96 protein-coding genes, 4 tRNA genes and 2 pseudogenes (1 of these 102 running past the window's edge) are annotated in these 115,343 nt (G+C 57.8%); 64 read left to right on the top strand and 38 right to left on the bottom strand.

What is annotated here, in order from left to right:
* Positions 1 to 369, top strand: partial view of a TetR/AcrR family transcriptional regulator gene (locus ACYQ54_RS01425; protein ID WP_460078670.1) — the 3' portion only. 225 nt of this gene lie to the left of the window's left edge; the window shows 369 of its 594 coding nt (coding positions 226–594); its start codon lies off the left edge, out of view; the stop codon is at positions 367 to 369.
* Positions 370 to 694: 325 nt separating this feature from the next.
* Here the strand turns inward: ACYQ54_RS01425 and ACYQ54_RS01420 are convergent, their stop codons facing one another.
* Complete coding sequence (locus tag ACYQ54_RS01420; RefSeq protein WP_460078669.1) at positions 695 to 1,492, bottom strand: MarR family winged helix-turn-helix transcriptional regulator; 798 nt, start codon at positions 1,490 to 1,492, stop codon at positions 695 to 697.
* Positions 1,493 to 1,640: 148 nt separating this feature from the next.
* Here ACYQ54_RS01420 and ACYQ54_RS01415 point away from each other — a divergent pair, with 148 nt between their 5' ends.
* The 16 genes from ACYQ54_RS01415 to ACYQ54_RS01340 all read left to right on the top strand — a co-directional run bounded on the left by ACYQ54_RS01415 (position 1,641) and on the right by ACYQ54_RS01340 (position 12,561).
* Positions 1,641 to 2,066, top strand: a complete 426-nt coding sequence (locus tag ACYQ54_RS01415) for an organic hydroperoxide resistance protein (RefSeq protein ID WP_460078667.1) — start codon at positions 1,641 to 1,643, stop codon at positions 2,064 to 2,066.
* 76 nt (positions 2,067 to 2,142) lie between these two features.
* Complete coding sequence (locus ACYQ54_RS01410; protein ID WP_460078665.1) at positions 2,143 to 2,427, top strand: YciI family protein; 285 nt, start codon at positions 2,143 to 2,145, stop codon at positions 2,425 to 2,427.
* Between the two features lie 352 nt (positions 2,428 to 2,779).
* Positions 2,780 to 3,235 (top strand): VOC family protein, encoded by a 456-nt coding sequence (locus ACYQ54_RS01405; protein ID WP_460078663.1) that lies wholly within the window; start codon positions 2,780 to 2,782, stop codon positions 3,233 to 3,235.
* Between the two features lie 56 nt (positions 3,236 to 3,291).
* On the top strand, positions 3,292 to 4,002 hold the full coding sequence (locus tag ACYQ54_RS01400) for a glycoside hydrolase family 25 protein (protein WP_460078662.1): 711 nt from the start codon (positions 3,292 to 3,294) through the stop codon (positions 4,000 to 4,002).
* A gap of 90 nt (positions 4,003 to 4,092) precedes the next feature.
* Entirely contained in the window at positions 4,093 to 4,518 is a 426-nt protein-coding gene (locus tag ACYQ54_RS01395; protein WP_460078659.1) for a MerR family transcriptional regulator, read from the top strand.
* A complete protein-coding gene (locus ACYQ54_RS01390) occupies positions 4,518 to 4,961 on the top strand; it encodes a PaaI family thioesterase (RefSeq protein WP_460078656.1) in 444 nt (147 codons plus the stop codon). Before ACYQ54_RS01395 ends, ACYQ54_RS01390 begins: the two co-directional genes overlap by 1 nt.
* 3 nt (positions 4,962 to 4,964) lie before the next feature.
* Positions 4,965 to 5,411: an N-acetyltransferase family protein gene (locus ACYQ54_RS01385; RefSeq protein WP_460078654.1), complete on the top strand. Its 447-nt coding sequence runs from the start codon at positions 4,965 to 4,967 to the stop codon at positions 5,409 to 5,411.
* A 21-nt stretch (positions 5,412 to 5,432) separates the two neighbouring features.
* Positions 5,433 to 6,605: an isovaleryl-CoA dehydrogenase gene (locus ACYQ54_RS01380; RefSeq protein WP_460078652.1), complete on the top strand. Its 1,173-nt coding sequence runs from the start codon at positions 5,433 to 5,435 to the stop codon at positions 6,603 to 6,605.
* A gap of 22 nt (positions 6,606 to 6,627) precedes the next feature.
* A complete protein-coding gene (locus ACYQ54_RS01375; RefSeq protein WP_460078651.1) occupies positions 6,628 to 7,026 on the top strand; it encodes a cupin domain-containing protein in 399 nt (132 codons plus the stop codon).
* A 63-nt stretch (positions 7,027 to 7,089) separates the two neighbouring features.
* Positions 7,090 to 7,779 carry an SDR family oxidoreductase gene (locus tag ACYQ54_RS01370; RefSeq protein ID WP_460078648.1) on the top strand — a complete coding sequence of 230 codons (690 nt, stop codon included), beginning with the start codon at positions 7,090 to 7,092 and terminating at the stop codon, positions 7,777 to 7,779.
* A gap of 229 nt (positions 7,780 to 8,008) precedes the next feature.
* Positions 8,009 to 8,626: a TetR/AcrR family transcriptional regulator gene (locus ACYQ54_RS01365; protein ID WP_460078646.1), complete on the top strand. Its 618-nt coding sequence runs from the start codon at positions 8,009 to 8,011 to the stop codon at positions 8,624 to 8,626.
* Between the two features lie 14 nt (positions 8,627 to 8,640).
* Positions 8,641 to 9,603 (top strand): VOC family protein, encoded by a 963-nt coding sequence (locus ACYQ54_RS01360; protein WP_460078644.1) that lies wholly within the window; start codon positions 8,641 to 8,643, stop codon positions 9,601 to 9,603.
* 323 nt (positions 9,604 to 9,926) lie between these two features.
* The gene (locus tag ACYQ54_RS01355) at positions 9,927 to 10,373 is read left to right on the top strand and encodes a GNAT family N-acetyltransferase (protein WP_460078642.1); all 447 of its coding nucleotides are present in this window, start codon (positions 9,927 to 9,929) and stop codon (positions 10,371 to 10,373) included.
* Between the two features lie 13 nt (positions 10,374 to 10,386).
* Positions 10,387 to 10,791, top strand: coding sequence for an ACT domain-containing protein (locus tag ACYQ54_RS01350; protein ID WP_460078640.1), 405 nt, complete (start codon positions 10,387 to 10,389; stop codon positions 10,789 to 10,791).
* A 147-nt stretch (positions 10,792 to 10,938) separates the two neighbouring features.
* On the top strand, positions 10,939 to 11,763 hold the full coding sequence (locus ACYQ54_RS01345; protein WP_460078638.1) for an adenylate/guanylate cyclase domain-containing protein: 825 nt from the start codon (positions 10,939 to 10,941) through the stop codon (positions 11,761 to 11,763).
* A gap of 183 nt (positions 11,764 to 11,946) precedes the next feature.
* A complete protein-coding gene (locus ACYQ54_RS01340; RefSeq protein WP_460078637.1) occupies positions 11,947 to 12,561 on the top strand; it encodes an ATP-dependent Clp protease proteolytic subunit in 615 nt (204 codons plus the stop codon).
* Between the two features lie 66 nt (positions 12,562 to 12,627).
* Here the strand turns inward: ACYQ54_RS01340 and ACYQ54_RS01335 are convergent, their stop codons facing one another.
* The 3 genes from ACYQ54_RS01335 to ACYQ54_RS01325 all read right to left on the bottom strand — a co-directional run bounded on the left by ACYQ54_RS01335 (position 12,628) and on the right by ACYQ54_RS01325 (position 14,988).
* The gene (locus ACYQ54_RS01335; RefSeq protein WP_460078634.1) at positions 12,628 to 13,032 is read right to left on the bottom strand and encodes a globin family protein; all 405 of its coding nucleotides are present in this window, start codon (positions 13,030 to 13,032) and stop codon (positions 12,628 to 12,630) included.
* A 412-nt stretch (positions 13,033 to 13,444) separates the two neighbouring features.
* The gene (locus tag ACYQ54_RS01330; RefSeq protein WP_460078633.1) at positions 13,445 to 14,440 is read right to left on the bottom strand and encodes a GGDEF domain-containing protein; all 996 of its coding nucleotides are present in this window, start codon (positions 14,438 to 14,440) and stop codon (positions 13,445 to 13,447) included.
* A gap of 2 nt (positions 14,441 to 14,442) precedes the next feature.
* Positions 14,443 to 14,988: a methanogen output domain 1-containing protein gene (locus tag ACYQ54_RS01325; protein ID WP_460078631.1), complete on the bottom strand. Its 546-nt coding sequence runs from the start codon at positions 14,986 to 14,988 to the stop codon at positions 14,443 to 14,445.
* Positions 14,989 to 15,299: 311 nt separating this feature from the next.
* Here ACYQ54_RS01325 and ACYQ54_RS01320 point away from each other — a divergent pair, with 311 nt between their 5' ends.
* Together ACYQ54_RS01320 and ACYQ54_RS01315 are read left to right on the top strand one after the other, a co-directional pair.
* The gene (locus ACYQ54_RS01320) at positions 15,300 to 16,097 is read left to right on the top strand and encodes a YdcF family protein (protein ID WP_460078629.1); all 798 of its coding nucleotides are present in this window, start codon (positions 15,300 to 15,302) and stop codon (positions 16,095 to 16,097) included.
* Positions 16,098 to 16,209: 112 nt separating this feature from the next.
* Positions 16,210 to 17,457, top strand: coding sequence for an adenylate/guanylate cyclase domain-containing protein (locus tag ACYQ54_RS01315; protein WP_460078627.1), 1,248 nt, complete (start codon positions 16,210 to 16,212; stop codon positions 17,455 to 17,457).
* On the opposite strand, the gene ACYQ54_RS01310 is transcribed toward ACYQ54_RS01315, so the two are convergent.
* The 3 genes from ACYQ54_RS01310 to ACYQ54_RS01300 all read right to left on the bottom strand — a co-directional run bounded on the left by ACYQ54_RS01310 (position 17,343) and on the right by ACYQ54_RS01300 (position 20,161).
* Entirely contained in the window at positions 17,343 to 18,098 is a 756-nt protein-coding gene (locus tag ACYQ54_RS01310; protein WP_460078626.1) for a DUF599 domain-containing protein, read from the bottom strand. The two genes, ACYQ54_RS01315 and ACYQ54_RS01310, sit on opposite strands and share 115 nt — an antisense overlap.
* 517 nt (positions 18,099 to 18,615) lie before the next feature.
* Entirely contained in the window at positions 18,616 to 19,164 is a 549-nt protein-coding gene (locus ACYQ54_RS01305) for a hypothetical protein (protein ID WP_460078623.1), read from the bottom strand.
* A gap of 112 nt (positions 19,165 to 19,276) precedes the next feature.
* On the bottom strand, positions 19,277 to 20,161 hold the full coding sequence (locus tag ACYQ54_RS01300) for an SDR family oxidoreductase (protein WP_460078621.1): 885 nt from the start codon (positions 20,159 to 20,161) through the stop codon (positions 19,277 to 19,279).
* Between the two features lie 121 nt (positions 20,162 to 20,282).
* Between ACYQ54_RS01300 and ACYQ54_RS01295 the strand changes: the two genes are divergently transcribed.
* Positions 20,283 to 20,717 carry a DUF1489 family protein gene (locus ACYQ54_RS01295; protein WP_460078619.1) on the top strand — a complete coding sequence of 145 codons (435 nt, stop codon included), beginning with the start codon at positions 20,283 to 20,285 and terminating at the stop codon, positions 20,715 to 20,717.
* A 7-nt stretch (positions 20,718 to 20,724) separates the two neighbouring features.
* On the opposite strand, the gene ACYQ54_RS01290 is transcribed toward ACYQ54_RS01295, so the two are convergent.
* Positions 20,725 to 21,333 carry a TetR/AcrR family transcriptional regulator gene (locus ACYQ54_RS01290; protein ID WP_460078616.1) on the bottom strand — a complete coding sequence of 203 codons (609 nt, stop codon included), beginning with the start codon at positions 21,331 to 21,333 and terminating at the stop codon, positions 20,725 to 20,727.
* Between the two features lie 194 nt (positions 21,334 to 21,527).
* Here ACYQ54_RS01290 and ACYQ54_RS01285 point away from each other — a divergent pair, with 194 nt between their 5' ends.
* From ACYQ54_RS01285 to ACYQ54_RS01275, 3 genes are all read left to right on the top strand, one after another.
* A complete protein-coding gene (locus ACYQ54_RS01285; protein ID WP_460078613.1) occupies positions 21,528 to 22,055 on the top strand; it encodes a DUF2306 domain-containing protein in 528 nt (175 codons plus the stop codon).
* Positions 22,056 to 22,158: 103 nt separating this feature from the next.
* Positions 22,159 to 22,899, top strand: a complete 741-nt coding sequence (locus ACYQ54_RS01280; RefSeq protein ID WP_460078612.1) for a vWA domain-containing protein — start codon at positions 22,159 to 22,161, stop codon at positions 22,897 to 22,899.
* A 145-nt stretch (positions 22,900 to 23,044) separates the two neighbouring features.
* Positions 23,045 to 23,752 (top strand): DnaJ domain-containing protein, encoded by a 708-nt coding sequence (locus ACYQ54_RS01275; protein ID WP_460078610.1) that lies wholly within the window; start codon positions 23,045 to 23,047, stop codon positions 23,750 to 23,752.
* 17 nt (positions 23,753 to 23,769) lie between these two features.
* Here the strand turns inward: ACYQ54_RS01275 and ACYQ54_RS01270 are convergent, their stop codons facing one another.
* A complete protein-coding gene (locus tag ACYQ54_RS01270; RefSeq protein ID WP_460078607.1) occupies positions 23,770 to 25,407 on the bottom strand; it encodes a D-alanyl-D-alanine carboxypeptidase in 1,638 nt (545 codons plus the stop codon).
* A 655-nt stretch (positions 25,408 to 26,062) separates the two neighbouring features.
* On the opposite strand from ACYQ54_RS01270, the gene ACYQ54_RS01265 reads away from it, so the two are divergent.
* The 8 genes from ACYQ54_RS01265 to ACYQ54_RS01230 all read left to right on the top strand — a co-directional run bounded on the left by ACYQ54_RS01265 (position 26,063) and on the right by ACYQ54_RS01230 (position 34,473).
* Positions 26,063 to 26,395 carry a phasin family protein gene (locus tag ACYQ54_RS01265; RefSeq protein ID WP_460078606.1) on the top strand — a complete coding sequence of 111 codons (333 nt, stop codon included), beginning with the start codon at positions 26,063 to 26,065 and terminating at the stop codon, positions 26,393 to 26,395.
* Between the two features lie 398 nt (positions 26,396 to 26,793).
* Entirely contained in the window at positions 26,794 to 27,126 is a 333-nt protein-coding gene (gene clpS, locus ACYQ54_RS01260; protein WP_460081642.1) for an ATP-dependent Clp protease adapter ClpS, read from the top strand.
* Between the two features lie 12 nt (positions 27,127 to 27,138).
* Entirely contained in the window at positions 27,139 to 29,586 is a 2,448-nt protein-coding gene (gene clpA / locus ACYQ54_RS01255) for an ATP-dependent Clp protease ATP-binding subunit ClpA (RefSeq protein WP_460078604.1), read from the top strand.
* 244 nt (positions 29,587 to 29,830) lie between these two features.
* Complete coding sequence (locus ACYQ54_RS01250) at positions 29,831 to 30,535, top strand: SDR family oxidoreductase (RefSeq protein ID WP_460078602.1); 705 nt, start codon at positions 29,831 to 29,833, stop codon at positions 30,533 to 30,535.
* Positions 30,536 to 30,666: 131 nt separating this feature from the next.
* Positions 30,667 to 31,428, top strand: coding sequence for an AzlC family ABC transporter permease (locus ACYQ54_RS01245; RefSeq protein ID WP_460078600.1), 762 nt, complete (start codon positions 30,667 to 30,669; stop codon positions 31,426 to 31,428).
* Entirely contained in the window at positions 31,428 to 31,802 is a 375-nt protein-coding gene (locus ACYQ54_RS01240; protein ID WP_460078598.1) for an AzlD domain-containing protein, read from the top strand. Before ACYQ54_RS01245 ends, ACYQ54_RS01240 begins: the two co-directional genes overlap by 1 nt.
* An 87-nt stretch (positions 31,803 to 31,889) precedes the next feature.
* Positions 31,890 to 32,540 (top strand): glutathione S-transferase family protein, encoded by a 651-nt coding sequence (locus tag ACYQ54_RS01235; RefSeq protein WP_460078595.1) that lies wholly within the window; start codon positions 31,890 to 31,892, stop codon positions 32,538 to 32,540.
* A 319-nt stretch (positions 32,541 to 32,859) separates the two neighbouring features.
* The gene (locus ACYQ54_RS01230; protein WP_460078593.1) at positions 32,860 to 34,473 is read left to right on the top strand and encodes an ABC transporter substrate-binding protein; all 1,614 of its coding nucleotides are present in this window, start codon (positions 32,860 to 32,862) and stop codon (positions 34,471 to 34,473) included.
* A gap of 84 nt (positions 34,474 to 34,557) precedes the next feature.
* On the opposite strand, the gene ACYQ54_RS01225 is transcribed toward ACYQ54_RS01230, so the two are convergent.
* Complete coding sequence (locus ACYQ54_RS01225; RefSeq protein ID WP_460078590.1) at positions 34,558 to 34,986, bottom strand: HIT family protein; 429 nt, start codon at positions 34,984 to 34,986, stop codon at positions 34,558 to 34,560.
* A gap of 201 nt (positions 34,987 to 35,187) precedes the next feature.
* Entirely contained in the window at positions 35,188 to 35,565 is a 378-nt protein-coding gene (locus ACYQ54_RS01220; protein WP_460078587.1) for an ArsR/SmtB family transcription factor, read from the bottom strand.
* Between the two features lie 39 nt (positions 35,566 to 35,604).
* Between ACYQ54_RS01220 and ACYQ54_RS01215 the strand changes: the two genes are divergently transcribed.
* Complete coding sequence (locus tag ACYQ54_RS01215; protein WP_460078585.1) at positions 35,605 to 36,972, top strand: pyridoxal phosphate-dependent decarboxylase family protein; 1,368 nt, start codon at positions 35,605 to 35,607, stop codon at positions 36,970 to 36,972.
* Between the two features lie 35 nt (positions 36,973 to 37,007).
* Here ACYQ54_RS01215 and ACYQ54_RS01210 read toward each other — a convergent pair whose 3' ends face one another.
* From ACYQ54_RS01210 to ACYQ54_RS01190, 5 genes are all read right to left on the bottom strand, one after another.
* Positions 37,008 to 37,763, bottom strand: a complete 756-nt coding sequence (locus ACYQ54_RS01210; RefSeq protein ID WP_460078582.1) for a hypothetical protein — start codon at positions 37,761 to 37,763, stop codon at positions 37,008 to 37,010.
* 18 nt (positions 37,764 to 37,781) lie between these two features.
* Positions 37,782 to 38,843, bottom strand: coding sequence for a hypothetical protein (locus tag ACYQ54_RS01205; RefSeq protein ID WP_460078580.1), 1,062 nt, complete (start codon positions 38,841 to 38,843; stop codon positions 37,782 to 37,784).
* Positions 38,844 to 39,072: 229 nt separating this feature from the next.
* Entirely contained in the window at positions 39,073 to 42,492 is a 3,420-nt protein-coding gene (locus ACYQ54_RS01200) for an acyl-[ACP]--phospholipid O-acyltransferase (protein WP_460078577.1), read from the bottom strand.
* Positions 42,493 to 42,594: 102 nt separating this feature from the next.
* A complete protein-coding gene (locus tag ACYQ54_RS01195; RefSeq protein WP_460078574.1) occupies positions 42,595 to 42,876 on the bottom strand; it encodes a YiaA/YiaB family inner membrane protein in 282 nt (93 codons plus the stop codon).
* 15 nt (positions 42,877 to 42,891) lie between these two features.
* Complete coding sequence (locus ACYQ54_RS01190; protein ID WP_460078573.1) at positions 42,892 to 43,575, bottom strand: PspA/IM30 family protein; 684 nt, start codon at positions 43,573 to 43,575, stop codon at positions 42,892 to 42,894.
* A 126-nt stretch (positions 43,576 to 43,701) separates the two neighbouring features.
* On the opposite strand from ACYQ54_RS01190, the gene ACYQ54_RS01185 reads away from it, so the two are divergent.
* The gene (locus ACYQ54_RS01185; RefSeq protein ID WP_460078571.1) at positions 43,702 to 44,289 is read left to right on the top strand and encodes a TetR/AcrR family transcriptional regulator; all 588 of its coding nucleotides are present in this window, start codon (positions 43,702 to 43,704) and stop codon (positions 44,287 to 44,289) included.
* A gap of 272 nt (positions 44,290 to 44,561) precedes the next feature.
* Here the strand turns inward: ACYQ54_RS01185 and ACYQ54_RS01180 are convergent, their stop codons facing one another.
* Positions 44,562 to 46,043: a protein adenylyltransferase SelO gene (locus ACYQ54_RS01180; protein WP_460078570.1), complete on the bottom strand. Its 1,482-nt coding sequence runs from the start codon at positions 46,041 to 46,043 to the stop codon at positions 44,562 to 44,564.
* 124 nt (positions 46,044 to 46,167) lie between these two features.
* Positions 46,168 to 46,815 (bottom strand): TetR/AcrR family transcriptional regulator, encoded by a 648-nt coding sequence (locus tag ACYQ54_RS01175; protein WP_460078569.1) that lies wholly within the window; start codon positions 46,813 to 46,815, stop codon positions 46,168 to 46,170.
* A 441-nt stretch (positions 46,816 to 47,256) separates the two neighbouring features.
* On the opposite strand from ACYQ54_RS01175, the gene ACYQ54_RS01170 reads away from it, so the two are divergent.
* Together ACYQ54_RS01170 and ACYQ54_RS01165 are read left to right on the top strand one after the other, a co-directional pair.
* Positions 47,257 to 48,552, top strand: a complete 1,296-nt coding sequence (locus ACYQ54_RS01170; protein ID WP_460078566.1) for an HlyD family secretion protein — start codon at positions 47,257 to 47,259, stop codon at positions 48,550 to 48,552.
* Positions 48,553 to 48,769: 217 nt separating this feature from the next.
* The gene (locus ACYQ54_RS01165; RefSeq protein WP_460078565.1) at positions 48,770 to 50,326 is read left to right on the top strand and encodes a DHA2 family efflux MFS transporter permease subunit; all 1,557 of its coding nucleotides are present in this window, start codon (positions 48,770 to 48,772) and stop codon (positions 50,324 to 50,326) included.
* A 42-nt stretch (positions 50,327 to 50,368) separates the two neighbouring features.
* Here the strand turns inward: ACYQ54_RS01165 and ACYQ54_RS01160 are convergent, their stop codons facing one another.
* Genes ACYQ54_RS01160 through ACYQ54_RS01150 form a run of 3 tightly spaced genes read right to left on the bottom strand, consistent with a single transcriptional unit; the run spans position 50,369 to position 55,581 of the window.
* Positions 50,369 to 52,423, bottom strand: coding sequence for a S8/S53 family peptidase (locus tag ACYQ54_RS01160; RefSeq protein WP_460078563.1), 2,055 nt, complete (start codon positions 52,421 to 52,423; stop codon positions 50,369 to 50,371).
* A gap of 32 nt (positions 52,424 to 52,455) precedes the next feature.
* Entirely contained in the window at positions 52,456 to 53,736 is a 1,281-nt protein-coding gene (locus ACYQ54_RS01155; RefSeq protein ID WP_460078562.1) for a phosphatase PAP2 family protein, read from the bottom strand.
* A 45-nt stretch (positions 53,737 to 53,781) separates the two neighbouring features.
* Positions 53,782 to 55,581, bottom strand: a complete 1,800-nt coding sequence (locus tag ACYQ54_RS01150) for an adenylate/guanylate cyclase domain-containing protein (protein WP_460078560.1) — start codon at positions 55,579 to 55,581, stop codon at positions 53,782 to 53,784.
* 799 nt (positions 55,582 to 56,380) lie between these two features.
* On the opposite strand from ACYQ54_RS01150, the gene ACYQ54_RS01145 reads away from it, so the two are divergent.
* From ACYQ54_RS01145 to ACYQ54_RS01135, 3 genes are read left to right on the top strand one after another with little or no spacing between them, the layout of a single operon-like run.
* Complete coding sequence (locus tag ACYQ54_RS01145; protein WP_460078559.1) at positions 56,381 to 57,829, top strand: tyrosinase family protein; 1,449 nt, start codon at positions 56,381 to 56,383, stop codon at positions 57,827 to 57,829.
* A gap of 1 nt (position 57,830) precedes the next feature.
* Positions 57,831 to 58,661 carry a copper chaperone gene (locus tag ACYQ54_RS01140; RefSeq protein ID WP_460078558.1) on the top strand — a complete coding sequence of 277 codons (831 nt, stop codon included), beginning with the start codon at positions 57,831 to 57,833 and terminating at the stop codon, positions 58,659 to 58,661.
* 19 nt (positions 58,662 to 58,680) lie between these two features.
* The gene (locus ACYQ54_RS01135) at positions 58,681 to 60,207 is read left to right on the top strand and encodes a gluzincin family metallopeptidase (protein WP_460078557.1); all 1,527 of its coding nucleotides are present in this window, start codon (positions 58,681 to 58,683) and stop codon (positions 60,205 to 60,207) included.
* On the opposite strand, the gene ACYQ54_RS01130 is transcribed toward ACYQ54_RS01135, so the two are convergent.
* Together ACYQ54_RS01130 and ACYQ54_RS01125 are read right to left on the bottom strand one after the other, a co-directional pair.
* Positions 60,208 to 60,849 carry a hypothetical protein gene (locus ACYQ54_RS01130; RefSeq protein ID WP_460078555.1) on the bottom strand — a complete coding sequence of 214 codons (642 nt, stop codon included), beginning with the start codon at positions 60,847 to 60,849 and terminating at the stop codon, positions 60,208 to 60,210.
* Between the two features lie 257 nt (positions 60,850 to 61,106).
* Positions 61,107 to 61,448: pseudogene (locus ACYQ54_RS01125) on the bottom strand (dienelactone hydrolase family protein); the annotation flags it as partial.
* Between the two features lie 356 nt (positions 61,449 to 61,804).
* Here ACYQ54_RS01125 and ACYQ54_RS01120 point away from each other — a divergent pair.
* Positions 61,805 to 62,958 (top strand): annotated as a pseudogene (locus tag ACYQ54_RS01120) (SphA family protein).
* 248 nt (positions 62,959 to 63,206) lie between these two features.
* On the opposite strand, the gene ACYQ54_RS01115 reads toward ACYQ54_RS01120, so the two are convergent.
* The gene (locus ACYQ54_RS01115) at positions 63,207 to 66,890 is read right to left on the bottom strand and encodes a vitamin B12-dependent ribonucleotide reductase (RefSeq protein WP_460078554.1); all 3,684 of its coding nucleotides are present in this window, start codon (positions 66,888 to 66,890) and stop codon (positions 63,207 to 63,209) included.
* A 641-nt stretch (positions 66,891 to 67,531) separates the two neighbouring features.
* Between ACYQ54_RS01115 and ACYQ54_RS01110 the strand changes: the two genes are divergently transcribed.
* The 3 genes from ACYQ54_RS01110 (at position 67,532) to ACYQ54_RS01100 (ending at position 70,191) form a co-directional block, all read left to right on the top strand.
* The gene (locus ACYQ54_RS01110) at positions 67,532 to 68,266 is read left to right on the top strand and encodes a response regulator (RefSeq protein WP_460078553.1); all 735 of its coding nucleotides are present in this window, start codon (positions 67,532 to 67,534) and stop codon (positions 68,264 to 68,266) included.
* Positions 68,267 to 68,471: 205 nt separating this feature from the next.
* On the top strand, positions 68,472 to 68,858 hold the full coding sequence (locus ACYQ54_RS01105) for an NADH:ubiquinone oxidoreductase subunit NDUFA12 (RefSeq protein WP_460078550.1): 387 nt from the start codon (positions 68,472 to 68,474) through the stop codon (positions 68,856 to 68,858).
* 325 nt (positions 68,859 to 69,183) lie between these two features.
* Positions 69,184 to 70,191, top strand: coding sequence for a hypothetical protein (locus ACYQ54_RS01100; RefSeq protein WP_460078549.1), 1,008 nt, complete (start codon positions 69,184 to 69,186; stop codon positions 70,189 to 70,191).
* Between the two features lie 158 nt (positions 70,192 to 70,349).
* Here the strand turns inward: ACYQ54_RS01100 and aat are convergent, their stop codons facing one another.
* The 5 genes from aat to ACYQ54_RS01075 form a co-directional block, all read right to left on the bottom strand.
* On the bottom strand, positions 70,350 to 71,030 hold the full coding sequence (gene aat, locus ACYQ54_RS01095) for a leucyl/phenylalanyl-tRNA--protein transferase (RefSeq protein ID WP_460078547.1): 681 nt from the start codon (positions 71,028 to 71,030) through the stop codon (positions 70,350 to 70,352).
* Between the two features lie 144 nt (positions 71,031 to 71,174).
* On the bottom strand, positions 71,175 to 72,521 hold the full coding sequence (gene accC, locus ACYQ54_RS01090) for an acetyl-CoA carboxylase biotin carboxylase subunit (RefSeq protein WP_460078545.1): 1,347 nt from the start codon (positions 72,519 to 72,521) through the stop codon (positions 71,175 to 71,177).
* 15 nt (positions 72,522 to 72,536) lie between these two features.
* A complete protein-coding gene (gene accB, locus ACYQ54_RS01085) occupies positions 72,537 to 73,007 on the bottom strand; it encodes an acetyl-CoA carboxylase biotin carboxyl carrier protein (protein WP_460081640.1) in 471 nt (156 codons plus the stop codon).
* A gap of 321 nt (positions 73,008 to 73,328) precedes the next feature.
* Positions 73,329 to 74,132, bottom strand: coding sequence for a DsbA family protein (locus ACYQ54_RS01080; RefSeq protein ID WP_460078542.1), 804 nt, complete (start codon positions 74,130 to 74,132; stop codon positions 73,329 to 73,331).
* A gap of 61 nt (positions 74,133 to 74,193) precedes the next feature.
* Positions 74,194 to 75,612: a M48 family metalloprotease gene (locus ACYQ54_RS01075; RefSeq protein WP_460078540.1), complete on the bottom strand. Its 1,419-nt coding sequence runs from the start codon at positions 75,610 to 75,612 to the stop codon at positions 74,194 to 74,196.
* Between the two features lie 259 nt (positions 75,613 to 75,871).
* Here ACYQ54_RS01075 and ACYQ54_RS01070 point away from each other — a divergent pair, with 259 nt between their 5' ends.
* Positions 75,872 to 77,044: a pyridoxal phosphate-dependent aminotransferase gene (locus tag ACYQ54_RS01070; protein ID WP_460078538.1), complete on the top strand. Its 1,173-nt coding sequence runs from the start codon at positions 75,872 to 75,874 to the stop codon at positions 77,042 to 77,044.
* Between the two features lie 69 nt (positions 77,045 to 77,113).
* Here ACYQ54_RS01070 and ACYQ54_RS01065 read toward each other — a convergent pair whose 3' ends face one another.
* Positions 77,114 to 79,930 carry a ribonuclease E/G gene (locus ACYQ54_RS01065; RefSeq protein ID WP_460078537.1) on the bottom strand — a complete coding sequence of 939 codons (2,817 nt, stop codon included), beginning with the start codon at positions 79,928 to 79,930 and terminating at the stop codon, positions 77,114 to 77,116.
* Positions 79,931 to 80,617: 687 nt separating this feature from the next.
* Between ACYQ54_RS01065 and ACYQ54_RS01060 the strand changes: the two genes are divergently transcribed.
* The 3 genes from ACYQ54_RS01060 to prfB all read left to right on the top strand — a co-directional run bounded on the left by ACYQ54_RS01060 (position 80,618) and on the right by prfB (position 85,845).
* A complete protein-coding gene (locus tag ACYQ54_RS01060) occupies positions 80,618 to 81,895 on the top strand; it encodes an N-acetylmuramoyl-L-alanine amidase (protein WP_460078535.1) in 1,278 nt (425 codons plus the stop codon).
* 179 nt (positions 81,896 to 82,074) lie between these two features.
* Positions 82,075 to 84,555: a penicillin-binding protein 1A gene (locus ACYQ54_RS01055; RefSeq protein ID WP_460078534.1), complete on the top strand. Its 2,481-nt coding sequence runs from the start codon at positions 82,075 to 82,077 to the stop codon at positions 84,553 to 84,555.
* Positions 84,556 to 84,713: 158 nt separating this feature from the next.
* Positions 84,714 to 85,845 (top strand): peptide chain release factor 2 gene (gene prfB, locus ACYQ54_RS01050; protein ID WP_460078532.1). Its coding sequence is split into 2 segments (ribosomal slippage): positions 84,714 to 84,782 and positions 84,784 to 85,845, totalling 1,131 coding nucleotides; the frame shifts between segments, so codons are not numbered across the junction.
* A 70-nt stretch (positions 85,846 to 85,915) separates the two neighbouring features.
* On the opposite strand, the gene ACYQ54_RS01045 is transcribed toward prfB, so the two are convergent.
* The 3 genes from ACYQ54_RS01045 to bcp all read right to left on the bottom strand — a co-directional run bounded on the left by ACYQ54_RS01045 (position 85,916) and on the right by bcp (position 88,695).
* Positions 85,916 to 87,118 (bottom strand): M23 family metallopeptidase, encoded by a 1,203-nt coding sequence (locus tag ACYQ54_RS01045; RefSeq protein ID WP_460078531.1) that lies wholly within the window; start codon positions 87,116 to 87,118, stop codon positions 85,916 to 85,918.
* 240 nt (positions 87,119 to 87,358) lie between these two features.
* Positions 87,359 to 88,171, bottom strand: a complete 813-nt coding sequence (locus tag ACYQ54_RS01040; protein ID WP_460081638.1) for a ferritin-like domain-containing protein — start codon at positions 88,169 to 88,171, stop codon at positions 87,359 to 87,361.
* 56 nt (positions 88,172 to 88,227) lie between these two features.
* Positions 88,228 to 88,695 carry a thioredoxin-dependent thiol peroxidase gene (bcp, locus tag ACYQ54_RS01035; protein WP_460078530.1) on the bottom strand — a complete coding sequence of 156 codons (468 nt, stop codon included), beginning with the start codon at positions 88,693 to 88,695 and terminating at the stop codon, positions 88,228 to 88,230.
* 200 nt (positions 88,696 to 88,895) lie between these two features.
* Between bcp and ACYQ54_RS01030 the strand changes: the two genes are divergently transcribed.
* Complete coding sequence (locus ACYQ54_RS01030; protein WP_460078528.1) at positions 88,896 to 92,186, top strand: AsmA-like C-terminal domain-containing protein; 3,291 nt, start codon at positions 88,896 to 88,898, stop codon at positions 92,184 to 92,186.
* Between the two features lie 138 nt (positions 92,187 to 92,324).
* Here the strand turns inward: ACYQ54_RS01030 and tyrS are convergent, their stop codons facing one another.
* Together tyrS and ACYQ54_RS01020 are read right to left on the bottom strand one after the other, a co-directional pair.
* Entirely contained in the window at positions 92,325 to 93,578 is a 1,254-nt protein-coding gene (gene tyrS / locus ACYQ54_RS01025; protein ID WP_460078527.1) for a tyrosine--tRNA ligase, read from the bottom strand.
* Between the two features lie 122 nt (positions 93,579 to 93,700).
* Positions 93,701 to 93,919 (bottom strand): hypothetical protein, encoded by a 219-nt coding sequence (locus ACYQ54_RS01020; RefSeq protein ID WP_460078526.1) that lies wholly within the window; start codon positions 93,917 to 93,919, stop codon positions 93,701 to 93,703.
* Between the two features lie 171 nt (positions 93,920 to 94,090).
* On the opposite strand from ACYQ54_RS01020, the gene ACYQ54_RS01015 reads away from it, so the two are divergent.
* On the top strand, positions 94,091 to 94,363 hold the full coding sequence (locus tag ACYQ54_RS01015; protein WP_460078525.1) for a tyrosyl-tRNA synthetase: 273 nt from the start codon (positions 94,091 to 94,093) through the stop codon (positions 94,361 to 94,363).
* Between the two features lie 109 nt (positions 94,364 to 94,472).
* On the top strand, positions 94,473 to 95,519 hold the full coding sequence (locus tag ACYQ54_RS01010) for a DmpA family aminopeptidase (RefSeq protein ID WP_460078523.1): 1,047 nt from the start codon (positions 94,473 to 94,475) through the stop codon (positions 95,517 to 95,519).
* A 185-nt stretch (positions 95,520 to 95,704) separates the two neighbouring features.
* Here ACYQ54_RS01010 and glnA read toward each other — a convergent pair whose 3' ends face one another.
* Together glnA and ACYQ54_RS01000 are read right to left on the bottom strand one after the other, a co-directional pair.
* Positions 95,705 to 97,114, bottom strand: coding sequence for a type I glutamate--ammonia ligase (glnA, locus tag ACYQ54_RS01005; protein WP_460078521.1), 1,410 nt, complete (start codon positions 97,112 to 97,114; stop codon positions 95,705 to 95,707).
* 127 nt (positions 97,115 to 97,241) lie between these two features.
* A complete protein-coding gene (locus ACYQ54_RS01000; RefSeq protein ID WP_006934743.1) occupies positions 97,242 to 97,580 on the bottom strand; it encodes a P-II family nitrogen regulator in 339 nt (112 codons plus the stop codon).
* Between the two features lie 453 nt (positions 97,581 to 98,033).
* Between ACYQ54_RS01000 and ACYQ54_RS00995 the strand changes: the two genes are divergently transcribed.
* The 11 genes from ACYQ54_RS00995 to ACYQ54_RS00945 all read left to right on the top strand — a co-directional run bounded on the left by ACYQ54_RS00995 (position 98,034) and on the right by ACYQ54_RS00945 (position 111,332).
* Positions 98,034 to 98,207 carry a DUF1328 family protein gene (locus tag ACYQ54_RS00995; protein ID WP_460078519.1) on the top strand — a complete coding sequence of 58 codons (174 nt, stop codon included), beginning with the start codon at positions 98,034 to 98,036 and terminating at the stop codon, positions 98,205 to 98,207.
* Positions 98,208 to 98,279: 72 nt separating this feature from the next.
* A complete protein-coding gene (locus tag ACYQ54_RS00990) occupies positions 98,280 to 99,326 on the top strand; it encodes a sensor histidine kinase (protein WP_460078517.1) in 1,047 nt (348 codons plus the stop codon).
* A 234-nt stretch (positions 99,327 to 99,560) separates the two neighbouring features.
* Positions 99,561 to 101,180 (top strand): CHASE domain-containing protein, encoded by a 1,620-nt coding sequence (locus tag ACYQ54_RS00985; RefSeq protein ID WP_460078514.1) that lies wholly within the window; start codon positions 99,561 to 99,563, stop codon positions 101,178 to 101,180.
* A 70-nt stretch (positions 101,181 to 101,250) separates the two neighbouring features.
* On the top strand, positions 101,251 to 102,786 hold the full coding sequence (locus ACYQ54_RS00980; protein WP_460078512.1) for an NAD(P)H-hydrate dehydratase: 1,536 nt from the start codon (positions 101,251 to 101,253) through the stop codon (positions 102,784 to 102,786).
* A gap of 91 nt (positions 102,787 to 102,877) precedes the next feature.
* A tRNA-Leu gene (locus ACYQ54_RS00975) sits at positions 102,878 to 102,962 on the top strand.
* Positions 102,963 to 103,547: 585 nt separating this feature from the next.
* Positions 103,548 to 104,897, top strand: coding sequence for a trigger factor (tig, locus tag ACYQ54_RS00970; protein ID WP_460078509.1), 1,350 nt, complete (start codon positions 103,548 to 103,550; stop codon positions 104,895 to 104,897).
* 252 nt (positions 104,898 to 105,149) lie between these two features.
* Positions 105,150 to 105,785, top strand: a complete 636-nt coding sequence (locus ACYQ54_RS00965; protein ID WP_460078508.1) for an ATP-dependent Clp protease proteolytic subunit — start codon at positions 105,150 to 105,152, stop codon at positions 105,783 to 105,785.
* A 236-nt stretch (positions 105,786 to 106,021) separates the two neighbouring features.
* Entirely contained in the window at positions 106,022 to 107,287 is a 1,266-nt protein-coding gene (gene clpX, locus ACYQ54_RS00960) for an ATP-dependent Clp protease ATP-binding subunit ClpX (protein ID WP_460078507.1), read from the top strand.
* 332 nt (positions 107,288 to 107,619) lie between these two features.
* Entirely contained in the window at positions 107,620 to 110,049 is a 2,430-nt protein-coding gene (gene lon / locus ACYQ54_RS00955) for an endopeptidase La (protein ID WP_460078506.1), read from the top strand.
* A gap of 187 nt (positions 110,050 to 110,236) precedes the next feature.
* Positions 110,237 to 110,512 (top strand): HU family DNA-binding protein, encoded by a 276-nt coding sequence (locus ACYQ54_RS00950; RefSeq protein ID WP_006934728.1) that lies wholly within the window; start codon positions 110,237 to 110,239, stop codon positions 110,510 to 110,512.
* 163 nt (positions 110,513 to 110,675) lie between these two features.
* Positions 110,676 to 111,332 (top strand): hypothetical protein, encoded by a 657-nt coding sequence (locus ACYQ54_RS00945; RefSeq protein ID WP_460078503.1) that lies wholly within the window; start codon positions 110,676 to 110,678, stop codon positions 111,330 to 111,332.
* Positions 111,333 to 111,334: 2 nt separating this feature from the next.
* Here the strand turns inward: ACYQ54_RS00945 and ACYQ54_RS00940 are convergent, their stop codons facing one another.
* On the bottom strand, positions 111,335 to 112,636 hold the full coding sequence (locus ACYQ54_RS00940; RefSeq protein ID WP_460078501.1) for a flavin monoamine oxidase family protein: 1,302 nt from the start codon (positions 112,634 to 112,636) through the stop codon (positions 111,335 to 111,337).
* Positions 112,637 to 112,844: 208 nt separating this feature from the next.
* Between ACYQ54_RS00940 and ACYQ54_RS00935 the strand changes: the two genes are divergently transcribed.
* The 4 genes from ACYQ54_RS00935 (at position 112,845) to ACYQ54_RS00920 (ending at position 115,341) form a co-directional block, all read left to right on the top strand.
* A tRNA-Val gene (locus tag ACYQ54_RS00935) sits at positions 112,845 to 112,920 on the top strand.
* A 268-nt stretch (positions 112,921 to 113,188) separates the two neighbouring features.
* Positions 113,189 to 114,847: a Na/Pi cotransporter family protein gene (locus ACYQ54_RS00930; protein ID WP_460078499.1), complete on the top strand. Its 1,659-nt coding sequence runs from the start codon at positions 113,189 to 113,191 to the stop codon at positions 114,845 to 114,847.
* A 285-nt stretch (positions 114,848 to 115,132) separates the two neighbouring features.
* Positions 115,133 to 115,209 (top strand) — tRNA-Asp (locus ACYQ54_RS00925).
* 55 nt (positions 115,210 to 115,264) lie between these two features.
* Positions 115,265 to 115,341, top strand: a tRNA-Asp gene (locus ACYQ54_RS00920).
* Positions 115,342 to 115,343 lie beyond the last annotated feature (2 nt).

Below are 115,343 nucleotides of genomic sequence, written 5' to 3'. Positions count from 1 at the left end.
GCCTTCGACAAGCCGGAGCCGCATGAACGGTTGAACACTACCGTTGCCGTCTGGATCGGTTTCGTGAAGGAAATCTACCCGGTTGCCTCGGACCTGATCCGCCTGCGAACCACCGATGCGGACGCTTCAGCGGCGTGGGAAGACCGGATGTCTGAATTGAGGCAGTGGCTGCTTGTCCTGACCGGCTCGCTGGAACAAGACGGTGCGCTGCAATCCGACTGGACGGCGAAGACCGCTTCCGAATTTCTCTGGGCGTCGTTCAGTGTGCAGGCCTGGGGTCTGTTGACACAGGACTGCGGCTGGGACGTGGGCGAGGCGGAAGCCGTTCTAACACGGACACTCCGGCAGGCATTGCTGACGGAAAAATGATGCCGTCGAGATCGTGAAGGTGGGTCAACAAAAGCAAACGCACCTGACAGTGAGAAGGTAAACACCGGTCCACGGGTGTGGAGGGCATACCTGTACTAAGGCTGCTTCCTGTCGAGTGTTTTGTTGTCGAATTCGACAAACACGACGCCATGGAGGGGAATGCCAGCCGACAAAGACTTGAGTTACGCTACAAAAGATCACAAAGCCCCGTGATTGCCAAAGCAAAAGGCCCCGAGATTAGCGCTGGTAAAGCGACCTCCCGGAGCCCTTCTTATGGAAACCCATTTTAGGGCAACATACCTTATCCAGCGCTCGTCGCCAGGCGCTACTCCAGGCCAGCTTCCCGCAAATTGTCGCGCAGGCGCATGACTTTCGCTTGAAGGTCGATGACTTCTTCCAGTTTCAGTCCTGTCGAAGACATGATGCAGGTGCTGAAATGTTCCGTTTTATTCTGCAAGGCGCGGCCCTTGCGGGTCAGTTTCAGGATAACCTGGCGTTCGTCCTTGATGTTGCGCGTGCGCGTTACCAGGCCCATGGCCTCAAGCCGCTTCAAGAGCGGTGTCAGGGTGTTGGTGTCAAGCTGCAGCTTGGACGTGATTGCACCGACTGGAACGTTGTTGGTTTCCCAGAGCACCGTCATGGCCAGGAACTGCGGGTAGGTGAGGCCGACTTCCTTGAGCAAGGCCTTATAGACGCCGTGCATCGCGTGATTGGCGGAATAAAGAGCAAAACACAGGTGCCTGTCGAGCGGCAGGGTGCCATCCGAAGTGTGCTGGCTGTCGTCGTCCAGATCTTTGGCAACTGGAGCAGGTGCGGGCCGTTCGGTGCCGTGGTCTTTCGCGACCTCCGTTTCCGCAGCAACGTCCGGTGTCTCCCCAGTTTCAGTTACCTGTTGCGGGAGGGGCGTTTCTGCGACGGCAGCATCAATTTCTGCTTCGCCCGCATCATTGCCTTCAACGCCGGAAATCGTTTCTGCCTCAGGCTTGGCTGCGGCTTTCCTGCGTTGTTTCTTCTCAGACTTTCCGGCTTTTGCCGGTTTGTCTTTTTTCTGTTTTTCAGTCGCTTCCGGCGCGGAAAATCCAATCGCGTCCAGCAGGGACATCTGGTTAGTTGTCTCGCTCATTCGCTCCTTATAAATCGCGCGCGATATGGTCGCAACTGTTGACGATTTAACAATGTGAGTATATGTGGGTAATTTATATCGTACACGATAAAATCTGAAGCGATATAAAATACTAACGTGACTGAAAACGAAGAGAAGGAGCCAGCAGATGGCTGTCGATGTGAAATATGAAACCAGGGCAAAGGCAACCGGTGGCCGCGACGGTGCAGCGGAAACGCTGAGCGGATCCTTCAAGGTCAAGCTGGCGACGCCGAAAGAACTCGGCGGTGCGGGCGGCGAAGGCAACAACCCGGAAGAACTGTTTGCCGCCGGTTATGCTGCCTGCTTTATCGGTGCCATGAAATTTGTCGGTGGCCAGGAGAAGATCGCGGTGCCGGCCGATACCTCCATCACGTCAACCGTCGGTATCGGGCCGCGCTCGGAAGGCGGTTTCGGTCTTGCTGTTGCGCTTGAAATTTCCCTGCCGGGTCTGGACAAGGCCGTCGCGGAAGATCTTGTGGCCAAGGCCCACCAGGTGTGCCCCTATTCCAACGCCACCCGGAACAATATCGACGTCAAGCTGACGGTCGTCTGATGCAGATTGCCCGGTTCAGCCGTTCGCGGCAGAACCGGGCCTCTTTTTCAAGCTTTCGATATTGAAAGGAGCCTTTGTGAACCTTTTTGTGATTGATCTTCACTACACTGCCGAACTGGCAGAGATCGACGCCCTGGTCGAAGACCACAGGTCCTTCTTGAGGGAACAATATGCGGCCGGTCTGTTCCTTGCGTCCGGTCCGAAAGAACCGCGAACCGGTGGTGTGATCCTGGCTCGCGCCGCAGACAGTTCTGAAATCGAGCAGACGATCAACAAAGATCCCTTCAAGTCGGCGGGAGTTGCGGAATATACCGTAACCGAATTCAAGCCGGTTATGCACGCACAGAACTTTCCCGGCTGACGCTTTCGGCCGTGACCGGCAGATCTTTCGAAAGGCTGCGCGTTCTTTGACTGAATGGTGCAAAGCTATATCAGTTGCCAATGATGCTTAGCTGCTGTTTCCGTTTGACGACGACGTGAAACAATCGAGCTGCGAAATTCACTGCTCGTTCCCGCCGAAGGGTTTGAGATCTTTGCATTTTCCAGAAGTGAAAATCACAGACCTTCCCCACAAACTCGGGAAAACCCTCCTCGTCGACGTCGATCACCTCGGAGCGGAATGCTGACGCTTCGCGAACGATCCGAACGGCGATGGCGGTTCGAAAGAAAACCTTTCCGGGTATCCTGAAATTCCCGGCGAATGAGTGTTAAGAATGACCCACTTGTCTCATGCGGAGAAAAAGAACATGCGGCCGAAGCTTGATGGCATCCTGGAAACCGCCGTTTATGTCGACGACATGGAGACGGCTCATTCCTTTTATTCGGAAACCCTGGGATTGAAACGCATGGTCGCCGGAGAAAGGCTGTTTGCCTATGATGCCGGCCCCGCCCAGGCTCTCCTGGTGTTTCATCGCGGGCATACCGGGGAAGACGTAGAGACGCCGGGTGGTGTCGTTCCGGGGCACGATACTACGGGGCACAGCCATTTTGCGTTTCGCATTGGTTCCGACCAACTGGATCCTTGGCGGGAATACCTTGGCGAAATGGGAGTGGAAGTTGTCAGCGAGGTCTCATGGCCGGCAGGCGGTACAAGCCTCTATTTCAACGATCCGGACGGCAATGTTCTGGAGCTGGCTGCAGCGCCGCTCTGGCCAAATTACCTATCGTGATTCTTAACAGTTTTGCGGCAGGGTGACGGCGTTTTAAAGTCATAACAGGTGGCGCAATGAATTTCTTGCAAGCGGTCCTGCGGACATTGTTCTACGTTGCCGTCGGCGGGGTGATTTCGATTGTCGGAGCGGCGTTTTTCTTCATGAACTGGGAGCCTGACCGGAACCAATACACGATCCGCGGCATCGATATTTCGCACCACCAGGGTGACATCGACTGGGCGCAGGTGGCGGCGGACGACATCGCCTTCGTCTACATGAAAGCAAGTGAAGGCGGCGACTTCAAGGACCGTGCCTTTGCCCGCAATTGGGCCGGGGCGGGAGGCGCCGGTCTGGCTCGTGGTGCCTATCATTTCTTCAGCCTGTGCAAGTCCGGTCGGGAGCAGGCGGAAAACTTCCTGTCCGTGCTGCCTCAGGACAGTGACATGCTGGCCCCGGTGGTGGATCTGGAATTCACCGGAAACTGCGCGCGCCGGCCACCGGCCGAAGAAGTCCTGCAGGAGATCAGCGACTTTGTGGCGCTGGTTGAGCAGGGGCGGGGCAAGCAGGTGATCTTTTACGTGCCTGAAGATTTCTATCTGGATTATCTCAAAGGCAAGGGCTTGAACCGTCGCCTCTGGCCTCAGTCAATCTGGCATTCGCCCGGCTATGTGTCAGACTGGACGCTCTGGCAGTATCATGACAGGGGGACGGTAAAGGGCATTTCGGGGGATGTTGATCTGAATGTCCTGCATCCGGAGAAGACCCTTGAAAATCTGAGAACATGACTGATCAAGTATCTGAAATATATGATTTAAAATAGACGTGTTGACTTTAACGTAAAAAGACGGAACTGTGCGCTCCTACAAGGAGCGGGCATGCAGCGTTATTACACCATTACCCAGCTGACGCAGGAGTTCGACATAACCACCAGAACGCTGCGGTTCTACGAAGCGCAGGGGCTGGTGTCACCGACCCGCCGGGGCCGTCAACGCCTTTATACACCGGGTGACCGCACGCGCATCAAACTGATCCTGCGGGGCAAGCGTCTCGGGTTTTCCCTGAACGAGATCAAGGAAATGATCGAGATGTACGGCAGTGCACCGGGTGAGGCAGGCCAGTTGCGCCTGCTTCTCGACAGGATTGCCGCCCGCCGCGCTGAGCTCCTCGAAAAACAACGCGATATCGAATTGACCCTGGTCGAACTCGATGATGTGGAGGCCGGTGCGAAAGCGCGCATGGCCGTACTCGGAACGGGGACAGGTAACGCGTCCGGAAACGACGCGACTTCGGAGGAAAACTGATGAACCTTGCGCCCCGTGACGACAATTGGGAGCCTCGCGTCAAAGCCAGTTTTGCCGCTCAGAAATTCATGACACACCTGGGGGCGCAGATGGTGCATGTCTCGCCCGGTGCGGTCGATCTGGAATTGACGATGCGGCCGGAACTGACACAGCAACACGGCTTTTTTCATGCCGGTGCAACGTCTTCCATTGCAGATAGCGCAGCAGGTTATGCCGCTCTGACGTTGTTCGCCGCCGGCTTTGGCGTGCTGACCAGCGAATACAAGATCAACTTGCTGAACCCGGCGAAACAGCCGGTGCTTCTTGCGCGTGGACGTGTGGTCAAACCAGGGCGCACGCTGACCATCGCCAAGGCGGATGTCTACGGGCTGGACGACGGCGAGCAGGTACATGTCGCAACGGGCCTGTTCACGCTGATGAGCGTTGATGGTGTGAAGGACTGATAAATGACCGAAATCACCACCAGACCGCTTCGCCCGTCAGACAAGCAGGCATGGCTCGCGCTGTGGACTGCCTATCTCGCATTTTACGAGCAGGAGCTGGAGCCGGGAGTGACGGAGAGCCTGTTTGATCGCGTGCTCTCCGATAAAGGACACAGTTGTTTTGTGGCAGTTCAGGATGAAGAGCTGGTCGGGCTGGTTCATTACCTGTTTCACGAAAGCACCTGGGCTACCTTGTCGACCTGCTACCTGGAAGATCTGTATGTAAGCGAAAAGCTGCGCGGCGGCGGAGCCGGCCGCAAGTTGATCGAGGCGGTCTACCGGGCCGCAACTGAAGAACCGTCTGCCAGCGGCAAAGTGTACTGGCACACTCACGATCACAATACCCGCGCCCGGCAGTTGTATGACCGGATCGGCGTATTGAGCGACTTTGTCCGATACGACAGGCCTTAAGAACTCTGGGAGGTAATCAAGATGATCCGTAACGATTTTCCGGGTTTCAATTTCGACCTCGGTGAGACCGCAGACATGCTGCGCGACACCGTCCGTTCCTACAGTCAGGACCGGATTGCACCACTGGCTGAAAAAATCGACCGTGACGACTGGTTCCCGCGGGAGCTCTGGGCGGAAATGGGAGAGCTCGGCCTTCACGGGATCACCGTGGAAGAAGAATGGGGCGGCTCGGGTCTCGGCTACCTGGAACATTGCATCGCCATGGAGGAGGTCAGCCGGGCGTCGGCCTCTATCGGCCTCAGCTATGGCGCGCATTCCAACCTGTGCGTCAACCAGCTTCGCCGCTGGGGAAGTGACGACCAGAAGAAACGCTATCTGAACAAACTTGTGACCGGCGAACATCTTGGCGCCTTGGCCATGTCGGAGCCCGGCGCCGGGTCGGACGTCGTTTCCATGAAGCTGAAAGCGGAAAAGAAGGGTGACCGTTACGTTCTCAACGGGTCCAAGATGTGGATCACCAACGGACCGTCCGCCGATACGATGATCATCTACGCCAAGACGGACCCCGAGGCCGGACCGAAGGGCATCACGGCGTTTCTGGTCGAAAAGAGCTTTCCCGGATTTTCCGTCGCGCAGAAACTCGACAAGCTTGGCATGCGTGGATCCGAAACCGGCGAGCTGGTGTTCCAGGATTGCGAAGTCCCGGAGGAAAACGTCCTTGGTCAGGTGGGTAAGGGCGTCAATGTGCTGATGTCGGGACTCGACTACGAGCGTGCCGTTCTGGCGGCAGGTGCTGTCGGCATCATGCAGGCGGCCATGGATGTGGTCATCCCCTATGTCCACGAACGCGAACAGTTCGGTCAGCCGATCGGCACCTTCCAGCTTGTTCAGGGCAAGGTCGCGGACATGTATGTGACCATGAACGCCACAAAGTCCTATGTCTATGCAGTGGCAAAAGCTTGCGACCGCGGAGAAACCACCCGTGAAGACGCGGCTGGTGCGATCCTTTATGCGGCCGAAAACGCGACCAAGCTGGCGCTTGATGCGATCCAGCTGCTTGGCGGCAACGGCTATATCAACGAGTATCCGACCGGTCGCCTGCTGCGCGATGCCAAGCTTTACGAAATCGGCGCGGGCACCTCGGAAATCCGCCGGATGCTGATTGGCCGGGAGATCTTCAACAAGACGGCCTGACAACCTGAACCTGGGAAACTGCATGAAACAGACACGGCTTCCCGACAAACCTGATGCGCAATCACCAGCAGGGGCTGACATTCGGTTCATCATGGATGGCCCAACGGGAAACATGATCCATTCGACTGTTCCTGTCGGCCAGACGAACCATGCAACTCGGCACAAGACCGTGCACGAATTCTGGCATGTGCTTGAAGGACGGGGACAGATCTGGAGATCAGACGCTGCCAGGGAAGCCGTTGTCGATCTGGTGGCCGGGGTTTCCATTGATATCCCGGCCGGAACTGCTTTCCAGTACCGGAATGTCGGCGATAGCGAACTCAAGTTCGTCTGTATCTCCATGCCGCCCTGGCCGGGAGACGATGAAGCTGAATTCGTGGAGGGACCCTGGAAGGCGACGGTCAGAGGAAACCAGGGCTGAACGTTCATCGAACCGATCCGGCTTCTCGTGCGTATCGCTGTCACTACGAAAGAGAGGTGGTGAATGGCGACAATTGCAGTGATCTTCGGTGCCAGCGGTGGAATTGGCTCGGCCTTGCGAGACCGGTATGAAGCCCGTGGCGGCTATGACAAGGTGATTGCGCTTCATCGCAATTCGGAGCCACCTCTCGATTTGCTCGATGAACGCAAGATCCAGACATGTGCTGAAGAGATTCGGGAGACCGGCGATGAGGTTCGGTTGCTGTTCGATGCCACTGGTGCCCTCACGCTCGGCACGACGCGTCCCGAAAAAAATCTGCGCGAGCTCGATCCGGAGACCCTTGCCCGCTCATTTGCTATCAATGCAATCGGTCCCGCTCTGCTGATGAAACATTTCCTGCCTTTGCTCCCCAGAAAGGGGAGGAGTGTGTTTGCGACTCTTTCGGCGCGCGTCGGTTCAATCGGCGACAATGGGCTCGGCGGATGGTACGGTTACAGGGCGTCGAAGGCGGCTCTGAACCAGTTGGTTCGCACTGCGTCGGTTGAGTTGGCGCGCCGAAATCCGGAAGCAATCTGCGTCGCGCTTCATCCCGGTACTGTCAAAACCCGTTTGACCGAGGATTTTGCGAAGACGGGTCTCGACGTTCAGGAACCCGCAATCGCTGCCAAGCATCTCGTTGAAGTATTGAGCGAACTTACATCTGCTCAGACCGGCGGATTTTTCGATCAATTCGGCAGGCAGGTTCCCTGGTAGGTCTGGCCGCTGCCTCGGCTGACCGGTATTCTCGGTTTCGAACCAATTGTCTTTCGTGAAAACAAGATGTTAGCCAGGCATCTTTCGCACAGCCGGTGCTTTCGGTTTTTTAATAATCCTAGCTTTGTATGCCTGGCACTTGGTCGTGGGCCTCCCTGGAAGACTTGACTCAATGGCTTCACGAACGAAGCTCGTTGACAACATACCAACTGGTCGGTATGAATGATGCATGACAGAGAAAGCTCACAAGACAAAACGGCCGGATGCACGTGTCAAACTGCTGGATTCGGCGCTGCGTGTGATCCGTATGAAGGGATACACGGCCACCACCGTAGATGACCTGTGCCGCGAAGCGGGGGTGACCAAAGGGGCCTTCTTCCATCACTTTCGATCGAAAGATGATCTGGCGGTTGCTGCAGCCGACTACTGGTCTGAAACGACAGGGGCTCTTTTCGAGCAGGCGGCGTATCACGATCTTGAAGACCCACTGGACCGGGTGCTCGGCTATCTCGATTTTCGCAAGGCCCTGGTGCAGGGCGAGGTGCCGGAGTTCACCTGTCTGGTCGGAACCATGGTGCAGGAGGTCTACGACACAAGCCCCTCCATCCGTGATGCCTGCAACCGCAGTATCACCGGGCATGCGGCAACGCTGGTGTCCGATATTGCCAAAGCTGCCGAAGCTCAGGGTGTCGACGTGCCTGGCGGTGCGGAAAGCCTGGCGCTTCACACACAGGTCGTCCTTCAGGGGGCTTTCGTACTGGCAAAGGCGGGCAATGCTCCGTCAATAGCGACAGACAGCATCGATCATCTGAAACGTTACGTCGAACAGTTGTTCGGCCGGTCTTGAAACGGGAGAGCGCTATGAGTGAAGTAGAAATTCGCAAGGAAGGGCTGACACTGGAACTCAGCCGGGTGATAGCCGCGCCGCGTGAAGCGGTCTGGCAATGCTGGACCAATCCCGATTTGCTGAAGCAGTGGTTTTGCCCGAAGCCCTGGTTCGTTCCGAAGGCCGATATGGATGTTCGTCCAGGAGGACGCTTCAATACCGTGATGGCCGGCCCGGAAGGGGAACTGTTCGAGAACGTGGGAATGTTTCTGGAAGTGGTCGAAGGCAAGAAGTTGACTTTCACTGATGCCTATTCGGAAGGATATGTACCGCGGGAAACCTCATTCATGACCGGCTATGTCGAACTAGCCGATGTTCCGGGTGTTGGTACGCGCCTGACATGGGGCGCACGCCACGCCACGGAAGCAGACAGAAACAAACATCTGGAGATGGGCTTCGAGGAAGGTTGGAAAGCAGCTTCCTCCCAGCTGGATGCGCTTGCCAGGTCGATCGCCGATGAAGGCCTGCAAGCGGCACCCGCATTTGCCGCCAAGGTACGCACCTGTCTGTTCTTCAGTGAAAAGGGTGAAGAGGCTGCCAGCTTCTACACGTCCCTGGTGCCAAACAGCGAGATGGAATCGGTTTTCCGACCGGATCCCAACGGGCCGGTACTTGTGGCAGAATTCACTCTGGCTGGATCTCCCTTCATGATCCTGAACGGAAACCCTGATATGCAGCCAAGTTATCTGACCTCGATTTCGATTCTCACGGAGGATCAGGCAGAGACAGATCGGCTTTGGCAGGCGCTCCTTGAAGACGGCGGAGAGGAAGGCCAGTGCGGTTGGCTGAAGGACCGCTTCGGTGTCCATTGGCAGATCGTGCCGAAGGCATTGCCCAGGCTGATGCATGCCGGCAATCCGGAACGTGCAGGCCGTGTGAGTGCCGCGCTGATGAAGATGAAGAAGATAGACATTGCGGGCCTTGAAGCCGCAGCCTGATCGGAAGTGCGCGAAGAAGCGTTCAATTTGCTTTGGCCCGATGATCCGTTAGAGAAACGGGATTACGAAACGCCGCCAACTGAGCGGCGTTTTGCTTTTGCGGTGCGGCTGCTGATACCGGGATTGCCGTCCTGGATTTTTCCGTGCAACTTTGCAATCAGCAGGAGAGGGCAGCCGATATGACGCATAACGATCCCGTCGAATTTGTGCCGGCAACGCCAGAGCGCTGGGCCGATTTGGTTGACCTTTTCGGGCCTGAACGCGGAGCATCCGGTGGCTGTTGGTGCATGTGGCCGTTCATGAGGGGCAGGGACTGGAAAGCAATGACCCGCGATGAACGTCGGGATGAACTTCAACAGAAGGTCGACGTTGGTCCTGCGCCGGGGCTGCTGGCATATCTCGGCGATCTTGCAGTCGGCTGGATCGCACTCGGACCACGCAAGCAATATCTACGGTTTCAACTCGGCAAGTGCACCCGGCCTCTGGATGAGGACCGCGAGCAAGACCTGGAGGCAACACATGCCGTTACATGTTTCTATATCCGGAACGGGCACCGGCAATCCGGTCTGATGGCCAAGTTGCTGGATGCCGGGATTGCTCACGTCGGAGCACAAGGAGCGAAACAACTGGACGCGTGTCCGATGGAATCGGATAAGCCTCTTCAATGGGGCGAAGGCTTTGTTGGCATTGCCGACGTCTTCCGCCGAGCCGGCTTTGTCGAAATCGCCCGCAGAAGCCCCAGGCGGCCGCTGATGCGCAAACTCCTGTGAACGGAATATCCGAATGACCGGTGAAACCGACCTTGCCACCCTGATTTCCCAGATGCGGCCGATGCTGGATCCGGAGCCATATGTGTTCTGCACATTCGTATCGAAGTCGATGGCCGATCTGGCGGAGTACGAACCGATAGGCCTGTTTGCGGAAACGGAGGGGCTGACAGCCATCCTGCCGGTGGAGCGGGCGCGGGAGCTGGGACTGGCCGAGGCGGAGTGGTTCCGGCGAATAACCCTGACGGTGCATTCCTCTCTGGAAGCCGTCGGACTGACAGCTTCGATCTCGGCCGCGCTGACGGCCGAAGGTATTTCTGCGAATGTCGTTGCAGCCTATTTTCACGACCACGTTTTTGTTCCCGAAGAGCGCGCCGAAGATGCCCTGGCTGCTCTGCGCAATCTCGCCGGAGAGGTTTGAAATCGCATTTGCGGATTAACCGGACTTTCTTCACAACGGCAAATTCGGCGGATTTTCCCTTGCAATTTACGGTGCGCCTTCCCATTCCTAAGCGGGAGCAAGCGGGGTAAGAGCATGCAACGGGTCAAGCGACGTCTGGCGGCAATTATGTGCGCAGACGTTGCGCAATATTCCAAGCTCATGGAGCGGGATGAAGACGGAACGCTGGACCGGCTCAAAGCCTATCGGCTGGTGATGTCGGCAATGACGGAGCGCCACAACGGCCGCATCGTCAATACCTGGGGAGATGCAGTCATCATCGAGTTCGCCTCGGTGATGGAGGCCGTGCAATGTGCCGTCGACATCCAGAATGAGCTTTCCCTCCGCAATGCCGATCTTCCTGACCTGAACAGGATGGAGTTTCGCGTCGGCATCAATCTCGGCGACATCATGGTCGAGGGGGAGGACATCTACGGTGACGGCGTGAATGTCGCCGCCCGCCTGCAGGAAATTGCGCCGCGGGGAGGCATCATGCTGTCCCAGTCGGTCTACGACCAGGTGAAGACCAAAATGGCGCTGGGCTTCGAGCCGCTCGGACCTCAGCATGTCAAGAATGTCACCGAGCCGGTCGAAACCTACTCCGTGCGTATTGGCGGCCGAAACGCGCCGGAAGACACCGGTGCGAGGCAGGAAGCCAACGGAGCGCGGGAGCCGCGCCGCGACGGTATTCCTCGGCCTGAATGGGAGCGCGACACCCAGGCAGTTGCCACCGGCTTTGAACAGGCACGCCGCTGGTTGAGAGCTCAGCCAAAGCGTGTGCGCAGCTGCGTGTTCATGATCGGCCTCTTTTTCGTGCTCAACCTTCTGACCTCAGGTTTGTCCACATTGTGGTTTGTCTGGCCATCGCTGCCGTTTGCCGCCATGCTGGTGTGGTATCTGGTGGTTGGTCGTCAGGAAAAACGCCTTGGCAAGACGACGGGACCAGGAGATTGAGTGAGGCCAGCTTGACCTGTTGCCGATCTGATAACTCTTTTCACGCTAATCAGGGTCTGATGATTTGCGAGTGCAACTGACTTCGCTTACACATGGACCAATGCAGGGTGGCGGACCCGTCCGTCTGCCCATTGAAAATGCCGGCTCGGCCGGCCCAACAGCAAAGGGAGCTTAATCCTGCGCATGAAAAACTATTCGACCACGGTGCCTGCACGCCTCGACGATGAAGACGAGGACAAGCCCAAGAGCCAGCCGTCGATCCAGGTCGACAAGCATCTGTTCGAAGCGCGTACTGTTCTGATCACCGGTCCGGTGTCGCAGGACATGGCCCGCGACGTTTGCGCCCGGCTTCTGGCGCTGGCGCAGGTTTCCAACGATCCGATCACCGTCATCGTTTCGTCTCCTGGCGGTCATGTCGAATCCGGTGACATGATCCACGACACCATCAAGTTCATCGCACCAGAGGTCCGTATCCTCGGCATGGGCTGGGTCGCCAGCGCCGGGGCGTTGATTTACGTGTCGGTTCCCAAGGACAAGCGCTTCTGCACACCGAACACGCGTTTCCTGCTTCATCAACCGTCCGGTGGTGCCGGCGGCATGGCAACGGATATCGAAATCCAGGCCAAGGAAATCATCAAGATGCGCGATCGTCTGAACAAGATTTTCGCCGACGCGACCGGGCAGCCGATCGAACGGATCGAAAAAGACACGGACCGTGATTACTGGATGAGCCCGGAAGAGGGGATCGACTACGGTCTGGTCGGCAAGATCGTCACAAGCGTGGACGAACTCGGTTGATCCGAAACGACTGACAGCAAATACAGAAACGCCGGCAATTCGCCGGCGTTTTTCTATGCGATCTGCTCAGAGGCAGATCTGCTCGGGTTCAACGGAGTAGACCTTCACCGGTTGAACCGGTTTTGGGTGGAGCACAAGCGGACGAAGCCTGTCCATGAGCTCTCGCAGGTCCGCTTCGTCACCTGGGGCCCGAGCACCGTTGAAGAGCACGGCGACAAGGTGATCGACAAAGCGTTCATAGATGTTGTCGCAGGTGCAGATAGGCGCCAGCAGCTCACAAACAGGTTTCCCGTCGTAAAATGGCGCTCCTCCGGCAAGGAAAATCAGGAACTCGGTCAGATCGTCCGAGTGTTCGAATTCCGGCAGGAAGCTGGTTACGTCAAAACAGGGATCCTGTTCGAGCCGTGCCTTGAGACGGGGCATTGCCCACATGATCGCCTTGCGACCGCCTAGTTTCATATAGAGTGTCATCTGGCTAATCCTCGATAAAGTCTTCGATACGATGTCGCTAAGGTGACTCATTAGGCGTGCCAGCCCTGTGACTCCGATCACGGATAGTTCCTTTGTCAAAAATCACCAGTGCCTGACGAGGGCGAAATTGGGCTGAAATTTCGGCTTCGAAACTGCGCACCAGGACGGGACAAGCCGGAAGATGCCGGTCAAATGTGACAGGCGCTTTACAGCTCCTGGAACAAAAGGCTGCTCCTTTGTTGCAAAACGCTGCCGTCGCCTTCTTGCGGCGGAGACTGGCTCAAATGGAAGATGGCAGGGGGTTCGGCGCTAAGGCGTAAAGCTGTCCGAAGAGGGCTATTGCCAGAAGGTGCTGGGACATCACCAGTCCGAATCGGTGTCAACCTTGTCTCGACAGGGAGGCGTGTCCGCTTCAGCTAGCCTGCGAATCGATCTGATCCTCGTTCAGACCTTCGCTGCCGTTTCCGCTTTTGAGGGGAAACGCCGCAGGCAAGACCTCGCTGGCGATCAACCGGGCTCTGCCGGATTCCTTGGCGGCGTACAGGTTTCTGTCGGCACGTTCAAAGAGGGTAATAGGGGTGTCGTCTGTGCGTTTTTCGGCAAGACCTGCGCTTGCGGTGTAGGCATATCTTCTGCCGTGCGCGATCATTGGTGTTGCATTCAGCAGATCAAGCATGCGGCTGACGACTGTCGTGGCCTGGTGCAAGTTCGTTTCAGGCAGGATCAACGCAAATTCCTCACCACCGACACGGCAAACGACGTCGGTCTGGCGAAGATGTTCAAGACATCTCTGTGCGAAGTGGACAAGGATTTCATCGCCCAATTGGTGGCCGTGGGCATCGTTGATCGACTTGAAATGGTCCAGGTCGATCAGTGAAACGCAGAAATCATGGCCGTATCGGACCGAGCGGTTGTATTCCCTTTCCAGTTCCTGATCGAAGCCGCGCCGATTGGCGATGCCTGTTAGCGGATCAGTGAATGCAAGGCTTTCAAGTTCGCTGCGTTCCTGACCGAAATGCAGGATCTTGTTGTGAAGAGAAGAAATGTCGTTATTGAGCGAAGCAAATTTGCTGGACAGGTTCATGTTTTCGTCGAAACGGATCAGCACGGCACCGTCGATACCAGTGTCCGGCACCGACAGCCTGTGCCCAAAAGCCACACTTTCATAGCCGGAGAGAAGTTTCAGCCGGACCGGAACCGGCATTGTGGAAGACCGGCACATCAACAGGTAGTCCACCACCTGTTCCGTGTCCTTGACCTTGTCTGAAAGCAAATCCCCGACACATATGTCCGCTAGGGCCTTGGCCGCCGAATTTGCCAGAACCACGCAGCCGTCTTCATCCAGCAAAAGCATGGGTTGAGGAATGGTTTGAACGAGGGCCGAAATGATTGCAGCGGACCTGGGCACGGCTATCGAACCTTGTAGAATTCTTTGCCGTCGCCGTCGTTTTCGGCCGTCGGAACCAGATGGACGACCACGCGGCAGTCACTGTCGCCACGGGCCAGAGCCCTGTCGATCTGGATCCTGGCATAGCCGTTGCTGTCTGCTGCGATCCTGCCGAAGACATTTGTCGTCATCATGCAAAGGGACGGGCGGCCCTTGATGCTGTCTCCGAACGGACAGCGGGCGTTCTTCAGAACCAGCACCTTGTCATCTTCATATTCGACGCTGAATTGTCCACCGATCCGCCGTTTCAGGTCCACCAGAACTTCACCCAGAACAGGCTTCGGGAGTTGATCGAGATGCAGCGCGGTCTTGTAATCCGAATTGATTTTTTCGCCGATGCGGTTGGCGACAAGCGCAATGAAGCCTTCCGCCTCGTTCAGGCCAACAATCTCCTGAAGCGCTCCGGTCAGCTCGCGAATGATCTGATTGAAGAAATCGGTGGTCTCAAGAGGTATCCGGGCCTTCGAGATTTCCGGCCGGGGCTGGTCCACTTCGATCGGCAGGCTCATCAACGATCCTCCTAGGGTTGTATGATTACGTTGCGGTAATTTTCTTTCGAATCCATTAAATCGTTGAAATAAAGGGAGAAAAAAGATGCAACCTGGAGACTTGTAACAATGGTATTTGACGCTTCCAAGGTCCGGGTATTGTCGCAAATGTCATGAGGGAAGACGACTGGAATCGTGCTGTGTGATCGAGAGAAAAATGCTTCTCCTCCGGCGTGGCTGTGTCCAGGACGTGATTTGCCACAAGTCTCAAAAATGCCGATATCGCAATGTCCTTGTCAGTCATCGGGCCCGCAACGATTCGGATATTTCAAATGTATGTTTTTCTTTCGAAAATTGGCGGGTTTCTGATCCTTCCGTCCAATTTTCTCGTTGTTCTGATTGCTGTGGGACTTCTGCTCGGCCTGACCTCCAGGTGGCGCCGAAGCGGTCGCTTTCTGACTGTTGCCGGGTTCGCGGGTCTGATTGTCTGCGCCTTTTCACCGGCGGCAAACTGGCTGATTGTGCCGCTGGAAGGCCGTTTCTCGCGTCCAGAAACTCTGGCCGGCTACGACGGGATCATCATTCTGGGGGGAGCCGTGGACACGGTGGTAACCGGTGGCCGGGGAGATACCGCACTGACCATGTCCGCGGAACGCGTCACAATCACCGCGCGCCTTGCCAAAGCGTTGCCGGACGCGAAGATCATTCATACCGGCGGCCAGGGTATGATCGTTTCGTCACAGGCAACAGAGGCGGAGGGGGCAGCACGACTGTTTCGTGACTTCGGCATTTCACCTGACCGCGTCATTCTTGAAGATGCCTCGCAGAACACCTGGCAGAACGCCATTTTCGCAAAGGAACTCGTAAAGCCACAGCCTGGTCAACGCTGGCTGCTCGTCACGTCGGCCTATCACATGCCGCGTTCGATGGGGGTATTCGAAAAGGCTGGCTGGACAGGCGTAACAGCCTATCCGGTCGATTACCGCACCCGTGGACCACAGGACAGGATGCTCGGCTTCGACGGTGCCTCCAAAGGTTTGCGGCGCTTCGATATCGCCTTCCGGGAATGGGTCGGTCTCGCCGTCTACCGCATGCTTGGAAGGAGCACGGAATTCTTCCCTGGTCCATAAGCGGGCAAAACACTTTCGGCTATCGCCGACTTTTGAAATTGAACCTCTTTTACTGATTGGAGCCTATTCCCATATACTTGGCTCAATCAGGGATTTGAAAGGACGTGGGCTGATGGTCCTCGAAGCGCCGATCGTTGCGGCAGACGTCGTACAATGGCTATACAGCGATGCGCCCCAGCTGAAGGGGACGCTGGACATCGTTACTGAAATGGCTAAACGCCTGCGTGCCGGAAAGGTTCCGGTAGACCGTGTTACCACCGGTATCTGGGTGGTACACCCGAACGTGCGCGCCGAAAGCTCCATCTGGACGAACGGCGAGACGCCGGAATTGCGTCTCCATACTGCAGAAAACAAATCGCAGGACGAATATCAGAAAAGTCCGATCAAGCGCGTGCATGAAACACAGCAGGCCGTTCGTGTCGAAATCAGCAAGAAACCAGCCATTGCCGACGAGTTCCCGATTACCGCCGAGCTCAGCCGTGAGGGCTATACCGACTACATCGCTCTGCCCATGCAGTTTTCCGACGGATCGGTAAAGGTTGCCAGTTTCGCCACCAAGGCGCCGGGTGGGTTTTCCGGGTCACATATCAGTGTCTTCGAATCGCTGATCCGACCGCTCGCCCTCGTATGCGAACTCAAGACGTTGCGCCGGACCGCGGAAACGGTGCTGGACACCTATGTCGGACCGCGGGCAGGGCTGAAGGTTCTGGACGGTACCACCCGGCGCGGAGAAGGTGAGTGGATCAAGGCGATCGTGAGTTTTGCCGACATCCGCGGCTTTACCCGCCTGTCCAACACGCTTCCCGCCGACAAGATCATTGTGTTCCTGAACAAGTATTTCGGAGCGATGACGGCGGCAGTCGAGGCCCATGGTGGCGAGGTGCTGAAGTTTATCGGCGACGAAGTGATGGCAATCTTTCCCTACGAGACCGAGGAAGAAGCCCGGGACGCCGCCATGCGCGCCCTGATGGCCGCGCGTGAAACGCTGACCCGGATCGAGGAAATCAATACCTCCCGGACCTGTGCCGTCACTCCGGATCTGAGCGTGGGTATTGCGCTGCACGCCGGCGATGTCTTCTACGGCAACGTCGGCAGTGAAACCCGCCTGGACTTCACCGTAGTCGGTCCGGTGGTCAATCTGGCAGCCCGTATTGCAGAGCTTGCCAAGGACCTTCAGCGTCAGCTTCTGGTGTCGGACGCCCTGGCGGATATCATGGGATGCCGGTCGGGACTGTTTGGCCGCTATCAGGTGAAAGGGTTTGACGAACCCGTCTCGGTGTATTCGCCGGATTTGTCCGCCGATCCGAAGTTCGGATATTGCCCCAAAAGCACAGCCGCCCTGGCTTTGGAAACAAACTGACGGCGGATCAGAACCAGTAGAACGGCGAGGGTGGTTGCCGCAAACACATAAGGACCGGCGAACCACCCCAGGAAGCCGATCGAGAAGAAAAGAGCTCGCTGGCCGCGATTGAAATGGCGGCCGGCAAGCACGTTCAGTTCGCCAGCCTGCGTGGCCATCTTCGCGATCACCTCGTCGGGAGCCTGACCTTTCTGGGGAACCGCACCCATGACGATGCTCGCATAGTTGAAGAGCCGGTAGGCCCATCCGAACTTGAAGAAGCCATAGGCAAAGATCAGCATCAGGGCGAGCACCTTGATCTCCCACAATGCACGGCTGTCGGCCACCGGGATTGAAAGGTCTCCGGCAACCTGAACAATGCGTTCGGTGGCATCCAGAAGCGCAAAGCCGCCGCCGATGGCCAGAAGTGATGTCGACGCGAAGAAGGCCGTGCCTTGTTGCAGGCCGGACATGATCGACGTGTCCATGATACGCACTTCGCGCAGGCTCATGGCATGCATCCAGCCGCGCCGATATGTTTCCATTGCGCTGGACAAGGTCTTTTTACGCAGCGGACTTATATCGACCAAAACGTTGAAACCGAGCCATGCAAACAGAAACCAGGCTGCGGCTGCCAGGTCCAGATTCGAGAGCGCGTGCATCGTGACCCCTTTTGATTCTCATGCGACCGAATCCGGCCATGATCTGTCTTAGCAGACTTTTTCCAGGTCCCTAACAGACAGACTGGAAGGGACTAAGTTGCTGAATTATCAGCGGCGAAACGAGGTCTGCAAAAATGCGGGATCAGCTGCTCTTTTTTTGCGCTTGCGAAATGGTAATGGATCGTTTACCTCCTCGCCTCAATGGCGCCATATTTAAAGGTCGGTGGGACCCGGCGCCGCACAACAATATGTAGGGTTTTTATGGACGAAAACGTGCAGAAATCTTGTTGGAGCGTCACTCTCTGGACTGTCGCTGCAGTGGGCCTCGCATTGACGATGGTTCTTCTGTTCAACGATGTTGAAAGTGCACAACAAGCCGTCGCCGCCGCCAAATAAGCCAGCGGGACGCAACGAGTACAAAGGCGCAGCGTAAGGCTGCGCCTTTTGTCGTTTCAGGGGCATTTTTCTTGTTCTGATGGCTTGCCGGGGAGCTCACTCTTTCGGCTCCCGTTTCGGTTCAGCGGTCTTCAGACATGCTGGACGAGAATGAAATTTCAGGTCTGTCGGATGGGCCGAAGGATTGCCTGAATTCCATTTGCCGCACCACCGTCTTGTTGTTGGGGTGGCTGATGAGAAAAGCGGTATAGGCCCTTTCTCCCAGAGGCAGCAGTACAAACCGTACATTGCCGGATCCCGGCCAGATCAGATCCGCGCCCCAGGCGGGAACGTCCTGTGGCCTGTCTTTCCCGAACAGTGCCTGGATGTCGATGTCGTGGAGCAAGTCCGTACCATCGGCGTCCCACGTCAGTGCGGCCAGACCCTGCTCCAAGGGGAACAGGTCGAGTATGGCGCCATTTATTTCGACCTTCAGACGGTTCGCGGAATCCCGTGCGATCAGGGCGGTGCCTTCGCTCAAGTCGGTTTCCAGTGCGGTGCGCTCACCGTTGCTCTGGATGAAGCCTTCCGTGTTGACCACCTTGAAAATGCCAACTGATACACCGTTTTCCGCGTGGAGCGGTAAAACGGAAGCGAGAAAGACTAGCAGCGATATGAGTGTACGTGACACGCCCGGACCCTGTATTGAGCTTTGAGCTGATCATACGCCTTCAAAACTTTAGAAAGTCTTTGTCCAATACCGGACTCGCCGCGTTAAGTCGCTCAAAACTCAAGGTTATCGTCTATTTTGACAGGGATACCACCAAGTCCTCTATTGTCGAATGTTCCGGTTGCCAGCCGGTTGCCCTTTGGGCGTGGCTGATATCAACCGTCTGCGACAGGGCGAAACCGGCTGGCCAGTCGGTAAGCGGTACGCTGGTCTGCGGCGCGGCAACGGTTTCGATTTCCAGGGGCAGACCGTGGCGGGCGGAAATGTGTGAGGCCAGGTGGCCGACGGAAATGCCGGGTATGCAGCTTGCGATCAGAGACATCCGGAAGCGCGCATGCTTGAGGGCAAGCGTGTAGAGAGCGGCAAGGTCGTTGATTTCCACCAGAGGCCATCTGGTTTGCGCTGTCGCGCGGGTTTCGAATGGCCGGCCTTCCTTGAGCGCGGATGTCATCTCGGCAATCGGTCCGGTCGTCTGGCTGCAGGCAAGAGCCGGATGAATGACAGTCAGATTGAGATCGGTTCCATGTGACAGGGTCCTGATCGTCTCTGTCATGAAGCGAAATGCGGGCAGGGGAGCGAACTGGGTTTTCTCTGTCAGAACGTTGTTCCCGGTTGTCGCGGGAAAGAGCCAGATGCCGCCGGTATAGATGATCTTGAGTGGCTGTTTGCGGTGCTTTGCCGCCTGTTTCAGGGCAAGCATGCTTTGGCGGTCAACCCGCCCCATATCTTCTGTAAAGGTTGCGCCGACGTGAATGACGGCATCGCATGAGGCAGCCCTGGACACCCAGCTTTCAGGTGCACGCAGGTCACCCGGGTAGGCACTTGCGCCAGACGCCCGAAGCCCGGCTGAAGACGCGTCTGAGCGGGCCAGACCGATTACCCTGGCACCGTCCTGAACCAGCCGCTTTACCACGGCAGAACCGATCTCGCCGGTCCCGCCGGTTACAAATACTTCCATGGGCAAAGAGAACCCCGTTCTGGCCAGCGGCGCAAGCTGTAGCTGGGCAGGAAGGTGGACAATCCACCGCCGTTTCTCGCCACAATCTTGACCTTGGCGGGAAGCCTGATAGGTCAGAAGCATGACCTTGAATCTGGTAAAACTGTGCGTCGGCGCGGACAGCGTCGAGTCCCTTCAGGCCTGGATCGATTTTCGCATGGACAATGCCCGCAAAACCGGGCTTCCGGCGGAAACGATCCACACGACGCGCATGGTACCTACCCGCAAGGACGAACTTCTGGATGGCGGATCGCTTTATTGGGTGATCAAGGGCAAGATCCAGGTGCGCCAGCACCTTATCGATATCCGGCCGTTCACGGACCAGGCGGGCGTCAAACGCTGCGATCTGGTCATGGAGCCGCGACTGATCCTGACGCAGTTCCAGCCGAAACGGCCGTTTCAGGGCTGGCGGTACCTGAAGGCACAGGACGCGCCGGCGGACCTGAAGGCCGGTGGGGCTGCACATGCCATGCCTGAAGACATGCGCCGCGACCTCACAGAACTCTGCCTGCTCTGATCTGCAGTTATCTGCCGGGATCCGGCAATGCCTTGTGTAGATGGGCAAGTATGGCGCCGAGGTCCGGCCAGCCGCGTCCCAGGCCTGGACTTTCCTTTTTGCGCGTCATGGCAAGCTGCGCATAGCCGTGTACCAGCGACCAGACAAGGATCTCGATTTCTTCCGGATCGGTACCCTTTGGGACTAGAGGGGCGCAGGTTTCGCGCAGGATCGCGTAGGCTCTTGAGGCGTGACCGACAAATTCCTCGTCATCCTCGTTGAACTTCTGCCCCGAAAAAATGAACAGGAACAGCTCCGGGTGCCCGGTGGCAAAATCGAGGTAACCATGACAGATCGCGGTAAGACGTTCTGTCGCGGCAGGGGCGGATGCCTCAAGCCGCTGTTCCATCGCCCGGCAAAACAGCGCAAAGCCGCGTGCTGCAATCGCAGTCGACAAGCCGGCGAGGTTCTTGAAGTGATAGCCCGGCGCTGCGTGTGACACGCCTGCCTTCGCTGCGCATTCGCGCAAGGAGAGCCCGTCCGGGCCACGTTCACGAAGCAGCGCAACACCCGCATCGACCAGATCTGTCCGCAGGCTGCCGTCTCGCTTGCGTCGAGAGGGGGGAGAAACTGTCATGTGTCCTTCTTCTGCCATTTGCTTGACAGTGTCAAGTTTCCGGCTATCTTGACACTGTCAAGTTAGCGTGGAGAGGCAGAATGACGAAGGTTTCAAAGGTGGCAGCAAAAGCTGCCTTCTGGATTGCATCCGGGGGTGCCTTCCTGATTGCATTGGCTTCATTGAGGTTTTTGGTGTTGGGCGTATCCTTATCGATGGATTTCGTTGCACATAATCTCGATGGCAATGCGCTGGCGCTTTACGCCCATATCGGTCTTGCGCCGATTGCACTTGCTTTGATGCCGTTTCAGTTCATGACGCGGCTGCGGACGCGAAAGCCGAGGCTGCACCGATGGATGGGGCGGGGCTATGTTGCAACGATCCTGGTCTCGGGTCTTGCAGGCTTGCAGCTTGCCTTTCACACCACCGCAGGATTCTTTGCGGCGACAGGCTTTGCGCTTCTGGCGGTCTGCTGGCTGGCCGCAACAGGAATTGCTCTCGCCTATGCCTTGCGCCGCCAGTTCCCGCGTCACCGCGACTGGATGCTGCGTTCCGCTGCTCTCACCTTTGCGGCTGTCACATTGCGGATCTATCTGGGAAGCAGCATGGCGGCAGGGCTCGATTTTGAAATTGCCTATCCAATCATTGCCTGGCTGTGCTGGGTGCCGAACGTCCTTGTGATGGAAGCATATCTTCAGCTGGTTCGGCCGAAGCAGACACGCCTTATTTCGGCCGCCGCCTGAGGAAAACAACGGCCGCAGCAAGTCGCACCCGGCGGCTTGAGACTTGCCAAAACGGTCGCCCCGACCCAAGTTGACTGTCACCAAGTGGAAGAAGGAGGCGGCCGTGAACGTCAAGACCGGCAAAGGCACGGTAGACCCGATGGTCCGGCAGGAAGCCGGTGTGCCTTCAGCCGAATCCGAAGTGGCAAATTTTCTTCAGAAAGCCAGGGAAATCACACCGCAACCAGGAAGCGGAGGACGTCTGGTCTTCGCCCTGGATGCCACCATGAGCCGTCAACCGACCTGGGATCAGGCCTGCCAGATCCAGGCGGAGATGTTTCAGGAAGCCGGCAAGATATCGGACCTCAGTATCAAGCTTGTCTATTTTCGAGGTTTTGGCGAATGCCGCGCATCACGCTGGTTCGCCAACGGAACCGAGCTTGCGCAGGCCATGAGCGGCATTTCGTGCCAGGGCGGTCGGACGCAGATCCGCAAAGTTCTTTCGGCTGCGTTGTCTGCTGCCAACACTGAAAAGATCGCCGCGCTGGTCTATGTGGGCGACTGCATGGAGGAGGACGTCGATACCTTGTGTGACAAGGCTGGCCAACTGGGTATGCTCGGTGTGCCGATGTTCCTGTTTCAGGAAGGTCATGACGGGGTCGCAGAACGGGCATTTCGTGAAATGGCCAGGCTCACCAACGGAGCCTTTTGCCGCTTTGATTCCGGATCTGCACAGCAACTTGCCGATCTTTTGAAGGCGGTTGCGGTTTTTGCCAGCGGCGGCCGGACAGCGCTCCAGCAGCTGGAAAAACAGGGTGGCAGGGGTGCAAGGCTTTTGCTGCAGCAATTGCCGGCGGCTCGCTAGGACACGCGGCTCGTTCGTCGGTGTTTCCTTGCTGTAGCCGCTGCCACCGGTTTACATAATCGGCAACTTTCATCACCTGTCAGAAGTAGGGCCGGGTCATCCACTGGAAAAGGTCTGGACCGGCGAACGGGGAACCTACCGCCACATGATTTATCTGATTATCGGCTTGATACTGCTGACCGCCCTGTTGACGCTCGGCAACAAGTTCGTGAACGCCAATCCAGCAAATCTGGCCAGAGGACTGCGCCTCTTCGGAGGAGCGTTTCTGATGGTGCTGGCGCTGGTCTTTGCGCTGACGGGCCGGTTTGTGTTTGCCATCCCGTTGTTCGGGCTTGGCTTGTCGGTGCTGGGGATGTCCGGGCTGAACTGGCTCTCGTCAGGCTACAAACCTCAGAAAACCTCCGGACAACGTTCCCGCGTGCGGACCGCAATGGTAGAGATGGAACTCGATCACGATACCGGTCACATGACCGGGACCGTGCTTGCAGGCACCTTTCAGGGGCGCGAGCTGGATCAGTTGACCGAACCGGACCTGGAAGCCTTTTGGCAGGAGACGGCCCAGGACGGTCAGAGCCAGAAACTAATCGAAGCTTATCTCGACCGCAGGCTTGCCGGATGGCGTGAACACTTCCAGGCGAATGGAGCAGAGCGGCAGGGAAGCGCGGCGAGCTCTGGCCCCATGACAGATGAGGAGGCCTACCAGATCCTGGGGCTTACGCCCGATGCCGGGGACGCGGAAATTCGAGCCGCGCACCGCAGGCTTATGATGCGAGTTCATCCCGACCAGGGAGGCTCCGGTTTCCTCGCGGCGAAAATCAACGAGGCTAAAGACACGCTTCTCAGAAGACATTGACGGCATCCGTTACGCGGTTACTGATAGATGGCGAAGCAAGCGTATTTTGCCTTTTTCAAGCTTTTGCAGGCATTCCACGCAGCTGTTTTGGTGTCGAAGCCGACGAACCGGGCCCGGTAAAGGGTCTGTCCGTTGGCGTCGACGGGTTCGGTGTAGGGGACCCGTCCACGCAGGGCGGATCCGGTCTTGGCCTTGGCGTTCTTCAGCATGGTGATGGCCTGGCCTTCGGATTCGGTCGCGGCGATCTGGACCTGCCAGCTCGGCTCGACATCGCGGGTATCACTTGTTGCAACCGTGACGCTGTCGTCATCGCTGCTGTTGTCTGCAGATACCGTTTCCGGTGCTGCCACCGTTTCGACCGGCGTAGAGTTGATTGCGATCGTCTGGACGGAAACCGTCTTGACCGGCTGCGAGGAGCTGACAGAGCGCTTCCCGTTGTCCGCCTTCACGACCTCGGCTCTTGCGGCTTCAATCAGCGCAGTTCGCGAAATAGAGTTGGTGTTCAGCGGCTCGTCCGGGCTTGAGGGCGGGATCGGCGGCAGGGCTGTCGCGACCGCAAAGGTGCTGTCGAACCGCTGCTTGACCAGTTTCGGCGGCAATGGAACGTCGTTGCCAAAGCCGGGAACCGGGTCCGCAGCCTGGGTTGATGCCATGACAGGGGCATTCGATGCAGTGACCGGGAGCGGCGCGGGAGCCGGCATCGGAATAGCTGCCGGGTCGGAAGGCGCGGTGAACGCCAGGACCATCGGCTCGCCGGCTGCCGGAGCAGGCTCGCTGCCGGGTTTGATATTCGGCAGGGGCGGGTTCTTGAGCGCGACGGCCACGAAGGTCGGTTCCGACGTATTCTGAACGATCAGCGGAGCGGTTTTCGGGCCTCGGCTTGCCTTGGGCAGGTAGGAGTTGATGAGCTTTGTCATCTGGGCATTGCGCGATGCGCCGGTTCTGCCGCCCATGACAACGGCCACGATGTGCCGACCATCCCGGTTGACGGACGTCACAAGGTTGAAGCCCGATGCCCGAATGTAACCTGTCTTGATGCCGTCGACGCCCTTTACGCGGCCAAGCAACTTGTTGTGGTTGCCATAGGTGCGGCCCTTGTATTTGTAGGCCCGGGTTTTGAAGTACCCGTAATACTGCGGGAACCGTTCCTGGATGGCGCGGCCAAGCGTTGCCATGTCCCGGGCGGTCGTGCGCTGACGGTTGTCCGGCAGGCCATGCGGATTGCGGAAGGTGGTTTTCGACATGCCGATCTGACGCGCGGTGCGAGTCATGCGTTCGGCAAATTTCTTCTCCGAGCCACCAAGGTTCTCCGCGATCACGGATGCAACGTCGTTAGCGGATTTGGTAACGAGTGCGAGGATCGCGTCCTTGACCTTGATCGTGCCGCCAGGCTTGAGGCCCAGCTTGGAGGGCGGCCGTGCAGAGGCGTAGCTGGAAACACTCAGGTTGGAGTCCAGCGACAAGCGTCCGGCTTCCAGTTCCTCGAACACCAGGTACAGGGTCATGATCTTGGTGAGCGAAGCCGGATACCGGTAGGCATCGGCCGAAGAGGAGTAAAGTGTCTTGCCGGTTTTGGCGTCGACGACGATGCCCGCATATTTCGGGTTGGCCATCGCTGTTGCGGGGACCCCCAGGAGCACAAGGCCGAGGGTCAAGATCTTTGCCGTGCGGGCGAGAGCCCGAGCTTTGCGAAAAATACGCATCCCAAACACAATTACTATCCCATTCCGGGTCACGTGGTTCGTATCTGGAGCGGCGCGGTTCGGATCTTAACCCCCTGCGATTCAAAGCCGCTGCCCCGTTGTTCTCCATTCATTTGATGGAATCACGGTTACGAATGGGTAAATGAATGATCGAAAAACCACTTAAAAAAATAGTTTTTTGTTAGAGTTAATCGTTGGTTAAGATGGTGTGGAGCGTTTCGGGAAAGAATTTATGGTTATCAATTCTTTTCTGTGGTCGTTTTATTGGTTAAATGTTTGTTTATTTTTGATGTCTGTTGTTTCGGCGTTGGCCACATGAAAGCATGTCTTCCGTTTCTTGCTGTCTTTTTGAAAGATTCATCCTTTTGATTATTGATAACACCCCTGTGCAGATCGGGGGATGTTCGTTGGAGAGCTCAGCGGTTTACGTTATGTAAGGATTGTCAATTTCGCGTAATGGTTGTTTTTGCAATGCAAAATCACCTTGACAGTTATTGTGCAGTGCATTACGACAAAATCCCGTAAGGTAACGCGATATGCGCGCCGGGCCGCCCCATAAGGCCGATGCATGGGATTGGAAACCGGTTCGCCGGAAAAGGGCAGAAAAATGATGAACAATTTTGATGAACTGCAGAAGATGAGCAAAGACAACATGGATATGGCCATGGCGTCTTTTGGCTCCGTCAGCAAGGGTTTCCAGGCCATCGCCGCTGAAGTGGCCGACTATCAGAAAAAATCCTTCGAGGAGAGCTCTGCAGCTGTCGAGAAGCTCGTGTCTTCCAAGTCCCTCGACAAGGCATTCGAAGCTCAGGCCGACTACGTCAAAACCGCTTACGAAGGTTTTGTCGGTGAGATGACAAAGATCGGTGAAATGGTCACCGACATGTCCAAGGATGCCTACAAGCCTTACGAAGGCGTGATGGGCAAGCTTGCAAAATAAGATTTCCTTTTAGCTGTCGCAGGACAGCTTGAAGTTCGAAACCCGGCTCTGGTGAGCCGGGTTTTTTCGTATATGCACAGATTTACCGGTGCTCAGCCATTCAGCCTACCTTTTGCGGACGCATTTCGAAATGCGTTCTCTTGCCACCTTTTATTCATTTTCAGGAAACCTACATTCACCTTGACCGGCAGCGCTGGGACCACAAATGCGCTGTTGACCTTTATGTTGATGAAATCGACCATTGCGCGAGCGCGGCTTGCGCGGCAGGATTACCACTGAGAATGCGTATTCGCGGCGCAGTCCGTGCTGCGGAAAGCTCTGGACCAGTTGCGCAGGGCAGTTTGTTCAGGATTCTAAATTTGGTGATGGCCGGAGTGATAGAGGCAAAAGAAACGGCAATGTCAGCGGGCTCTGATTATGACAATGACGGTGGCGACGCCGGAACGGTTGTTGTCACCCGTACCAAAACAGTAACCAAGCGGCCAAATCTCTATCGTGTGCTGCTATTGAACGATGACTACACTCCGATGGAGTTCGTCATTCACGTTGTGGAGAACTTCTTCCAAAAAAACCGCGAAGAGGCGACCCGCATTATGCTGCATGTTCACCATCACGGCGTCGGGGAATGCGGGATTTATTCCTACGAGGTCGCGGAGACGAAAGTCACCCAGGTGATGGATTTCGCGCGCAAGCATCAGCATCCGTTGCAATGCGTCATGGAAAAAAAGTGAGGACAAACGCACGTGCCTTCCTTCTCACGCAGTCTTGAAAAAGCTCTCCACCAGGCTCTGGCTTTCGCCAATGAGCGGCAACAGGAATATGCAACGCTGGAGCATCTCCTGCTGGCCTTGCTGGACGACCAGGACGCGGCTGCGGTCATGCGGGCTTGCAACGTGGATCTGGAAACGATCCGTCGCAACCTGGTTGAATATATCGAAACCGAACTGGACAACCTTGTCACCGACAGTGACGAGGATTCCAAGCCAACCGCCGGCTTCCAGCGTGTCATTCAGCGGGCGGTCATACACGTCCAGTCATCCGGCCGCGAAGAGGTGACCGGCGCCAACGTTCTCGTCGCAATCTTCGCCGAGCGCGAAAGCCATGCCGCTTATTTCCTGCAGGACCAGGACATGACCCGTTACGACGCGGTCAACTATATCTCGCACGGCATTGCCAAACGTCCCGGCATGTCCGAGGCCCGTCCAGTCGAAGGGGCGGATGAAGAAGATGTGATGCCCGGAGCTGAAACCGAGAAGAAGTCCAGTCAGAAGACGGACGCTCTTGAAGCTTACTGTGTCAATCTCAACACCAAGGCCACCAACGGCAAGATCGATCCGCTGATTGGACGCGATACCGAAATTTCGCGCACGATCCAGATCCTGTGCCGCAGGTCGAAGAACAATCCGCTCTTCGTCGGCGACCCAGGTGTCGGCAAGACCGCCATTGCGGAAGGCCTGGCCCATCGGATCGTCAATGGTGATGTGCCGGATGTCCTGAAGGATGCCACGATCTTCTCGCTCGACATGGGCTCGTTGCTGGCCGGTACCCGCTATCGCGGCGATTTCGAGGAACGCCTCAAACAGGTGGTCAAGGAAATCGAGGATTATCCGGGCGCGGTGATGTTCATCGACGAGATCCATACGGTGATCGGCGCTGGTGCAACTTCGGGCGGGGCGATGGATGCATCCAACCTCCTGAAGCCGGCGCTTGCGTCCGGTGCAATCCGGTGTATCGGTTCGACGACCTACAAGGAGTACCGGCAGTTCTTCGAGAAGGACCGGGCGCTGGTTCGTCGGTTCCAGAAGATCGACGTCAACGAGCCGTCGATCCCGGATGCCATCGACATCCTGAAAGGTCTGAAGCCTTATTTCGAGGACTTCCACAAGGTTCGTTACACCAACGATGCCATCAAGGTGGCCGTGGAACTGTCAGCGAAATACATTTCCGACCGCAAGCTGCCGGACAAGGCGATCGACGTGCTGGACGAAACCGGTGCCTCGCAGATGCTGGTTCCGGAAGCTCGCCGCCGCAAGACCATTGGCGTGAAGGAAATCGAGAACACGATTGCCACCATGGCCAGAATCCCGCCGAAGTCCGTCTCCAAGGACGATGCTGAGGTTCTTGAAAACCTCGGCAAGGATCTGAAGCGGGTCGTCTATGGCCAGGACGAGGCCATCGGAACGCTGGCGTCGGCCATCAAGCTGGCGCGTGCTGGCCTGCGTGAGCCGGACAAGCCGATCGGCAGCTATCTGTTCTCCGGTCCGACCGGTGTCGGCAAGACGGAAGTTGCGCGACAGCTGGCTTCTTCGCTGGGTGTCGAACTGATCCGTTTCGACATGTCCGAGTATATGGAGCGGCACACCGTGTCGCGCCTGATCGGCGCGCCTCCGGGCTATGTCGGTTTTGACCAGGGCGGTTTGCTGACCGACGGTGTCGACCAGCATCCACATTGCGTGCTGCTGCTGGACGAAATCGAGAAGGCCCATCCGGACCTGTTCAACATCCTGCTGCAGGTGATGGATCACGGCAAACTGACCGACCACAACGGCAAGCAGGTCGATTTCCGCAATGTCATCCTGATCATGACCACCAACGCCGGTGCTGCGGACATGGCCAGGATGCCGGTTGGCTTCAACCGTGTGAAGCGGGAAGGTGATGATGCGGAGGCGATCAACAAGCTGTTCACGCCGGAATTCCGCAACCGCCTCGATGCGATCATTCCGTTCGGCAACCTGCCGATGGAAGTCGTCTACAAGGTGGTCGAGAAGTTCGTCATGCAGCTTGAAGTTCAGCTGGCTGACCGCGGCGTAACCTTCGAGCTGACCGAAGATGCCGTCAAATGGCTCGCCGACAAGGGTTATGACAGCCAGATGGGCGCTCGCCCGCTTGGGCGGATTATCCAGGAGCACATCAAGCGGCCATTGGCCGACGAGGTGCTGTTCGGCAAGCTGAAGAAGGGCGGAATGGTCAAGGTCACCGTGTCCGAGGACGGCAAGGGCCTGCTTCTGGAAAGCATCGAGGAGCGGGCGACACCGCCGAAAGCCAAGGCCAAGACGGAAGCCAAGCCGAAACCGAAGCGGCGTCGCAAACCCGCTGCCAAGGCAGCGGCTGCCAAGGATACCAAACCGCCTGCAGGCAAAAGCGGCCCGTCCAAGAAGAGCCTTGTCCCCAAGGTGCCGCTGGCCGATTGAGCCACAGCAAAATCAGATCAGAAAGGCCCCGGAGAGATCCGGGGCCTTTTTGTATTCGAGCTGCGGACAAGAGTGAGGACGCAGGATGTTGAGAGGACCTGGTTCGAAGGTCCGGACTTGTTGCTCGGGGCACGCGCCGCACGTGTTCTCATTCATGTTTGGAATTGAAAGCATTCAGGAAAATCATTTGCAGACGCCGGGCCACACGCCTAGCAAAGAAGCAGATATTTTCGGGAGAACGGATATGAGCGATAACAAGGTTGCCATGATCACCGCAGGCGGATCCGGCATGGGGGCCGATGCAGCAAGGCGGCTTGCTGCGGACGGGTTCCGGGTTGCAATCCTGTCGGCGTCCGGCAAGGGGGAAGCGCTCGCACATGAGTTGGGCGGGGTGGGGTTCACCGGGTCCAATCTTGTTGCGGACGACCTGACCTCCTTTGTCAGCAAGACCTTGGACTTCTTTGGCCGGATTGATGTTCTGGTCAATTCGTCCGGCCACGGCCCGAAAGGCGATATTCTGGAAATCTCCGACGAGGACTGGCACCTTGGTATGGATTATTACCTGATGAACGTCATTCGCCCGGCGCGCCTCGTCGCCCCGGTTATGGCGGCACAAGGTGGTGGCACAGTGATCAACATCTCCACCTTCGCCACTTTCGAGCCGGACCCGATGTTTCCGACCTCCGGTGTGTTCCGGGCGGGGCTTGCCAGCTTCACCAAGCTGTTTGCAGACAAGTTCGCGGCCGAGAACGTGCGCATGAACAACATCCTGCCGGGTTTCATCGACAGCCTGCCGGAGAAGGAAGATCGCCTGGCCCGGATCCCCATGGGCCGCTACGGCCGCGCAGACGAGATTTCCGGTCTGATCGCCTACCTGGCCAGCGAGGAAGCCGCTTACATCACGGGCCAGAACATCCGCATCGATGGCGGGCTGACGCGGTCGGTGTAGTCTGTGCAGGGAGCCGGCAAGGGGAGACGAGTAGTTCGTGAACCGAACTCTTTCGCCCTTTGGTGCTCTGGACAGAAATTCTCCAAAAAGGTAAGGCTACCTTACTAACTGCCCAGAGATGAGTCAGCTTCATGACGGCTCCTGATCAGCCAGAAACCATCCCAAAACCTCACGACACACCAGAACCTGCCCGGGTCTGGTTGGGGCGCGGCGCACGCGCGGCGGTGTCTATTCCAGCGTTCATTCTGACTGCGGCGTTTGTCGGGTATGCAGGTCTTGCCCGGGAGACCGGACTGACGCTTGTCGAGACGCTGGCGATGACCGGCTTAGTGTGGGCGCTGCCTTCCATTGTGGTTCTGACCGGTGCCATATCCTCCGGAATGGGGATGATCCCGGCGGGCATTGCCGTAGCACTTGCCTCTGTCCGTCTGATGCCGATGACCATGGCCTTGATGCCTCTGGTCAAGGTGCCCGGCAAGACAAAGACCTGGCAACTTTTGCTCGCGTCCCATTTCGTGGCAGTGACGGCGTGGGTGTTTGCGATGAAGCATCTGCCGGATATGCCAAGGGAAGGGCGTCTGCCGTTTTTCCTCGGTTTCGGCGGGGCGGTGACCAGTTTCGTATTCTGCATGACCGGTGTCTCCTATCTGCTGGTGGAGAGCATGCCGGACATGGTGGCGGGGGCCTTGTTCCTGCTGACGCCGGTCTATTTCCTGTGTTCCCTCTGGGGGGCTGCACGGCTTAATGCGGACCGGGTGGCCATGGTTGCCGGGCTGTTGCTCGGACCCGTCTTCTTCAGCTATCTGCCCGGCCTTGACCTGCTCTGGACCGGGCTCGTGGGCGGAACGATTGCCTACATCGGTACGCGGATCATGCGCAGGGGGCTGTCGTGATGGATGGATCGACGGCAGGGGGACTGATTTCCGAAACCTGGTGGCCTCTGGTGATGATCATCGTGGCCGGCTGGTTTGCAACCGATGTCTGGCGGTGGCTTGGTGTCTTTGCCGGTGGCAGGCTGCGTGAAGACGGCGAACTGCTGATCTGGGTGCGCTGCGTCGCGACCGCGCTTGTTGCCGGTGTGATTTCAAAGCTGATCCTGTTTCCTCAAGGCGTATTGGCCGACACGCCGCTCTGGCTGCGTCTGGCTGCAGCCGCCTTCGGGTTCGCGTCCTTTTTTGCTGCCCGCCAACGTGTTTTTGTCGGTGTTCTGGCGGCGGAAGTTTTCCTTGTTGCCGGCTGGTTACTATTCGACACGATGACGCCCTGAGCCAAAGCGATTTTCCCGGGTTCACTTGCCGGCCAGATGGGCTAGGTTGAAGAGGACGGTGATTGCACCCGGTCAAGGGAGAGGACAATGGCGGATCAGGTCGAACTTTTTTACGCACCTCAAACGCGGGCCACGGGCGTACGCGTACTTCTGGAAGAACTGGGTGCGCCTTACAAGCTGAACGTACTCAACCTGAAACTGGGTGAAAACCGGACGCCGCAGTACCTTGCTGTAAACCCGGCAGGAAAAGTGCCGGCGTTGCGTGTCGGAGAGGCCGTGATCACGGAACAGGTCGCGATCTATATCTATCTGGCTGATCTTTTTCCGGAAAAAGGCCTGACGCCTGCTCTCGATGATCCGATGCGCGGACCGTACCTGCGCTGGTTCGTGCACATGGCGTCCTGTTTTGAGCCGGCGCTGATAGATCGCGCGCTCAAGCGCGAAGAACCGCCGCAGTCCATGTCGGCTTATGGTTCCTTCGACACCGTCATGGAAAACATGCGTGCCCAATTGGCCAAGCGGCCCTACGTCCTTGGGGAGCAGATGACGGCCGTCGATGTGCTGTGGGGTATGGGGCTGCGGTGGGGCATGATGTTCGGCATCGTTCCGGATTTTGATGAGTTCAAGGCCTATATCGAGCGCTTCGCCGAGCGGCCCTCTGTGGTCAAGGTGCTGCAGGAAGACCAGAACATGGCCAGGGAACAGGAGGAAGCGGCTGTCCAGGCTGGTGTTGCCTAGGCTGCTTCTGCTCTGTCTGTCATACCTTGAGGCTCATCTCGCCGCGCATCTCCTGCAGGGAGGCTCTCCCTTGAGCCGGCACTTTGGCGCGTGTCTTCAATTGCGCTTGTTTCATCTGAACAGCCTGAAAGTGTCGTCACCTTCATTCGTATTCCTGACAGGACAAAATTTTGCTGCGCACTATCTACAGATGTGTCGTTTTTGGGTCACTAAACTTCGAATGGAAGATGATCGGAAATTTCGTGACCGACCTAAAGTTAACGATTGAAAACAGGTCGCAGGCCAAAAGGGTGACTGTCAACTTGGAGGTAATCTGACGATGAAGGACAAGTTCAAAGATGCGGAAATGCTGGAAAAACTGGCTGACGCCGCAAAGGCGGGCCGCATTTCCCGCCGCGATTTTCTGAATTATTCCATGGCCGCCGGGGTTGCGGCCTCCGCAGCAACGGGACTTTGGACGACCAGTGCCAGGGCGCAACCGAAGCAGGGCGGGACCTTCAAGGTCGGTATCCACGACGGCAATACCTCAGACACCCACGATCCGGGCACCTATCTCACCATCGCCATGATCGTTCTGGCGCATACTCATCGCAGCTACCTGACACTGATCGAGCCGGACGGATCTTTGGGACCTGACATTGCCACCGAGTGGTCGGCGAATGCGGATGCGACGGAGTGGACCTTCAAGCTCAACGAGAATGTCACCTTCCACTCGGGCCGCAAGATGACCGCTGATGATGTCATTGCATCGATGAACCATCACCGCGGAGACGCTACAACATCGGCGGCCAAGGCGCTGCTGACCGATGTCGAGGACATCGTCAAGGACGGCGACAATGCGATTGTCTTCAAGCTGTCGTCGGGCAATGCCGATCTGCCGTGGCTGATGACCGATTACCATCTCGCGATCTGCCCTGCGAATGAGGATGGTACGATCGACTGGGCGTCAGGTGATGGCACCGGGCCCTACAAGATCGATACCGGCGACTTCGGCGTCAGGTTCTCGTTGACGCGGCATGAAGGCTGGCATCTCGATGGTGCGCATTTCGACGGAGTGGACCTGATCGTCCTGACCGATCCTAACGCCCGTCAGACGGCCCTGGTCACTGGCGATGTTGATGCAGTATCGCTCATCGACCTGAAGACCATGGCGCTGCTCGAGCGGAACCCAAACCTGGTGATCGACAATGTGCCGTCTGCCTCGACGCTCACAATGCCGATGTTCTGCGACACACCTCCGTTCGACAACAAGGATGTTCGCAATGCACTCAAGCTCGCGATGAACCGGGATGAGATCATCGAGAAGATCGCCTTTGGTGCCGCAACCAAGGCAAACGATTTCCACCATTCCCCGGCCATGCCCTATTGGCCGGATGACATTCCCCAACACGACTACGATCCGGACCAGGCAAAATCGCTGTTGAAGAAGGCTGGGGCCGAAGGCCTGTCCATCAGCATTTCCTCGGCAGATTCCATCTATTCCGGAGCGGTCGATCTGTGTGTTCTTTATGCCGAACACGCCAGGGCGGCCGGCATTGACATCAAGGTCGTGCGTGAACCCAACGACGGCTATTACTCGGATGTCTGGCTGAAGAAGCCATTCTGTGTGGTGGCCTGGGGCGCGCGTCCGACCCCGGACGTGATGTATTCCCTGGCCTACAAGTCGGACGCCGCCTGGAACGAGAGCCATTGGCAGAACGAACGTTTCAACGAGCTGCTGTTGATGGCAAAGGCCGAATTGGACGACACCAAACGGGCGGAAATGTACCGGGAAATGGCCTTGCTCGCGCATGACGACGGCGGCACGATCATCCCGTTCTTCCGCAATTTCGTCTATGCCCGCCGAAGCAACGTCCAGCACGGCGACCAGCTGGCGTCGAGCTGGGAGCTCGATGGCGCCCGGGCTTGCAGCCGCTGGTGGTTCGACAGCTGATCCAATATCACAAAGGAAGCGCCCGCACGGTCCGTAGCCTGCGGGCGCTTTTTTGTCTTGAAGGAGAGGCTGTCCAGTCCCTGGTCAGGCCAGGGCTGCCCGGATCTTTTCAGCCTGGGTGGCCAGGAGGTCGTTGTCGGCCATTGCGCCCGTATGGGGCTTCAGTGACACGCCGTCGAAGCGCGGAATGACGTGGACATGGGTGTGGAACACCACCTGGCCACCTGCAGGCTCGGAGAACTGCTGGATGGTTGAGCCATCCGCATCGAAGGCCTTGATCACCGCCCTTGCCATCATCTGGGTCGTTGCCATCACCGCGTTTAGATCATCCTGGGCGATATCCAGAATGTTGCGGGAAGGGGCTTTCGGGATCACCAGAACATGACCGTCGCCGCAGGGCATGATGTCCATGATCACCAGTGTCTTGTCGTCTTCGTATATCTTGTGGCTCGGCAGTTCGCCGCGCAGGATTTTGGCAAAGACATTCTGGTCGTCATAAGCAGGTGCGGACATGGGTGATTTCCTGTCTGATAGGCAAAAGTTTTCGCGATGCGTTGGCACGAGACAAGTTGCCCTAACACTGTAGGGCCGATCCACGGACCATCAATCGATTCCGATAACGCGTTCTTTCTGATCTAGTCCGAGATTGCCTGCAGCTGCAAGCCGCGACGTGCCCCATGACTGCTCGGCCCGGTTTACTCTCTGACGCGGATTTCAGGAAATGGTTTCGGCGGCCTGTCGACCAGCGCTTGAGGCTTCGGGATCGATTTGCGATGCGGATGTGATGGTCAGTCCCACATTTGCAAGTCTTGTCCGGTCGGGTTTGTAGAACATCCAGTTGCCGATCCGCTTGCTGGTCACCAGTCCGGCTTCCGACATCTTCTTCATGTGCGAACTGACGGTCGGTTGGCTGAGCCCGACCTTATCGGTGATGAAGCCGACACAAACACCGTCTTCCACCAGATCTCCATCCCGCTGAGGGGGGAAATTGACGCGCGGGTTGAGCAGCCACAAAAGGATCTGCAGCCGCACGGGACTCGCCAGTGCCGCCATCGCAGTTGCATTTGACTTGATATCCATATTGATATTCATCTATATAGAAACTCTTCGATATAGAATGGTGGTTCGGACATGGAAAATAGCCTTCTAGGCCTTCAAGCGGAAGCCTTTTCAAACGGTGCAGCGCGAGGTGCCCGTTATCTGAAACAATTGCCTGACCGGCGCGTCGATCCTGATGTGTCCCGTCTGGCCGAGCTCGATCCCGGATTGCCGGAGCAAGGGCTGGACCTCGACACCGTGCTCGATCTTCTGGAGACGGTGGGCGGTGAAGGGACGGTAGCGACAGCCGCGGGCCGATATTTCGGTTATGTTCTTGGCGGCGCCTTGCCAGCGGCATCTGCAGCCCGAGCCTTGCTCTCAGCGTGGGATCAGGTTGCCGACGGTCTGACCGGACCCTCTGTCATCAAGATGGAAGAAGCCGCTGTTTCCTGGATCGTGAAGCTTCTGGAGTTGCCTCACGGCACCGATGGTGCCTTTACCACCGGGGCGACCATGTCCAACATGGCGCTTATGGTCACCGCGCGCGATACGCTGCTGTCTCGACTTGGTCATGAAAGAGGCGAGGGGCTGATCGGTGCACCGGCGTTGCGGATTGTCGCCAGTGCGGAAATCCATGCAACAGTGCTGAAATCCCTGCGAATGGCTGGACTTTCCACCAAATCCATCGAGTGGGTGGAGGTAGACGATCAGGGCCGGATGCGGATCGACAAACTGCCTCCACTGGATGATCGCACTTTGGTCTTGTGTCAGGCGGGAAATGTCTGCAGCGGTGCTTCCGATCCATTTGACGAACTGGGTGACAGGTGTATTGCCGCCGGTGCCTGGCTTCATGTGGATGGAGCGTTCGGGCTCTGGGCACGAGCCTGCAGCGAGACTGCATCGGCCCTCAAGGGGCTGGAGAAAGCGGATAGCTGGGTTGTCGACAGCCACAAGACGCTCAACACCCCCTATGATTCAGGGCTGGCTCTGTGCCGCCATCCGCAGGAATTGCAGGCATCCATGGCGATCGGGGCGACCTATTTGCCTGCGACCGTTTCGAATCCGGCTAACCGGGCACCCGAGTTCAGCCGATCCGCACGTGGGGCTGAAACCTGGGCGGCACTCCTGTCACTTGGCCGGCAAGGTCTCGACGATATGTTGAGCGGCTTTCACGATCATGCCAGGCGGATCTCAAGGGACTTGACGGCCCTCGGGTTCGAGGTGCCGCACGACATACATTTCAATCAGGTGTTTGCAACGCTGCCGGGTGCCGAAGATGCGTGTGCGCGCATTGCGGGCCACGTGCAGGCATCCGGTGAAGCCTGGTTCGGTCAGGCATCCTGGCAGGGTCGGAAAGGCTTTCGCATCAGCGTTTCGAATTGGTCTACCCGGACGGAAGACGTCGACCGGCTTATTGCAGCTGTCGCCGAAGCCAAGGCCGAGGTGATGGCCTTCACTTGAAAATGGCCGGTTGAATGAAACAGGCGCGACCCTGGTCAGATCCGTTCCGGCCACAGATATGACAGGGTCGCGTTGGAGCGCATGACCACGAATTCCTCGCGCTTTTTCCACTGCCCGAAAACGTTGATCTCGGTGACCGAACAATTGCCGTGCTGACGCCTCAAAGGATCGCAGGCCCGGGCTGCCGAGGCATAAAGTTTTGCCCGGCGGCTCTTGAATTCGTTCAACCAGGCTTCGGCATAGATCCCGGCACTTTCCAAAAGGTCTGCCTCGACTTCCTGATAGTTTAGAGGTTTTTCCGTTCTGAAAGTGCCGGGTTCCCGCTTTTCAAGGAACTGAAGCTGCATCCTGATCTCGGCAAAATTCGGATCGTCCTTGAATTGCTTGGCTTTCGTCAGCTTCACCCGGCAACTGGATGCAATCGTCTTGATCAGGAGCCTGCATTCCGCTTCCGCGATCTTGGGTGCCTGTCCTGAAATGAACACTTCGATCATGTCCATGTCGGCGGGGGCGCCTGTTTCCTTCAATAGTTCTTTTACCGAGACGGGGATGACGACGTTGGCCACCCGGCCTGCATCAAGGCTCTTGAAGTCGGTGAGGGCGATGTAACCATCTTTAAAGGAACCGGCTGATCCATGCCGGGCATTGTGTACCGTTGCCTGTCCCTCGAGCGGATCGCTCTTGAAGCCGAAAACTGTGTTGGCGACATTGGCAACACTGAACATGATGTAGCCGTAGTACATCGTAACGGCAAAGAAGATGACGCCGCAGGCGATTTGAAGGATACGCATTGGGACTGTTCCCTTTGACTATGACCCGGAATTTGATTTGGCGGCTTGTCCGCGGCCGAGGGCCTTGTCGACAAGTGGCCTGATCTGCGCCATCGCCTTTTCCTCATAGCCGGCCTTGTCGGCAACCGCGATGTTCTTGACGGGTGTCATGATGACGAGTGAGCCACCCAGAGGTCGAAATGGGATCCGCTCCTCCAGGCTCGGTGGCAGCGGGCCTACCAGTACATGGGTGGACCGCTCCACACCCGCGACGTTCTGCTCGCTTCTTATGCCGAAGGCACTGCGGAACCAGTTGTCATACTTGCGGTAGGCTGCCTTGTTCTTTGCGACTGGCTCTTCATGAAGGCTCGGGTTTTCCTTGGCGTTTCTAACAAAGAGCCAGTGGTCCTGCATCTTTCGCCAGGGTTGCACTCCGCAGGAACGAAGAGTTCTCGCGCCCACCATTTCCACCGGTACGTCCGGGTCCAGATTGGCGAAGGCGATGTCACCGACACCAAGAGCTACAACGTGGGAGATGCGGGCACCCGGGGCCAGATGTATGTTCCAGAGGATCTTGCCAAATTCGTTTTGCAGGATCAGGTAGACCGGTTTCGCCGTTTCCGTAACGACGACGTCAACAACGGGAAAGCTGTCGTCCTTGGCGCTGAGAACCATGGTGTCGACGCGGATTTTCCTGGGGTCATCATTCGGCTTTTGCGCGTTCTCCGCCAGTTTCTGGGCCCGATCTCGCACCTTTGTTTTCGACCAGGTGTAGATTGGCGCGTGCATGTTGCCCGTGCCGACGTGAACATTGCCGATGTATTCCCCGTGGTTCGGTTTGCGAAACCGGCAGAAGGCAGACGGTTGCCGCATGACCACCTTCGATGGAAGATCGGAGTTCAAGGTGGTTTCCTGGTACCCCGTGACCGCGGACTGGATCCAATGCGGAGTTCCGTCTTCCGCGACAAGGACGCCAGGGCTTGCCTTGTAACCGCGCATGTCCCTTTTCAGACCACTTTGCGGATCTCCGGATGGGACGTTGTCAGTGCAGGCGAGCAAGCCGAAACACAAGGCAACGGCAACTCCTCTTGTAAAACGCATTCGCAGTCTCCGGAGGTTTCTGACGATGGATATGCGTTCACAGGTTGTACCGTTCCCGTTAAGGTTTAGTTTCGCCGTAGGGGCAACATTTGCGATTTTTGCGGATTAAATCCAGAAATTTACGGACGACGTCTTTCCTGCGATTCAGAAAAGCGTTTCTAGGTAAGATAAAAGGACATGAAAGACAGTATACACCCCGGCCTGCTTATTCGCAGGCCGGGTTGTGGTGTCAGGCAGCTTCACCCAGCTGCGGTTCGGGATTGACCAGTTTTGCAACCCCGGCGAAGTCCAGCTTTCCTGAGCCAAGAACCGGGACCTTGGGCACGACACGGACTTCTGCCGGTATCATCAGATCCTGCGCTCCACGGGCTTTCGCCCCTTCAACGAAGGCAGCCCTGTCCGCGTCCGGATTTTCCGTAACCAGTACCAGCTTCTCGCCCTTGCGTGGGTCCTTGATGGCGGCGACGGCGGACAGGTGTTGCGGCCAGATCTGGCCTGCCAATGCTTCCACGGCGGACAGCGAGACCATTTCACCTGCGATCTTGGCAAAGCGCTTGGCGCGGCCCTTGATGATGATGTAGCCGTCGGCGTCGATCTCGACGATGTCGCCGGTGTCGTGCCAGCCATCGACAAGCGCTTCGACAACGCCCGGGTTGTCGGCTTTCAGGTAACCGACCATGACGTTCGGGCCCGCAACATGAAGCCGGCCACCGGTTTCCACACCTGGCACAGGTTCAAGGCGTGCCTTCATGCCGGGCATGAGTTTGCCGACCGTACCCGGACGGTTGTACATCGGCGTGTTGAGCGCGATGACAGGCGCTGTCTCTGTCACGCCGTAACCTTCCAGCACACGCAGGCCGAAGCGTTCCTGGTAGATCTGCCTGGTTGACGGTTTCACCGGCTCCGCACCTGCAAAACAGTAGCGCAGGGAGCGGAAGTCATAGGCATGGGCGACACGGGCGTAACCGTTCAGGAAGGTGTCCGTGCCGAACAGGATCGTTGCATTGGAGGTGTAGATCAGCTCCGGAACGATCCGGTAATGCAGGGGGGAGGGATAGAGATAGACCGGCACTCCGGAAATCAACGGCAGGATGGTGCCCGCCGTCAGGCCGAAGGAATGGAACATGGGCAGGACGTTGAACACCTTGTCGTTCGGTGTGAAGTCTATTCTGGCCGCAGCCTGGGTGGCGTTGGACAGGATATTCCTGTGGGTCAGGACAACACCCTTCGGTGTTCCCTCCGAACCTGACGTGAACAGGATCACCGCGGTATCATCCGCCCGGCGGTGCACCAGGGGACGGCTTTTCGTCAGAAGACCGCGCATCTTGTCGATAAAGCCGATTTCGGCGCGCAGGTCCTCCATCCAGATGATGCGGACGTGTTTTTCAAGGTTTGAGGCCAGTTGCTCCAGCCGGGCCTGCTTGACGAAGGCGCGGGAGGACAGCAGCGTGCGGACTTCTGCTGCCCGGCAGGCGGCAAGAATGTTTTCCTGCCCGGCGGTGAAGTTGATCATGGCGGGGACCTTGCCGGCGGACATGGTCGCCAGCACGGTTACGGCGGCTCCATTGGCATTGGGCAGCATGATGCCAAGAGTATCTTCGCCCCTGGTGTGCTGCAGCAGCTTGCGGCCGAGAACGGAAACGCCCGTCAGAAGCTTGCCAGCACTCAGCTTGCCGGTCACCGGATCTTCTACCGCCAGTTTGCCGTAGCCGTGTTCGCCGGCCGTGGCGATCACCTTCTCCAGAATGGTAACGTCTTCCGTCAAGCTGGTTTCAAACATGAGTTCGGACATGACGCCATAGAGCTTTGCTCCGGCCGCAGCGCGGCGCTGACGGCCCTTGAGGTCGTCGTTGAGGTCCAGGCGGGTGGGCTCCATTATCGTCACCTTTACTTTGGGGAACAGGCGCTTGCGGATCTGGCTGGGGTTCAGGTAGGAGAAGGGCGTTTTTTCAAGGCCGTCGATGCGGATCGGAACGATCATCGCCCCGGTCTTGTCGGCCACCATGGCCGCACCGTCGTAGACCTTCATCAGGCTGCCGGTGACTGTCAGCCGGCCTTCCGGGAAGATCACCATAGGTTCGCCGGAATTGACCACCTTGATCAGTGCTCGGGTGGCCATGGGCTTTGACGGGTTGATCGGCAAAGCGTTTGCAAGGTGCAGAAAGGGTTTCACCCACCAGCGCCGGGCAATGTCGTAGTCGATGGCGAAGGACGGCTTCCTGTCGGTCAGGGTCAATGCCAGGCCAGCGTCCAGCAAACTGACGTGGTTCAGGGCCAGGATCGGGGCTTCGCCCGCTTTTTCCAGGTTTTCAAGTCCTTTGACTTCCATCCGGAAAACAGCGCGATAGAGAATGGAGATCGCGTCGCGCATCGGGTTCGTGGGCAGGGTCTTCAACATCACAAGCGCCGCGATCAGGTTCAGCCCGGCCAGCGCCAGGAAGATCGCGGGAACGGAAAAGCCGAGTTTCTGGGCGCCTGCGAGCAACAACCCGCCAACGGTCATCAGGGCAGCGCCAAGGGCGTTGGAGGCAGCAATCCGGCGGGCGCGCACGTCCGGCCGTGCCCAGGTCTGGAGTGCCGTGAAGGTGGGCACAACAAGCAGCGCACCGGAAATGGCAAGACCGGCCATGTCTATGCTGAGGCGCAGCACCCCCTCGTGCTTCAGGAAGTCCAGCAGGTTCGAGGCAGTTGTGGCCGCCGGCAAACCGGCCAGGGTCAGCGAGGCATCCAGGCAGAACAGCGCCAGCAAGAACGTGCCGACCGGTGCAGGCAGAAGGACAACACGGCCAGCCAGAAGCCAGGCGGCAATTGCCGAGCCGATGCCGATTGATACGGCGAAGACCGTCAGGAAGTAGGTGACCGCTATTTCTTCACCACCCAGGAAGGATTTGACCATCAATGGCAGAACAGCAAGCACCATGGCGCCAACCAGCCAGAACCAGGCGTTCATCAGGGCGGCCAGGAACAGGCGGCGGTCCGACGCCAGATCGCTCACAACACACCAGGTGGAGGTGATCAGGTTCCAGTCGACCGTCAGATTGGGGGCGGCTGCGGTTGCAGAAGGGATCTGACGGCTCAGCCCGTAACACCCGAGCGCCAGTGCGATCATGACCGGTGCAAAGGCCAGCTTAGGAGCACCAGTGCTGAAAAGAAGTCCCGCTGAAATCGTACCGCCCAGGATCGCCAGGAATGTTCCCGCCTCGATCCAGGCATTGGCACGTGGCAGGTCCGGAGCCGGCAGATGATCGGGGAGAAGGCCGTATTTGACCGGGCTGAACAGCGCCGACATGGCACCGAACACGAACAGGGCGGCAAAGAGAACGGGTAGGGATGACAAGGCCATGCCGGCGACCGCCAGCCCCGCGCCGGCAACTTCTGCAAGCTTGGTTGCACGGGCGATCCGCGCCTTGTCGAACTTGTCGGCAAGCTCACCCCCAAGTGCGGACAGAAGCAGGAAGGGAGCGATGAAAACCGCCCCGGCCAGGGTGATCAAGACGCCGGTGTTGCTACCATTCGCACCCTGTCCTCCGACCTGGAACAGCACCAGGAAAACCAGGGCGTTTTTGAGGAAGTTGTCGTTGAATGCGGAAAAAAACTGCGTCCAGAAGAGCGGAGCGAAACGCCGGGATGTCATCAGTGATGCGCTCATGAGGTCCTCCATCGAAGCTGCTGATTGCACGGCAGCTTCATAGCCTTCGGTCTGGAAAATCCGGGCGAAGCGTCAGGACCTTCGCCCGGGTTGAAAATTGAATCAGGCTTGTTCGGGTTTGCTGATGTCCATCAGCAGTTTTTCGGTTTTGGCATCTTCCAGGCGATTGTGGAACTTGTTGGCTTCCTCACGGTCGCGCAGGGTCTTGGTCAAGGTAACCGCGGTGTGCACGAGCATGATCGCGGCCATGGTGTAGAAGCCCTTGGCGGAGAAACTTGCCTCCAGGTTCCAGATGCCGAGGGCCATCATGATAGCCGCTATGGCGAAACTGCCGGCGGTAAAAATGGTCCAGTTGTTGGTATGTTTGACTGTTGGTTCCTGCATGGTCTCGTCCTCGTGTTAGCTGCTTTTTTCAAGAAGAAGGGGAAGGTCGGATTTCAGGCGGGCGAGTACGTCGTCCGCTCTGGTTTTCACTGGCGTGCCGCAACCGGCGTCACCCAGCTTTTCGATAACCCCGCTCGGATTATCCGCGGCCGAGAGGGCCTTGAATTCCTGCTCGGCAAGTTGGTCGCGCTCCTGCCGCTGGCGGATGTCCTCCAGCTGTCCTTCAGCAATGGCGAGAGCCGATTGGCCGGTTCCGGAGCTGAAGGACTGTGCTTTCTGGATCTGGTCCCGAACCTCGACAGTGCGTTCGCCTCGCTTGAGGGCACGCAGACGGCTCTGGGCGCCATGCAGGGTTTCCGTAAGGCTCGAAAGATCGCCATCAAAGGAACGGATCGCTTCTTCGAGAGCCGTCTTTTCATTTTCCAGAATGGCGATGGCTTCCGCAGCCTCTCTCGCAAGGGGCTCAAGTCCTTTAAGCAGGGCGTTGCGAGCCCTGTTTTCCAGATCTTCCAGGGAAGCATTGATTTGCCACAGCCGCTTGCGGTCCTGCTGCTGCTCTGCCTTGGCGCGGGCCAGGGCAACCTGGGCAGCCCGGACGGATGCGGCGGCTGTACGCGTGTTGATTGAGAGGAGAGCAAGTGACTGACTGTCCCGGCTTTCCTCGGCGCTGACTAGAAACAGCGCTTTCAGTTGGTTCATGAATGGCTCAAACATCGTGCCTCTCTCAAAAGGTGAACGTTGTTCACTATTTGACAAAGCCATATCATTTTGATTAGGTCAAGAAGAAAAATGAACACTGTTCACTTTTGAGGTTCGATACGGTTAATGGCCGGAGTTCAAAAAGCTAAAAGCGAAGAAACCCATCGGCGCGTTCTGGAGGCGGCGATTAGCGCCGTGGAAGCGGGGGGGATGGAAGCGGTCAACATCCGAAAGGTGGCGGCCGATGCCGGGTATTCGGTCGGTTCGGTCTACAAGCATTTCGCCGATCAGGATGCACTGCTGCTTGCCGTCAACTCGGTGACGCTCGGCCGTATCAAGGAAGTGATGGCGGCTGCGGTTGAAACTGTGGACGAGCCCATGGCACGACTCAAGGTGCTTGCATTGGCCTATCTGGCGTTTGCCCGCGACAACCGCAATCTCTGGATCACGTTGTTCAGTCACCAATTGCCTGAGGGCACGGCGGTGCCGGAATGGCACATTCAGGAAAACATCGCACTGCTTGGTTTCATCGCAGCGCCGCTGCGTGAGCTGAATCCCGGCATGCTGGAAGAAGCCCTGGCGGTGCGGACCCGTACAGCCTTCGCGGCCGTGCACGGACTTGTCACGATCAGCCTTGAAGCGCGATTTGTCGGCTTGTCCGGGGACAAGCTGGAGCAGGAAATGAATTTTCTGGTCGAGCGTCTGGCCGGGTGAGGTGTCTTTGTCAGCTTGTGATGGTGCATGCCGACCAGGGGCATGCAGGAAGACGAAATGGCATGAGTGTTGGCGAACTACTTTTCGGGAGCGTGCTTGAGCGGGCGTTATGCCCGTTCAAGCACGCTTTCGAAACGCGGTAATGCTACATTTTCAGTACTTGCGTGCCGCGATGAAGGCCAATCCGCCTCAAACCGTTTCCTCTTCATTTCAGGCTTGCACCCTAGCGGGACCAAAGCCAGAGCGACGTCCGTTAGCCCATGTATCCCGCGTCACGTACCGCAGAATGTCCGATAGGGCCCGAACGTCGCGGGCGCAGGTTCTGCATAGGAGACAAAATCGGGTTTTTCTTCAAACGGCGCTTTTAAAACCACCAGTAACCTGTTGATCAAAAAATACTCTCCAGATTCTGCTGCTTCGAGCGCTTCTTCCACCTTGTGGTTTCGCGGAATGTAGAGCGGATTGACGCTGTCCATTGCGGCCCTGGTTTCCGCTGCTGTTCTGCCGTCCTTTTCAAGGCGTTGCTTCCAGCGCGCCAGCCAGCCGTCAATCTGGGTCGGATCAACAAAAAGGTCACGAAGCTTTTGAGCGGCGTCCATGGCTGCCTCACCAAGGTGCCGGAAGAACAGCGTGTAATCGACCGACTGTTCCTGGAGGATCGAGAGCATTGTTTCGAAGAGGTCCTGATCCTCTTCCGTTGCCGTCGGAAGGCCGAGCTTTGCGCGCATGCCGGTCAGCCAGGCATTGCGGTAGAGGTCTGGAAAACGGGCGAGCTCGGCACTTGCAAGTTCGACGGCCTTGTCCAGGTCATCGGGCCGGATCAAAGGCAGCAGCGTTTCGGCAAGACGGGCAAGGTTCCATTGCATGATCACCGGCTGACGGCCGAAAGCATAGCGCCCGCCGTGGTCGATCGAACTGAACACGGCGGCGGGATCATAGGCATCTATGAATGCACATGGACCGTAGTCGATTGTTTCGCCGGAGATTGTCGTGTTGTCGGTGTTCATGACGCCGTGAACGAAACCGACGAGAATCCATTTGGCGACAAGCGCGGCCTGGCGCTCGACAACACCTCTAAAGAGCCGGAGATAGCTGTCTTCTTGTCCGGCAAGATCAGGGTCGTGGCGGGCAATGGCATAGTCGGCAAGCTGGCGGACTTTCTCCGTTTCGCCGCGTGCCGCAAAATACTGAAAGGTACCAACCCGCAAATGACTTGCAGCCACACGTGTCAGCACCGCGCCGGGTTTCGGCCCCTCCCGGTAGATGGTTTCTCCGGTGGTTACCGCAGCCAGTGCCCGGGTTGTCGGGATGCCAAGGGCGTGCATCGCTTCGCCGAGGATATATTCGCGCAGGACAGGCCCGACGACGGCCTTGCCGTCGCCGCCACGTGAGAAGGGGGTCGGCCCCGATCCTTTCAGCTGAATGTCCTTGCGGTTGCCGGCGCCATCGATGATTTCGCCGAGAAGAAGTGCCCTTCCATCGCCGAGTTGCGGCGAGAACCCCCCAAACTGGTGTCCGGCGTAGACCTGGGCGAGCGGTGAAGCCCCATCAGGCTGACTGACACCTGCAAAGATCTCCGCGCCTTCCGGTGTCTCCAGAAGATCGGCATCAAGGCCAAGGTCCGTTGCCAGATCCCGATTGAACAGAACAAGTTCGGGGGCCGGTACCTTTGCGCCTTCCCATGCCACATAAAAGCCGGGCAGATCTCGAGCATAGGAATTGTCGAATTGGAAAATGGGCGGTCGGGCGGTCATGAAGCCTACAGTCTGGGTGGATCTGGTGTTCACCGCCTAATATAGGAATTTCCCGTCGGCTGTCCGCCCCATTTGCCCCGGTTTTCTGATTGATGTGCACGAAGGTGAGGCGAAGCCTCGGTTGTCAGGCTGCGTAAGCTGCCAGGAACACCGTGACCGCTGCATCGACATTGGCATCGATTTCTTCTTCGGTCGGCTTGGGGCCGGCATTGAGCAGCATGCGCCTCAACACGCCGGCAACGCACAAATCGAAAAACTGGCCGGCAGCCAGTTCCACATCGCAATCCTTCAGCTCGCCCCTGTTGATCCGCTCCTGGATAAAGGCGCCGAGGTCGCGTCGGCCCTGGCAGGGACCGGCCTCATAGAGCAGAACTCCGAACTGCGGAAATTTTTCGGCGGCACCGATCACCATGCGAAGTGTCGACAGTTTTTCCGGATTGGACATTTTCAGCAGATAGCTGCGGCCAATTCGATACAGGTCACTTTTTACGTCCGCCTTGCTAACAAGGGCTTCGCGCAGGATTTCCGCCTGACCGTACCGCTCTTGCAGAATCAGTGCCTCGAACAGGGCTTCCTTGCTGTTGAAATAGACGTAGAGCGTACCTTTGGAAACGCCAGCTTCCTTGGCGATAACCTCCATGCTGGCACCATCGAAGCCTTTCGCCTGGAAGACTTTTCGCGCCCCGGCAAGAATCTGCCTGCACTTGGCGTTGTCGGCCTTCTGGGCCGGATCTTCGGCAAGGGCCGGTAGTTCCTGTGTGTCGGTGGTCATCTCAATCTCGAATTTCTGTCATTTTTCAGTAGGTTGTTGCTCGTATTCTGTCAAATATACGCTGTTTTTCCGAAAAACTGTCTTTTCAATCCAAAGGTCTACTGTCCGGCAAGTGGTTGGACAATCTCTACACTATCAGCCAATAGGCGGCACCGTTCAATTATTCGTCACCAGACCTGGTGGTCCTGCAAGTCAGAAGGCTACTCAGCTGTCTGCGGCCTGATTTGACCTGTAGCCTGGTGGGGATCTCGCATCACACTGTCACCTGGTCTTGCTTTCGGGTCACGCCATCGGAGCAGCTGAACGGGTTTGCTTGGTTGTGCGTTGCAAAAATTTTGCCGCATCCCTTGCGTTTGCAACGACGATGAACATATAAATGCCATTGACCGAACCGTTCAGTCAACGTTTGAGCGGTCAAGAATTTGGGCAAAGGATATCAACGTGGCACTCAGAGAAGGCCGCAATGAAAGCGGCGCGATCGGTGGCGGGCCGCAGACCGCGAGCCACCAGGATCAGGGCAGCAAGACTTCCGACACCTCGAAAAACGGGCAGGTGAAACCGTCTGTTGCGAAGGACGCAGGTGAGGACAAGGGCGGGCAGATGACCGTGCCATCCCAGGGACAGGTGGCAAACGCCAGCACGCCAGCGGCATCGTCTCCGCCGAAAAAGAAAGGCAAGGCCAAGAGGGTCTTTACCCTCGTTCTGCTCGCCGGCCTCGGTTTCGGAGGTTATGAAGCCTATCACTGGTGGACGGAGGGCAGGTTTATCGCCAGCACGGACGATGCTTATGTGACCTCGGACATCACGGTCATCCTGTCCAAGGTTTCCGGCTATGTCGCATCCGTTGCCGTTGGCGACAATCAGCGCGTGAAGGCAGGTGATGTCCTGCTGAAGATTGATGATGGCGACTACAGGCTGGCCGTCCAGTCCGCAAAGGATTCCATCGACAGCGCCCGGGCCACGGTCGACCGGATTGAAACCCAGGTCACGGCAGCCAAGGCATCCGTGCTGCAGGCGGAAGCTTCCGTTGCGGCCGCAAAGGCGCAGAAGGACGAAGCCTCAGCGAATTTCGACCGTCAGAAAAAGCTTGCTGACAACAAGTTCGCAAGTCAGGCAACGCTCGACACCGCAGATGCCGCACTGAAGGGTGCACAGGCAGATCTTGAGAATGCGCAGGCGGCTGTAACCCTGGCCAAAGCCAACATCGATGTGCTCAATGGGCAGAAGAAGGAAGCCGAACAGGCGGTGGTTGCAGCCAAGACCGCCCTTGAAAAAGCCGAACGCGATCTGGCCTTTACCGTGATACGCGCACCGGTGGACGGTATCGTCGGCAACAGGGCGGCCCAGGTCGGCTCTCTCCTTCAGCCGGGCAGCCGGATTGCGGCGATCGTGCCGCTGGCGGACACCCACATCGACGCGAATTTCAAGGAAACCCAACTCGAGGGTATTCACCCGGGAGCAGAGGTCGAAATTTCCGTCGACGCCTATCCGGATCAGCCAATTCGCGGAATTGTCGAAAGCATCGCACCTGCGACCGGGTCCGTGTTCAGTCTTTTGCCGGCAGAAAATGCAACCGGCAACTTCACCAAGGTGGTGCAGCGCGTCCCGGTGAAAATCAAGGTTCCGGAAGAGGAAATCACGAGCGGACACCTGCGGGCTGGCATGTCGGTGATTGTCGCTGTCGACACCAGGACAGGCGGTCAGAAATCCAATGTCACGTTGTCGGCGCTTCACTAGGCATCGCACAGCGGCCTACCGATCCGCCTGAACTCAAGTCTTCTCCGCGGCCTCCAACCGCACAAGCCCGGTATCCGCATCTTGCGGATACCGCCCCTATCAAGAGCAGCCAGCAGACGGCGAATGGCCGCGCGGGCGCTCCAACAGTTACGAATGATCGGCCACGGGCCATTCCGTCCTTTCCGTCAGAATGTCCGCCGATTCAAGGCTACGTCACATGAGCGAGACGGCACAAAACGCATCCATCGACGGACGCAAGCTGTTCACCTTCCTCTGCATGGTGTTCGGCATGTTCATGGCGATCCTGGATATCCAGATCGTGTCCGCATCCTTGTCGGAAATCCAGGCCGGGCTTGGTGCCTCCCAGGACGATATTCCCTGGGTGCAGACAAGCTACCTTATTGCGGAGGTCATCATGATCCCGCTGTCCGGGTATCTCTCGCGCATGCTTTCGACGCGCTGGATGTTCGCGTTGTCAGCTGCCGGCTTCACGGCCATGAGCCTCATGTGCGCTACCGCGTCGACCATCGAGGAAATGATTGTCTATCGCGCCTTGCAAGGGTTTCTCGGCGGCGGAATGATCCCGACCGTGTTCGCAACGGCCTATCTGATTTTCCCGCGTGAGAAGTTCAACGTCATTTCTCCGGTGATCGGTCTGGTAGCAACGCTTGCACCGACTATCGGCCCGACACTCGGCGGATATCTTACCGAATTCGGTTCCTGGCACTGGTTGTTCCTGATCAACGTGGTGCCGGGTGTTTTTGTTACGCTGGCGGCGGTCACCCTGATCGATTTCGACGAGCCGGACCTGTCTCTGCTGGATCATTTCGACTGGTACGGCTTTGCGGCCATGGCCATTTTCCTGGGCTCTCTGGAATTCGTTCTGGAAGAAGGTTCGGGGGACGACTGGTTCCAGAGCGGCGAGATCGTTTTCTTTTCGGCCGTGACTGTTCTGGGTGCCGCAATCTTCTTCTGGCGGGCGTTCACGGCACGCGAACCGATCGTCGATCTCAGGGCGTTTGCCGACAAGAACTTCGCCATGGGCAGCCTTTTCAGCTTCATCATGGGGGTTGGTCTTTACGGCCTGACGTATCTCTATCCTGTTTATCTGAGCGGCGTTCGCGATTACACGTCGTTGCAGATTGGCGAGACGATGTTCGTCAGCGGCCTTGCCATGTTCCTGACTGCACCGATTGCCGGGCGGCTGATGTCGGTGCTTGATCCACGGGTTATGATGGGAATCGGTTTTTCCGGCTTCGCCATTGGCACCTGGATGGTGACCGGCATCACGCATGACTGGGATTTCTGGGAGCTCCTGGTGCCGCAGATCCTGCGCGGATGTTCGCTCATGCTGTGCATGGTGCCGATCAACAATATCGCGCTCGGCATGCTGCCACCACAGATGATCAAGAACGCGTCGGGTCTGTTCAACCTGACCCGGAACCTTGGCGGTGCCGTGGGGCTTGCGGTAATCAACACGCTTTTGACCAATCGTCAGGACTTCCACTACGAGCGGATAGCCGAAACGGTGAACTGGTCGCGTCCCGTCGTCAACGAGACACTGACCAACATGACGCATGCATTTTCGGAACTGGGGCAGAATGCGGAAACCGCTGCCTTGAAGACCCTGTCGGGCATCGTCACTCGTGAAGCCTTCCTGCTGTCCTTCTCGGATATTTTCCTGATCCTGACCGGGCTGTTCCTTGCCCTTGTCGCCGCGCTCTATTTCGTGGAACGGCCGAAACCGGCAGCAGCGGGCGGTGGCGGTCACTGATTTCAAAATAGTGGACCATCCGGAAGAGAGCTTCCGTGTCGATCAAGCCCTTCTGTCCGGCCCGAAACGAATTCTTCTATGCATCCGGCCGCCGCCAGTTCGCGTAATGGCCGGTCTCGACGGTGGCGGATGATCGTCAAATGCGGCCTGTGCACTGACGTCACCCTTCGTGGCGGTTTGGCCTTGTGCAAGCCTGTCGGCCATCCATCGGGCAACCTGAGGTGTAGCGACACTGGTTCCGTCGAGAGACACGAGCGATCCGCAGCGTGATCCGGCACTCAATATGCCTCGCAGAACCGGTGTGTCATCGCTGACCGCGGCTGCATCCGGACCGTTTCTCGTCGGACCGGTTGCGTTGAATGCCGTTGTTACCGGGCCGGCGGCAGAATAGCCGGCCAGTTCGTTGCGGGTTTCGACATATCCTGCAAGAACGGCGGGAAACTTGCCGCAGGCAAAGCCGCTTATGGTGCCGCTGCGCTTGACCAGGCAATCGGATCCGGGCGGATCAGTCGGCAAGGGGGCACCAAAGCTGTCGAAACGCTGATAGTCATCATTGTCGAAATAGGATTGACGCCCTAACGCCGGGAACCCGGGCAAGGTTTCGTCGCGCCGGATCCAGACCTGAACCCGGTCGGTTTCGGTCAGGGCAACATTCTCGATTTCGATTTTCCAGACACCCGAAGGTGCCAAGCCATCCGTGACGTCGTGATGAAAGGTCGGGTGAACGCCGACGACAATGCAACCGCGCCAGGTTGGCGCATGGGGAGGTGTGTAGAGGATCCGGCCGAATTCCACGTTGTCTCCGGAATGGAGGATCGCAGACTGTCCAGGCACTGTTGAAACCGGCATACTCCTCGGTCCCACGGGGGGCGTAACGCGCACTTTCACAAGGTTGTCGGGGTTCTCCTTCGGCGGCATCCAGATTTCGACGTAGCTCGCGCTGCGGTCGTCGGGCTGAATGCGCCAGTCGAGGTTTGCGGGCCTGACGTTACCCGCGCCCTCATCCGTGAAGGTGATCTCCGCATGTGTGCGCGCCAGATTGCCGTTCCCGGCAGGAAGAGCCACCTGGATTTCACGCTGGGTGGTCGAGTGAAGCTCGTGATCGATCTTCGCTTCGATGAGACCGGTACCATCGTGCGGTCCTGCAAAATTCCCGAAACTGAAATTGACCACCAGCGGGATCCGCTTGCCGTGATCGGTGTCGAGCCGGAAGCGTTCCGCGTGTATCTTGATGAAGTCGATCGCGCGTCCCAGGGCTGGCAGGATCTGCGCTCCGCTGACATCCATGGTGAGATCTGTTGGCAGCTGCACGCAGATGATGGGGCGCGTGTTGTCCTTCGTGCCGGGTTGGTAGCCGGCGGCAAGTCCCATCACATGGGTGCCGTGGGATACGCGCATCGCGGCCGGCTTGAGGCCTGGCCAGTTGTAGTCGATCAATCCGCACTGACTGTAGAAGCGGTTCTCATCGAGGAGCCCGCTGGCCGTGTTCGCGGCAAGCAACCCGTCGATTTCGCTCCTCGCGAGGGCGTGCCCCTGCGGGACGACGAGGGTGCCGGTACGCGGTCTGGCGTCCATGATCCAGGCAAAGGAAACGCGTGACGCTTTTGGGTCGGTTTTCCGGAAAAGTTCATGGCCGAACGCGATGCCGTTGTCGATGACAGCGGTAACAACGGAACCATCTTCAACAAATATTTCCGGCAGATTGCCGGGCATGATCTGCGCGCTCATGTCGAGCTGTCCGACCGGAACGACGGTCCCAAGAACGATGCGTTTGATGCCGAGTTGTCCCGCGTTCCTCGTCGCTTCCTGCAAAAAGAATTCTTTTGCGAAGAGTGAGGGATACAGGATCGATTCTTTGGCCGCCCGCTGTTGCACGGTATAGAAATTCGGGATGAGGACTGCGTCCTCAAGCCCGTTGCCACCGCCGATATCCTTGGCCCTGGCGATCAAATCATCGAGTGAGATATCATCGAGCTCGACGAGGATGTCCCACCAAGGGTCTTCTTCGCCGGTTCCGAACTTTGCTGCAACGGCCAGCCGCCAGTTCGTGACCGGATCGATTGAAAATTCATCAAAGGTGCCGTTGATATCCGACATGACTTAGCCTCCGGTTCGACTTTGCTATGCGATCACGAGCCGTCGTTTTCGGAAGGCGAGACACCATCACCACCATCCTCGGGTGTTCCGCCGCCGCTGCTGCCACCGGCACAGGGTTCCCTCAGGTCCAGCCATTCCTGCTTTGCGCGGTTCCATAGCCAGGCCAGTGGCTTGGATTGAATGGTCGTGCCGGTGAGCGACGTTATGGTTTCGTCGGCCCAGGCTCCCGGGTCTTTCTGCGTGTGGGTTGCCGGATCATAAAGCTGCGTCCAGTCGAAGTCCCGGCTGTCAGGATACTGGTCGCCGTGGAAGGCCCATCCCTTGATTTCATTGGAACCCTGGCACCGACCCGCGAAATAGGCGCCGAGTGTAAGCCCGAGAATTGCGCCGGCCTCGCTGTCGACCGGAAAATGTACACCCGCAACGGTGCGGTTTACCGCGATGCGCGAGGCCTGACGCATGAACATCTTGCCCCAGATGGTGTCATCATAAGGTACGACACCGGCATCCCTCAGGAGGAGCCAAAGGACCCGCGCCAGCGTAAAGGATTCCGTTGAATGACCGCTCGGCAGCGTGCCGTGCGTGGGCGTCAGGATCATCGGCTGGATCTGCGGGGAGAATTCAATCGGACGCTTGCAGGCCAGGGCATACTTGATCCGCATCTCCACCAGGTTGGCGAGACCCTGCGCAGTTGCCAGCAGCTCGATCGTATATGGCGTTCGAGCCGGCGCGATGAATGCGATTGACCGCAGAAATTCAACAGGTGTGCTGAGTTGGGCGATAATTTCCGCAGCTCGATCCTGCCGCAGGTCTGCATAATTTGCCACGAGATCGAGCTGCTTCTTGAAGATCGCGATAGTTGGGCGAGACATCCTGGCGAGCATGGCATAAGCCGCGAGCGGCGTATCGGTTCCGTCAGGGTTGCTGGTCACATTCAGGTGCCATACCTGAGCCGTTCCGGAGCACGTTCCCTCGAACTTGAAGGTGAAGCCGAGCCTCGATGCCAGTTCAAGTGCGTAAATGCTTTGCCGGACTTCCGGAGAGAGACGACCGAGAAAGGCATCATATTCCGGGCAGTTCTCCTGGATGGCGGCCGTAACAGTCTGCCAGGTTCCGGCAATGCCATCGTGATTGGTGATCAGCGCGTTTACAATCAGCGGGGCATCGAAGGAAGGAGCGCCGCCAAACCCACCAAACCCACCAAACCCACCAAACCCGCCAAATCCCCCGAAACCTCCGAAGCCGCCAAATCCCCCGAATCCGCCGAAGCCTCCGAAACCGCCTTCCGGATGTGCTGTTTCCCTAAGTGTCATGACTAACTCTCCCTACTTTTTCGATTGGCCGGTCCCGCTTCATTCTCAGGGGGGCAGTCCGGCTTGCCTTAGGGTTTCGGCGAAGTCCTTCCCGACCTGAAACTGCGCACTTGGCGAATTCTTCAGCCAGCGGCTTACGGTCAGATCCGGCTGACGCTCGCGCAGTTCGCTGATGGTTCGGGCTGCCAGTTCGGTGTATCCAAGCCGCATTTCCGCGACAGCCTTGGCACGCAACGTCGAGGTGTGCGCGCGGTTGGAGCGAAGCGACTGGTTGGCAAACTCTAGAGCGCGGTCATATTTTTCGGCCGTAACGCAGGCGGATGCCGCAAGCGACAGGAAAAAGTACCTGTAGGGATCGATGGGAGACAGGCGAAGGGCAAGTTCCGTGTCCTTGACAGCCTCCTCGCCGGCTCCCTTGAACGCGAAGAGAGTGCCGCGCAGCAGGCGGCCCATGGCGTAATTCGGATTGTACTCAAGGGCCATGTTGTAACGCTGTTCAGCTTCTTCGAGCTTGTGCGCGAGATTGGTGAGGGCAAATCCTTCGGAAACAAGGGCCGTGACATTTGTCGGGTCGTGGTCGAGCGCGGTTTGCGTGCAGTTCAAGGCAAGGGATTTTTCGCGCTCGGGCGAATCCGTCCAACCCTGTTGAACCGCCAGAACGTGCCATTTTGCCTTCCATGCAAGGGCCATTGCGGGTTGGCGCGACGAACGGTGAATCAGTTCGTCAAGAAGTTCGGCGGCGTATTCGAAATGGTGGCGCGAGAGCCTGTAGATCAGTCCGATCGCGCTCATGAGAAGAGAATAGGCATCGAGCGTCTGCATCGGGCAGGACAGTGCCTGCTGAACCTCGCTCCGGAAGATTGCCGCGTGGCAGTCCTTGGCGAACTGATAAATGACAGATGAATCGCTAAGGAGGGTAGGAACTTCCTCGCTCAGGCGATCCGACCAAATCACGCGACCGGTTTTTGCGTCGGCGAGTTCCGCGTCCAGAATTACGTGGTTTTCATCGCCGCTATAGGTCCCCGACAGAACAAAATCCGCCTGAAGCGTTTCCGAGATCTTGGCAAGGGAGATGTTCCGCATGCGAAAACCTGTCGTCGACAGGCGGGAAATGACATTGAGTTCCGTGGACCGGGACAGTGCGACGATCAATTCCTCTGCGAGCACTTCACCAAGCACGTAATTGTCTCTTGATCTGCTGCGTGGCGTGAATGGAATAACCGCGACGGTGGGGAACAGGTCTTCGAGTTGCTGTAACGGAAAAATGCTCGGGTGGGTTCCCACGGGATGAACCCTGAAGGCCCGCACCGTCTCGGCGACATTCTTGAGGTGGCAATCACCAAGATCTTCGAATTCTGCGTCGAGTTCGCTTGCCAATGCATCCCTGACCTCGGCGGAGGCAACAATCTCTCCGGGGCGAGCTAGTGACATGAGACGGGCGGCAATGTTGACGTGGCTGCCATAAATGTCGTCATCGCCGGTGGTGAGCACGTCGCCGGTGTCGATACCGATGCGTACCTGCAACCGGTTCACAGCAGGGAGTTGCTCGTTGATCTTTGCAAGTTCCGCGGTGAGACGCATTGCAAATCGGACCGCACTCGTTGCGTGCTCGATTTCAGCCAGAATGCCATCGCCCAATGACTTCACGAGCCTGCCATCGTGTTCCGGCAGAAGGTCATCTTTCAGATAGGCGACAAAGGAGAGCCAAGCTCCTATGGATGCATTGTCGGCGGTCGTAAACAGCCGCGCAGATCCAACTACGTCGGCAAAAAGTATTACTTTCTGCCGATTCTCCCATTTTTCGAATAGCCGTATGGGCTTTCGGTATTCAGCGGCTGCCTGCATGAATTTCCTCGCAGCGACAAAATCGCACCACCCGAAAACAGTCTAAAATCAAAGATTAGGCGCTAATTTTTCGCAGAGATAATGAATTGGCGAAAAGTGACTGTTTTACATAGACAGATTTTCGTACGCGTTTTCAACGCGAGCTCCACCAAGGCCAGGCGAAATCGCTCTGTGTCCACTTGCGTGTTCGATAAGATATTTCTTTTTGTGGCTTTTAGATTGCCTGCAATCTAGTCGTCTGTAAAGCAAGACTTTTATTACTCTAGGGAAGTTTTGTTAAAATATTTGACTTGGATTGTTTTGGTTGCGCACTTGCACTCGGCCGTCCGAAAGTCGGGGGGATGTGCTCTCGGTGCAATTGGCACTCGTGAAGCCTTCCTGCTGTCCTTCTCGGATATTTTCCCGATCCTGACCGGGTTGTTCCTTGCCCTTGTCGCTGCGCTCGATTTCGTGCAGCGGCCGAAACCGGCAGCTGCGGGCGATGACTGCAGGCATTGACCTGCATCGACCGGCAAATTGCCGGCCGGGTTTTGTTCCAGCTCCTGCTAGGGCCGTGACGATCCTGTGCCCGGTGCCGAAGGCGAAACAGGCGTTTGGATTTTACAACCCTCTGTACACGCAAAGAGTTTGTATAATCATTCATTCAACCTAAGGAGTTACATTCCGATTGCTTTGTGGTAACGTAGATGCCTGTGTGAAAAGCAGCCGCTATCAGTACGGTAATAAAAGTAAATCAAGTAAATTTTCGATTTTCTTCGTTCAGGTAACTGTTCTCTCGAATTTTCAATGGGAGGAAATAATGGCAGGCATAAGAAAAGACATTTCCAAGCTGGGCGGACCCTGGTCCGACACGATGCTCTGGTATGCGCGGGCGGTTGGTGAACTGCGCACACGTGAATTACGCAATCGGACAAGCTGGCTTTACCTTGCGGCTATCCATGGGATCAACCCGCAGGGCTGGATCGCACAGAACCTCATTTCAACGTCCACACCTGCTCCAAGTGCAGACGAGCAACGGTTGATGTTCAACCAGTGTCAGCATGCGGGCTGGTTTTTCCTGCCCTGGCACAGGGGCTATCTGAACGCGTTTGAAGCAATCCTGGCCGATTGGATTGTCAGCCAGGGTGGTCCCGCCACCTGGGCATTGCCGTACTGGAACTATCTCAATAGCGCCGATCCCGCGTCACGGGACTATCCGCAGGAATTCCTGGACAACACCATCCCGGGCGACAACACGCCGAACCCGCTTGCAAACGCATCTCGCGGTCCAGCCGTGAAACTTGGTCCGCAGTCCTGGATCAACGTCGACATCTCACTCGACGCGCAAATCACGCAAACGGTTTATACGTCGATCCCCGGCACGCTTGGTTACGGCGGTCCGATCAGCGGCTTCGACCAGCAAGGCAATGCCTATGGCGCTGTTGAAAGTGATCCGCACAATTTCGTTCATGTCATGGTTGGCGGAAACACGCCTCCCAATCCGACCGGCTGGATGTATGACCCGGATTTTGCCGGTCTTGACCCGATCTTCTGGGTACATCACTGCAACATAGACCGTTTGTGGGCGGCCTGGATGACCGGCGGTGGTAATTCCCAGGAAACCAGCCGGCCCTGGCTTAACGGGCCGTTTCCGCGCCAGTTCGCGATGCCGGATGCACAACAGAATATTTCCATCTTCACGCCCGAAGACACCTTGCCGGGCGCAGCCCTGGCGCCGGTCTATGATAATCTGATCGATGGAACGGGCATTACGCCCACTGTGGGGATTGCTATGGCCACTACACCGACAGGCCGGGGCACATCGACACTCGTAGGGGCAAACGACGAGGTGCTGCAGGTCACCGCCAGTCCCGTGACAGCGCGGCTTAAGCTCGCCGCCGCCCCGGTTGCAGCTCTTGCAGCAGCGGCATCGGCGGCACCGGAGCGGCTTTATCTGAACGTTGAAGGTGTTCGGGGAAGTTCACCGAGCGGGGTCCTGTCCGTACGGGTTGTCGCGCCGGGCATACCGGATGCCGAGATCAACGAAACGCTTGTTTTTTTCGGCCTTGGCAAAGCCAGCTCAACCGACGGCTCTCACGCCGGCAACGGCTTGTCGTCCACAGTGGAGATTACCGACAAGGTTGCGGCCATACAGGCACGTGCTGGCGCTGCGATCCAGGAACTTGAGGTCAGCCTCGTTCAGCCGGACGGATCGACTTCGGAAATCACCGTCGACCGGATCAGCATTTACCGTCTCAGGGATAGATGACATGTCGCGGCTGGCAGCCTTTGCCGCACAGACCAGCCGGGGTGCAATGCCCTGGCTGGTGGCCTTGAGCGCGTGCAGTTACCTCCTGCTTGGTTTTGCGCAACCCGCGTCGAACGTCGCCGCTCTTTGCGGGCGCTTGAATGCCCTGCAAACCTTTTTCCTGCCTGAGCAGGATCTTCCGGTCTGGCAGATCTTCCAGGCGGCTGCGGCGGATTGGATCCTCATGGTCGTTGCCATGATGGCACCGCTTGTTGCAGCCAATGTCTCCTATGTCGGCCGCGTGGTTCATGCGTCTCAAAAAGCAGCCACAAGTATCGCCTTTCTGCTCGGTTATCTCTGTGTCTGGATCCTGTCAGGCCTGCTGCTTGTGCCGATAGCATTTGCTCTGGCATCGCTCGGGGGCTGGTTGGATCTGCTCGTGTCTGCCGGAATCGCGGTGGTTTGGAGCATGGCTCCGATAGCCCAATGGGCAAGAAACAGGTGCCACGGAACAGGACGGATAGCAGCCTTTGGATTGGCTGCACAGGCCGATGGCTGCTGGTTCGGGATGCGGACCGGGAATGCCTGTGTGCTGGCCTGCTGGCCCTGGATGCTCCTGCCTCTGCAAGTGGAAACCGGCCATATCGCCTTGATGGCGCTGACGGGCCTCTTTCTTTTTGCCGATCGCGTCGCCCCGCCTGCGACTCCGGCATGGCGTCTGCCTCCAGCGCTGGAAACAGTCTTCGGACTGGCACTCCTGACGGGTGGCCGAGGGCGTTGGCTGAAGAAGCTGGCACCCCGGGAGATTGGCAGGTTTGCGGAGACGGACAAGTCCGCTCAGGTTCGACAGTGACGGGTGTCAGGAGGATATCATGGCGATCAATTTCATTCCCAATGATCCGAGAGCCGGGCACCCGCCGGCAGTTGTCGTTGACCCACGTCCGGAGCGGCCGGACGGTCTGGCCCGGTTTGTCTATCAGGGCGCCGTGCCGGAAGACACATATCCCACAGCCAGCGATGGTTTCCTGTTCTGGCAGTGCCGCGAGGCCGCCCTGCGCGCAGTTGATCTGTGGGAACTGGTCGACGGAACATCTCTGACAGCCTGGCAAGGCGGCGCGACCTTGCGGCTGAAACACAAGACACCGGGACAGGCCCAACTCAACGCTTTCTACGACAGGCTCTCCCTGTCGTTTTTCCAGGTGGATGCTGCAGGCGGGGTCAGTTACCGCTCCGGGGCAAGCACGGATGTAGTCGCGCATGAGGCAGGCCACGCATTTCTGGATGCAATTCGCCCTGATCTGTGGGGATCTTTTCAAGTGGAGCAGGGCGCCTTCCATGAAGCCTTCGGCGACTGCATCGCAATTCTCGTCGCGCTTCAGGACAAGGAAACCCGGCAGGCACTTGTCGACCAGTCGCTTTTGAGACAGAGGAACTTTGTCGAGACCACCGCCGAGGACCTGTCTCACGGTATTGCCGCGCTGGTCGATGCCAATCACAACGCAGCCGTACCGCGCCGGGCACTCAACACGCACCAGTGGGTCATGCCGGCTTCCTTGCCGGTGACGGGCGGTCCGGGCGTGTTGATCAATGAAGTGCATTCGCTTGGCATGATCTTCAGCGGCTGCTTCTACGACACGTTGTCAAACATTTATCAGTCCCGGGGCGTGTTTAGCGAAAAGGGACTGCTGGCAGCGGCAAGAGCTGCTGGAGAGCTGCTGGTTGCCGCAGCGCGCACAGCCCCGCTCAAACCACGGTTTTTCCAGGCGATCGGCAATTCCATGCTGATTGTGGACGCAACACGCAATGCCGGTGTCAACGCACAGGCAATCCAGGACGGGTTTGCTGCTCATAATGTTCTGCTGAACGCCGAGCAACTGACGTCACCCACCGTGATGCTGGCCGGCCGTCCACCAACGGAAGCGGTTCAGACGGTCCGGGACGTTCTGACACATGCCTCGCGCCGCAGTCTGCTGGAAGTCATGGGGGAGGGCGCGGGCCAGAAGTTCTACGGTACACAACTTCAACTTGGGGGGCGGCCTATTGCGGCCGTTCGGCGACGTCAGAAAGTGCCGCTTGGAGATGTCTCCAGCTCTCTGGAAGGTGTTTACTGCTATGTTGAAGAAGACGTTCTGATCGGTGAGCAGAACGGCAATGCCGCCTTGCTGGGGGAGGTGGAAACGGTACAGCAGTCCGTCGCCGAGGTGCAAAGCTTTGTATTCAGTCTGCACGCTGCCGGGCAGATTTCCGAAGAGACGGGCAGCGGGCCGGGAGAAGACAACATCGGCGCGGTCAGCCACGCGGTGCGTGGTGCGGGGGAGGAGCGGCAGCTGGTTCGCAAACGCTTCAACTGCCGATGTCACGGTTTGCCGGGCCTTGCAAGGTCCAACCGATCAATTTGATCAGTTGAAGCCCCGCCGCCTGAGCACACGCCGGCCGGTTGCATCCGTCTCGACATAATGGGTCGGTTGCCCGAGCAGCGGCGAGGCCATGCTCTCCAGCTGTCCTGCTCCAGGATCTGCCGCCTGTGGTTGGCCTGCTTCAAGCAGATCTGCTTCCAGCTGGCCGTTGGCTCGCAAGCTTTGAAGATAGGCCTTTGCCTCTTCAATTGTGTCTTCAGCCACGTGTTTGGAAATGACCGGGTGAGGACCGTCAGGCTGATCGACGACAAGCAATGTGGGAAGGTCAACATTAAGGCCGGAGAGAGAACCAAGCGCTTCGTCATCCAGAGACACAAGGCTCTGGCCTGCCACCTCGATCCGGCCGGGACCGTACAAGGGAGGCTGGAGACTGCTGATGCCTTCCGCGTCAGCCAGAAGCGGCAACAATCGTTGAAGGTTATCCGTCCGGCTTTCTCCGGTTTTTTGCGCGAGCACGACAAGCAGTTCCAGCCACCCCGGCAGCCCGTCTGCTTCGGCTGCCTTGAGCAGAAGTTTTGGTATTTCCGGGGGTGGCCCAGCCTCTGTTCCGCCGGTTGCCGCGTCGATCAGCAGACAGTCTTCATAAGGATCATCCAGGGGGAAACGCTTTTGCAGTTTCGTCATGATCGGCCCAACAGCGCCGGGCCTTTCCGTTTCCGTGAATAACGGGGCCTCGGGAAGAAGGGGTTTTTCCGCACAGCAGACCTTTAATGCAGAAAAGACCTTAGCCGCGTCATCAGGAGATCGCGCTACCAAGATGCAGCCGAGGGGAGAACCGGTTTCAGACGTCATCCGGCCAATTGCATCCAGCGCCTCGCAGGCGAAAGGCCGGAGCGTTCCCTTGCCGTCCAGTAGGCTGTCCGGTGTCAGAAGGAGTAGCCTCAGCAGTTTTGCCTCCTGGTTTGGTAGACGGGTTTCAGGAATTCAAGCACCCGCCGAGTGAGCAGAGCCGAAGCATCTGCGTCGAATGACGGAATTGAGCTGTCGGCGAAATAGTGTTGATCCCCAGCGTAAAGGAAAAGAACCGCCTACTCGGCCGTCGCCACGATCTCGCGAGCGGCATCGATGTCGCCTTCGCCAACGAAAAAAGGATCATTGTCCGTCCCGTGGACCTGCACAGGTACACCTTTGGCCATGGTCCGAAAGACCAGGCTCCGCTGATCGGCAGGCAAGATGAAAAGCGCTGCCCGTGCTCCAGGACGGGTCCGAGTGAGCTTTTGCGAACATTTTCAACATTACACAGCTTCTTAAGAACTCTATATGCCCATGAAATAGCCTTAAGGACTCACACGTCAAACAAATTGCAAAATCTCGACTTGCAAACATTCAGTGTGGGGTCATGTGTTGATCCATCAGGACTGGGCATTTTGGACTAAAATTTAAGTCATCGCGGTTCGGTAAATACAGTCGGCGATCTAGCAGAAGGGCCTTCTCAGGCGGCGCTTGCAGGTCCAGGACGTGATCACTCTTGCCGGTTTAGAGCCACCCGGGATTTAGTTGCTGGATAATATCCCGGGAAAATTGCATAATATTGTTTCGCTACCGGGTATGTGTCGCTGGCGCAAATGCCAAATGCCAAATGACAGCAGCACACATCAAGGACAAACGGGCCGTCTGGCAACAATGCGGGTTGAGAACCCTATCCAGACGCAAGCCCAACGGCCGGGCACGGCTGCACAATGAAGTACCGTTGGATACACTAGGCAAAACAGCATCATTCGGACAGGTGTCAGAAGCAGGAGAGGCGGACGTGAGCAAGACGAGCATCAACGAAACCCGTAGACAGTCTCTCAGGTTGAAAATGTCACTGCTCGCTCTGACTATTCTCGCGGGCACTTCTGTGGAAGTCATTGCGGCTGAAAGCGGCGTCGGTTTCTATCTGCTGGGGTCCAAGGGACCCTTCGCGGCGGTTCTGCCAGGCCCTGGTGTCTACTTTCAAAATGACGTCTATTTCTATTCCGGGTCAGCCGGGGCCAGCCGCGATCTGCCGATCGGCGGCAAGGTCGTGGCCAATATCGATGCAACCGCTTATATCGATCTTGCAACCGGCCTATGGGTGGTTCCCACCAGCATACTGGGGGGAAATCTTGCACTACAGGCGACGGTTCCCTGGGGAGGCCAGTCTGTCGACGCCCGGCTTGACGTCGGTGGTCTTCTCGGTGCGTCGGTCAGCGACACGGTGTTCACCATCGGTGATCCCGTTGTCGGTGCCTCCTTGGGCTGGCACAACGGCAATTGGCACTGGACGACGGGTTTCCTCGTCAACGTGCCGGTCGGCGATTACCAGAAAGGTGAGATTGCCAATGTCGCCTTCAACCGCTGGGGGCTGGACCTAAGCGGCGGGGTGACCTGGTTTGACCCCAAGAGCGGCTGGGAAGTTTCCGGTGTAGCCGGTTTCACCTTCAATGGCGAAAACCGGCAACGAACTACACCACCGGCACGGAGTTCCACTTCGAAGGGGCGCTCACCAAGACGTTTTCTCCGCAGTTCTCGGCAGGACTTGTCGGCTACTACTACGACCAGATAACCGCTGACAGCGGACCTGGGGCTTCGCTCGGAGATTTCGAAGGGCGCGTCGTAGCTCTCGGAGGAACGGCAGGTTACAATTTTCAGGTCGGACAGACGCCCGTCTCGACACGCGTAAAGGTCTACCGGGAGTTCGCCGCGGAAAACCGTCTGGAGGGAACCTCGGCCTTTTTGACCCTGACGATACCGCTTGGCGGGAATCCTTAGCGCGGGCAAAAGCGAAATCAAAGTAATTTGGACGCGTAATGGCTCTCTGAAAAACGCCTGCCACTTGCTGGGAAAGCTTGTTCAACAACAGAACCCGCCCGATCGTTTCCGATGAGCGGGTTCTTTCGTCTGGGCGCCGGGAGCCGCGCTGTGGCCGGTGGGAACCAGCCTGGGCGAACTCCCGGCTAAGCTGTAAAGCCGATCAAACTCTGATCTCCGGCCGTTGCTGGCCGAAGACCTGTTGATGGTTAGCTGCAGCCGCTGGTGGAGCCGCAGGTGTCACACTTCAGGCAGGTGCCGTTGCGCACCATGGTGAAGTTGCCGCATTCAGAGCAGCTTTCGCCTTCGTAGCCCTTCATCCGGGCCTGGGCGATTTGCTGAGCCGCGGTTTTTACCTGCGGGGCAGGGGTCGAAGTCACTTCGACAGCGGCAGCTGCTTCCGAACCGCGGGCGAAAGCCGTTGCGACGGCGGAGGTCTGGGCGGCGATTGTTGTGCCCAGTTCCACTTTCACCGCTTCGGTGATCTCACCGGACGGCTCGTTGCCGGAGACGAGGCGGAAGCGCTCGGTCTGGCCGCGAACCAGGCCGTGAGATACCACACCACCCGAGCTGCCCTTGTCCATGGTCTTGACCGCACCGGCGCTTACCGGGCCGCTGAAGGCTTCCGGCGGGACGTGGGCGAGGTCGTGACGACCGAGATAGGAGACCGCCAGTTCGCGGAACACATAGTCGAGGATCGACGTCGCGTTCTTGATGGCGTCGTTGCCTTGGACCATGCCGGCCGGTTCGAACTTGGTGAAGGTGAACGCGTCGACATATTCCTCGAGCGGCACACCGTACTGCAGGCCAAGAGAAACCGAGATCGCGAAGTTGTTGATGAACGCCCGAAGTGCAGACCCTTCCTTGTTCATGTCGAGGAAGATTTCACCGAGACGGCCGTCGTCATATTCGCCGGTCCGCAGGAAGATGGTGTGACCACCGATCTTTGCCTTCTGGGTGTAACCCTTGCGACGGGTCGGCAGTTTTTCCTGTTCACGGACGACACGCTCAACGATCCGCTCGACGATGCGTTCGGCAACCACCTCGGCCTTGGCAGCCAGCGGCTTGGCGGCCAGCGCCTCGATGGCTTCATCCTCGTCTTCGTCCTCATCGGCCAGAAGCTGGGAGTTGAGCGGCTGAGACAGTTTGGAGCCGTCGCGGTAAAGGGCGTTCGCCTTGAGAGCGAGCTTCCAGGACAGCATGTAGGCTTCCTTGCAGTCCTCGACCGTTGCATCGTTCGGCATGTTGATCGTCTTGGAGATCGCACCGGAGATGAACGGCTGGGCAGCAGCCATCATGCGGATGTGGCTTTCAACCGACAGGAAGCGCTTGCCGATACGTCCGCACGGGTTGGCGCAGTCGAAGACCGGATAATGCTCTTCCTTCAGGAACGGAGCACCTTCCAGGGTCATCGCACCACACACGTGGGTGTTGGCGGCTTCGATGTCGGCCTTGGAGTAGCCGAGGAAGGTCAGGAGATCGAACTCCGGATCTTCCAGCTGCTCGTCGGTAACGCCGAGGGCCTTCATCTGCTCGTCGCCGAGGGTCCAGCGATTGAAGACGAACTTGATGTCAAAGGCCGACTTCATGCCGTCCTTCAGCTTGGTCAGGCTCTCTTCGGTGAAGCCCTTGGTCTTCAGAGCCGACGGGTTGACACCCGGTGCCTGATCGATGGAGCCATGGCCAACGGCGTAGGCTTCGATCTCGCCAATCTCGCTTTCGGTGTAACCGAGCTTGCGCAGGGCTTCAGGAACGGCGCGGTTGATGATCTTGAAGTAGCCACCGCCGGCCAGCTTCTTGAACTTCACCAGGGCGAAATCAGGCTCGATGCCGGTGGTGTCGCAGTCCATGACCAGACCGATCGTTCCGGTTGGCGCAATCACGGTGGACTGGGCGTTGCGGTAACCGTTCTTTTCACCGAGTTCCAGCGCGCGGTCCCAGGCCTTCTGGGCGCGTTTGATCAAGACCTTGTCCGGGCAGGACGCGTGGTCGAGCGCGACCGGTGCCGTGTTCAGGTCTTCGTAGCCTGTAGCTTCGCCATAGGCAGCGCGGCGATGGTTGCGCATCACACGCAGCATGTGATTTGCGTTTTTCTTGTAACCGGGGAAAGCACCGAGTTCGCCGGCCATTTCCGCGGAAGTGGCGTAGGCCACACCGGTCATGACCGCGGTGAGGGCACCGCAAAGCGCACGGCCTTCGTCGCTGTCATAGGGAATGCCGGAGGTCATCAGCAGGCCGCCGATGTTGGCATAGCCAAGGCCCAGGGTGCGGAACTTGTAGGACAGTTCGGCAATTTCCTTGGATGGGAACTGAGCCATCAACACCGATATTTCCAGAACAATGGTCCACAGACGGACGGCATGTTCGTAGTTGTCGATGTCGAAGGACCGGTCTTCCCTGCGGAATTGCATCAGGTTCAGGGATGCCAGGTTACAGGCCGTGTCGTCCAGGAACATGTATTCCGAGCACGGATTGGACGCGCGGATCTCGCCATCGGCTAGGCAGGTGTGCCAGTCGTTGATCGTGGTGTGGTACTGCAAGCCCGGATCGGCGGAGGCCCACGCGGCATAGCCGATCTGTTCCCAAAGTTCCTTCGCCTTGACGGTCTTCAGAACGTCACCGGAGCGGCGGGCCGTCAGGTCCCAGGTGCTGTCTTCGACAACGGCGTTCAGGAAGCCGTCGGTCACGCGCACCGAGTTGTTGGAGTTCTGGCCGGCAACCGTCAGATAGGCTTCGGAATCCCAGTCCGTGTTGAAGGTCGGGAATTCGATCTTGGTGAAGCCCTGCTTTGCAAACTGGATGACGCGCTGGATGTAGTTTTCCGGCACCATCATCTTCTTGGCGGCACGGATTTCACGCTTCAGGGCCGGGTTCTTGGCCGGATCGAAGCAGTCGCCGTTGTCCGCCTCGCAGTTGACGCAGGCGCGCATGATCGCACCGAGGTGCTTCTGGCAGATCTTGGAGCCGGTGACGAGGGCTGCCACCTTCTGTTCTTCCTTGACCTTCCAGTTGATGTATTCCTCGATATCCGGATGGTCGACATCGACCACTACCATCTTGGCTGCGCGGCGGGTGGTGCCGCCGGACTTGATCGCGCCAGCTGCCCGGTCGCCGATCTTCAGGAAGCTCATCAGACCGGAGGACTTGCCGCCGCCGGACAGACGCTCGCCTTCTGCACGGACGTGAGAGAAGTTGGAGCCGGTGCCGGAGCCGTATTTGAACAGGCGCGCTTCGCGAACCCAAAGGTCCATGATACCGCCTTCGTTTACCAGGTCGTCGCCGACGGACTGGATGAAGCAGGCATGCGGCTGCGGGTGTTCATAGGCGCTCTTGGACTTCACCAGCTTGCCGGTCTGGAAGTCGACATAGAAGTGACCCTGACCCGGGCCATCGATGCCATAGGCCCAATGCAGGCCGGTGTTGAACCACTGCGGGGAGTTCGGCGCCACCTTCTGGGTCGCCAGCATGTATCGCAGTTCGTCATAGAACGCCTGGGCGTCAGATTCCTTGTCGAAATAACCGCCTTTCCAACCCCAGTAGGTCCAGGTGCCGGCGAGGCGGTCGAAGACCTGGCGGCCATCGATTTCAGAACCGTAACGCTCGTCCTCAGGCAAGTCAGCCAGAGCGGCTTCGTCGGCCTCATGGCGCCAAAGCCAGGACGGAACCGTGTTTTCCTCGACGGCCTTCAGCTTGGCGGGCACACCGGCCTTGCGGAAATATTTCTGTGCCAGAATGTCGGACGCGACCTGCGAAAACTGGGCCGGGACCTGAATGTTCTCAAGGCGGAACACGATGGATCCGTCCGGATTCCGGATTTCGCTGGTAGCGTTCCGGAATTCAACGCTGGCGTAAGGCGATTGACCTTCCTTGGTATAGCGCCGCTCGATCCGCATCTTCTCAAGTCCCCTTTTAAAATACCGCCGGTTCCCCCGAACCGGGCTTGACCGCATCACATCCGACGTGGCGTGGCCGCCTGCCTCTGAGTTCGGATGCCGCCCTGTAAGTTACAGGCTTCGAGCCTGTATGTAGCGTATCTTGTGTTTCTATCCACTATATATAGTGGTCATCAACAGGTTTGTCACGACATGCGCCTGGATCTCGGCACAACAAAACCCGTCTCCCGGCTTTGGGGTCAAAGACCTGGAGCGGTACGCTGGATACTGGTGGTTTTGGATGACCGGAGCGCCTGGTTAGGCTCCCGACTACGCACATCGCAATGATGAGAAACTAATGTAAACGAATTCTTAAGGTCAAGGACCGAGTGACAACAGCTAGTGCCTGGATTGTGGGCAAACGCAAAATCTTGTGTGGTCGTGTGGATAATGGGGAGCGGAGTGGGGACAGTGATTTAGCAAGGAAATTAGCGCTTGCTTTCCCGGCGCAGGAGTGCACGCCGTGAAGGCATAAAGACCCTGTGGATGACGATAGACTGCATTTTATGAAAATTTGAAGAAAATGGCTGCGACCGATTTCAACCGGGTTTAAGTCGGGTCTGATTTCATGCGGACGGGATAGGGAAAAAGGTCCGCAATTCATGAAACATCACGCCGCATTCGGACTAGCGATGGAGGACATCGATGCCGTCGTCGTTGAAGACAGCAAGCCGATGCAGACGATTCTCCGTTCGATACTGCTCAGCTTCAAGGTCGCGCGAGTGCGGGTGTTTGATTCGGTCGACGAGGCACTCGAGGCCAGTCTCGCCGAACCACCCAATGTGATTCTCACCGACTGGCGCATGGCGCCGACGTCCGGCTACCAGTTTCTGCGCCTGGTGCGGCATCGCCACATGGAACCGCTCTGCTATGTGCCGATTCTCTTCATCACGGCGCATGGAACACGCCCGCTGGTGGACAAGGCGCTCAGGGCAGGGGCTCACCATGTGCTGGTCAAACCGGTGTCGCCGTCGACACTCTTCAAACGCCTCAAGTGGCTTCTGGCCGACGACAGGCCGATGATCCTGGAGCATTCCGGCTTTTACAACATCTATGGCATCCAGAAGGCCATGGACGAACAGGCGGAAAAGATGCAGTCGCTTGCAGGTGCCCGTTTGCACCACCGTGTTGCAACACAGAAGCGTGCCGAGGTGGAAGGCGCTGTCGAAGCCGCATTCGAATCCAAGGAAGAAGAGCCGGAAAAGGTTTTCGCCGGGGTGAAGAAAGAAGCACCTGCCAAAAGACATTCGGAAGCACCATCCAAACGGCATTCGGCGGCGGCCAAGCATATTCGCAACGCCGGCTTCGCTCCGTTCAAAGGCCTGAAACTTCACTGAACCGGTTGATTTACCCAAGCCTCAGAACAGATTGCATTGCCGGTAACTGCGGCAATCGGCCCGCGAGCGCAAAATCCCGTTCTTTTGTGGACACCAAGTCTGGACAGAAGCGACCGTTGTCGCCATAGTCCGCGAAAATCCAGCCACTCGTTTTGGCGTGGCTCCGGATGTTTGTGACTTGCAATCAAGGGACCTTCAAAGGGCCATGAAAACTCTGCTGCTAGAATTGTTCACCTGGTGGAACAGCCAGACCATGGGCACCCGCTTCTTCACGTGGCGCAAGGGTGAGTTCGTCGGCGAGGACGAGTTCGGCAACAAGTACTACAAGGAACGTGCGGGAAAGAAGCGCTGGGTGATCTACAACGGCCTGGCTGAAGCCTCCGCCATTCCGCCGGGCTGGCACGGTTGGATGCATCACCGTGTTGATACACCCCCGAGCGAAGAAACCTATCACGCCAAACATTGGCAGCAGGGTCATCGGACCAACCCGACCGGCACACCGGCGGCTTATCGTCCGCACGGGTCTATCCTGACTCCGGAAAAGCGGCCAGACGTGACTGGCGACTACGAAGCCTGGACACCGGGCAGCTGATCATCGCGCATTAGCGAACACCAGACCTGAAAAAGCCCCGCTATCGCGGGGCTTTTTCAGTTTTAAGGCCAGTCAAGAGACATCAAACAGACCAGTGCAAGAGAAGTCGACCCGTTCGAACGTTGTTTCATGATGTGTCCCAGGCTGATCGTGCTAAGCAAATTGATTATCCTTGAGGGGTATACATATAAATATTTTGCAATTCAAAGTAAGTTAAAAACTATATTTTTGTCAGCAAAGTTTTTATTTGTGATATCAAACACATTACGCAGGGTAATTTGTGCTAGAAGGAGTTTGTCAAAAGTATTGATGATGGAGCGGGAAAATGGACCAAGACTGGATGAAGCTCCAAGAGCTTAGCAACCGTCTCAACAATATTTGCAAACCGGCATGGGAAAATATTCTTATCAAGACCGGCAGCAGCTATGTAAACGCTGATGAGGCTGTTCGAAAGCTATTGCCGAAAGGCCACGATACCGAACCTGGCTGGGCCTGGACGGCTCTAAAAGGCACCATGAAAGGTCCATTGGCTGCCTTGATCACCAATCCGGTGGCCGCGGGCATTGCAACATTCTACATAATAGACGCTGTGAAAGGCGAAAAAGAACCCCTTCCTTCACCGCCTCAGTTCGATACCAATCCCCAAAAGTATCTTCAGTACATCAAGTTTCACTATAATCTGGTCTATATCAGTTCCACTCAGAAAATACTGAAAATGCAGGAAGCTGCGCGTACCGGCGGTTCGGTTGATATCGGACAACTCTGGCGGTCGCTGGAGCGGTCCCCATTTGCTCATGCGCCTCGAGGCCACAAATGGTTCAAGCACGACAAACTGGAAGAAAACATAGAAGCAGGTTTGTGGGCGATATGGCTTAACAACCTTACCAGCGATCACAAACTGGAGCAGGTCTCACGCGCGATGGGGGAAGATGACCGACACAACGCCAGCGGAGCAGCTAGCAAGTCTGATGGCAAGTACCGTCATCACGCATGGCAGAGGCTGAAGGCGTTGGGCGCGTTCGATCGGGCGTATTCGGGCGGAGTGAAAAAACGCGACAACGCGAAATCAACCGACGGGTTCCTGACTAGCGGGACCCCGTCTTATGAGTACGAATTCTGGCTCAAGATAGCCCGAGATTTCTGGGCGAAAGATCACTCACCGACGGACTTATTTTATATCGCTCTGGAAGAGCCGACCGCCGAACGTGGTTTTCGAAACGCCATGAAAGCTTTTCAAACGCAGGATTTTACGCACAGAATGAGCGCTTTCCTTTCGCCTTCATGGTCGACAATTCGCGATCTGGTGGCCACCGGAACCAGCGGAAAGAAGTGAGTGCGTCAGGAAATTGACAATCAAAGGATTGCGGGCAGTTTAATGCGTTGAGGACCTTGACGCAGTCCTGCGAGCCAAATTCCGAAAGCCGCGGCCTATGTTTGGCGGGCTTGGCCATGTTTCCAGGTGAGCCGAGGGCTCCGAAGCAGTCGCGTAACCTACTGCTCTTGCCAGTTGTCGAGGACCGCCAGCACGTCCTGACCGCTGGCTTGCGGTGACAGGGCGTAGAAATCGGTTTCCAGTTTCAGCGCTTCGCCGAGCAGTTCGTTGTAGGCGGTCTGGGGGACTTCCTCGGTGCCGAACTTGCTGAGGTGATCTGTGACGAACTGTGTGTCTAGCAGGGAATATCCACCGACAATCAGACGGGCGACCAGATGCGCAAGGCAGACCTTGGAGGCGTCCGTGCGGAAGGTGAACATGCTTTCGCCGAAAAAGGCACCGTTCAGGCTGACACCGTAGAGCCCGCCGACCAGGTCTCCGTCCTGCCAGGCCTCTATGGTGTGGCAGTAGCCCATCTCGAATAGCTCGCCGTAGAGGCGCCTGATCTCCCGGTTGATCCAGGTTTTCTGCCGACCGGGCATGGGTTCGGCGCAACCGTCGATGACGCCCTGAAAATCCGTGCTGACCCGGACCTCGAACACGTCGTTGCGAATCGTCCTGCGCAGACGGCGTGGCAGATGGAAATTGTTGAGCGGAAGAATGCCCCGCCGTTCGGGTTCCAGCCAGAAAAGGCCCGGGTCGTCGGCGGATTCGGCCATCGGAAAAAGACCGCAGGCGTAGGCTTTCAGCAGCACCTGCGGCGTTATTTCCATGACGATGTCGTCTTTGTAACCAGCCATGTGGCCTCACTCACCAGTCGGGACGGGCCAGTTCATCGGGGCTCAATTGAAACCGTCAAACCGACCAACCCTGGAAGGCCGGAGCATCTTTTCTGCGTTCTTGTGAACACTCGATGCTCCAGGCTCCCGTTTTCCCGGATCCGGTCAGCCAGACTTCTTTGCCAGATACTGTTCCAGCCAGTGGATGTCGTACTGACCGTTCGCTATGTCCTGATTTTCCACCAAATCGCGGAAAAGCGGAATAGTCGACTTGATTTCGTCAACCACAAATTCGTCCAGGCAGCGGCGCAGGCGCATCATGCATTCCACGCGGTTACGGCCATGCACGATCAGTTTGCCGATCAGACTGTCGTAATAGGGCGGGATCTTGTAGCCCTGATAGACACCACTGTCGACGCGCACGCCCAATCCGCCCGGCGGGTGGTAATAGGTGATGGTGCCCGGCGAAGGTGTGAAATTGACCGGATCTTCCGCATTGATGCGACATTCGATGGCATGGCCTTCGAACTTGATGTCGTCCTGGGTCATGTCCAGAGAACCACCGGCGGCGATGCGGATCTGCTCATTGACGAGGTCGATACCGGTGATCATCTCCGTGACAGGGTGTTCCACCTGCAGGCGGGTGTTCATTTCGATGAAATAGAACTCGCCGTTCTCGTAGAGGAATTCCACCGTGCCGACACCGCGGTATTTCAGCTTGCGCATAGCAGCCGCGACGATCTCGCCGATTTCCTTGCGCTGGTCGGCATTGAGGCTCGGCGAGGGTGCCTCTTCCAAAACCTTCTGGTGGCGGCGCTGCAACGAGCAATCGCGCTCACCGAGGTGAACCGCATTGCCCTTGCCATCGCCCAGAACCTGGATCTCGATATGCCGTGGCTTGCCGAGATATTTTTCCATGTAAAGCGCGTCGTCGCCAAAGGCTGCCTTGGCTTCGGAACGGGCAGTTGACAGAGCCGTGTCGAGTTCAGCTTCGGTGCGAGCGACCTTCATGCCGCGGCCACCGCCGCCGGCTGCTGCCTTGACCAGAACCGGATAGCCGATTTCGCGGGCGATCGCATGTGCGTCATCCCCGGCCGTCACAGCACCGTCGGATCCTGGGACAACCGGAATGCCGAGATCCTTGGCCGTTTGCTTGGCCTGGATCTTGTCGCCCATGATGCGGATGTGTTCGGCAGTCGGGCCGATGAACTCGATGCCATGAGCTTCGAGGATTTCAGCAAACCGGGCGTTTTCCGACAGGAAGCCATATCCCGGGTGAACGGCATCCGCCCCGGTGATTTCACAAGCCGCGAGAAGCTGCGGAATGTTCAGGTAGCTGTCGCGGGCCGCGGGTGGTCCGATGCAGACACTTTCGTCTGCCAGGCGCACATGCATGGCATCCGCGTCGGCTGTGGAGTGAACCGCAACGGTAGAGATGCCGAGCTCTTTGCAGGCGCGCAGAATGCGCAGGGCAATCTCGCCGCGATTGGCAATGAGAATCTTTGAGAACATAGCCACAGCGGCTCCTTATTCGACGATAATGAGCGGTTCGCCGAATTCCACCGGCTGAGCGTCGTCCACCAGGATCTGCTTGACGGTGCCCGCCTTGGTGGCAGGAATGTGGTTCATGGTTTTCATGGCTTCGATGATCAGGATCGTCTGGCCTTCCACGACCTTGTCGCCAACCTGAATGAATGCGGCCGCGCCGGGTTCGGCTGCGAGATATGCAGTGCCGACCATAGGCGAGGTTACGGTCGTACCGGATTGAGCCGGGTCGGCTGCAGGAGCGGCTGCCGCCGGAGAGGGGGCCGCTGCCGGCGCCATCGGGGCCGCCGTCGGAGAGGCAACATTCACCGGAGCGCTGATCGATATCTGACGAGCCACGCGGATACGGGTGTCACCCTGTTCCAGTTCGATTTCCGAGAGATTTGTCTCATCCAGGAGAACGGCGAGGTCCCGGATCAGGGCCGTGTCGAATTTCTTGTTATCATTACGCATCATGTTTGGCTCTCATACTCGGTCCGCAAGACACGCGGCTGGCCGGCTTTCCGGGCGACCGCTCCATACCGGGATGGGGTCAGACCCGAGATGTCCAGCCCTGCAACTCGATCAGGGTTCGTAAGGCCGGGGCCGCAACCGCGCTCTTGCTCCGCCGTTTCTTGGGCGGACAAAGATCTTCAGCTCGTCTCTTCCTGGAGGCGAGCCACGCTTCTTATAGGGATTCAATCGGAACAGGAAAACCCCCGATTTCTCATTGACATGAGGAATGGGGGTTTCCAACAGGCAAGTAGGTGCCGAAACGCTGTTTCAGCTCACGGCTCAGCAGGTGGTCTGGCCGCAATTCTGCAGAGCGTCGAGTTTCTGGCTGAGTTCCTGATAGCCGACTGCGCCCATGACCACGTCATTACCGACGACATAGGACGGAGTGCCTGTCAGTCCGAGACGGTTGGCAAGGGAATAGACTTCTTCAATGGTCTGACCGGCTTCGTCGGTTTTCATGGACGCCAGAATATCTTCCTCGGCAATACCGACGGATGTCGCGGCTGCAAGAGCGCTGGTCCGGTTTGCCTGACCGCGGCTCAGTAGCAGCTTTTCATGGAATTCGCCGTATTTATCCGGTGCGATGGAGTTGACCGCAACAGCCACCTGAGCTGCTTCGACAGAGCCCTGGCCAAGAACCGGGAATTCCTTCAGAACGACCTTCAGATCAGGGTTTTCCTCGATCAGCTTGACCATGTCGCCGTGCGCGCGCTTGCAGTAACCGCAGTTGTAATCGAAGAACTCCACCAGGACGACGGACCCTTCCGGGTTCCCCAGTACCACCTGACGGGACGAGTTGAACAGAATATCGGCGCTATCGCTCAACGCCTGCACACGTGCAGCCTCTGCGGCTTCTTTCTCGCGGCGGTCAAGCTCCGTGAGCGCTTCGGCAACCACTTCAGGATGTTCCAGGAGGTATTCGCGCACGATTTTTTCTATGTCGCCGCGGTTCAGGTCCTGTGCGGCAGCCGGGCCAGCCAGCAAGGTGAGCGCTAGTGCGCAAGCCGACAGGACACGCAGCAGTATCGGCGGGCAGAAAGACCCGGTTTTCAGGAACAGGGGCTTCGGGAAAATCTGGGTCATTCAAGGCTCCTCAGGCGACCGTCTCTTGCATTCAGACGGCATCCCATACGTGTCACAGGTTTCAGCGGCCGTTCTTCGGCAGGTTAGGTGGGTTGTACGCTACAATGTCGTCCGCTTGAAGCCATGCTGGCGTTCCCCTCTTCAAACTTTTTTGAGCACGGGCCGCATAGCGTTTCGCCGCCTGGAAATCTCCACTGACCATTAGGCCCTTTGCCGTTGCCAGATCGGCCTCGGCGCGCTCTCCCTGGCGGCCATGGGCAATGGCCAGTTGGCTGTAGGCAACGCCGGAGTTCTGGTCGCGCTGGATTGCCTGTTTCAGAATGCGTTCGGCCTCGGGCAGATTGGATTTGTCGTTCGAGGCAACCAGCGCATACCCCAGCCAGGTAAGGAACTGCGGTTCTGTCGGCTTGAACGACAATGCCTTTCGAAACGGGGCAATCGCGCCTTTGGGGTCGCCGCCCTCGATCAGGGCCTGTCCCTTGAGCTCGTAATAATAGGGGTTGTTCGGCTGGGTGCGGATCAGGGCGTCAATTTCCTTGACCGCACCTTTGCCCCGGCTTTTCATCGCGGCGATGGCGCGTGCATATTGGGCTGGCGGGCTTTTGTCGGTGCGCGGATAGGCCCGCATGGTGGCGGATGGATGGCTGGTGAAGGCGAACAGCTTGGCACGGACCATGTCGTGCCGGTATTGCAGCACATAGTCTTCCGGCTGGTTGAAATATTTCGATTTCTGCGCGTCGGTCACGAGGCTGTTGTAACGGTCCTGGGCCATCGGATGGCTCTGCGCATAGGGATCAGCGTATTTGCGCGTGAACATTTGCTGTTCCGACATGCGCTCGAAGGTCTTCAGTAGTCCGCGCGGACTTTGTCCGGTTGCGCTCAGGTATTTCAAGGCGGCCCGGTCTGCCGCGGCCTCTTCGCCGCGCTGATAGGACAGGAACGACCGCTGGCCGACGGATCCCGATCCCATGATCACCGCACCACCGCCTGACGCGACTTCACCGGACCCGGCGGCAGCCCCTGCTGCGGCGGCTCCGGCACCGAGAATCATGCCGATGACCGAGATGATCTGGGCGTTGGCGGCAGCGGCCCGCAGACGGACAAGGTGGCGGCCCGCAATGTGTCCCGATTCATGGGCTATGACGCCGATCACTTCGCCAGGCGTTTCCGATTCCATGATGACGCCGATATTGATGAACATGCGGCGGCTGTCGGGAACGAAAGCGTTGAAGCTCTTGTCGTTGACCAGAATGATTTCCGGTTCTGAATTGGAAATGCCGGCAGCCTTGAAGATGGGCGTCGCATAATCCTTCAGAAGATGTTCGGTTTCCGCGTCGCGCACCAGGGGCAGGCTGCGCCCCTGTGCCATCGCGGGCAGGGAAACAACAGGCAGGGCGATAGCGGTTGCACAGGCAAGCGCAACTGCCTTGCGCACCAGGCTGTGGGGAAAATCGATGTTCAACAGGGCGGAACCAGGCACAGGTGTCAAACTCCAATCCGGACCGGAACGCTTTCCAGGCTCATCTTAAAAGGTAGATGCCATCGTGGGACATGAATGTGTGGCGAAGGTATGGACCAGTGCGATGCGGGTCAAGGAAACCGGCATGACAAAAAGGTAAGGTGGGCGCCTGGGAAGAGGCCGGAACCGGTCAAAAGCTGCAAAAGTCCGCACGCGTTGCATCAGATGGAAAAATCCGCGATAGGGTGGGGCCAGTTTCTCAGCCGGATTTTCAGGACACATGAATCAGCCACTCTTTCAGCCGTCTCGACGTAGCGATGTTGCTCCCTTCATCGCAATGGATGTTCTTGCAGAAGCTGCACGTCTGGAAGCAGAAGGACGCAAGATTGTTCATATGGAAGTTGGACAACCGTCGGCACCCGCCCCAAAAGCCGCATTGGACGTGGCCAGAAAAGCACTCGACCATGGCCGTCTCGGCTACACCGAAGCGCTTGGTATCCGCCCCTTGCGGGAAGCCCTGGTCGCGCACTATCGCAAGACCTACGGGGTGGAGGTGCCCGTCGAGCGGATCATGGCAACGACGGGTTCGTCGGCCGGATTCAATCTCGCTTTTCTGGCTGCATTCGATCCTGGTGACCGCATCGTTCTGACTGCTCCGGGTTATCCTGCCTATCGCAACATCCTGAAAGCATTGGGCCTGGTGCCGGTCGAGATTGAAGTCGGCGAGGAAACCCGCTGGAGCCTGACGCCGGCGCATCTGGAAGACGCGCAAAAACAAGGCCCAGTGAAGGGTGTTCTGGTTGCCAGCCCAGCCAATCCGACCGGCACCATGATGACAGCGGAAGCGCTGGAAGACCTGATCCGCTATTGCGACGATGCCGGGATCTGGTTCATCTCGGATGAGATCTATCATGGCCTTGCCTATGACGGAGATGAGAAGACCGCGCTGGAAACGTCGCAGAATGCCATTATCGTCAACAGTTTCTCGAAATACTATTGCATGACGGGTTGGCGGATTGGCTGGCTGGTGCTGCCTGAACAGCTGGTTCGGCCCACCGAACGGATCGCCCAGAGCCTTTATATTTCTCCGCCCGAACTGTCCCAGATCGCGGCCGGGGCTGCCCTTGGCGCGGTGCAGGAACTGGAAGCGGTCAAGGCCGGCTACGCAGCCAATCGGGCGCTGTTGCTTGACGGACTGCCGAAGATCGGCCTCGACAGGTTGCTGCCGGTGGATGGTGCTTTCTATATCTATGCAGACATAAGCCGCTTCAGTTCCGACAGTCTCGACTTCGCGAAGCGGATGTTGCACGAGGCCGGTGTCGCAGCAACGCCCGGTGTTGATTTCGATCCGGTGCACGGCCACGAGTTCTTGCGCTTTTCCTTTGCAGGCGCCCATGAGGATATGAAGCTGGCTCTTGAAAGACTCGAGGGTTTTCTCGGCGCAGCGAGATAATCGATCCAGCAAGCAACAAAAAAGGCGGCACACTGGCCGCCTTTTTCAATTTCAAACATTGTTGCCGGTTCAGAAGAACGAGCGACCGCGCTGCCACCAGCCGCCACGCTTCGGCTTGTCTTCCTTGGTGTCGTCGCCAGACGTTTCGCTGGTGACGACAGGTTCGGCCGGCGCCTTGCGCACGGGGGCTTCTTCTTGTGCGTCGGCTTCGCTTGCAACCGGCTGTTCGGACGTCGGCGTGTCGACCACGATTGTTTCGCGTTCGTCGGCCGCCGGGCTTTCGTTTGCTGCATCAACCTGCACCGATGCGGTGACACCATCCTGTTGCGCAGCTTCGGCTTCCGGGGTTTCGTGGGTCGCGTCTGCTTCCGACGTATCTTCGGTGGCCTTAGCCTCTTCAACCGGAGCATTTTCCGGAGCTGTCGCTTCAGCGATTTCTGGTTCGGAGCCGCCTTCGGTAACTACGGCAGTGTCGGAACCTGCTTGATCGTCCTGCTGGTCTTCAGAGGCAGCTGCTTCGCGATTGTCACTGTCGGTCTCGCTGCCGGCTTCCGCTTCACCGTCGTTATCGGCTCCGCCTTCGGCCTGCATCTCGTCACCGTTGCGGCGGCCACGGCGTCCACCCCGGCGTCCGCGGCGGCGCTTGCGGCGCGGTTCGTCGTCGCCATCCTCGTCACCAGAGCGGGCTTCCTGCGGCTGCTCGTCATCGCCATCGGCATCGTCTGCCTCTGCATTGACCTGACGGGCTTCACCGTCTTCCTGCTGGTTGTCGGCTCCACCTCTCCGGCGCTTGCGACGACGGCGGCGGCGGCGGCCGTCATTGTCGTCTTCCTGCTGCTCGAATTCTTCGACTTCCGGCTGCTCGGTGTCTTCGTCGATGATCTCGATCGTGTCCGGTTGGACAATCGCCGGTACCGGCATCGGCACACGGTCACGATCAACCGGTGCACCGCGCTCCAGAACATAAAGCTGGCCGTTGACCATGTCGTCCGCATGCACTTCGACATCAATGGCGAAGCGGGTCTCCAGATCGACCAGGTTCGAACGCTTCTGGTTGAGAATGTAAAGCGCCACTTGCGTGGTGGTGCGGATGATCAGATTGTGGGACGCGCCCTTCAGGAGGTTGTCCTCCACCGACCGCAGTACATGCAGGGCGACCGATTCCACAGACCGGATCATGCCGGTGCCCTGGCAGTGCGGGCAGGGCGTGGTCGAGCTTTCCAGAACGCCGGTGCGGATACGCTGGCGCGACATTTCCAGAAGGCCGAAATGGGAGATCCGGCCGACCTGGATGCGGGCGCGGTCGTTCTTCAGGCAATCCTTCAGCTTGCGCTCGACGGACCGGTTGTTCTTCGACTCTTCCATATCGATGAAGTCGATGACAATCAGACCGGCAAGGTCGCGAAGGCGCAGCTGACGGGTGACTTCTTCCGCCGCTTCCAGGTTGGTCTGGAGCGCGGTGTCCTCGATGTTGTGCTCGCGGGTCGATTTGCCGGAGTTCACGTCGATCGAGACCAGCGCTTCCGTCTGGTTGATGACGATATAGCCGCCGGACTTCAGCGTGACCTGAGGCGAGAACATCGCATCAAGCTGCGGTTCGACGCCGTAGCGAATGAACAGGGGGGACGGATCACGGTATGGCTGGACGTTCTTTGCATGGCTCGGCATGAGCATGCGCATGAAATCCTTGGCCTCGCGGTAACCTTCATCACCCGCAACAAGGACCTCGTTGATGTCCTTGTTGTAGAGGTCACGGATCGATCGCTTGACCAGACTGCCTTCCTCGTAGACGAGGCTTGGAGCGCTGGATTTGAGTGTCAGCTCTCGGACATTTTCCCAAAGCCGCATGAGGTATTCGAAGTCGCGCTTGATCTCTGCCTTGGTCCGGCTTGCGCCGGCCGTGCGCAGAATCACGCCCATGCCTTCCGGCACGTCCAGTTCGGAGGCGATCTTCTTGAGACGCTTGCGGTCGGTCGGCTGAGTGATCTTGCGGGAAATGCCACCGCCACGGGCGGTGTTCGGCATCAGCACGGAATAGCGGCCTGCCAGAGACAGGTACGTGGTGAGCGCAGCGCCCTTGTTGCCGCGTTCTTCCTTGACCACCTGCACCAGAATGATCTGGCGGCGCTTGATGACTTCCTGGATCTTGTATTGCTTGCGCAGCGGAATAATACGCTCGGGAACTTCCTCCATCGCGTCTTCCGCACCGACGGACTCGACGGCATCGATATCGTTGTCGGCATCATCATCATCGTCGTTCTGCTGCCGACGGCGACGGCCTCGACCACGGCCGCGCGAGCGAACCGGAGCCTCTTCCTCATCTTCGTCAGCCTCTTCCGCGGAAGATGAAGCTTCGTCATCGTCTTCGTCCGAGGCGTCCTCATCTGTGCTGCGTGCAGACACAGTTTCGCTATCCGCTTCGTCGGTGGAGGTCTCTTCGGCGGTTTTTACAGCTTCTTCGTCGCCTTCAGCGGCTTCGTCGGAGGCATCCGCTTCGACCTTGTCACTGGCAACCGAGTCGGTGGCTTCGTTACGTGCTGCGCGGGAGCGGCGACGGCGTTTGGGCTTTTCTTCGCCATCCGAATCGTCGCGCTGCCTGTCTGCTGCTTCCGCGGCGAGCAACGCTTCGCGGTCAGCTACCGGGATCTGGTAGTAGTCCGGGTGGATTTCGCTGAAAGCGAGGAACCCGTGGCGATTTCCGCCATATTCGACAAAGGCCGCCTGAAGAGAAGGTTCGACCCGCGTTACCTTTGCAAGATAGATATTTCCGCGAAGTTGCTTCCGGTTAGCTGCTTCAAAGTCGAATTCTTCAACCCGATTGCCACGCACGACGACGACCCGGGTCTCTTCCGGGTGGCCCGCGTCGATCAGCATTTTGTTTGCCATTATTGAACTTCTCCACGGCAGCACTCCTGGGCGCATGTGCGAAACGCGCATCGCCCAGTAGGAGAATATCTGCCGTATTTGTTTTGCTAAGATGAGAAAGAGCGTCTGCGCCCGGCGCGGTCGTATGATCAACGCAGGCAGCCGCTGAAGCGGTACCTTGCTGTATGTTGATCACCATGTGCATCGCGCGGGTCCTTCAGGCAACGCAGGCCCTTTAGTTAAGTCGTTGTACCATCTGCCGGTCTGCAGCCTGGCATCGCCAATGGATCTGCATCCGGTTCCGGAATGGGTTCGCTCTTAACGGCCGCCGAAAACCTCGCCGGGGAAACTGCCGTTTTGTAAGGGCAACACGTCGCGAGGCGGGCGGTCTCAAAGAGGTGCCGATACCAGATCCACTGTCTTCCAGGGCTTGTCTTGAAGCGGCAGAACGGCCTCTGTTCTGTCGTTAGAAGGCCTGGGAATGCGATAGCGTTGTGGATAGATACCCATGTCTGCTACCCGGGAAGGTATCGGTTTCAAACCGAAATCCGTAAGGTACTTTTACGTTCCGCCGCAGCGCATTGCAAGCAATGTGAATTGGATATGGCATTTTCCTTGCGCGACGGATCGCGTATGACAGGGGCGACGGGGGCTCAGCACGCAAAGTTTTCGAGCAACATGGCCGAAATAATTGAGTTCAGGGACGGAATGAAACCGCAAGTAGACAAGGGCCTGAGCGCTGTTTTCAGGAAAGCTACGTCAGTCGCCGTGCTTGTCGGCGTCTTCGCTGCTGCACTGGCCGGATTGTCCTGCGCCGCATCTGCCGAGCCGGAAAAGGCTCAGGTAACCGGAGCGCGTGTCGCGGGTGATGAGACACGCACGCGATTCGTTCTGGACATGAATCGGCAGGTGACGCCGACCATTTCAGGACTTGCCAATCCGGACAGGCTGATCATCGATCTCCCGGAAGTTGCGTTTTCGATACCGGCCGACTCGGGCGAGAGCGGACGCGGTCTCGTGGCGGACTGGCGTTTCGGCCTGTTTGCGGTTGGAAGGTCCCGCGTGGTCATGGACCTGACTGGACCGGTCAAGGTGGACAAGACCTTTTTTCTGCCGGCCGTCGATGACCAGCCGGCTCGGCTTGTCGTTGATCTGGTCAGCACGTCTGACGAGGAATTTGCCAAATTTGTGGAGACCTCGAGACCGAAGCGCGTTGTCGCCGGAGGCACGTCCGCCCCGAAAAGCGATCGGTTGACTGCTCCAAAGAACAAGGACAAGCCGCTGATCGTGCTCGACCCGGGCCATGGCGGCATCGACACGGGGGCGACGGGCGTTCACGGAACTCTCGAAAAGGCCATCGTGCTCGATTTTGCCCGGCTGCTGAAAGAAAAGCTGGATGAGAGCGGCCTCTACAACGTGCATCTGACCCGGGATGACGACACCTTCATTCCCCTGGGGCGCCGAGTTGAAATCGGCCACGAACTGGAAGCTGACCTTTTCATCTCAATTCACGCAGATTCCGTGCGGCGGGGGCAGAAGTTTGCACGCGGCGCGACCGTCTACACCATTTCCGACAGGGCGTCAGACCGACTGGCTGAAGACCTGGCCCAGTCGGAAAATATGTCGGATGTCATTGCCGGTGTGGACCTGACGGAAGAGCCGACGGAAGTCACCGATATCCTGATTGATCTGGCGCGGCGCGAAACGAGGTCATTTTCGGTCTATTTCGCGAGATCGCTGGTGGACGAACTGAAAAGTGCCGTCCGGCTGATAAACAATCCGCACAGGTCCGCGGGCTTCCGGGTGTTGAAAGCACACGATGTGCCGTCGGTGCTGGTTGAACTCGGCTATCTGTCGAACGAGCATGACGAGAAGCTTCTGATTTCCGACGAATGGCGGGAGCGCATGGCCAACGCCATGACAGAAGCTGTTCATGGCTTCTTCCGTCCACGGCTTGCCCGGCAACAAGCTGCGCCGTCACAGTAAAAATCCTTGAATTGCTTTAAAAATGGCAGCTTTGCACTGGTGATTGCCTCAGCATCGCCATATTGGTGCAGGAGGAAGGCAGACAAGTTTGTGCGACTGTCGGCATCGGTGATGCTGAGCAAAAGTTTCCATGTTAAAAAGCTGGAAACGCTAAGAACGGGGAAAGACGAGCCCGCGGTATGAAATTTTTGGTGAAATTTTTTGGCTACCTGTTCGGAATCGGCGCGATTTTTGCGCTGCTGATTGCTGCCGGGGTCTGGATGTACCTGCAGGACCTGACGAAGGATCTGCCGGATTTTACGGCCCTGAAGAATTATGAGCCGCCGGTCATGACCCGCGTGCATGCGGCTGATGGTAGCCTGATGGCCGAATACGCGACCCAGAGGCGCATGTTCCTGCCGATCCAGGCAATCCCAGATCGGGTCAAGCAGGCGTTTATCGCGGCCGAAGACAAGAATTTTTACACCCATATCGGGGTCGATCCTGAAGGTATCGCCCGCGCTGCGGTGCGGTTCATCCAGAACTATGGGTCCGGCCGCCGCCCTGAGGGTGCTTCGACCATCACGCAGCAGGTCGCGAAGAACTTCCTTTTGTCCGATCTCGTCAGTGAGGAGCGCGAACGCCGCTCTGCCGCATACGAACGCAAGGTCAAGGAAGCCGTCCTGTCGCTGCGCATCGAACAGGCCTACACCAAGGACGAGATCCTCGAGCTTTATCTCAACGAGATCTACTTCGGTTTCGGTGCCTACGGCGTCGCAGCCGCCTCCCTGATCTATTTCGACAAGTCGGTGCATGAGTTGTCGCTCGAAGAGATCGCCTACATGGCGGCGCTGCCCAAGGGGCCGAGCAACTATCATCCCTACAGGAAGACCGAAGCTGCGATCGCTCGCCGCAATTACGTGATCGACCGCATGATCGCCGATGGCTACGTGAGTGCCCAGGAAGGCGAGGAAGCAAAGCAGAAGCCGATCGTCGTCAAGCCGCGTGAAACCGGCTCCCAATTGTTCGCGGCCGAGTATTTCACTGAGGAAGTTCGCCGCGAAGTGGCCGACATCTTCGGCGACAAGCGTCTTTATGAAGGCGGGCTTTCGGTGCGCTCGACGCTTGATCCGGAAATGCAGAAACTGGCACGCAAGTCGCTCATGGATGGTCTGATCGCCTTCGATCACCAGCGTGGCAGCTGGAATGGCCCTGTCGACAAGATTGCCCTCGGTGCCGACTGGGGGATCGATCTGGCCAAGGTTGAAGCCTTGAGTGATCTTCCCGAGTGGAAACTGGCAGTGGTTCTGGAAGCCAGTGGCGAAGAAGCCAAGGTCGGTATTCAGCCTGAACGCCAGGTCAGCGGCCAGCTCTCCGAAGAACGCAAGACCGGTGACCTTTTCCTGAGCACCATGAAATGGGCTCGGGTCAAGGGCAGGGCCCCAGGTGCTGTTTCCGACGTTCTGACCCCTGGTGATGTTGTCTACGTCGAGGAAAGCCCGGTGGCGCCGGGAACGTACGAACTTCGTCAGGTTCCGAAGGTATCAGGCGCTCTGGTGGCGATGGATCCCTATACCGGCCGTGTGCTTGCCCTGGTCGGCGGGTTCAGTTTTGCACAGAGTGAGTTCAACCGCGCGACGCAGGCGTACCGGCAGCCGGGGTCATCCTTCAAGCCGTTCCTTTATGCCGCAGCGCTCGATAATGGCTACACACCGTCGTCCGTGATCATGGATGCACCTCTGGAAATCAGCCAGGGGCCGGGTCTTGGCACGTGGCGCCCGCAGAACTACGGCGGTAAATTCTATGGTCCGTCGACCCTGCGCACGGGGATCGAGCTGTCACGAAACGTCATGACCGTTCGGCTCGCCCAGGACATGGGCATGCCGTTGGTCGCCGAATATGCGAAAAGGTTCGGCATCTACGACAATATGCTGCCGGTTCTGTCCATGTCGCTCGGGGCAGGGGAGACCACGGTTCTGCGCCTGACAACGGCTTACGCGACCATCGCCAATGGCGGCCGGAAAGTGCGCCCGACCCTGATCGACCGTATCCAGGACCGTTACGGCCGCACCATCTACAAGCATGACAGCCGCATTTGCGACGGCTGCACGCAGGATATCTGGGAAGGCCAGGACGAGCCGACCTTGATCGATGACCGCGAACAGGTTCTCGATCCGATGACCGCCTATCAGATTACCTCCATGATGGAAGGTGTTGTTCAGCGCGGTACGGCGACATCCGTTCGTGCCGTCGGGCGTCCGGTCGCCGGCAAGACCGGTACGACAAACGACGAAAAGGACGCCTGGTTCATGGGCTTTACGCCGGACCTGGCAGTTGGTGTGTTCGTTGGTTACGACAATCCAAAACCGATGGGCCGTGGAGCAACCGGTGGTCAGGTGGCGGCGCCAATCTTCACCAATTTCGTGAAGACGGCGCTGGCCGACAAGCCGCCTGTGGAATTCCGCGTTCCCAAGGGGCTGCAGCTGATCCCGATCAATCGCCGCACCGGTCTGAGGACAGCAGCGGGTGCTCCAGGGTCTATCCTGGAAGCCTTCAAACCAGGCATGGCGCCACCGGACAGCTATTCGGTCATTGGGTTCCAGGATACAATGGGCGTTCCGACAGCGGTTTCTCCGGAAGCGCAGCAGGCCGTTACCGTCGGCACCGGCGGTCTTTACTGACCAACGCTGCAAGAGGTGCTGCGTGAACAGCCGGTCAACCTGGGATCCGTTTGCACGGTTTACAGCGAAGTCCGGCTTGGGTAATGTCCCGCTCCAATTCTCGGCCCGGTGTCTCTTCCAGGAGACCGGGCCGCTTCACATCAAAAGCGAGGTATCCGATGCGCGCCGAAATGGAAGCGATCGTCGATGAAATCAAGCAGGCCATAAGCCTGCTGAGGAGGCATCTTTGACTGGGATCAGGCTGTCGTCCGTCTGGAAGAGCTGAACGCCCTTTCCGAAGATCCGAACCTGTGGAATGAGCCCTCCAAGGCGCAGAAGCTGATGCGCGAACGTCAACAGCTCGATGACAGCATCGGTGGCATCAAGGCGCTGGAGCAGGACCTTTCCGATAATATGGAACTGATCGAACTCGGCGAAATGGAAGACGACAAGTCTGTCGTTACCGATGCCGAGGAAGCCCTCCGCGGCCTCAAAGGCAAGGTCAACCAGCTGCAGCTCAACTCGCTGCTGTCCGGTGAGGCCGATGCGAATGATACCTACCTGGAAATAAACTCCGGCGCCGGTGGCACCGAGAGCCAGGACTGGGCGTCCATGCTGCTGCGCATGTACCGCCGGTGGGCGGAAAAGCGCGGCTTCAAGGTCGAGGTGCTGGAATACCACGACGGCGAAGAAGCGGGCATCAAGTCTGCGACCTTGCTGATCAAGGGCGAGAATGCCTATGGCTGGCTGAAGACCGAATCGGGTGTGCATCGCCTGGTGCGGATTTCGCCCTATGACAGCAACGCACGCCGCCATACCAGCTTCTCCAGCGCCTGGGTCTATCCGGTGATCGACGATTCGATCGAGATTGATATCAACGAGAGCGACTGCCGTATCGATACCTATCGTGCGTCCGGCGCGGGTGGACAGCACGTCAACACGACCGATTCCGCCGTGCGCATCACGCACCAGCCGACCGGGATCGTGGTGCAGTGCCAGTCCGAGCGCTCACAGCACAAGAACAGGGCAACTGCCTGGTCAATGCTGAAGGCCCGTCTTTACGAAGCCGAACTGAAAAAGCGTGAAGAAGCAGCCAGTGCCGAAGCAGCCTCGAAGACCGACATCGGCTGGGGACATCAGATCCGCTCCTACGTCCTGCAGCCCTATCAGCTGGTCAAGGATCTGCGCACGGGCGTAGAAAGCACGTCGCCGGGCGATGTTCTAGATGGCGACCTGGACGAGTTCATGGAAGCTGCGTTGGCGCAGCGCGTCTTTGGTGGAGACCCGGTCGAAGTTGCTGATATCGACTGAGGACTGCATTGCAGTTACCAAACGAAATCGGGGCCATGCGGCCCCGTTTTTGTTTTTGCTGCAAGGCCTTTCAGAGGTCCAGTGCCGAAAACCGGTCGCCCGCTGCCAGGAATGCTGCCGGATTGCCGGGTTTGTCGTTGCGCCTGATCTCGTAATGAAGATGCGGACCAGTGGAGCGGCCTGTGGAGCCGACATTTCCGACGAGATCGCCTGCCAGTACATGATCGCCTTCTGAAACCTGAATGCGGCTCATATGAGCGTAGCGGGTGACAAATCCGTTTGCATGACGGATTTCCACCATCTTGCCGTAGCCGCCGTGGCGACCCGCGCTGATCACCGTGCCGGGTGCGGTCGCGAAGACACGTGCGCCGTATGGAGCCTTGAAGTCTATGCCGGTATGCATGGCCAGCCGCCCCAGAAACGGGTCTACCCGTGGGCCGTAGGTGCTGGACACAGAGCCATTGCGCACCGGCCGTTTGATCGGTAGACGCAAGGCGGTGAATTTGACGCGTCTCAAGGTTTCAAGCGCAGTGTTGGCACGGTCGAGGCGGTCGGGAAAGTTTTCGTCGGTAATCGGCTGAAATGGGCCGCCGAGCGCGGTTTTTTCGCGTAAAGTGGCGTTGAGCCCGGGGGTTATCGTCCGAGTGATGCCGAGAATGTCCTCGATACGCCCTTCCGTGGCGATGGTGATCGCATCGACTGCAGCTGTACTCTCCTCGTCCATGACGGAGATATGCGCCTTCACTGCGTCGAGGGCTGCCTGCTTTTCAGAGTTTTTTTTTATGTCGGCATCCGAGTTCGCGGCATCGACCGCGGGTTGCTGAAGAATCGTCAGCGGGTCGAACGTCCTGGTCGACCCGTCCCGCAATCCGAGAGCCTTGACCGGCTCCTCGATCAGTTCGCTCTCACCGCCGATTGCGGATTTGTCGCTGCCATCCAGAGAGGCCAGATTGCGCTCGTCAAGCGAGGGCTTTTCAGGTGGCATGGGTTTGTCACTGCTTAGGTAGACTCCAATGCTTTCGGCTCGTGCCACAAGATCGGCCACGATGGCGTGACGCTGATTGAGGTCTTGCTGCCGGCGCAGCACGTCCATGACCTGGATTTCGACGGTTTCCCGGTCGACCATCTGGCGGCTCGTCAGATTGGCAATCTCGGTGCGCAGACGATCAATATGATCCTGATATTCCAGCACCAGCTCGGTCCGTTCAGCGCTGGCTTCAGCCATCATGTCGCTGCGCAGAGCGTAGTAGCCGATCGTGCCTGCGACCGCCAAAGTTGCCGTTACACAACCGATCGCCCCGCAAATGAGATGAACCGGCCTCACACTGTACGTGGTCGTCTTCGCGCCCTTTTCCAGAGTCGGATGATGTGGCTCTGTCCGGGGGGCTTGATAGGTCCGCGTCGATTCTTGGCGCTGTTGCATTGTCACTCAGTCACTGCCTGCATTCTGCAAAAGATCTGAGCCTGATTAGAATTTGGTAAGGTTAATAATTCGTCTTCATGCGCGTGAAATTTATCCGATGAGAGGGGCAAGAGGCTTGTAAAAACCGGGAGTTAGTCCGGCTTCGGAACGCGCGCGATCGTTGAAGGGCGGTTTCAATGCGCCACGGAAATGGCGGCGCACGTAGCTGTGGAACGCCGGCTCGGGCCTGATTCCCTGCCTGTCGCACAGGAAGCGGAACCATTTCGCTCCGAAGGCGACATGGTTCTTTTCGTCCCGGTAGATGATGTCGAGGCATTTTGCGGTGTCTTCGTCACCGATTTCGCGGGCCTTTTCGATCATGGGTGGTGTGATGTCGAGGCCTCGGGCCTCAAGTACCAGCGGGATGATGGCCAGTCGCGCGGCAAGGTCGTGTCCGGTATCCTGCGCTGCCTGCCACAGACCGTCATGGGCGGGAAGGTCTCCGTAGGCGGCTTCAAGTTTCGCCAGTCTCTCTTGCAGCATGGCGAAATGCTTGGCTTCCTCAAGTCCGACGCGAACCCAGTCATCATAGTAGGACCTTGGCAGGCGGATGTGGGCGAAACGACCGATCAGGTCCCAGGTCAGATCTACGGCATTTAGTTCGATATGCGCCAGGGAGTGAATCAGGGCAAGGCGACCTGCCTTGCCCTTCAAGTTGCGCTTCGGCATGTCACGCGGGGCCAGCAGAAGGGGCCTGTCCGGACGGCCTGGGCGGTCCGGCATTACGCCGTCTCGTGAGGTGGAACCCAGAGCCAGCTCCCGTTGAAACCAGGCTCTGGAAACAGCATAGGCGAGTCGTACCTTCTCGGCCGTGTCGGACGCGCAGACGATCGCCTTTGCTCCGGCAACGAGGCTGTGCGGCATCTTGTCCTTACCGGCGTGTGCCGTGGCGCCGCCGGTTGCCGTTTCCAGGGGAGACTTCACAGCGCCCGCGCAGCCTCAAGAACGGCGTCCGCGTGGCCAGGAACTTTCACCTTGCGCCAGACCTGCGCGATCTTGCCGTCCGGTCCAACGAGGAATGTGGAGCGTTCCACGCCCATGTATTTCTTGCCGTACATGGACTTTTCGACCCAGACGCCGTAGGCCTCGGCGGCCTCCTTTTCCGTATCTGCGCCCAGCCTGATCGCCAGATTGTGCTTGGCGATGAACTTGTCGTGTTTTGCAGCGGTGTCGGGTGAAAGCCCGATGATGGTCACGCCGAGTTCGGCGAACGCTTCGGCCTGTTCCGTGAAGGCGATTGCCTCCTTGGTGCAGCCTGGCGTGTCATCCTTCGGATAAAAATAAACAACGACGGGTTTTCCTGTGAGGGCGCTCAGCGACACTTTGCTGCCGCCATCGCCATCAAGTTCAAAAGCCGGTGCGACATCTCCGACGGCCAATTCGCTCATCATGCCTTCCTTCTGTCAAAGTTTGTGCGTTAATGCCGGTTTCCGGCTGCGTCTACAATGGCTGCGGTCGCTTTTAGCAAAGCTTTCGCAGTATCATCAATCGCCCAGCGACTCGTTCGGAGCTGAGGTGACATAACCCGGCGCTTTGCTCCGAACTCGAACCTAAGCGCCTGTCTTACGCATGCAGGCGAAAGATTGGATTGACGTATTTGCCTAAAACCGGCGGATCTCAGGACACGGCCAAGCTGAAGCCGCAAAAACGCAAACGCTTGCGCTATATTGCAGCCGCCGTTCTGATTGGTCTCGTTGCGGGGCTTATCGTCCTGTTTGCAACCGGGCCAGTGCGTATTCCGCTTCTAGGCAGCCTGCTTGCCTATCAGGGATCACGCGGCCAGGTACAGCTTTCCATCGGCAGCGCCAGTGTCGATTTCACCGCGCCTGACGGCATCAACATACTCATTACCGGTGCCAAGGCGGAAATTGCCGGCGGCTCGCCCGTCAGCATCAGTCTTCCGGAACTGACCGCACCGCTGAACCGGGATGCGCTGCTATCTGGAAAAGTCCATTTTTCGTCGCTCAATCTCACCAAGCCTCACGTTCGGATCGTTCTTGCCGGCGGGCCGGCAAAATTTCCGGAAATGGGACCGCTCATGGAAGCGGTCGACAGGGTCAGTGATGTTGTGGACGACCAGTTCGCCCGCCGCGGACTGAGCTTCGTCAAGATTCGTGATGCCTCTTTCGAATTGGCCGGGTCAATCCCGAGACGCTACAGAGGTATCGATGCGGACATTCTGCGCGACGAAAATCGCTCGATACGTGCCTTTGCCCGTGTGGCAGGCAATGTTTCGACCTGGCGGCTGGAGCTGGCACGCAACGCCCCGCCGGGCGCAGACGCCAAGAGCATCGGTGTTGTGGTCAATGGCATCACCCTTGCCGAACTGCTGGGACCGAGCGCGAAATCGGTGCAGGGCAAGGGTCTTGGTCTGCCGGCCTCTGCCAAGATCGAAAGCCGGCTGACAGGAGACGGCAAATTCGTTTCCGCCAATGCGGTGGCCCGGGTTCGCAATGGCTGGTTTCAGCTAGGCAAAACGCTGGTTGCCTTTGATGACGCCGCGCTTTCGCTTTTGTTCGATGCGAGGCAGGATGCGATTGAAATTACCAAGTCGCATGTCATTCGCGGCAATTCGCGTATCTTCTTCACAGGTTCGGTTGCGCCAGCCGCAGGTGAGACACCCGAGTGGCAGATCAATCTCGATTCGGAATACCCGCAGTTCGGGTCTGCCGATATTCCGGAAGAGCCGCAAATGCTGGACGGGGTCCAGATCCGAGCCCGGTTCGACCCTATCGAAAAGCTGCTGTCTGTCGACCGGTTCACGGCCCGCTCCGGCAAGGCGGTGGTTCATGGTGTCGCCTCGCTGCAGATAACGCCGGAGGGACCTTATCTGGCACTCGCTGCCGACGGCGAACTGATACCGGTTGCCGTCGCAAAGCAGCTTTGGCCGATCACGCTTGTGCCACCGGCACGCCGCTGGATCATCGAACGCTTGAAAGGTGGACTGATCGAGACCGTTTCCTATACAGGTGCGTTCCGCCCGCCCGCATTTGACCCGCGCGACCCGGATCCGGGCTGGTCGGGCAATGACATGCATCTCGACATGACCTTTTCAAATGGCGCGGTAACGCCGGTTGGTGATGTTCCGCAGATCGACGGTCTCGATGGTACGCTTACCATCCAGGACGAGACACTCACTGTTTCCGCGAAAGACGGAATGACGACCGCTTCGAGCGGTGGACCCGTGACGCTGCCCGATGGTGTCTTTACGATCCGGAATCTGCCTCTTCGCGATGGCAAGATGGCAAGCGTGTCGACACGGATGGAGGGAGCCGCTCGCGACCTCGGTGCAATGGTCAACAGCGCACCTTTCCGGGTTCTGGACAGGGCGGATCTCAAGAATGACGGCGTCGAGGGATCGGGCCAGCTCGATATCGACGCGTCGTTCCCGCTTGGAAAGGAAATCGACCTTGCCGACATCGACTGGCGTGCGACCGGCCAACTGAAGAATTTCTCGGACAGCAATCCGATCATGGGGCACACGGTTCGCAAGTCCGACGTCGCGCTTGAGGCGGATAAGGATCAGGTCGCGATAACCGGAAAGGGCATTCTTGACGGGTTGCAGGCCGATATCGACCTCGTGGTGCCTCTGGGCGAATCCGGTGTCGCCGCGCGCCAGGATGTGGTTGTGGCTCTCAACGCACAGCAACTGAAGGACAAGGGCGTCGATCTGACCGCCTTCCTTGATGGCAAAATGACCTTGAGCGTCGCCAAGGTGAGTGACGGGCAGGAATTCGTCATCGATCTGAAGCAGACGGATGTGCGACTACAGGCGCTCGGGTGGCAGAAAGCCAAGGGAGTTCCCGCAACTGCATCCTTCAAGCTGGTGGAGACGGACAAGCAGCGCCGGGTGAAGGACTTCAAGCTCGTGTCTGAAGGGGTCGACGTAACCGGTTCGATGCAATTGTCGCTCGCCGGTGATCTTGTCAGCGCTTCCTTCGATACATTCAAGCTGCGCCCCGGGGACAATGTCGAAGTCGATATCCAGAAGGCTGCGGGCGGTCGCTACGATATAATCTTCGCCGGATCATCATTTGACGGTCGCGGACTTATCAAGAGCATGCGTAGTCCAGGCGGCAGCAAGGGGGCCGGTGATTTCTCGGACGGCGCAAGAATTGCTGCCAATATCGACCGGGTCACCGGGTTCAACAACCAGGCGATCGAGAAGTTCGTCGGCAAGATCGAAACAGGTGCCAAGGGGTTGGTCTCGGCGGATCTGAAAGGGATGGTGAACGGTCGGGCTAACTTCGAATTCACGGTGACGGACCAGGGTGGCACGCAGGCGGCAATTGGTCGTTTCGCAAATACGGGCGCTACGTTGCGCTTCCTCGATCTCTACAAGCGGATGCGCGGTGGCACAGGTGTTCTGAACGTGGCGATGGCCGACGAAAACAGCTGGGTCGGTGATTTCAACGTGCGCTCGCTACGGATTACGGAAGATCCGGCAATCCAACGCATCCGGGAACAGAACCGCGCCAAACGCATTCCGGACGGGCGGGCGGTCAATGCAAGCGAAGCTGCGGACACGGCGAGTTTCGACACGCTCGATATCAATTTTTCGCGGGAAGGGGACCTGCTGACCATCAGCCGGGGGGCGCTTCAGGGCAATGCCCTTGGCGGAACCGTCAGCGGCTCGGTGGACCTGTCCAAGCAGACGCTGAACCTTACCGGCACCTTTGTTCCAATTTACGCGCTCAACAATTTCTTCGCCAAGATCCCGCTGCTGGGATTTGCGCTCGGTGGCAATTCCGGTGAAGGCCTGATCGGTGTGACCTATCGCCTGTCGGGGTCCGTTTCCGATCCGGTGCTTTCGGTCAATCCGATTTCGGCGATAGCGCCCGGCATCTTTCGCAAGATGTTCGAATTTCAGGCGAACTGAGCAAATTGACAGACCAAAGCCAGGCTGATTGGCGGGCCGCGGTTGCCCCGGTTCACTACAGTCGTTCCGGTCAGGCAAAAGAGCAAAAACAAAAAGCCGGGCTGAGCCCGGCTTTCGTCTGTCATTAGCTATCGCCGCTTAGACCGGCTTCAACAGCACGTGTTTTTTCTTGCCCAGCGACAGTTTGACGATGCCGTCTCCGGTAACGTCTGAAAGGGTGATCTGGCGCTTGTCGTCCTGTTCACCCTTGTCGTTGATCTTGACCGCGCCACCCTTGATGTTTCGGCGGACGTCTCCGTTCGAAGCGCAAAGCCCGGCGGTGACGAACGCGGAAAGCACTCCGATACCTGCCTCAAGGTCAGCCTTGGCGATTTCAACGGTCGGCAGACCTTCAGCGGACTGGCCTTCTTCAAAGGCTTTGCGGGCGGTTTCGGCGGCCGCTTCAGCGTTTTGACGGCCGTGAATCAGGGTCGTTGCTTCCGTAGCCAGAATTTTCTTGGCTTCGTTGATTTCAGACCCTTCAAGCGCTGCAAGACGGGCGATTTCATCCATCGGCAGAACTGTGAACAGTTTCAGGAAGCGCTCGACATCGGCGTCTTCCGTGTTGCGCCAGTATTGCCAGTAGTCATAGGCAGAAAGCTGCTCTTCGTTGAGCCACACCGCACCAGCGGCAGTTTTGCCCATTTTCGCGCCTGACGACGTGGTCAGAAGCGGAGAGGTAAGTGCAAAAGCTTCGACTTCGGCCAGGCGGCGGACAAGATCGGTACCGGACAGGATGTTGCCCCACTGGTCTGACCCGCCCATCTGGAGACGGCAGCCGGTGCGCCGATACAGCTCCAGATAGTCGTAGCCCTGCAGCAGCATGTAGTTGAATTCGAGGAAGGACAGATGTTGCTCGCGTTCCAGGCGCAGGCGAACGCTGTCGCGCTGAATCATCTGGTTGACCGAGAAATGCCGGCCGATGTCGCGGAGGAATTCGACATAGTTCAGCTTCAGCAGCCAGTCGGCATTGTCCACCATAATGGCATCAGTCGGGCCGTCGCCGAACGTGAGTAGTTTCTCGAAGACCTTGCGGATGCCGGCCTTGTTGTCCTCGATCACCTCTTCGGTGAGCATCTTGCGGGATTCGTCCTTGCCGGACGGGTCTCCGACACGGGTGGTGCCTCCTCCCATGAGAGCAATCGGGCGGTGACCGGTCTTCTGGAACCAGTGCAGCATCATGATCGGCACGAGCGACCCGGCATGAAGGCTCGGTGCCGTGCAATCGAAACCGATGTAGGCTGTTACGGTTTCTTTTGCGCAAAGCTCATCCAGACCCTTGGGGTCGGAGATCTGATGAATGAAACCGCGTTCTGAAAGAACGTTTAGAAAGTCCGATTTGAACTCGCTCATACTCGCCTGTCCGTCCGTCTTGTGTGCCTTCCGGCATTCCTGCGGTCGTGCTCTAGCGCGTGCCGCAGGACTTGTAAATTGCGCTTGCCGGAAAATCGGGGCACCGGCGCGTATGGCGGTGGTTAGTTGCCGACCTGTCCGTTGGCGCGCGTCTTCACGCAGATGAATTTCAGCTCGCCGCCCTCCCAGGCAAGGCGCATGCCTTCCGAGAGTGTCCGCGGGACGGCTTCACTCAATGCTGCCTGACATTCCGATTCATCCTGGAAAGTGCCTTCATCAGCGACCGCCCAGACATTGGGGCCGCTCAGAAGTTGAATGGAAACGGCCATAATCACCCACATGGAAAACTCCTTCTTTCATATCGGATCGCAAGCGTCCGACGCCTTCCTAACACACTTCGCCGAAAGTGACGTTGCGTGATTACGGTCACAGCCAAACTTGCCGGAGACACCTAAATTCAAGTCATCAGCAGCGCAACGAAAGCCGCTGTTCAACAGTCAAAAGGAGCCGTCATGTTTCGCAAGTTTGCAATTGCCGCCGTCGCAGTCGCCACCATGGCAACCGCTGCAGTTACCATTACCCCGAACGAAGCTCATGCCAAGAACCGTCGTGCTGGAGCGATTGCCGCAGGTGCCATCATCGGCCTTGCTGCCGGTGCGATCATCGCTTCGCAGGCTCAGCCGCGCTACTACCAGCCGATCCGCTGCCAGAACCGTCCGGTAACCCGTTGGAGCCGTTACTACGGCCGCTATGTTGTCGTCGGTTACCAGCGCGTCTGCTACTGATCTCATCCACAGCGTTAGCGAATGGCCTCCTTCGGGAGGTTTTTTCGTCTTGAGATTTGGATGAACCTCCTTTTCAACACGGAACAGTGAAATTTTCATCCGGTGTTCCATGTCCTCCAATCTCACTCAGTCTCCCTCCCGTGCCCATGGCCTCAAATGCGGCACTCTGGAACCTGGGCCTTTGAATGCCATCACGGATGTCGGAGGTGTCTCTGTCGGTCATCGGACTTTAAACGAGGGCGATCTCAGAACCGGGGTCACCGCCATCGTGCCACATCCCGGCAATCTCTTTCGCGAAAAGCTTCCCGCGGCTGTCGAGGTCATCAACGGCTTCGGAAAAAGCGCGGGTCTGATCCAGGTCGACGAACTTGGCACGCTCGAGACTCCGATCCTGCTCACAAATACATTTGGTGTTGGGACCGGCGTGAACGCCCTCATCCGCAGAGCGATTGGAGAAAATCCGGAAATCGGGCGCTCCACGGGTACCGTCAATCCGGTCGTGATGGAGTGCAACGACGGCTACCTGAGTGATATTCAAGCGATGGTCTTGAGCGAAGCAGATGCAGAAGCAGCCTTGACTGCTGCCGGGACCTCCTTCGAACAGGGCAGCGTTGGGGCCGGGACTGGCATGAGCGCGTTTGGCTTCAAGGGCGGTATCGGTACAGCGTCCAGAGTGTTCGACCTCGGGGGGCGCCGACACAAGCTTGCTGCATTGGTGCTTGCCAATTTCGGCCGCCCAGGAGACCTGGTCTTGCCGGACGGGCGCAGACCCCATCCAAAAGACGGTCGCCAGAGCGAAGAACGTGGTTCGGTCATTATTGTTCTGGCAACGGATGTGCCGCTGGAAAGCCGGCAATTGAGGCGGATTGCCCGGCGCGCAGGGGCAGGTCTTGCACGGCTCGGCGCCTATTACGGCAACGGTAGCGGCGATATTGCGCTTGCCTTTTCAATCGCCTGCAGGATCGCTCATTTTGAGGAGGGCGACTTCATCGCTCGCGATATTCTCAGGGAAGACAAAATCGACGTCCTGTTTCAGGCCGCAGCGGAAACCACGCAGGAATCCGTCCTCAACGCGATGATCGCATCGCCTGCCATGCGGGGGAGAGGGCGCAGCAAACGACCGTCTCTGGCCGACTGGTTGTGCGCGCAAGCCTAAGTCGTGTGCGACCTTCTGGTGTGGGGGCGACCCAAAAGGCCATCGGGAACGCATGCCTTATGGTCTGTTGCGAGCCGGCTTCATCCTCTGCGGCATGCGTTTGTTGAACTGTCGATTTGTGTCAGGACACATACAAAAAGGCCGGGCAGATGCCCGGCCTTTCCGTTTGTTTGAACCCGATGGGATCAGACAGAGTAGTACATGTCGAATTCGACCGGGTGCGGGGTCATTTCGAAACGCTCGACTTCTTCCATCTTCAGTTCGATGTAAGCATCAATCTGGTCGTCGTCGAATACACCGCCAGCTTTCAGGAACTCACGGTCCGCATCAACTGCTTCCAGTGCTTCACGCAGGGAGCCGCAAACGGTCGGGATTTCTGCGAGCTCTTCCGCCGGAAGGTCGTAGAGGTTCTTGTCCATTGCGTCGCCCGGGTGGATCTTGTTCTTGATCCCGTCGAGGCCGGCCATCAGCAGAGCGGAGAAGCAGAGGTACGGGTTCGCGGACGGATCCGGGAAGCGGACTTCAACGCGCTTTGCCTTCGGAGAAGCGGTGAACGGAATACGGCAGGAAGCCGAACGGTTACGCGAGGAATAGGCCAGCAGAACCGGTGCTTCGTAGCCCGGAACCAGACGCTTGTAGGAGTTGGTCGACGGGTTGGTGAAAGCGTTCAGTGCCTTGGCGTGCTTCAGGATGCCGCCGATGAAGTACAGGCAGCTTTCCGAAAGATCGGCATACTGGTTGCCGGCAAAGGTCGGCTCGCCGTTGTTCCAGATCGACAGGTGGCAGTGCATGCCGGTGCCGTTGTCGCCGAAAACCGGCTTCGGCATGAAGGTCGAGGTCTTGCCGTAGGCGTGTGCGACCTGGTGCACGACATACTTGTACTTCTGCATGTTGTCGGCGCAACGGGTCAGGTGGTCGAACTTCATGCCAAGTTCGTGCTGGGCAGCAGCCACTTCGTGGTGGTGCTTTTCGGTCGGAACGCCCATTTCAGCCATGACGGACAGCATTTCGGAACGGATGTCCTGTGCGCTGTCGACCGGCGGAACCGGGAAGTAGCCGCCTTTGGTGCGCGGACGGTGGCCAAGGTTGCCGGTTTCGTATTCGGAGCCCATGTTGGACGGCAGCTCGGAGCTGTCGAGCATGAAGCCGGTGTTGTACGGGTCTGCAGTGAAGCGGACGTCGTCGAACATGAAGAATTCAGCTTCCGGACCAACGAAAACGGTGTCGCCGAAGCCGCCGGACTTGACGTATGCTTCTGCCTTCTTCGCGGTCATGCGCGGGTCGCGGTTGTAGCCTTCGCCGGTGACCGGGTCGACGATGTCACAGAAGATCGCCATGGTGGATTGTGCGAAGAACGGGTCGATGTGTGCGGATTCCGGATCGAGGATCAGCATCATGTCGGACTCGTTGATGGCCTTCCAGCCGGCAATGGACGAGCCGTCGAAAGCAACGCCTTCAGCGAACATGTCTTCGTCAACGAGTGCTACGTCCATGGTGACGTGCTGCATTTTACCCTTAGGATCGGTAAAGCGCAGGTCGACGAATTTCACGTCTTTTTCCTGAATCTCCTTAAGGATTTCAGCGGCAGTGGTCATAGTGTCCATCCCTTTAGTTTTTCATGTGAACGGTTGGGTACTGTTCCGGCCCGGCAGAGTGTCTTAAATTTGGCTCCGTTGCGTGGGACCGGAATTCGGATTGCCGGCGGTTGCCGGAATGGGTGGGTCAGATAGCGTCTATGCCGGATTCACCGGTACGGATACGGACTGCTTCTTCGATATTTGAAACAAAGATCTTGCCGTCGCCAATGCGGCCTGTTTGCGCAGCGGATCGGATGGCGTCAACGGCTTTTTCAACCATGTCGTCGCCAAGCACAATTTCCACCTTCACCTTCGGCAGGAAATCCACGACATATTCGGCGCCACGATAGAGTTCCGTGTGCCCCTTCTGCCGGCCGAAACCCTTGGCTTCCGTGACGGTGATGCCCTGGAGACCGACCTCTTGCAGAGCTTCTTTGACCTCGTCCAACTTGAAGGGTTTGATGATCGCCTCGATCTTTTTCATCACCTTGTGTCTCTCTCCACTTTTAAGGCCGGATAAATTCGGCGTGCCCTTTTCCGAACGATCGGGTCAAAACGACCCGGCCGGGCCCGGAAGGGACCGTTGCAAGCTATAAAGCACGATGTGTGCCAATCGGGCATGGCAACCCGGAAATTTTACCCGTGCAGGGAAATCCGCCACTAAAAGCGGCAAATTCCTCCAGCCGGGTGATTGCTATTCACCCGTCACGTTTGTCATATGACCACAAAATAAGCAAAGAGCCTAAAAAATAGGCTGAATTTTAGCGATCGAATGAAGCGGTCCTATGCACTGGTTGCATGAAACTGCACAATCTCCAGTCATTCGGTTGTTCCGGTAAGGCAGTTTCAGTTCTCGGTCCGGTGACCAACTGTTGTCGTGAGCTCTTCTCCGATAGGGAACCTTACGCCGCGTCGTGCGTTCCCGACAAACTGGAAAATGGAGACGGCTATGCTTTTTTATGCTTTGGCTCTGATGGCCATTGCGCTTGTTGCGGGTTTGTTCGGGTTTGTAGGAGTGGCGAGCGCGTCAACTTCGGTTGCCCAAATCCTGGTCGGATTGTTTCTTGCAGTTTTTGTGCTTTCGCTAATCGCCGGCGTGCTACGAAGGTAATTGCAGTCCTGCCGGATCTGCAGGGCGCTAACGTACGTCGCGTCCGTTATTCGAAATGGTGTGAGGATACCCGTGCGCAGGCTCACTTGGCACAATGCCAGCCAGTCTGATGAGCAGCTTCGAGAATATCTTATTCTCGCCTTGCTGCGGTCGCATGCCTGCGTGACATTGCAGGACGATGCGCTCAATTATCTCTATATAGCGAACCTGCCGCGCATGTGGTCAGTGCCTTCAGGCGAGGCTCCGAAAGACGAAACCGTCTTCGGCGCATCCATTGGCAAGCAGCTTGATGAGGCAAAGAAGGTGGTGCTTGCGACTGGTCAGACGATCAAGCTGGAAATTCTGGCGGACGGTGGCCACATCTTCGAAATCCACATAGAAACAATCGCCGGTGTCAGAGATATCCCCCAGGTTCTGACAACGATTGTCGATGTCACGGACAGCCGGAGGCGCGAGCAAGTACTGAGGGACTTGCTGCTCGAGGTCAGTCACCGGTCGAAGAACCTGTTGGCGGTCATTCAAAGCCTCGCAACCCAATCCGCCAGATATTCAGAGTCCATTGAGCAGTTTCTTGGCGAGTTTCAGGGGCGGATCTTTTCCCTGTCCAATTCCCAAGATCTTGTTACGGAATCGGACTGGTTCGGCGTACGCCTGTTCCAACTTGCCCGGTCCCAGATGTCCCTGTTCGATGCAAGGCGTGCGGTTGCCATCTCGACGAGCGGCGAAAACCCGCTGCTGACGCCCAATGCCGCGCTTTATGTCGGCCTGGGTCTGCATGAGCTGATTGCCTCAACCATTGGGGAACGGGTGGCCACGGATATTCGCGGGATATCACTGAGCTGCAAAACGACGCTGGAGCAGGGGCAGGCACATCTGGTTATTGCCTGGAAAGCTGAACGCACTGCTGGGTCTTGTTCAAAAGAGAGTGTCGCCTCAGGCAAGGCCGATACCGCCAGAACCGCTTTTTCGACCCTGCTGCTGGAAACGGTGTTGCCGCAATCCCTGAACGGGGCTGCTGAGTTCAGCGTGTCCAAAGAGGGTATCAGCTACAGCCTGTCGTTTCCGAAAAAAGAATACAACGTTCGACGAGAGACGCCCGAAGACCTGATCCGGGTCTGAGGCTGGTGTTGAATATCTTCCTGCGCCGGAGTAATTCTCCTTCAACTCTGCTTTCGGCAAATCAATTATGGAAAATACGTTCGTTTATACTTCGGTGAATATTGAAATTAACAAATGTTATGATCGTTCAGTGAATAATTCTGTTTGTACTACAAGTGATTTTTGTTGCCTGCCTTTCGAAAACTTTCTAATTCTGTTGCTTCCAGACGCTCTTCCAGGATCAGGCCAGCGGTGATGAAAAGACACATTCCCCTTCTTGTGTTCGTGATAAGTGCTGCGATAGGCCTGTCGCTCACCTATGTCATTCTTGATAGGGAACGGGCAGTTGAGCGGCGCGAGTTCGAGATACTCGCCGAAGAAGCCATTGACCGCATCCGCGGGCGCACCGAACAGAATTTTTCTCTCATTGCGGCAACGCATTCGTTTTTCGAGGCTGACGGCGGGTCGATGTCCCGGCCCAAGTTTCAGAGCTTTGCCTTGGGTCTTTTCCTGAAAGGCCATTTGTCGGGCATGCAGGGAATCGGGTTCGCCAAGCTGATGCAGACCGGCAGCGAAGACAGGGCGAGCCAGGTTCTGCAACAAAACTATGAGCTGGAACGTCAGGTCTGGCCGGCGACCGACCAGGCACATCGTACACCCATCGTGTTGCTTGAGCCGCTTGATCTGCGCAACAAGGCAGCGCTCGGTTTCGACATGTTCAGCGACGAAACCCGCCGCAAGGCCATGCTGGCGTCCGCGGAAAGTTTTTCCGTCAAGGCGTCGGCCCCTGTCATGCTTGTTCAGGAAATCACCGAGGAAAAGCAAACCGGATTTCTGGCCTATCTGCCACTGACGACCGAAGATGAAGCCAGCGGGGAAACGCTGAACGGTGAGGAGCGCATCGAGGGCTTTGTCTATGCCCCGTTCCGTGCCGGCGACCTTCACAAGGCGGCGCTGACGTCACCAACCCCGGTCCCGGTCCTGGTCAACACCACCGATGTCACGGACGAGGAGCCGGAACATCTCTATACTTCGGAAGGTTTCGAAGAGCGGGCCGGCGAGGCGGAAAATTTCGTCACACGGCAGATCGAGGTCGGTGGACGGATGTGGGAAATCTCGGTCATCGAAGCGGCATCAAAGGACAATGCATTTCTTTATTGGCGAACCTTCATGCTCGGTTCGGTGTCGCTGCTCTTTTCCGCCGCTCTTGCGGTTTCGATTCGCTCCCGGTTGCGGGCACGTGAGGCCAATCAGCGGCTGAAGGAAATGTCTGAAAAGACGATCCAGGAAAAGGACCTGATGCTTCAGGAAATGAAGCACCGGATCAAGAATTCGATTGCCCGTATTCTCGCGATTGCGCGTCAGACTGCCGGTGCTTCCGAAAGCCTGGAAGAATTCAACGAGTCCTTCAGCTCGCGCTTGCAGGCAATGGCGAATGCACAGGATCTGTTGACCCGGTCGAGGTGGTCAAAGGCTGATCTCAAGGCGTTGCTTCTGCAGGAACTGGAGCAGGTGTTCGGCGAGGGAGCCATGGGCATCAAACTCGCGGGGCCGTCGGTTCAATTGAGCGAGACCGGAACCCACGCGCTTGGTCTGGTGTTTCACGAGCTGGCGACGAATGCGATGAAATATTCCGACGTCTTCGCCGAAGACGGCCGGTTCGAGGTGGTCTGGAAAGTCCTGCCGGAGAAAAAAGGCAAGCGGCTTGAACTTGACTGGATTGAGGAGACCGGCAAGGCGGTTGAGGCTCCGACAAACTTCGGTTTCGGCAGCAGGCTCATGGAAGCTTTGGTGGCAGGCGAGATGAGTGGCAAGATCGACCGGCAATTCACCGCCAAAGGCGTGGCCATTCGCATTTCCGTCCCCCTTGCATGAGGCAAAAGGCCCGGTTCAAGATCAGGCTCGGTGCTTGCGGGACGGGGATGTGACAATCCAAGAGGTGTAAATGAGCCAGCGCGAGACAATCCTGGATACCGCGTTGTTGACCCCGCAGGAAATGGGAAAAGCCGACAGCCTGACAATAGAAGGCGGCGTGCCGGGTATTGATCTCATGGAGTGCGCGGGCCAGGCGGTGGCGCGCTCTGCAGCGCAAATGACGCCAGCTTCCGGTCGCATTGTGGTTTTGTGCGGCCCCGGCAACAATGGCGGTGATGGATTCATTGCGGCGCGTTGTCTGGCGGCGGCCGGTTATCGTGTCGACGTTCGATTGCTGAAGACGCCGGACGTTCTGACGGGAGATGCGCTTGATGCCTTCCGACGCATGGAGGTTTCCTGGCTGCCTGCTGCTGAAGACGATCAGATCGCAAGCGATTTGATCGCTTCGCTGAAGGGGGCGGATCTGATTGTGGATGCCCTGTTCGGCGCCGGGTTGGACCGTGCGCTCAGCAGAAGTGTCAAAGACCTGGTAAAAGCCGTCAACGAGGCAGGCAAATCTGTTCTTGCGGTGGATCTTCCGTCCGGTGTCCAGGGGGCGAATGGCGTGATTGACGGCGAAGCGATCAACGCGCAAGAGACCGTTACCTTCTTCCGTCAAAAACCCGGACATCTGCTTTATCCCGGACGGCAGGCATGTGGCCGGGTTACCGTCGCCCAGATAGGCATTGATGCGGCCGTGCTCGATCAGATCACACCCGCTGCGTTCGCGAACGATCCGGGTCTCTGGCTTGGCAAATGGCCCCGGTCCGCGCCGACAGGACACAAATATTCGAAAGGCCATGCCGTTGTTTTCGGTGGCCCGGTCACGGCAACCGGAGCTGCGCGACTGTCGGCTGGGGCAGCCTTGAGGGCAGGGGCGGGTCTGGTCACCTTGGCCTCACCTCCAGATGCGCTGATGGTCAACGCGTGCCATCTGACGGCAGTGATGCTGAAGAAGGTGGGACCGGAAGACGGTATCCGGCAACTTTTGTCCGACAGGCGTCTCAATGCAGTTCTGATTGGCCCTGGATACGGTGTTGGAGAGAAGACCTGTTCGGCAGTTGCGGACATCCTGGGCAGTTCAAGGGCGAGTGTTCTTGATGCCGACGCCCTGACAAGTTTCGCTGCCGACCCGGGTTCCTTATTCGATCGGGTCAAGGCGCATCCCGAACCGGTAGTTCTGACGCCGCACGAAGGCGAATTCGCCCGCCTTTTTCCGGATCTTGCTGGTGACAAGCTGATCCGCGCGAGGGACGCGGCTCGGCGGTCCGCTGCGGTGGTGATTCTGAAAGGGCCGGACACTGTCGTTGCAGCGCCCGACGGGCGCGCGGCAATCAACTGCAATGCGCCTCCGTGGCTGGCAACGGCAGGGTCCGGTGATGTGCTGGCGGGAATCGTGGTCGGTCTGCTGGCTCAGGGTGTTCCGGGGTTCGAAGCGGCTGCGATGGCAGTCTGGCTTCATGGTGAAGCCGGCCGGGAGGCCGGGCCAGGGCTGACTGCGGAGGATCTGGAGGCTGCGCTGAAATCCGCGCTTCGCCTGCTTGTGGAGAAATCCGATTTCCGGTGAGGCAGGGCACAGCTTTTTCCTTTGACGGGAAAATCAGCGATGTTATAGAGGCCCCGCTTCAATCGCGGGGTGCCTGAGTACCGCTTGCGATGCGGATGTGGTGAAATTGGTAGACACGCCAGATTTAGGTTCTGGTGCCGCAAGGCGTGGGGGTTCAAGTCCCTCCATCCGCACCATTGTTCTATGAAATTCTGATCTTCTTGCCATGCTGACACCGGTGGTCTGCGGCAGCAGCAGTGTTTCATACTGCCATGTGTTTTTTGCAAAGGCTCTGGCAGGAAGTCGGAATGCGCCTCGCACCGGCTCATCAAATTTTCTCAACTGACCCTTGATAATGCGTTTCCAGACAGATCCGGAGTTCTGGCTGTTGTGTGGCTTCACTATTGGGCGTTGTCTCGCTCAAACGCAGGCGTGGGATGTGCAGGCGTCCGCAGGTGTCCGGCAGCAATTGACGGGGGGCTCAATTCGGCCGTGCGTAGAGGACGGCGGATTTGGTCCCGGGTGTTCGGCAGCGACCAAACCACATGACCAAAAGAGCTGATTTTAGGCGATTTACTCCGGCAAAACCCCGCTCTCCCCTTGACACTTTCGGGCCTACGCAGTATCGCGCTCCCATCGTGCGTCTTGGAGTCTCTTCAAGGCGATGCATGGCCGTTTGAACGCTCCCGGCAAAAGGGGAGTGCAGGCAATGCGGCACACGGGATTTTAAAAACGAAACCTCCGGGGCGGATTGCCGCTCGGGACCGAGGACGACAAAACCCATGCAGGTAACCGAAACCCTCTCCGAGGGCCTCAAGCGTGAGCTGAAAATCGACATCCCGGCTGGTGATCTCGCCGCCAAGCTCGACGATTACATGGCCGACCTGAAATCCAAGGCCAACATCAAGGGCTTCCGCCCGGGCAAGGTACCGCTGGCCCATCTGAAAAAGATGTATGGCCGTCAGGCCATGGCCGAGATCCTGTCGAACACCATCCAGGAAACCACCCAGAAGGCCGTTGAGGAGCGCTCCGAGCGCCCGGCTCTGACCCCGGAAATCGATCTGCCGGAAGAAGATGCCGAGAAGATCATGGCTGGTGACGCTGATCTTTCCTTCAAAATGACCTACGACATTCTGCCGAGCTTCGAGATCGTCGATTTCGCCGGTATCGAAATCGAGCGTCCGGTCGTTGAAATCGCCGAAGAGGAAGTCGACGAGCAGGTTACGCAGATTGCCAAGAACAACGCTCCGTTCGACGCAAAGGACGGCGCAGCGGCAGATGGTGACCGTGTGACCATGTCCTACCTGGGCAAGATCGACGGTGAGCCATTTGAAGGCGGTGCCGACGAAAACGGCATGCTGGTTCTCGGCTCCGGTCAGTTCATCCCGGGCTTCGAAGAGCAGCTGGTTGGCGTGAAGGCCGGTGACGAGAAAGTCATCGAAGTGTCCTTCCCGGAAGACTATCCGGCAGCACATCTTGCCGGCAAGGCCGCGACCTTTGATGTCGTCGTCAAGGAAGTTGCAGCTCCGGGTGAAGCCAAGGTTGACGACGAGTTCGCAAAGAACCTCGGTCTTGAGTCTCTCGACAAGTTGAAGGAAATCGTCCGCGGTCAGATCGAAGGTCAGTTCGGTCAGATGACCCGTCAGCGCGTCAAGCGTCAGCTTCTCGACAAGCTGGACGAGCATTATTCGTTCGATCTGCCGGAAAAACTGCTGAACTCCGAGTTCGATGTTGTCTGGCGTCAGGTCGAAGAAGACATGAAGCGCAACGAGAAGACCTTCGAAGACGAAGACACCACGGAAGAAGAAGCGAAGGCGGAATACCGCAAGATCGCTGAGCGCCGTGTCCGTCTCGGCCTGGTTCTTTCCGAAATCGGTGAGCAGAACAACATTCAGGTGACCGACGAAGAACTGCAGCGTGCTCTTTACGACCGCGTCCGTCAGTTCCCGGGTCAGGAACAGCAGGTGTTCGAATTCTACAAGAATAACCAGCAGGCCCTGGCTTCCCTGCGCGCGCCGATCTACGAAGAGAAGGTCGTCGACTACATGCTGGAACTCGCCAAGGTGACCGACAAGACGGTGACCAAGGAAGAGCTGGAGAAGCTGGTCGCAGAGGAAGAAGACGAGGCTTAAGGCCAACCCGCTTTCGGGTGCCCGCACTCGAAAGCGGCCAAATTGGCTGGTTGGTTTTCCCGTCTATCCCCAGATGTGGCCGCAGATTTAACCTTGCATTCACGCCGCATCTGTCATGACTTTGCGTTGAGGGCGACATCCCATATATACGGGGTGTCGCTTTTTTCGAGTCAGGCCCTGAATCGATGCGCTTCAAGGCCTGTTTCCTGTCCGGAGATTTTCCGGGCAACATCTCAAGCATATGGATGAGGTATGAAGGATCCTGTCGATATCTACATGAACACTCTCGTGCCGATGGTTGTCGAGCAGACCAACCGGGGAGAGCGGGCCTTCGATATCTATTCGCGCCTGCTGAAGGAGCGCATCATCTTCCTGACCGGCCCGGTCGAGGATCACGTGGCAACCCTGGTAAGCGCTCAGCTTCTGTATCTGGAAGCAGAAAACCCGACCAAAGAGATCGCGATCTACATCAATTCGCCGGGAGGTCTCGTGACTTCCGGTCTTGCGATCTATGACACAATGCAGTTCATCCGCCCGGCCGTGTCGACGCTCTGCATCGGCCAGGCCGCCTCCATGGGCTCGCTTCTTCTTGCCGCAGGCGAGAAAGGCATGCGCTATATCCTGCCAAATGCGCGGGTGATGGTGCACCAGCCCTCCGGCGGGTTTCGCGGGCAGGCGGCTGATATCATGCTTCATGCACAGGAAATCCTGGCCATGAAGCGCCGGCTGAATGACATCTACGTGAAGCACACCGGCCGCACTCTCGACCAGGTCGAGGAGGCGCTGGAACGTGACAACTTCATGACCGCTGAAAAAGCAAAGGAATTCGGGATCGTCGACAAGGTGATCACCGACCGCAACACGCTTATCGGCGACGACGAGAAGTGAGGGACTTACCCGGCTTTAATCATGGATTGAATTTCCTGGCCTAAAGCCGGAAAATCCACGGGAGATGCCGGGTTTTCATCTTCGCCTTAAACCTATATTGATTTTTAATGGCGAAGCATGATGACATTACATGGTGAGGTGGCGACTGTGCGCCACTTCAGAACCGGTTCAGTCATAATTCGGCCGCAACCGGAGAGATAAGGGGAAACACTCCCCGTAAACGCGAGGTTGACTACATGACCAAGGCCAGCGGCAGCGATTCCAAGAATACGCTATACTGCTCCTTCTGCGGCAAGAGCCAGCATGAGGTTCGCAAGCTGATCGCCGGCCCGACTGTTTTCATTTGCGATGAATGTGTCGAGCTGTGCATGGATATCATCCGCGAGGAGAACAAATCCTCGCTGGTGAAGTCGCGGGACGGTATCCCGACCCCTCAGGAGATTCGCGACGTTCTGGATGACTATGTCATCGGACAGGGCAGCGCGAAGAAGGTTCTATCGGTCGCCGTTCACAACCATTACAAGCGCCTCAATCACGCATCGAAAAACAACGATGTCGAGCTGGCGAAATCCAACATCCTCCTGGTCGGTCCGACCGGTTGCGGCAAGACCCTGCTTGCGCAGACACTCGCCCGCATTCTGGACGTGCCGTTCACCATGGCAGATGCCACCACGCTGACCGAAGCCGGTTATGTGGGTGAGGACGTTGAAAACATCATCCTGAAGCTTTTGCAGTCCGCCGACTACAATGTCGAGCGTGCGCAGCGTGGCATCGTCTACATCGATGAGGTCGACAAGATCAGCCGCAAGGCCGACAATCCGTCGATCACCCGCGACGTTTCGGGCGAAGGCGTTCAGCAGGCACTTCTGAAGATCATGGAAGGCACGGTCGCTTCCGTGCCGCCGCAGGGTGGCCGCAAGCATCCGCAGCAGGAATTCCTGCAGGTGGACACGACCAACATCCTGTTCATCTGTGGTGGCGCGTTTGCAGGCCTCGACAAGATCATCTCCGATCGCGGCACGCAGACCTCCATCGGTTTCCAGGCCAAGGTCCACGCACCGGAAGACCGCCGCATCGGCGAGCTGTTTGCCGAGCTGGAACCGGAAGATCTGCTCAAGTTCGGTCTTATCCCTGAATTCGTCGGCCGTCTGCCGGTCATCGCGACCCTGGAAGACCTCGATGAGGAAGCCCTGGTTACGATCCTGACAGAGCCCAAGAACGCTCTGGTCAAGCAGTATCAGCGTCTCTTCGAAATGGAACAGGTTGAACTTTCCTTCCACGAGGAAGCCCTCAAGGCGATCGCTCGCCGCGCCATCGAACGCAAGACCGGTGCTCGTGGCCTGCGCTCTATCCTGGAATCCATCCTGCTCGATACCATGTACGAGCTGCCGGGCCTGAAGGGCGTGAAGGAAGTCGTGATCTCTCCGGAAGTCGTGAAGGGCGAGGCTCGCCCGCTCTATATTTACGAAGACCGGGAAGAAACGTCGGCCACCAGCGCCTGAGGCACTGAAGGCTGTTTCCAGTGACTTTGACGAAATGCCGCTCCCTCCGAGCGGCATTTTGTTTTTTGGCGGTCAGGTGCCACGGCCGGGGCGTTTTCCACCGGTGCAACGAGTCGTCAACAGACAAGACCTGTGGGCAGCAACCGATTGCCTTGACACCGGCAGGTCTGGTGTCCACCTAATAGGCCTAAGGACGGCTTATGCGGATTGTCGGCGCGCCCATCAGGGGTGCCGTGATCTGGCCTTCAGGACCTTGAAGTCCGGAGCCGTTTTCCAGTGTTTTGGCTGCCTTTTACCGAGTGGGGCCGGGACACGCTGAGAAAGGAAAAAAAATGAGCGACGCAGAAATTCGCGCCACAGATCAGGACAGCACGTCTGTCTACCCCGTCTTGCCCCTGCGCGACATCGTTGTCTTCCCGCATATGATCGTGCCGCTGTTCGTCGGCCGCGAGAAGTCAATCAAGGCGCTCGAAGAGGTGATGACCACCGACAAGCACATTCTTCTGGCCACACAGATGAATGCGGCTGACGACGACCCCAACCCGGACCAGATCTACAACGTTGGCACGCTGGCAACAGTATTGCAGCTTCTCAAGTTGCCCGACAACACGGTCAAGGTTCTGGTGGAAGGCGGCGCACGTGCACAGATCGGCGAATACACCGACCGTGCCGATTATTTTGAGGCCTCCGCAACGGTTTTGCCGGAGCGTGACGGCGAGAACATTGAAGTTGAAGCGCTTGCGCGCTCGGTTGTGTCCGAGTTCGAGAACTACGTGAAACTGAACAAGAAGGTTTCGCCGGAAGTTCTGGGCGCAATCAATCAGATCGACGATTATTCCAAGCTGGCCGACACGGTTGCTTCCCATCTTGCGATCAAGATTCCGGAAAAGCAGGAAATCCTCGGTGTGGTTTCCGTCGCCGAGCGGCTTGAGCGCGTTCTGGGCATGATGGAGAGCGAGATCTCCGTCCTGCAGGTGGAAAAGCGCATCCGGTCCCGCGTCAAGCGGCAGATGGAGAAGACCCAGCGTGAGTATTATCTGAATGAGCAGATGAAGGCCATTCAGAAGGAACTCGGCGACAGCGAGGACGGCCGCGACGAGATTGCCGAACTCGAAGACAAGATCAAGAAGACCAAGCTGACCAAGGAAGCGCGCGAACGCGCTGCTGCCGAGATCAAGAAGCTGAAGCAGATGAGCCCGATGTCCGCGGAAGCGACCGTCGTGCGAAACTATCTGGATTGGCTGATCGGCATTCCGTGGAACAAGAAGTCCAAGGTCAAGCACGACCTGGCCTTTTCCGAGAAGGTGCTTGATACCGATCACTATGGCCTTGAGAAGGTCAAGGAACGTATTGTTGAGTATCTGGCGGTTCAGAGCCGGGCTAACAAGCTGCGCGGCCCGATCCTCTGCCTCGTCGGACCTCCCGGCGTCGGCAAGACCTCGCTCGGCAAGTCGATTGCCAAGGCCACCGGCCGTGAATTCGTTCGCATGTCGCTTGGCGGTGTGCGTGACGAAGCGGAGATCCGCGGTCACCGCCGGACGTATATCGGCTCGATGCCCGGCAAGGTCATCCAGTCGATGAAGAAGGCCAAGAAATCCAATCCGCTCTTCCTGCTCGATGAAATCGACAAGATGGGCATGGATTTCCGCGGCGATCCGTCTTCTGCTCTTCTTGAAGTGCTGGATCCGGAACAGAACTCGTCCTTCATGGACCACTATCTGGAGGTTGAATACGACCTGTCGGATGTGATGTTCGTGACCACGGCGAACACGCTGAATATTCCGGGCCCGCTGATGGATCGTATGGAAGTGATCCGCATCGCCGGCTACACGGAAGAGGAAAAGGTGGAAATCTGCCGCCGTCACCTGATTCCGAAAGCCGAGAAGGATCACGGCCTGCGCGAAGGCGAGTTCTCCATCGAGGATGAAGCGCTTCACTTCATTGTGCGCCGCTACACCCGTGAAGCCGGTGTGCGTAACCTTGAGCGTGAAATGGCGACCCTGGCCCGTAAAGCGGTCAAGGACATCCTGATGAGCGACAAGGAAAGCATCACGGTAACGAGTGAAGTCGTCGAGAAATATCTCGGTGTGCCGCGCTATCGCTACGGTGAAGCCGAGCTGGAAGACCAGGTCGGTGTCGTGACTGGTCTTGCCTGGACGGAAGTCGGCGGCGAGCTGCTCACCATCGAAGGCGTGATGATGCCCGGCAAGGGCAAGATGACCGTGACTGGCAACCTGAAAGACGTGATGAAGGAATCGATTTCAGCAGCGGCGTCCTACGTCCGTTCGCGTGCGATCGATTACGGTATCGAACCGCCGAACTTCGAGAAGAAGGACATTCACGTCCACGTTCCGGAAGGCGCCACTCCCAAGGATGGCCCGTCCGCAGGTATCGCCATGGCAACGGCCGTGATCTCGACCATGACCGGTATTCCGGTTCGCCGGGATGTCGCCATGACGGGTGAAATCACCCTGCGTGGTCGCATCCTGCCGATTGGCGGTCTGAAGGAAAAATTGCTGGCTGCCCTTCGCGGGGGAATCAAGCTGGTGATGATCCCGGAAGACAATGCCAAGGACCTGGCGGATATCCCGGACTCGGTCAAAAACTCGCTTGAAATCATCCCGGTCTCGGGCATGGAAGAGGTGCTGAAAAACGCGCTAACTCGCTTGCCGGAACCCATCGAATGGGATGAGTCAGCTCATGAAGCTGCAACCAAAGCGCGCGAAAAGGAAGATGACACCTCCGGTGTTCTTGCCCACTGATCGCGACATTGCAGCGCACAAATCGGAAAGCCCCGGGAAAACCGGGGCTTTTCTTTTGAATAATCGGTCAAAATGGCTGTTTTCTGCGAAAAAACCTCTTGCGTTTCAGTTCAAATCAACCGAATTTCGCGCAACGGCGCTGACAGGAATCGTCGGCACTCTGCCGTTTCTTAGAAAGGTATCTGCTATGAATAAGAACGATCTGATCGCAGCTGTTGCAGAAAAGACCGGCCTCACCAAGGCGCAGGCAGGCGAAGCAGTTGACGCAACTTTTGATGCTGTTACGCAAACGCTGAAGAGCGGCGACGAAGTCCGCATCATCGGTTTTGGTAACTTCACTGTTTCCGAACGTGCAGCAACCGAAGGTCGTAACCCGCGGACTGGCGAAACGATTCAGATCCCGGCTTCTAAGACGCCGAAGTTCAAGGCCGGCAAAGGCCTGAAGGACGCCGTAAACGCCTAATAGCGTTTGCTTGCGATTTCTTCGCTGAACCCCGTATCCGGAAACGGATGCGGGGTTTTCTGTTGTCGGCAGGTCAATTTGAAGTTGAGGGCTGTCGATTTGCCCTTAATGCATTATATTCCGACTGTCGTGAGGTGATGCGAATTGCTCGACAGGAGCTCGAATGTCACTGCAAGCCTTGATCCGCAGGCGCCAGCGCGCGCTTTTTGATGCCTGGGTCCGCAACCCTCTTGTTCAGGTCCAGGTGGAACACCCCGAAGCCCTCGGCCGCCTCGTTTTCCTTGATGATTTCGATGATGACGTTGAAACCGGCAAGGCCGGCAGAAGCAGCCTGAAAAATGTTGCTATCGTGCAGAAGCCGGGCAACGCGGATGAAAATGCCAGCGTCTGGGTGAGGGCGGGCTATTCTTCCTACCAGAAAGCCTGGCTGCGTTTCGTCGATCAGGTCTATGGGATCAAGGCGGCACCGTCGGATCTTGCTGGCTACAACATCGACCACCTTCTCAACAAGGCGCGCAGTCCGAACAAGGCTGGCTTCATTCGCATTGAAGCGATCAACGATGCCGTGAATCAGGCCTGGGGCGGATTGTTCGAACGTGCGGCCAGCAACCCGGAATTCAGCGCAAACCAGAACCGCTTTCGCCGCACGATGTCCTGGATAATTGCAGCCAAACTCATGGAGCAACCGCCTCCGAGAGGGCCGAACGACCAGCAGGGGATTGCCCGTCTGGTGCAGTTTTTCAATCAGAACGGACTAGCAGCAGACAATCCGCAACGCGGGCTCACTGACATGCTCCAGTTCGCCTACAGGTTCCAGTAGCTTTACCTAGCGCTTCCGATCACATCGCGCGCGGCGCGTTGGCCGGAAAGCCAGGCGCCGTGGACCGTTGCCGGATAGTCGGAAGCCGTTGCTTCTCCTGCAAAGAATACCCGTCCACTAAGGTCTGCAGCCAGTGTCTTCCTGTTCCCTGGTCCCCCTCCAACGGGCAGGAACGAATATGAGCCTCGAGTCCATGGGTCACGTTGCCAGGCGGAACTTACGCTGGCTGCGGGGGGCGGTATGTCACGACCGAACATGGTCTGAAGTGCTTCAAAGGCAATGCGCCGGCGGTCTTCTTCACTGAGTTTTTCAAGTTCCAGTGCAAAACTTCCGACATTCAGTGCGCACAGAATCGGTTTTCCTGTGACAGGAAACAGATTTGGCCAATAGGCAAAGGTATCGGGAGCGGCGGTTATTCGGCCGAAATTGTGGATGGTTTCGTCCCAGAAGAGTTCCGGGAACGACAGATAGATCTTGTCGAGCAAGCCCATTCCCAGGTCGTTGATGGCGTTGCGCTTGGCAGTTGGAAGAGGCGGTGAGAAGGCGATTCCCTCGGACTTCAGGACGCCGAGCGGCACAGCGCAGATGACAAAATCCGCCTCAAGAACCTTTTCCGCGTATCCGACGCTGACGCCATTTGACGAATAGTCAATCCGATCTACTTCCGTTGCGGTCAGGATGGTCAATCCTTCCGACACACCAAGCGCAATCTTGTCGAATCCCTGTGGGAGCACTGCATCAGGGCCGTCAAACGCAGTTCCTTCTTCAACACCGGCGAGCGAAAGCTCGGTGGCCTCGGCGGCGAATTCCTGTTCCAGCATGATATGCGCCAGAAAGCCGATCTCTGCATCTGTAAGTGCTGTCAGGGAGCGTTGCCGGCGCACCGCTTCCAGGGCACTGGCGACGGACCTGCGGGTGAGGGAACTGTCGTTCTTGTCCGCAAAATCATCCAGGGCGTTCGCGAAAGCCTCGAAACGATCGACTGCTCGTCCACCGTTCCCGGTCAGGTCGAATACTTCTTCGTTGTCATAGTCCCACTGGAACAAAGGCTGCGAGAAGCGCCTTGCAAGCTCGGTGAGGGGATTTGACCGGGTACCGTGGATCCAGCTCGCTCCAAGGTCCGCAGGCGCTCCCAGAGACCTGTCGGTGCGCAGCCGGCCACCAATGCGCCGGCCTGCTTCGAGAATGGTTACGGAAAAGCCGCTCTCGGCAAGTGTTCTTCCGGCTGCAAGGCCCGCTATTCCTGCGCCGACTACGATCACTTTCGGGCTTGCATCAGACTGAGCGAAAACTTGCCTGGTCATAAGCGGCAGGCCGACGAGGCCCGATAAAATCCTCGTCACAAATGACCGGCGGGACGTCAGCATGGATGCGGCTTTCTCTGTCGTTCGGAACAACAGTTTGCCAGCAGTTCCAACCGTCATCCACAGGCTTTGTTGCGGAAACGGAATTCTGACAATTTGCTCTTGCCAAGCAGCAAACGACCCCCTAAAAGGCGTCTCACCTCGTTGAGGGCGATTAGCTCAGTTGGTAGAGCGCTTCGTTTACACCGAAGATGTCGGGAGTTCGAGTCTCTCATCGCCCACCATTTCCCCTAAGAAATCTGCCATTTGGGACCAGGGTGCCGTTGCATCAGGGTGTTTTCTGCCGTTTGGCGCCAACGCGCATGGCAGTGCAGCTTCTCAGCCTCTGAACTTCACGCTTTTACAGTCGATTGCCAGATCCGCTCCCTGCCGGGAATTTGTCGGAGAGCTGATTTCGTTTGCCCTTCGAATGCTGAGTTTTCTTTTTCCTTTTTGTCCGATAAGCTTCAACGGCTAAATAAAAAACATTATTAAAGGTAGTGACTTGGCGCGATGGGAATCCTAGTTTTCATCAAGATGTTCGGGGCTGTCATGCTGCTCCTCTACGCGGTCCGGATGGTTCGAACCGGGTTTGAGAGGGCTGCCGGGCCTTCTCTTCGGCGGGCCATCGGCAAGGCGTCCTCGGGACCGATCGCAGGTGCGATGTCGGGAACGGCTGTTGCGATTCTGCTGCAAAGCGCCACGGCGGTTGCGATCCTGGCGGCCGGATTTGCGACATCAGGCTTCATTTCCACCGCTGCCGGTCTGGCTGTGCTGCTGGGGGCTGATCTCGGTTCCGCGCTTGTCGTGCAATTTCTGGTCTTCGATCTCAGTTGGCTGGTGCCGTTGCTTCTGGGGGGCGGTGCATGGCTGTTTCTCAAGCTTGACGCGCGATCGGCCAAGCAGACCGGGCGCATTCTTCTGGGAATCGCCTTCATTCTGATTGCGCTGCAGATGATCGGCGAGGCCACAACGCCGTTGAAGGAAGCGCGGTTCATGCCGCAATTTGCCGGTTATCTGGCGCAGGATACACCCACGGCGATGGCTGTCGGGGCGCTTCTGGCATTTCTGGTGCACTCCAGCGTCGCGGCTGTCCTGATGATTGCGGCCCTGGTTCAAAAGACCGGCCTGCCGCACGAGGCGGCCATTCCGCTTGTCCTAGGGGCAAACATAGGCGCAGGCATTGTCGCGCTGTGGTTGACGCGGGGCATGGATCGCAAAGCCAAACTTCTGCCGCTTGGAAACTTCGTCTTTAGGTCAACAGGGGCGGTGCTGGTCATGCTGGCGCTGAAGATCCACGATTTGCCTTTGGACGTGCTCAGTACAGACCCGGCCCAGCAGATCGTTGCTGTTCATGTGCTCTTCAATCTCTCGCTGGTTGTTGCCTGCCTTCCCCTGACAAAGCCGGTTGCCTGGCTTGTCGAGCGGCTGGTGCCGGACAGGCAGGAAGAAGAGGAGAGGGACCGCCTGACACCGCAAAGCGCCCTCGATAAGCAACTGGTCGGCAATCCAAGGCTGGCCCTTGCGAGTGCCACACGCGAGCTTCTGCGCATGGGGGAACTGGTCGAGGTGATGGCAAGACCGGTGCTCATGATGCTGGAGAAAGGTAGCGAACCGGAAATCAGGCGGCTGCAGCAGCTTGATGCGCAAGTCAACGCGATCCATTCCTCCGTGAAACTTTACATCGCGGAGGTAAACCGGGGCGAACTGACCGGCGAGCAGGCGGAGCGAAGCATGGAACTGGTCGGATTCGCGGTCAATCTGGAGCGGGCCGGAGACCTTGTCGCGAAGAACCTGCTCGAACTTGCCCTTGAACTGCAGAAAAACAAGATCAGCTTTTCGCAGGAGGGACTGAGAGAGCTGACATGGATGCATGATCGTGTTCTGGCAAACATGGAACTGGCGCTCAACGTTCTGGTTTCGGCCGATGTCGCCTCGGCGCGGGAGCTGATTGCGGAAAAGGACAAGATGCGCAGTCTCGAGCGGGAGAGTCACAACCGTCACCTGGAGCGATTGAAGTCGAAATCCATCCAGAGCATGGAATCGAGCAATGCCCATCTGGAGGTGATGCGCAGCCTGAAGGAAATCAATTCCCTGTTCGCTGCCGCTGCCGTTCCAATTCTTGCCAAGGAAGGCCTGCTGCGCGACACGCGTCTGGTGCCGGCGGAATAAGTTGCAGCCAAGCCGACAGAATCTGCGCGGCCATGAGTGATTTTATGAGCTGGCGAAAGTCATTTAGGCGAAGCCTGCCCGAAACCGGCACGTTTCAACGCCGATAATTCCGTTACGAAACAGGAAGTTATCCACATTGAATGGCAAAGCGGGCTTGGGGAAAACCCGCGTTTGGGCGCTGCTTTGTCAAAAAACGGCAATTCGGACCGAATAGGGTGCTTGACTTCCAAAACCAGCCGCCGTACATCAGCGCCACTTCAGGGCGACAACACGTTGCCTGACGAAGCGGGTGTAGCTCAGTTGGTTAGAGTGCCGGCCTGTCACGCCGGAGGTCGCGGGTTCGAGCCCCGTCACTCGCGCCACTTCCCAAAGAAGTACTTCGGTATGTTCGGGAAATGGTGCAGATACCGTGAATGTGCGGGTGTAGCTCAGTTGGTTAGAGTGCCGGCCTGTCACGCCGGAGGTCGCGGGTTCGAGCCCCGTCACTCGCGCCACT

Source organism: Roseibium sp. LAB1 (assembly GCF_054658235.1).
This window is presented reverse-complemented; position numbering and strand designations above follow the sequence as displayed.

Bases quoted from the DNA above. Each gene is read 5' to 3' on its own strand.
- ACYQ54_RS01365 (WP_460078646.1), top strand. From the start codon at position 8,009: ATGACAGAGAAAGCTCACAAGACAAAACGGCCGGATGCACGTGTCAAA.
- ACYQ54_RS01265 (WP_460078606.1), top strand. From the start codon at position 26,063: ATGATGAACAATTTTGATGAACTGCAGAAGATGAGCAAAGACAACATG.
- ACYQ54_RS01400 (WP_460078662.1), top strand. From the start codon at position 3,292: ATGAATTTCTTGCAAGCGGTCCTGCGGACATTGTTCTACGTTGCCGTC.
- ACYQ54_RS01300 (WP_460078621.1), bottom strand. From the start codon at position 20,161: ATGGAAGTATTTGTAACCGGCGGGACCGGCGAGATCGGTTCTGCCGTG.
- ACYQ54_RS01325 (WP_460078631.1), bottom strand. From the start codon at position 14,988: ATGAGCCTGCCGATCGAAGTGGACCAGCCCCGGCCGGAAATCTCGAAG.
- bcp (WP_460078530.1), bottom strand. From the start codon at position 88,695: ATGAGCGAATTGGCCGTCGGAGATGTCGCACCGGCTTTTGAACTTGAT.
- ACYQ54_RS01185 (WP_460078571.1), top strand. From the start codon at position 43,702: ATGGCCGGAGTTCAAAAAGCTAAAAGCGAAGAAACCCATCGGCGCGTT.
- clpS (WP_460081642.1), top strand. From the start codon at position 26,794: ATGTCAGCGGGCTCTGATTATGACAATGACGGTGGCGACGCCGGAACG.
- ACYQ54_RS00950 (WP_006934728.1), top strand. From the start codon at position 110,237: ATGAATAAGAACGATCTGATCGCAGCTGTTGCAGAAAAGACCGGCCTC.
- ACYQ54_RS01225 (WP_460078590.1), bottom strand. From the start codon at position 34,986: ATGTCCGCACCTGCTTATGACGACCAGAATGTCTTTGCCAAAATCCTG.
- ACYQ54_RS01180 (WP_460078570.1), bottom strand. From the start codon at position 46,043: ATGACCGCCCGACCGCCCATTTTCCAATTCGACAATTCCTATGCTCGA.
- ACYQ54_RS01060 (WP_460078535.1), top strand. From the start codon at position 80,618: ATGAAACCGCAAGTAGACAAGGGCCTGAGCGCTGTTTTCAGGAAAGCT.
- ACYQ54_RS00945 (WP_460078503.1), top strand. From the start codon at position 110,676: ATGTCACTGCAAGCCTTGATCCGCAGGCGCCAGCGCGCGCTTTTTGAT.
- ACYQ54_RS01105 (WP_460078550.1), top strand. From the start codon at position 68,472: ATGAAAACTCTGCTGCTAGAATTGTTCACCTGGTGGAACAGCCAGACC.
- ACYQ54_RS01395 (WP_460078659.1), top strand. From the start codon at position 4,093: ATGCAGCGTTATTACACCATTACCCAGCTGACGCAGGAGTTCGACATA.
- ACYQ54_RS01200 (WP_460078577.1), bottom strand. From the start codon at position 42,492: ATGAGCGCATCACTGATGACATCCCGGCGTTTCGCTCCGCTCTTCTGG.
- ACYQ54_RS01335 (WP_460078634.1), bottom strand. From the start codon at position 13,032: ATGACACTCTATATGAAACTAGGCGGTCGCAAGGCGATCATGTGGGCA.
- ACYQ54_RS01040 (WP_460081638.1), bottom strand. From the start codon at position 88,171: ATGCCGCACAGCCTCGTTGCCGGAGCAAAGGCGATCGTCTGCGCGTCC.
- ACYQ54_RS01135 (WP_460078557.1), top strand. From the start codon at position 58,681: ATGGCGATCAATTTCATTCCCAATGATCCGAGAGCCGGGCACCCGCCG.
- ACYQ54_RS01380 (WP_460078652.1), top strand. From the start codon at position 5,433: ATGATCCGTAACGATTTTCCGGGTTTCAATTTCGACCTCGGTGAGACC.
- ACYQ54_RS01320 (WP_460078629.1), top strand. From the start codon at position 15,300: ATGTATGTTTTTCTTTCGAAAATTGGCGGGTTTCTGATCCTTCCGTCC.
- ACYQ54_RS01385 (WP_460078654.1), top strand. From the start codon at position 4,965: ATGACCGAAATCACCACCAGACCGCTTCGCCCGTCAGACAAGCAGGCA.
- ACYQ54_RS00940 (WP_460078501.1), bottom strand. From the start codon at position 112,636: ATGACCAGGCAAGTTTTCGCTCAGTCTGATGCAAGCCCGAAAGTGATC.
- ACYQ54_RS01110 (WP_460078553.1), top strand. From the start codon at position 67,532: ATGAAACATCACGCCGCATTCGGACTAGCGATGGAGGACATCGATGCC.
- accB (WP_460081640.1), bottom strand. From the start codon at position 73,007: ATGCGTAATGATAACAAGAAATTCGACACGGCCCTGATCCGGGACCTC.
- aat (WP_460078547.1), bottom strand. From the start codon at position 71,030: ATGGCTGGTTACAAAGACGACATCGTCATGGAAATAACGCCGCAGGTG.
- ACYQ54_RS01000 (WP_006934743.1), bottom strand. From the start codon at position 97,580: ATGAAAAAGATCGAGGCGATCATCAAACCCTTCAAGTTGGACGAGGTC.
- ACYQ54_RS01015 (WP_460078525.1), top strand. From the start codon at position 94,091: ATGTTTCGCAAGTTTGCAATTGCCGCCGTCGCAGTCGCCACCATGGCA.
- ACYQ54_RS01275 (WP_460078610.1), top strand. From the start codon at position 23,045: ATGATTTATCTGATTATCGGCTTGATACTGCTGACCGCCCTGTTGACG.
- lon (WP_460078506.1), top strand. From the start codon at position 107,620: ATGAGCGACGCAGAAATTCGCGCCACAGATCAGGACAGCACGTCTGTC.
- ACYQ54_RS01055 (WP_460078534.1), top strand. From the start codon at position 82,075: ATGAAATTTTTGGTGAAATTTTTTGGCTACCTGTTCGGAATCGGCGCG.
- ACYQ54_RS01020 (WP_460078526.1), bottom strand. From the start codon at position 93,919: ATGTGGGTGATTATGGCCGTTTCCATTCAACTTCTGAGCGGCCCCAAT.
- ACYQ54_RS01160 (WP_460078563.1), bottom strand. From the start codon at position 52,423: ATGTCGGATATCAACGGCACCTTTGATGAATTTTCAATCGATCCGGTC.
- ACYQ54_RS01405 (WP_460078663.1), top strand. From the start codon at position 2,780: ATGACCCACTTGTCTCATGCGGAGAAAAAGAACATGCGGCCGAAGCTT.
- ACYQ54_RS01220 (WP_460078587.1), bottom strand. From the start codon at position 35,565: ATGAATATCAATATGGATATCAAGTCAAATGCAACTGCGATGGCGGCA.
- ACYQ54_RS01290 (WP_460078616.1), bottom strand. From the start codon at position 21,333: ATGACAGTTTCTCCCCCCTCTCGACGCAAGCGAGACGGCAGCCTGCGG.
- ACYQ54_RS01070 (WP_460078538.1), top strand. From the start codon at position 75,872: ATGAATCAGCCACTCTTTCAGCCGTCTCGACGTAGCGATGTTGCTCCC.
- ACYQ54_RS01420 (WP_460078669.1), bottom strand. From the start codon at position 1,492: ATGAGCGAGACAACTAACCAGATGTCCCTGCTGGACGCGATTGGATTT.
- ACYQ54_RS01350 (WP_460078640.1), top strand. From the start codon at position 10,387: ATGACCGGTGAAACCGACCTTGCCACCCTGATTTCCCAGATGCGGCCG.
- glnA (WP_460078521.1), bottom strand. From the start codon at position 97,114: ATGACCACTGCCGCTGAAATCCTTAAGGAGATTCAGGAAAAAGACGTG.
- ACYQ54_RS01240 (WP_460078598.1), top strand. From the start codon at position 31,428: ATGGATGGATCGACGGCAGGGGGACTGATTTCCGAAACCTGGTGGCCT.
- ACYQ54_RS01100 (WP_460078549.1), top strand. From the start codon at position 69,184: ATGGACCAAGACTGGATGAAGCTCCAAGAGCTTAGCAACCGTCTCAAC.
- ACYQ54_RS01310 (WP_460078626.1), bottom strand. From the start codon at position 18,098: ATGCACGCGCTCTCGAATCTGGACCTGGCAGCCGCAGCCTGGTTTCTG.
- ACYQ54_RS00985 (WP_460078514.1), top strand. From the start codon at position 99,561: ATGAAAAGACACATTCCCCTTCTTGTGTTCGTGATAAGTGCTGCGATA.
- ACYQ54_RS01190 (WP_460078573.1), bottom strand. From the start codon at position 43,575: ATGAACCAACTGAAAGCGCTGTTTCTAGTCAGCGCCGAGGAAAGCCGG.
- ACYQ54_RS01370 (WP_460078648.1), top strand. From the start codon at position 7,090: ATGGCGACAATTGCAGTGATCTTCGGTGCCAGCGGTGGAATTGGCTCG.
- ACYQ54_RS01375 (WP_460078651.1), top strand. From the start codon at position 6,628: ATGAAACAGACACGGCTTCCCGACAAACCTGATGCGCAATCACCAGCA.
- ACYQ54_RS01340 (WP_460078637.1), top strand. From the start codon at position 11,947: ATGAAAAACTATTCGACCACGGTGCCTGCACGCCTCGACGATGAAGAC.
- ACYQ54_RS00995 (WP_460078519.1), top strand. From the start codon at position 98,034: ATGGAGACGGCTATGCTTTTTTATGCTTTGGCTCTGATGGCCATTGCG.
- ACYQ54_RS01295 (WP_460078619.1), top strand. From the start codon at position 20,283: ATGACCTTGAATCTGGTAAAACTGTGCGTCGGCGCGGACAGCGTCGAG.
- ACYQ54_RS00980 (WP_460078512.1), top strand. From the start codon at position 101,251: ATGAGCCAGCGCGAGACAATCCTGGATACCGCGTTGTTGACCCCGCAG.
- ACYQ54_RS01115 (WP_460078554.1), bottom strand. From the start codon at position 66,890: ATGCGGATCGAGCGGCGCTATACCAAGGAAGGTCAATCGCCTTACGCC.
- tyrS (WP_460078527.1), bottom strand. From the start codon at position 93,578: ATGAGCGAGTTCAAATCGGACTTTCTAAACGTTCTTTCAGAACGCGGT.
- ACYQ54_RS01210 (WP_460078582.1), bottom strand. From the start codon at position 37,763: ATGCGTATCCTTCAAATCGCCTGCGGCGTCATCTTCTTTGCCGTTACG.
- ACYQ54_RS01250 (WP_460078602.1), top strand. From the start codon at position 29,831: ATGAGCGATAACAAGGTTGCCATGATCACCGCAGGCGGATCCGGCATG.
- ACYQ54_RS01175 (WP_460078569.1), bottom strand. From the start codon at position 46,815: ATGACCACCGACACACAGGAACTACCGGCCCTTGCCGAAGATCCGGCC.
- ACYQ54_RS01360 (WP_460078644.1), top strand. From the start codon at position 8,641: ATGAGTGAAGTAGAAATTCGCAAGGAAGGGCTGACACTGGAACTCAGC.
- ACYQ54_RS01390 (WP_460078656.1), top strand. From the start codon at position 4,518: ATGAACCTTGCGCCCCGTGACGACAATTGGGAGCCTCGCGTCAAAGCC.
- ACYQ54_RS01345 (WP_460078638.1), top strand. From the start codon at position 10,939: ATGTGCGCAGACGTTGCGCAATATTCCAAGCTCATGGAGCGGGATGAA.
- accC (WP_460078545.1), bottom strand. From the start codon at position 72,521: ATGTTCTCAAAGATTCTCATTGCCAATCGCGGCGAGATTGCCCTGCGC.
- ACYQ54_RS01165 (WP_460078565.1), top strand. From the start codon at position 48,770: ATGAGCGAGACGGCACAAAACGCATCCATCGACGGACGCAAGCTGTTC.
- ACYQ54_RS01245 (WP_460078600.1), top strand. From the start codon at position 30,667: ATGACGGCTCCTGATCAGCCAGAAACCATCCCAAAACCTCACGACACA.
- ACYQ54_RS01080 (WP_460078542.1), bottom strand. From the start codon at position 74,132: ATGACCCAGATTTTCCCGAAGCCCCTGTTCCTGAAAACCGGGTCTTTC.
- ACYQ54_RS01140 (WP_460078558.1), top strand. From the start codon at position 57,831: ATGTCGCGGCTGGCAGCCTTTGCCGCACAGACCAGCCGGGGTGCAATG.
- ACYQ54_RS01145 (WP_460078559.1), top strand. From the start codon at position 56,381: ATGGCAGGCATAAGAAAAGACATTTCCAAGCTGGGCGGACCCTGGTCC.
- ACYQ54_RS01285 (WP_460078613.1), top strand. From the start codon at position 21,528: ATGGATTTCGTTGCACATAATCTCGATGGCAATGCGCTGGCGCTTTAC.
- ACYQ54_RS01215 (WP_460078585.1), top strand. From the start codon at position 35,605: ATGGAAAATAGCCTTCTAGGCCTTCAAGCGGAAGCCTTTTCAAACGGT.
- ACYQ54_RS01230 (WP_460078593.1), top strand. From the start codon at position 32,860: ATGAAGGACAAGTTCAAAGATGCGGAAATGCTGGAAAAACTGGCTGAC.
- ACYQ54_RS01065 (WP_460078537.1), bottom strand. From the start codon at position 79,930: ATGGCAAACAAAATGCTGATCGACGCGGGCCACCCGGAAGAGACCCGG.
- ACYQ54_RS01155 (WP_460078562.1), bottom strand. From the start codon at position 53,736: ATGACACTTAGGGAAACAGCACATCCGGAAGGCGGTTTCGGAGGCTTC.
- ACYQ54_RS01235 (WP_460078595.1), top strand. From the start codon at position 31,890: ATGGCGGATCAGGTCGAACTTTTTTACGCACCTCAAACGCGGGCCACG.
- ACYQ54_RS01195 (WP_460078574.1), bottom strand. From the start codon at position 42,876: ATGCAGGAACCAACAGTCAAACATACCAACAACTGGACCATTTTTACC.
- ACYQ54_RS01010 (WP_460078523.1), top strand. From the start codon at position 94,473: ATGTCCTCCAATCTCACTCAGTCTCCCTCCCGTGCCCATGGCCTCAAA.
- ACYQ54_RS01315 (WP_460078627.1), top strand. From the start codon at position 16,210: ATGGTCCTCGAAGCGCCGATCGTTGCGGCAGACGTCGTACAATGGCTA.
- ACYQ54_RS01130 (WP_460078555.1), bottom strand. From the start codon at position 60,849: ATGACGAAACTGCAAAAGCGTTTCCCCCTGGATGATCCTTATGAAGAC.
- ACYQ54_RS01205 (WP_460078580.1), bottom strand. From the start codon at position 38,843: ATGCGTTTTACAAGAGGAGTTGCCGTTGCCTTGTGTTTCGGCTTGCTC.
- tig (WP_460078509.1), top strand. From the start codon at position 103,548: ATGCAGGTAACCGAAACCCTCTCCGAGGGCCTCAAGCGTGAGCTGAAA.
- clpX (WP_460078507.1), top strand. From the start codon at position 106,022: ATGACCAAGGCCAGCGGCAGCGATTCCAAGAATACGCTATACTGCTCC.
- ACYQ54_RS01355 (WP_460078642.1), top strand. From the start codon at position 9,927: ATGACCCGCGATGAACGTCGGGATGAACTTCAACAGAAGGTCGACGTT.
- ACYQ54_RS01150 (WP_460078560.1), bottom strand. From the start codon at position 55,581: ATGCAGGCAGCCGCTGAATACCGAAAGCCCATACGGCTATTCGAAAAA.
- ACYQ54_RS00965 (WP_460078508.1), top strand. From the start codon at position 105,150: ATGAAGGATCCTGTCGATATCTACATGAACACTCTCGTGCCGATGGTT.
- ACYQ54_RS01415 (WP_460078667.1), top strand. From the start codon at position 1,641: ATGGCTGTCGATGTGAAATATGAAACCAGGGCAAAGGCAACCGGTGGC.
- ACYQ54_RS00930 (WP_460078499.1), top strand. From the start codon at position 113,189: ATGGGAATCCTAGTTTTCATCAAGATGTTCGGGGCTGTCATGCTGCTC.